Origin of the sequence: Paenarthrobacter sp. Y-19 (genome assembly GCF_029223985.1) — a bacterium.
Taxonomy (GTDB): Bacteria; Actinomycetota; Actinomycetes; order Actinomycetales; family Micrococcaceae; genus Arthrobacter; species Arthrobacter nicotinovorans.
Map to the genome: position 1 here is coordinate 2223789 of NZ_CP119414.1, position 112194 is coordinate 2335982.

At 63.6% G+C, this 112194-nt stretch carries 113 protein-coding genes, 4 pseudogenes and 7 riboswitches (2 of these 124 running past the window's edge); of the genes and pseudogenes, 37 read left to right on the plus strand and 80 right to left on the minus strand.

Going from position 1 to position 112194, the window contains the following annotated elements; translation table 11 throughout:
- The 6 genes from PYR64_RS10445 to PYR64_RS10470 all read right to left on the minus strand — a co-directional run.
- Window positions 1-1101 carry the 5' portion of a cytochrome P450 gene (locus PYR64_RS10445; RefSeq protein ID WP_133830833.1) on the minus strand. It extends 93 nt beyond the left edge of the window, so only the first 1101 of its 1194 coding nucleotides appear in the window; it begins with the start codon at window positions 1099-1101; its stop codon lies beyond the left edge, outside the window.
- Window positions 1098-1838 (minus strand): gamma-glutamyl-gamma-aminobutyrate hydrolase family protein, encoded by a 741-nt coding sequence (locus PYR64_RS10450; protein WP_133830834.1) that lies wholly within the window; start codon window positions 1836-1838, stop codon window positions 1098-1100. Before PYR64_RS10450 ends, PYR64_RS10445 begins: the two co-directional genes overlap by 4 nt.
- 1 nt (window position 1839) lies before the next feature.
- Window positions 1840-2613: an SDR family oxidoreductase gene (locus PYR64_RS10455; RefSeq protein ID WP_133830835.1), complete on the minus strand. Its 774-nt coding sequence runs from the start codon at window positions 2611-2613 to the stop codon at window positions 1840-1842.
- A gap of 66 nt (window positions 2614-2679) precedes the next feature.
- A complete protein-coding gene (locus PYR64_RS10460) occupies window positions 2680-4125 on the minus strand; it encodes a glutamine synthetase family protein (protein ID WP_243835349.1) in 1446 nt (481 codons plus the stop codon).
- Window positions 4126-4345: 220 nt separating this feature from the next.
- Window positions 4346-6052: a sulfite reductase flavoprotein subunit alpha gene (locus PYR64_RS10465; RefSeq protein WP_133830836.1), complete on the minus strand. Its 1707-nt coding sequence runs from the start codon at window positions 6050-6052 to the stop codon at window positions 4346-4348.
- Window positions 6042-7415 carry an aldehyde dehydrogenase family protein gene (locus PYR64_RS10470; protein WP_133830837.1) on the minus strand — a complete coding sequence of 458 codons (1374 nt, stop codon included), beginning with the start codon at window positions 7413-7415 and terminating at the stop codon, window positions 6042-6044. Before PYR64_RS10470 ends, PYR64_RS10465 begins: the two co-directional genes overlap by 11 nt.
- Window positions 7416-7794: 379 nt before the next feature.
- Here PYR64_RS10470 and PYR64_RS10475 point away from each other — a divergent pair, with 379 nt between their 5' ends.
- On the plus strand, window positions 7795-9318 hold the full coding sequence (locus PYR64_RS10475; protein ID WP_133830838.1) for an APC family permease: 1524 nt from the start codon (window positions 7795-7797) through the stop codon (window positions 9316-9318).
- 314 nt (window positions 9319-9632) lie between these two features.
- On the opposite strand, the pseudogene PYR64_RS10480 reads toward PYR64_RS10475, so the two are convergent.
- Window positions 9633-10828: pseudogene (locus PYR64_RS10480) on the minus strand (IS30 family transposase).
- A gap of 24 nt (window positions 10829-10852) precedes the next feature.
- Here PYR64_RS10480 and PYR64_RS10485 point away from each other — a divergent pair.
- The 4 genes from PYR64_RS10485 to PYR64_RS10500 all read left to right on the plus strand — a co-directional run bounded on the left by PYR64_RS10485 (window position 10853) and on the right by PYR64_RS10500 (window position 16620).
- Window positions 10853-12229, plus strand: a complete 1377-nt coding sequence (locus tag PYR64_RS10485) for an aminotransferase class III-fold pyridoxal phosphate-dependent enzyme (RefSeq protein WP_275779805.1) — start codon at window positions 10853-10855, stop codon at window positions 12227-12229.
- A 155-nt stretch (window positions 12230-12384) separates the two neighbouring features.
- The gene (locus PYR64_RS10490) at window positions 12385-13500 is read left to right on the plus strand and encodes a Zn-dependent alcohol dehydrogenase (RefSeq protein ID WP_166651676.1); all 1116 of its coding nucleotides are present in this window, start codon (window positions 12385-12387) and stop codon (window positions 13498-13500) included.
- A gap of 203 nt (window positions 13501-13703) precedes the next feature.
- A complete protein-coding gene (locus PYR64_RS10495) occupies window positions 13704-15194 on the plus strand; it encodes an aldehyde dehydrogenase family protein (protein WP_207604505.1) in 1491 nt (496 codons plus the stop codon).
- 154 nt (window positions 15195-15348) lie between these two features.
- Window positions 15349-16620 carry a M20 family metallopeptidase gene (locus tag PYR64_RS10500; protein WP_133830840.1) on the plus strand — a complete coding sequence of 424 codons (1272 nt, stop codon included), beginning with the start codon at window positions 15349-15351 and terminating at the stop codon, window positions 16618-16620.
- 993 nt (window positions 16621-17613) lie between these two features.
- On the opposite strand, the gene PYR64_RS10505 is transcribed toward PYR64_RS10500, so the two are convergent.
- The 4 genes from PYR64_RS10505 to PYR64_RS10520 all read right to left on the minus strand — a co-directional run bounded on the left by PYR64_RS10505 (window position 17614) and on the right by PYR64_RS10520 (window position 20721).
- Entirely contained in the window at window positions 17614-17931 is a 318-nt protein-coding gene (locus tag PYR64_RS10505; protein WP_275779811.1) for a hypothetical protein, read from the minus strand.
- Between the two features lie 420 nt (window positions 17932-18351).
- Window positions 18352-19638, minus strand: a complete 1287-nt coding sequence (locus tag PYR64_RS10510) for an MFS transporter (RefSeq protein ID WP_083261873.1) — start codon at window positions 19636-19638, stop codon at window positions 18352-18354.
- A 93-nt stretch (window positions 19639-19731) separates the two neighbouring features.
- Window positions 19732-20127: a hypothetical protein gene (locus PYR64_RS10515; RefSeq protein WP_069694948.1), complete on the minus strand. Its 396-nt coding sequence runs from the start codon at window positions 20125-20127 to the stop codon at window positions 19732-19734.
- A gap of 45 nt (window positions 20128-20172) precedes the next feature.
- Window positions 20173-20721, minus strand: coding sequence for an inorganic diphosphatase (locus tag PYR64_RS10520; RefSeq protein ID WP_069694949.1), 549 nt, complete (start codon window positions 20719-20721; stop codon window positions 20173-20175).
- A 141-nt stretch (window positions 20722-20862) separates the two neighbouring features.
- A riboswitch (Fluoride riboswitch) is annotated at window positions 20863-20945 on the minus strand.
- Between the two features lie 223 nt (window positions 20946-21168).
- Here PYR64_RS10520 and PYR64_RS10525 point away from each other — a divergent pair.
- Window positions 21169-21408 carry a hypothetical protein gene (locus PYR64_RS10525; protein ID WP_069694950.1) on the plus strand — a complete coding sequence of 80 codons (240 nt, stop codon included), beginning with the start codon at window positions 21169-21171 and terminating at the stop codon, window positions 21406-21408.
- Between the two features lie 114 nt (window positions 21409-21522).
- Here PYR64_RS10525 and PYR64_RS10530 read toward each other — a convergent pair whose 3' ends face one another.
- On the minus strand, window positions 21523-23124 hold the full coding sequence (locus PYR64_RS10530) for a hypothetical protein (RefSeq protein ID WP_069694951.1): 1602 nt from the start codon (window positions 23122-23124) through the stop codon (window positions 21523-21525).
- Window positions 23121-24617 (minus strand): hypothetical protein, encoded by a 1497-nt coding sequence (locus PYR64_RS10535; RefSeq protein WP_275779815.1) that lies wholly within the window; start codon window positions 24615-24617, stop codon window positions 23121-23123. The genes PYR64_RS10530 and PYR64_RS10535 overlap by 4 nt, the downstream gene beginning before the upstream one ends.
- 381 nt (window positions 24618-24998) lie before the next feature.
- A riboswitch (Fluoride riboswitch) is annotated at window positions 24999-25072 on the plus strand.
- 244 nt (window positions 25073-25316) lie between these two features.
- Between PYR64_RS10535 and PYR64_RS10540 the strand changes: the two genes are divergently transcribed.
- Window positions 25317-25985 (plus strand): phosphatase PAP2 family protein, encoded by a 669-nt coding sequence (locus tag PYR64_RS10540; RefSeq protein WP_069694953.1) that lies wholly within the window; start codon window positions 25317-25319, stop codon window positions 25983-25985.
- A gap of 243 nt (window positions 25986-26228) precedes the next feature.
- Here the strand turns inward: PYR64_RS10540 and PYR64_RS10545 are convergent, their stop codons facing one another.
- Both PYR64_RS10545 and PYR64_RS10550 read right to left on the minus strand, forming a co-directional pair.
- Entirely contained in the window at window positions 26229-26945 is a 717-nt protein-coding gene (locus tag PYR64_RS10545) for a sulfite exporter TauE/SafE family protein (RefSeq protein WP_206599676.1), read from the minus strand.
- A gap of 36 nt (window positions 26946-26981) precedes the next feature.
- On the minus strand, window positions 26982-27356 hold the full coding sequence (locus PYR64_RS10550) for a MerR family transcriptional regulator (protein ID WP_069694954.1): 375 nt from the start codon (window positions 27354-27356) through the stop codon (window positions 26982-26984).
- A 178-nt stretch (window positions 27357-27534) separates the two neighbouring features.
- Here PYR64_RS10550 and PYR64_RS10555 point away from each other — a divergent pair, with 178 nt between their 5' ends.
- Entirely contained in the window at window positions 27535-29058 is a 1524-nt protein-coding gene (locus PYR64_RS10555; RefSeq protein ID WP_069694955.1) for a SulP family inorganic anion transporter, read from the plus strand.
- Between the two features lie 170 nt (window positions 29059-29228).
- Here PYR64_RS10555 and PYR64_RS10560 read toward each other — a convergent pair.
- The 4 genes and pseudogenes from PYR64_RS10560 to PYR64_RS10575 form a co-directional block, all read right to left on the minus strand.
- Window positions 29229-29537, minus strand: a pseudogene (locus tag PYR64_RS10560) (Na+/H+ antiporter NhaA); the annotation flags it as partial.
- Window positions 29538-29589: 52 nt separating this feature from the next.
- A complete protein-coding gene (locus PYR64_RS10565; protein WP_069694957.1) occupies window positions 29590-30414 on the minus strand; it encodes a hypothetical protein in 825 nt (274 codons plus the stop codon).
- Between the two features lie 5 nt (window positions 30415-30419).
- Window positions 30420-30743 carry a hypothetical protein gene (locus PYR64_RS10570; RefSeq protein ID WP_139126753.1) on the minus strand — a complete coding sequence of 108 codons (324 nt, stop codon included), beginning with the start codon at window positions 30741-30743 and terminating at the stop codon, window positions 30420-30422.
- Window positions 30744-30764: 21 nt separating this feature from the next.
- Entirely contained in the window at window positions 30765-31247 is a 483-nt protein-coding gene (locus tag PYR64_RS10575) for an inorganic diphosphatase (RefSeq protein ID WP_139126754.1), read from the minus strand.
- 30 nt (window positions 31248-31277) lie between these two features.
- Window positions 31278-31343, minus strand: a riboswitch (Fluoride riboswitch).
- Between the two features lie 170 nt (window positions 31344-31513).
- Between PYR64_RS10575 and PYR64_RS10580 the strand changes: the two genes are divergently transcribed.
- A complete protein-coding gene (locus PYR64_RS10580; RefSeq protein ID WP_083261875.1) occupies window positions 31514-32710 on the plus strand; it encodes a cation:proton antiporter in 1197 nt (398 codons plus the stop codon).
- A 165-nt stretch (window positions 32711-32875) separates the two neighbouring features.
- Here PYR64_RS10580 and PYR64_RS10585 read toward each other — a convergent pair whose 3' ends face one another.
- The 6 genes from PYR64_RS10585 to PYR64_RS10610 form a co-directional block, all read right to left on the minus strand.
- Window positions 32876-33244, minus strand: coding sequence for a CrcB family protein (locus PYR64_RS10585; RefSeq protein ID WP_069695219.1), 369 nt, complete (start codon window positions 33242-33244; stop codon window positions 32876-32878).
- Window positions 33245-33249: 5 nt separating this feature from the next.
- Entirely contained in the window at window positions 33250-33849 is a 600-nt protein-coding gene (locus tag PYR64_RS10590) for a CrcB family protein (RefSeq protein ID WP_139126755.1), read from the minus strand.
- Window positions 33849-34394, minus strand: a complete 546-nt coding sequence (locus tag PYR64_RS10595; protein ID WP_069694959.1) for a universal stress protein — start codon at window positions 34392-34394, stop codon at window positions 33849-33851. The genes PYR64_RS10590 and PYR64_RS10595 overlap by 1 nt, the downstream gene beginning before the upstream one ends.
- Before the next feature lie 20 nt (window positions 34395-34414).
- Entirely contained in the window at window positions 34415-35701 is a 1287-nt protein-coding gene (gene eno / locus PYR64_RS10600) for a phosphopyruvate hydratase (RefSeq protein ID WP_275779931.1), read from the minus strand.
- A gap of 31 nt (window positions 35702-35732) precedes the next feature.
- Window positions 35733-36488 (minus strand): 2,3-bisphosphoglycerate-dependent phosphoglycerate mutase, encoded by a 756-nt coding sequence (locus PYR64_RS10605; protein WP_069694961.1) that lies wholly within the window; start codon window positions 36486-36488, stop codon window positions 35733-35735.
- Window positions 36489-36508: 20 nt separating this feature from the next.
- Window positions 36509-36599, minus strand: a riboswitch (Fluoride riboswitch).
- A 42-nt stretch (window positions 36600-36641) separates the two neighbouring features.
- Window positions 36642-37502 carry a hypothetical protein gene (locus PYR64_RS10610; protein ID WP_139126756.1) on the minus strand — a complete coding sequence of 287 codons (861 nt, stop codon included), beginning with the start codon at window positions 37500-37502 and terminating at the stop codon, window positions 36642-36644.
- A 19-nt stretch (window positions 37503-37521) separates the two neighbouring features.
- Window positions 37522-37602, minus strand: a riboswitch (Fluoride riboswitch).
- Window positions 37603-38349: 747 nt separating this feature from the next.
- On the opposite strand from PYR64_RS10610, the gene PYR64_RS10615 reads away from it, so the two are divergent.
- On the plus strand, window positions 38350-38802 hold the full coding sequence (locus PYR64_RS10615; RefSeq protein ID WP_275779823.1) for a DUF488 domain-containing protein: 453 nt from the start codon (window positions 38350-38352) through the stop codon (window positions 38800-38802).
- Here PYR64_RS10615 and PYR64_RS10620 read toward each other — a convergent pair.
- The 23 genes from PYR64_RS10620 to PYR64_RS10730 all read right to left on the minus strand — a co-directional run bounded on the left by PYR64_RS10620 (window position 38799) and on the right by PYR64_RS10730 (window position 67325).
- Window positions 38799-39566 carry a hypothetical protein gene (locus PYR64_RS10620; RefSeq protein WP_275779825.1) on the minus strand — a complete coding sequence of 256 codons (768 nt, stop codon included), beginning with the start codon at window positions 39564-39566 and terminating at the stop codon, window positions 38799-38801. The genes PYR64_RS10615 and PYR64_RS10620 overlap by 4 nt on opposite strands.
- A gap of 457 nt (window positions 39567-40023) precedes the next feature.
- Complete coding sequence (locus PYR64_RS10625) at window positions 40024-40518, minus strand: universal stress protein (RefSeq protein ID WP_275779827.1); 495 nt, start codon at window positions 40516-40518, stop codon at window positions 40024-40026.
- A 185-nt stretch (window positions 40519-40703) separates the two neighbouring features.
- A complete protein-coding gene (locus PYR64_RS10630; protein WP_275779829.1) occupies window positions 40704-42845 on the minus strand; it encodes an NUDIX domain-containing protein in 2142 nt (713 codons plus the stop codon).
- 136 nt (window positions 42846-42981) lie between these two features.
- Window positions 42982-44646, minus strand: a complete 1665-nt coding sequence (locus tag PYR64_RS10635) for an AarF/ABC1/UbiB kinase family protein (RefSeq protein ID WP_275779831.1) — start codon at window positions 44644-44646, stop codon at window positions 42982-42984.
- Window positions 44647-44748: 102 nt separating this feature from the next.
- Window positions 44749-45675: a DMT family transporter gene (locus PYR64_RS10640; RefSeq protein WP_275779832.1), complete on the minus strand. Its 927-nt coding sequence runs from the start codon at window positions 45673-45675 to the stop codon at window positions 44749-44751.
- Between the two features lie 130 nt (window positions 45676-45805).
- On the minus strand, window positions 45806-46027 hold the full coding sequence (locus PYR64_RS10645) for a hypothetical protein (protein ID WP_275779834.1): 222 nt from the start codon (window positions 46025-46027) through the stop codon (window positions 45806-45808).
- Between the two features lie 59 nt (window positions 46028-46086).
- Entirely contained in the window at window positions 46087-47196 is a 1110-nt protein-coding gene (locus tag PYR64_RS10650) for a cytochrome b N-terminal domain-containing protein (protein ID WP_275779836.1), read from the minus strand.
- Between the two features lie 7 nt (window positions 47197-47203).
- The gene (locus PYR64_RS10655; protein ID WP_069694901.1) at window positions 47204-47662 is read right to left on the minus strand and encodes a hypothetical protein; all 459 of its coding nucleotides are present in this window, start codon (window positions 47660-47662) and stop codon (window positions 47204-47206) included.
- 270 nt (window positions 47663-47932) lie between these two features.
- Entirely contained in the window at window positions 47933-48598 is a 666-nt protein-coding gene (locus PYR64_RS10660; protein ID WP_275779839.1) for an isoprenylcysteine carboxylmethyltransferase family protein, read from the minus strand.
- The gene (locus PYR64_RS10665; protein WP_275779841.1) at window positions 48588-48920 is read right to left on the minus strand and encodes a DUF2933 domain-containing protein; all 333 of its coding nucleotides are present in this window, start codon (window positions 48918-48920) and stop codon (window positions 48588-48590) included. The genes PYR64_RS10660 and PYR64_RS10665 overlap by 11 nt, the downstream gene beginning before the upstream one ends.
- Entirely contained in the window at window positions 48917-49981 is a 1065-nt protein-coding gene (locus PYR64_RS10670) for a type II glyceraldehyde-3-phosphate dehydrogenase (protein WP_069694903.1), read from the minus strand. The genes PYR64_RS10665 and PYR64_RS10670 overlap by 4 nt, the downstream gene beginning before the upstream one ends.
- On the minus strand, window positions 49974-53234 hold the full coding sequence (locus tag PYR64_RS10675; protein ID WP_275779843.1) for a beta-phosphoglucomutase family hydrolase: 3261 nt from the start codon (window positions 53232-53234) through the stop codon (window positions 49974-49976). The genes PYR64_RS10670 and PYR64_RS10675 overlap by 8 nt, the downstream gene beginning before the upstream one ends.
- 1 nt (window position 53235) lies before the next feature.
- Entirely contained in the window at window positions 53236-55665 is a 2430-nt protein-coding gene (locus PYR64_RS10680) for a phosphoketolase family protein (protein ID WP_275779844.1), read from the minus strand.
- A 54-nt stretch (window positions 55666-55719) separates the two neighbouring features.
- Window positions 55720-58215 carry a heavy metal translocating P-type ATPase gene (locus PYR64_RS10685; protein ID WP_275779846.1) on the minus strand — a complete coding sequence of 832 codons (2496 nt, stop codon included), beginning with the start codon at window positions 58213-58215 and terminating at the stop codon, window positions 55720-55722.
- Between the two features lie 220 nt (window positions 58216-58435).
- On the minus strand, window positions 58436-58888 hold the full coding sequence (locus PYR64_RS10690; RefSeq protein WP_275779847.1) for a hypothetical protein: 453 nt from the start codon (window positions 58886-58888) through the stop codon (window positions 58436-58438).
- A gap of 108 nt (window positions 58889-58996) precedes the next feature.
- Window positions 58997-61144, minus strand: a complete 2148-nt coding sequence (gene glgX / locus PYR64_RS10695; RefSeq protein WP_275779848.1) for a glycogen debranching protein GlgX — start codon at window positions 61142-61144, stop codon at window positions 58997-58999.
- A gap of 510 nt (window positions 61145-61654) precedes the next feature.
- Window positions 61655-63013 carry a phenylacetate--CoA ligase family protein gene (locus PYR64_RS10700; protein ID WP_275779850.1) on the minus strand — a complete coding sequence of 453 codons (1359 nt, stop codon included), beginning with the start codon at window positions 63011-63013 and terminating at the stop codon, window positions 61655-61657.
- Window positions 63014-63156: 143 nt separating this feature from the next.
- Window positions 63157-63372, minus strand: coding sequence for a hypothetical protein (locus PYR64_RS10705; RefSeq protein ID WP_264398837.1), 216 nt, complete (start codon window positions 63370-63372; stop codon window positions 63157-63159).
- A gap of 431 nt (window positions 63373-63803) precedes the next feature.
- On the minus strand, window positions 63804-64481 hold the full coding sequence (locus PYR64_RS10710) for a TIGR00730 family Rossman fold protein (RefSeq protein ID WP_275779855.1): 678 nt from the start codon (window positions 64479-64481) through the stop codon (window positions 63804-63806).
- Window positions 64478-65206, minus strand: a complete 729-nt coding sequence (locus PYR64_RS10715) for an ABC transporter ATP-binding protein (protein WP_275779857.1) — start codon at window positions 65204-65206, stop codon at window positions 64478-64480. Before PYR64_RS10715 ends, PYR64_RS10710 begins: the two co-directional genes overlap by 4 nt.
- Window positions 65203-66309, minus strand: coding sequence for an ABC transporter permease (locus tag PYR64_RS10720; protein ID WP_275779860.1), 1107 nt, complete (start codon window positions 66307-66309; stop codon window positions 65203-65205). The genes PYR64_RS10715 and PYR64_RS10720 overlap by 4 nt, the downstream gene beginning before the upstream one ends.
- A gap of 43 nt (window positions 66310-66352) precedes the next feature.
- The gene (locus PYR64_RS10725) at window positions 66353-67024 is read right to left on the minus strand and encodes an isoprenylcysteine carboxylmethyltransferase family protein (RefSeq protein WP_069695207.1); all 672 of its coding nucleotides are present in this window, start codon (window positions 67022-67024) and stop codon (window positions 66353-66355) included.
- The gene (locus PYR64_RS10730) at window positions 67014-67325 is read right to left on the minus strand and encodes a DUF2933 domain-containing protein (protein ID WP_275779863.1); all 312 of its coding nucleotides are present in this window, start codon (window positions 67323-67325) and stop codon (window positions 67014-67016) included. The genes PYR64_RS10725 and PYR64_RS10730 overlap by 11 nt, the downstream gene beginning before the upstream one ends.
- A gap of 226 nt (window positions 67326-67551) precedes the next feature.
- On the opposite strand from PYR64_RS10730, the gene PYR64_RS10735 reads away from it, so the two are divergent.
- Complete coding sequence (locus PYR64_RS10735; RefSeq protein ID WP_069694914.1) at window positions 67552-67896, plus strand: heavy-metal-associated domain-containing protein; 345 nt, start codon at window positions 67552-67554, stop codon at window positions 67894-67896.
- A gap of 72 nt (window positions 67897-67968) precedes the next feature.
- On the opposite strand, the gene PYR64_RS10740 is transcribed toward PYR64_RS10735, so the two are convergent.
- The 6 genes from PYR64_RS10740 to PYR64_RS10765 all read right to left on the minus strand — a co-directional run bounded on the left by PYR64_RS10740 (window position 67969) and on the right by PYR64_RS10765 (window position 71789).
- Window positions 67969-68274: a hypothetical protein gene (locus PYR64_RS10740; protein WP_275779866.1), complete on the minus strand. Its 306-nt coding sequence runs from the start codon at window positions 68272-68274 to the stop codon at window positions 67969-67971.
- 184 nt (window positions 68275-68458) lie between these two features.
- Complete coding sequence (locus PYR64_RS10745) at window positions 68459-68905, minus strand: universal stress protein (RefSeq protein WP_069694915.1); 447 nt, start codon at window positions 68903-68905, stop codon at window positions 68459-68461.
- Between the two features lie 225 nt (window positions 68906-69130).
- Window positions 69131-69541: a DUF302 domain-containing protein gene (locus PYR64_RS10750; protein ID WP_069694916.1), complete on the minus strand. Its 411-nt coding sequence runs from the start codon at window positions 69539-69541 to the stop codon at window positions 69131-69133.
- A gap of 56 nt (window positions 69542-69597) precedes the next feature.
- Window positions 69598-71076 carry a multicopper oxidase family protein gene (locus PYR64_RS10755; RefSeq protein ID WP_069694917.1) on the minus strand — a complete coding sequence of 493 codons (1479 nt, stop codon included), beginning with the start codon at window positions 71074-71076 and terminating at the stop codon, window positions 69598-69600.
- The gene (locus PYR64_RS10760; protein ID WP_210731157.1) at window positions 71076-71348 is read right to left on the minus strand and encodes an SHOCT domain-containing protein; all 273 of its coding nucleotides are present in this window, start codon (window positions 71346-71348) and stop codon (window positions 71076-71078) included. The genes PYR64_RS10755 and PYR64_RS10760 overlap by 1 nt, the downstream gene beginning before the upstream one ends.
- A 183-nt stretch (window positions 71349-71531) precedes the next feature.
- A complete protein-coding gene (locus tag PYR64_RS10765; protein ID WP_069694919.1) occupies window positions 71532-71789 on the minus strand; it encodes a metal-sensitive transcriptional regulator in 258 nt (85 codons plus the stop codon).
- Between the two features lie 229 nt (window positions 71790-72018).
- Here PYR64_RS10765 and PYR64_RS10770 point away from each other — a divergent pair, with 229 nt between their 5' ends.
- Genes PYR64_RS10770 through PYR64_RS10780 form a run of 3 tightly spaced genes read left to right on the plus strand, consistent with a single transcriptional unit; the run spans window position 72019 to window position 74877 of the window.
- A complete protein-coding gene (locus PYR64_RS10770) occupies window positions 72019-72351 on the plus strand; it encodes a metal-sensitive transcriptional regulator (protein WP_069694920.1) in 333 nt (110 codons plus the stop codon).
- Between the two features lie 16 nt (window positions 72352-72367).
- Entirely contained in the window at window positions 72368-72595 is a 228-nt protein-coding gene (locus PYR64_RS10775; protein WP_069694921.1) for a heavy-metal-associated domain-containing protein, read from the plus strand.
- Window positions 72596-72597: 2 nt separating this feature from the next.
- A complete protein-coding gene (locus PYR64_RS10780) occupies window positions 72598-74877 on the plus strand; it encodes a heavy metal translocating P-type ATPase (protein WP_275775121.1) in 2280 nt (759 codons plus the stop codon).
- Window positions 74878-74955: 78 nt separating this feature from the next.
- On the opposite strand, the gene PYR64_RS10785 is transcribed toward PYR64_RS10780, so the two are convergent.
- Window positions 74956-75723 (minus strand): NlpC/P60 family protein, encoded by a 768-nt coding sequence (locus tag PYR64_RS10785; protein WP_275775123.1) that lies wholly within the window; start codon window positions 75721-75723, stop codon window positions 74956-74958.
- Window positions 75724-75726: 3 nt separating this feature from the next.
- A riboswitch (cyclic di-AMP (ydaO/yuaA leader) is annotated at window positions 75727-75925 on the minus strand.
- A gap of 239 nt (window positions 75926-76164) precedes the next feature.
- Here PYR64_RS10785 and PYR64_RS10790 point away from each other — a divergent pair.
- The 17 genes and pseudogenes from PYR64_RS10790 to PYR64_RS21760 form a co-directional block, all read left to right on the plus strand.
- Window positions 76165-76482 carry a heavy-metal-associated domain-containing protein gene (locus PYR64_RS10790; protein WP_069694924.1) on the plus strand — a complete coding sequence of 106 codons (318 nt, stop codon included), beginning with the start codon at window positions 76165-76167 and terminating at the stop codon, window positions 76480-76482.
- Window positions 76483-76756: 274 nt separating this feature from the next.
- Window positions 76757-77227 carry a hypothetical protein gene (locus tag PYR64_RS10795; protein ID WP_069695209.1) on the plus strand — a complete coding sequence of 157 codons (471 nt, stop codon included), beginning with the start codon at window positions 76757-76759 and terminating at the stop codon, window positions 77225-77227.
- A 145-nt stretch (window positions 77228-77372) separates the two neighbouring features.
- Complete coding sequence (locus PYR64_RS10800) at window positions 77373-78014, plus strand: DUF305 domain-containing protein (protein ID WP_069694925.1); 642 nt, start codon at window positions 77373-77375, stop codon at window positions 78012-78014.
- A 100-nt stretch (window positions 78015-78114) separates the two neighbouring features.
- On the plus strand, window positions 78115-78996 hold the full coding sequence (locus tag PYR64_RS10805; protein ID WP_083261870.1) for a F510_1955 family glycosylhydrolase: 882 nt from the start codon (window positions 78115-78117) through the stop codon (window positions 78994-78996).
- 4 nt (window positions 78997-79000) lie between these two features.
- The gene (locus PYR64_RS10810) at window positions 79001-79750 is read left to right on the plus strand and encodes a cytochrome c biogenesis protein CcdA (protein ID WP_069694926.1); all 750 of its coding nucleotides are present in this window, start codon (window positions 79001-79003) and stop codon (window positions 79748-79750) included.
- Between the two features lie 43 nt (window positions 79751-79793).
- A complete protein-coding gene (locus PYR64_RS10815; protein ID WP_069694927.1) occupies window positions 79794-81350 on the plus strand; it encodes a multicopper oxidase family protein in 1557 nt (518 codons plus the stop codon).
- 11 nt (window positions 81351-81361) lie between these two features.
- Complete coding sequence (lgt, locus tag PYR64_RS10820; protein ID WP_275775131.1) at window positions 81362-82273, plus strand: prolipoprotein diacylglyceryl transferase; 912 nt, start codon at window positions 81362-81364, stop codon at window positions 82271-82273.
- A complete protein-coding gene (locus PYR64_RS10825) occupies window positions 82270-82905 on the plus strand; it encodes a DUF3105 domain-containing protein (protein WP_069694929.1) in 636 nt (211 codons plus the stop codon). Before lgt ends, PYR64_RS10825 begins: the two co-directional genes overlap by 4 nt.
- A 21-nt stretch (window positions 82906-82926) precedes the next feature.
- Window positions 82927-83184, plus strand: a complete 258-nt coding sequence (locus tag PYR64_RS10830) for a hypothetical protein (protein ID WP_275775133.1) — start codon at window positions 82927-82929, stop codon at window positions 83182-83184.
- A 2-nt stretch (window positions 83185-83186) separates the two neighbouring features.
- Window positions 83187-84089, plus strand: a complete 903-nt coding sequence (locus PYR64_RS10835) for a cytochrome c oxidase assembly protein (RefSeq protein ID WP_275775135.1) — start codon at window positions 83187-83189, stop codon at window positions 84087-84089.
- A 289-nt stretch (window positions 84090-84378) separates the two neighbouring features.
- Window positions 84379-84936, plus strand: a complete 558-nt coding sequence (locus tag PYR64_RS10840; RefSeq protein WP_275775137.1) for a TlpA disulfide reductase family protein — start codon at window positions 84379-84381, stop codon at window positions 84934-84936.
- A gap of 136 nt (window positions 84937-85072) precedes the next feature.
- Window positions 85073-85567 (plus strand): hypothetical protein, encoded by a 495-nt coding sequence (locus PYR64_RS10845; protein WP_275775139.1) that lies wholly within the window; start codon window positions 85073-85075, stop codon window positions 85565-85567.
- 212 nt (window positions 85568-85779) lie between these two features.
- The gene (locus PYR64_RS10850) at window positions 85780-86106 is read left to right on the plus strand and encodes a metalloregulator ArsR/SmtB family transcription factor (protein WP_069694932.1); all 327 of its coding nucleotides are present in this window, start codon (window positions 85780-85782) and stop codon (window positions 86104-86106) included.
- A 142-nt stretch (window positions 86107-86248) separates the two neighbouring features.
- Window positions 86249-87166, plus strand: coding sequence for a cation diffusion facilitator family transporter (locus PYR64_RS10855; RefSeq protein ID WP_069694933.1), 918 nt, complete (start codon window positions 86249-86251; stop codon window positions 87164-87166).
- Window positions 87167-87264: 98 nt separating this feature from the next.
- Window positions 87265-87690, plus strand: coding sequence for a hypothetical protein (locus PYR64_RS10860; RefSeq protein WP_275775142.1), 426 nt, complete (start codon window positions 87265-87267; stop codon window positions 87688-87690).
- The gene (locus tag PYR64_RS10865) at window positions 87681-87806 is read left to right on the plus strand and encodes a hypothetical protein (RefSeq protein ID WP_275775144.1); all 126 of its coding nucleotides are present in this window, start codon (window positions 87681-87683) and stop codon (window positions 87804-87806) included. Before PYR64_RS10860 ends, PYR64_RS10865 begins: the two co-directional genes overlap by 10 nt.
- A pseudogene (locus tag PYR64_RS21760) lies at window positions 87803-87979 on the plus strand (GDCCVxC domain-containing (seleno)protein); the annotation flags it as partial. The gene PYR64_RS10865 and the pseudogene PYR64_RS21760, both read left to right, overlap by 4 nt.
- Before the next feature lie 27 nt (window positions 87980-88006).
- On the opposite strand, the gene PYR64_RS10870 reads toward PYR64_RS21760, so the two are convergent.
- The 6 genes from PYR64_RS10870 to PYR64_RS10895 all read right to left on the minus strand — a co-directional run bounded on the left by PYR64_RS10870 (window position 88007) and on the right by PYR64_RS10895 (window position 94172).
- Window positions 88007-88348, minus strand: a complete 342-nt coding sequence (locus PYR64_RS10870; protein ID WP_069694934.1) for a YnfA family protein — start codon at window positions 88346-88348, stop codon at window positions 88007-88009.
- Between the two features lie 180 nt (window positions 88349-88528).
- A complete protein-coding gene (locus PYR64_RS10875; protein WP_206599672.1) occupies window positions 88529-89635 on the minus strand; it encodes a VIT1/CCC1 transporter family protein in 1107 nt (368 codons plus the stop codon).
- Window positions 89636-89951: 316 nt separating this feature from the next.
- Window positions 89952-90455 carry a signal peptidase II gene (gene lspA, locus PYR64_RS10880; protein WP_275775148.1) on the minus strand — a complete coding sequence of 168 codons (504 nt, stop codon included), beginning with the start codon at window positions 90453-90455 and terminating at the stop codon, window positions 89952-89954.
- Window positions 90452-92407 (minus strand): cation-translocating P-type ATPase, encoded by a 1956-nt coding sequence (locus PYR64_RS10885; RefSeq protein ID WP_275775150.1) that lies wholly within the window; start codon window positions 92405-92407, stop codon window positions 90452-90454. Before PYR64_RS10885 ends, lspA begins: the two co-directional genes overlap by 4 nt.
- Window positions 92404-92793, minus strand: coding sequence for a metalloregulator ArsR/SmtB family transcription factor (locus tag PYR64_RS10890; RefSeq protein WP_069694938.1), 390 nt, complete (start codon window positions 92791-92793; stop codon window positions 92404-92406). Before PYR64_RS10890 ends, PYR64_RS10885 begins: the two co-directional genes overlap by 4 nt.
- A 791-nt stretch (window positions 92794-93584) precedes the next feature.
- Window positions 93585-94172: a TetR/AcrR family transcriptional regulator gene (locus PYR64_RS10895; protein WP_345799331.1), complete on the minus strand. Its 588-nt coding sequence runs from the start codon at window positions 94170-94172 to the stop codon at window positions 93585-93587.
- A gap of 65 nt (window positions 94173-94237) precedes the next feature.
- On the opposite strand from PYR64_RS10895, the gene PYR64_RS10900 reads away from it, so the two are divergent.
- Window positions 94238-94408 (plus strand): hypothetical protein, encoded by a 171-nt coding sequence (locus tag PYR64_RS10900; RefSeq protein WP_168529610.1) that lies wholly within the window; start codon window positions 94238-94240, stop codon window positions 94406-94408.
- Window positions 94405-94953 (plus strand): DUF2269 domain-containing protein, encoded by a 549-nt coding sequence (locus tag PYR64_RS10905; protein ID WP_206599674.1) that lies wholly within the window; start codon window positions 94405-94407, stop codon window positions 94951-94953. The genes PYR64_RS10900 and PYR64_RS10905 overlap by 4 nt, the downstream gene beginning before the upstream one ends.
- 55 nt (window positions 94954-95008) lie before the next feature.
- On the opposite strand, the gene PYR64_RS10910 is transcribed toward PYR64_RS10905, so the two are convergent.
- The 3 genes from PYR64_RS10910 to PYR64_RS10920 form a co-directional block, all read right to left on the minus strand.
- Window positions 95009-95455, minus strand: coding sequence for a hypothetical protein (locus PYR64_RS10910; protein WP_182263952.1), 447 nt, complete (start codon window positions 95453-95455; stop codon window positions 95009-95011).
- A gap of 325 nt (window positions 95456-95780) precedes the next feature.
- Window positions 95781-96158 carry a metalloregulator ArsR/SmtB family transcription factor gene (locus tag PYR64_RS10915; RefSeq protein WP_069694941.1) on the minus strand — a complete coding sequence of 126 codons (378 nt, stop codon included), beginning with the start codon at window positions 96156-96158 and terminating at the stop codon, window positions 95781-95783.
- Window positions 96130-97404, minus strand: a complete 1275-nt coding sequence (locus PYR64_RS10920; RefSeq protein ID WP_069694942.1) for an MFS transporter — start codon at window positions 97402-97404, stop codon at window positions 96130-96132. Before PYR64_RS10920 ends, PYR64_RS10915 begins: the two co-directional genes overlap by 29 nt.
- 199 nt (window positions 97405-97603) lie before the next feature.
- On the opposite strand from PYR64_RS10920, the gene PYR64_RS10925 reads away from it, so the two are divergent.
- Window positions 97604-97972 carry a hypothetical protein gene (locus PYR64_RS10925; RefSeq protein ID WP_069694943.1) on the plus strand — a complete coding sequence of 123 codons (369 nt, stop codon included), beginning with the start codon at window positions 97604-97606 and terminating at the stop codon, window positions 97970-97972.
- 231 nt (window positions 97973-98203) lie between these two features.
- Here the strand turns inward: PYR64_RS10925 and merA are convergent, their stop codons facing one another.
- Window positions 98204-99646, minus strand: coding sequence for a mercury(II) reductase (merA, locus tag PYR64_RS10930; RefSeq protein ID WP_275775156.1), 1443 nt, complete (start codon window positions 99644-99646; stop codon window positions 98204-98206).
- A gap of 271 nt (window positions 99647-99917) precedes the next feature.
- Between merA and PYR64_RS10935 the strand changes: the two genes are divergently transcribed.
- Both PYR64_RS10935 and PYR64_RS10940 read left to right on the plus strand, forming a co-directional pair.
- The gene (locus PYR64_RS10935; protein ID WP_275779934.1) at window positions 99918-100307 is read left to right on the plus strand and encodes a heavy metal-responsive transcriptional regulator; all 390 of its coding nucleotides are present in this window, start codon (window positions 99918-99920) and stop codon (window positions 100305-100307) included.
- A 94-nt stretch (window positions 100308-100401) separates the two neighbouring features.
- Window positions 100402-101079 carry a haloacid dehalogenase type II gene (locus PYR64_RS10940; protein WP_275775158.1) on the plus strand — a complete coding sequence of 226 codons (678 nt, stop codon included), beginning with the start codon at window positions 100402-100404 and terminating at the stop codon, window positions 101077-101079.
- A gap of 7 nt (window positions 101080-101086) precedes the next feature.
- Here the strand turns inward: PYR64_RS10940 and PYR64_RS10945 are convergent, their stop codons facing one another.
- The 15 genes and pseudogenes from PYR64_RS10945 to PYR64_RS11015 form a co-directional block, all read right to left on the minus strand.
- On the minus strand, window positions 101087-101935 hold the full coding sequence (locus PYR64_RS10945; RefSeq protein ID WP_275775160.1) for a tyrosine-type recombinase/integrase: 849 nt from the start codon (window positions 101933-101935) through the stop codon (window positions 101087-101089).
- 517 nt (window positions 101936-102452) lie between these two features.
- A pseudogene (locus PYR64_RS10950) lies at window positions 102453-103136 on the minus strand (magnesium chelatase domain-containing protein); the annotation flags it as partial.
- A complete protein-coding gene (locus PYR64_RS10955; protein ID WP_181423256.1) occupies window positions 103137-103502 on the minus strand; it encodes a YraN family protein in 366 nt (121 codons plus the stop codon).
- Between the two features lie 110 nt (window positions 103503-103612).
- Window positions 103613-103957, minus strand: coding sequence for a DUF2469 domain-containing protein (locus tag PYR64_RS10960; RefSeq protein WP_018776202.1), 345 nt, complete (start codon window positions 103955-103957; stop codon window positions 103613-103615).
- A 68-nt stretch (window positions 103958-104025) separates the two neighbouring features.
- Window positions 104026-104760 (minus strand): ribonuclease HII, encoded by a 735-nt coding sequence (locus tag PYR64_RS10965; RefSeq protein ID WP_275775179.1) that lies wholly within the window; start codon window positions 104758-104760, stop codon window positions 104026-104028.
- Window positions 104760-105575 carry a signal peptidase I gene (gene lepB, locus PYR64_RS10970; protein ID WP_039241891.1) on the minus strand — a complete coding sequence of 272 codons (816 nt, stop codon included), beginning with the start codon at window positions 105573-105575 and terminating at the stop codon, window positions 104760-104762. The genes PYR64_RS10965 and lepB (PYR64_RS10970) overlap by 1 nt, the downstream gene beginning before the upstream one ends.
- Window positions 105576-106253: a signal peptidase I gene (gene lepB, locus PYR64_RS10975; protein ID WP_275775183.1), complete on the minus strand. Its 678-nt coding sequence runs from the start codon at window positions 106251-106253 to the stop codon at window positions 105576-105578.
- An 81-nt stretch (window positions 106254-106334) separates the two neighbouring features.
- Entirely contained in the window at window positions 106335-106688 is a 354-nt protein-coding gene (gene rplS / locus PYR64_RS10980; RefSeq protein WP_014922079.1) for a 50S ribosomal protein L19, read from the minus strand.
- A gap of 264 nt (window positions 106689-106952) precedes the next feature.
- A complete protein-coding gene (gene trmD / locus PYR64_RS10985; protein WP_275775193.1) occupies window positions 106953-107753 on the minus strand; it encodes a tRNA (guanosine(37)-N1)-methyltransferase TrmD in 801 nt (266 codons plus the stop codon).
- Window positions 107754-108308, minus strand: coding sequence for a ribosome maturation factor RimM (rimM, locus tag PYR64_RS10990; RefSeq protein WP_018776207.1), 555 nt, complete (start codon window positions 108306-108308; stop codon window positions 107754-107756).
- A gap of 129 nt (window positions 108309-108437) precedes the next feature.
- On the minus strand, window positions 108438-108680 hold the full coding sequence (locus PYR64_RS10995) for an RNA-binding protein (RefSeq protein ID WP_011775119.1): 243 nt from the start codon (window positions 108678-108680) through the stop codon (window positions 108438-108440).
- Window position 108681: 1 nt separating this feature from the next.
- The gene (rpsP, locus tag PYR64_RS11000) at window positions 108682-109104 is read right to left on the minus strand and encodes a 30S ribosomal protein S16 (RefSeq protein WP_018776208.1); all 423 of its coding nucleotides are present in this window, start codon (window positions 109102-109104) and stop codon (window positions 108682-108684) included.
- A 237-nt stretch (window positions 109105-109341) separates the two neighbouring features.
- Window positions 109342-109779, minus strand: coding sequence for a hypothetical protein (locus tag PYR64_RS11005; protein ID WP_018776209.1), 438 nt, complete (start codon window positions 109777-109779; stop codon window positions 109342-109344).
- Window positions 109780-109902: 123 nt separating this feature from the next.
- Window positions 109903-110775: a VOC family protein gene (locus tag PYR64_RS11010; RefSeq protein WP_275775200.1), complete on the minus strand. Its 873-nt coding sequence runs from the start codon at window positions 110773-110775 to the stop codon at window positions 109903-109905.
- 92 nt (window positions 110776-110867) lie between these two features.
- Window positions 110868-111950 (minus strand): amidohydrolase family protein, encoded by a 1083-nt coding sequence (locus PYR64_RS11015; RefSeq protein WP_275775201.1) that lies wholly within the window; start codon window positions 111948-111950, stop codon window positions 110868-110870.
- Window positions 111951-112034: 84 nt separating this feature from the next.
- Window positions 112035-112142: riboswitch (TPP riboswitch) on the plus strand.
- Between PYR64_RS11015 and thiC the strand changes: the two genes are divergently transcribed.
- Window positions 112138-112194, plus strand: partial view of a phosphomethylpyrimidine synthase ThiC gene (thiC, locus tag PYR64_RS11020; RefSeq protein WP_275775202.1) — the 5' portion only. Its footprint extends 1803 nt past the window's final position; 57 of the gene's 1860 nt are visible here — the first part of the coding sequence; its start codon is at window positions 112138-112140; its stop codon lies off the right edge, out of view. It overlaps the preceding riboswitch by 5 nt.

The following is a 112194-nucleotide window of genomic DNA, read 5'->3' on the forward strand; positions in this document are numbered from 1 at the left end:
CTCCATGGCAATAACCATCTCGGCGCGGCCAAGGTTCGATCCAAGGCACCGGTGGATACCGCCGCCGAAGGCCAGATGGCGGTTGTCTTCACGGTCAATCTTGATTTCATTGGGTTCTTCGTAGACCTCCGGGTCCCGGTTGCCCGCGCCGAAGACGAGCACGACGCGTTCCCCGGCCTTGATCTCCTGGCCACGGACAACTGTGTCTGCTTTTGCTGTGCGGGCCATGGCCTGGACCGGAGAAAGCGTCCGCAGGAACTCCTCGGCAGCTGTGGGGATCAGGTCCGGGTCTTCACGCAACTGCTGCTGGGCGTGCGGGTTGCCGGCAAGGTACCAAAGGGCGGACCGGATTGCCCAGGCGGTCGTATCCAGCCCGGCCAGGAAGAGCAGGTAGCAGTACGACAGCAGTTCTTCACGCGTGAGCTTCCGTCCCTTCACCTCCGCTTTCAGAAGCTGGGTGATCAGATCGTTGCTGGCCTCTGCTTCCGGTCCGGCCTTTTCCCGTTCGTCGAGAAGGCGGTCGAAGTAATCGTTGAGCTCGCGTCCGGCCGCGTAGGCCGTTTCAGGATGGGCCGTGCGCTCATAGATGATCTCATCGATCCACCGGTCGAAAATCGGCCAGTCCTGCTCCGGATATCCGGCCAGGCGGCTAAAGATGATTGTCGGCATCGGGCGGGCAAGCTTCGCCGAGACATCAACGACGTCGCCCGCCGCGAGGACCTCCTGGCAGAGCTGCCGGGCGGTCTCCCGCATTCCCGGGCCCAGCTTGGAAACATTCATGGGAGTGAACATCGGCAGCAGGATCTTGCGGAAGTCAGCGTGGGTCGGCGGATCGATGTCAATCGGGATAAGGGGGACATCGGTGCCGAAGGCAGGGAGGAGCATGGAGGGACCGACAGCGAAAGTGTCAGGATCCTGCTCTGCATTGAAGATGTCTTCGCTCTTGGTGATGTACCAAAAGCCCCCATACTTGTCGCTGTGACCGACAGGACCGTTGGCGAGCATGTCCTGGTAGTCGTCGAAAATGTTGTCGAGTGCCCGTCCGTGGAAGTCAAAGTCTGACTTGTTGTGGCTGAGCCCGCGCTCGGTTTCTGTGCTCATGAGAATTGCTCCTGAAGTAGTTGCTCTGACTGTGCGTGTGCCGCGGCCTTCTCCACGAGATCCACGAAGAGAGCCTTCTGGGCTTCGTCATAATCGACCATGTGTTCGGGATGCCACTGCACCCCGATCAGGCTGGCATCATCGGCTTCGATTGCCTCAATAACATCGCCTTCCCGTCCCACAATGCGAAGGGCTTTCCCGAGCCTTCCCAGGCCCTGGTGGTGGTAGCTGTTCACCGGGATGCTCAGGCCTTTAGCGATCCGGGCAAGTTCGGAATCAGGTTCCAGCTGCACCCTGTGCCACGGTTGGTGCGAAGGGTTGTCCTGCCAGTGCCCTCGGTCCGGGCTTACTTCCTGGACCAGGGTTCCGCCGCGAATGACGTTGACAAGCTGCATTCCCCGGCAGGTCGCCAGGACCGGTATGCCACGAAGCATGGCCTCGTTGTAAAGCTCGATCTCGAAATCGTCCCGGATATCGCAGACGTCATAGACCGTGTCGATCGGGTCCTCGCCATACAGTCGGGGGCTGATGTCGCCGCCGCCGGTGAGGATGAGCCCGTCGAACCCTTCAAGGGCCGCATCGGGGATTGTTGCCGTTGACGGAAGAATGGCAGGACGGCCGCCCGCGGCAAGGACGCCGTTGGCGTAGGCCATGTTCTGGACTGTTGAAGGCATCGGGCCGAAGGCGGTATCGACGGTTTGCCGAGCCGCTGAAATGGCAATAAGGGGCGCCCTCATGTCAGTAAACCAGCCAGCCACCGTCGACGTGGATGGTGGTACCGGTCACCCAGCTGGCCTCGTCGCTGGCCAGGAACGCGACGGCGTTGGCAACGTCGGACGGGCGGCCGATACGTCCGAGCGGCGTACGGTCAAGGAGGAACTTCACGGCCTCTTGGTTCTCCAGCACGGACTTGGTGAACGGGGTCTCGATGAAGCCCGGGGCAACAGCATTGACGCGGATCTTGGAAGCCGCGGTTTCGATGGCCAAAGCCTTCGTGAACATCAGGAGTGCACCCTTGGAAGCGTTGTAATGCACCTGGGGGTGCCCGCTGCTGGCGATGACGATATGGGCCTCGACTGATGTGATGTTGACGATGGCGCTGGTTGAATCGTCGCCTCGGGCGGCGGCGCCCTTCTCCAGCAGCGGACGTGCAGCCTGGCTGACCAGGAACGGGCCTGTGGAGTTCACGGCGAAGACCTGGTCCCATTCGGCAACGCCGAGGTCATCGAAGTTGCTGCCCTTGACGATGCCTGCGTTGTTGACGAGGGTGTCGAGCCGGCCGAACTTGGCATCGATCTCGGCCATGCCGCTGCCGACCGAAGCCTCGTCGGCGACGTCCATAACAACAGGAACCATTTCCGGGTGCTGGCCAACCAGGCGCTCGAGCGCGGCCTCGTCACGGTCGAGGGCTACGACGGTAGCGCCCTCCTTGAGCAGCTTTTCTGCGATGGCAAGGCCGTTTCCGGACGCGGCTCCGGTGACTGCGGCGATCTTTCCGGGGTGAGTAGTCATTGGGTGTTTCTTCTTTCTTGGTAAGGAAAATGGTGGATTGAACGCTTCTCAGCGCTGCACTGGGCGCTAGATTCGTTCCAGGTAACGTGCGATTTCGAAGTCGGTGACACTGGTCTGAAGCTTGCGGAGCTCCCAGCGCCTCGTCTGGACGTAGTGCGTGACGAAGGTTTCACCGAAGTACTCCTTGGCGACCTCGCTCTTCTCGAACTGTTCGATGGCCTGGCCGAGTGTTGCGGGGAGCTCCTTTACCTGGTGTCCCTCCTCCAGGGCGTATGCGTTGCCTACCACCCGCTTGGGAGCGGTCATCTTTGTGTCCACGCCGTGCAGGCCGGCGGCGATGCTGGCAGCGATGACCAGGTAAGGATTGGCGTCAGCGCCAGGTACCCGGTTTTCGATGCGCGCAGCACTGCCCGTTGACGGGATGGACCTGATGGCAACCGTACGGTTGTCCAGGCCCCAGGTGGCGCTGGATCCGGCCCATTGCCCGCCTTCGGTCCGCTTATAGGAGTTGATGGTGGGCAGGTAGAGGGCGGTAAGCTCCGGCGCCGTCTCGACGACGCCCGCCAGGTAGTTGTACCCGACGGCGCTCAGCTCGCCGGGCTCCTCGGCATTGGCGAAAGCTGACTTGCCGGATTCCGGATCCCAGAGACTCTGGTGCATGTGCCCGGAGGAGCCGGCCCACTCCGGGTTGATCTTGGCCATGAACGATGCCGTGTAGCCGGCTTCAGCTGCGACCTCCTTGACGGTGGCCTTAAGCCGGAGGGCGTTGTCCGCGGCTGCGAGAGCATCCGAGTAGTGGATGTTCATCTCGAACTGGCCCGGGCCGTTTTCGCTGTTGCTGGCCTCGATGAAAATACCCTGCTCAGACAGGCGGCGGCGGATCTCGCCGATGAGGAACTCGGTGCCTGTGTCCCTGACGAGGCTGTAGGTGTGGCTGCCAGCCGTGATGGGAGTCAGGTCACGCCAGCCGTTGGCGGCAAGCTCGGTTGGAGTCCCCTTGAACAGGTAAAACTCGAACTCGTAGGCGCAGACCGGCGAGTAACCGAGGTCTTCGGCTTTCTTCACAACCCGCTTAAGAATGCTCCGGGGACAGATCGCCGCCGGCTCGCCGGACATTTCGTAGGCATCGCAAATGACGGATGCGACCCCAGGTTCCCCCGGAACAACCTTCAGGGTGTTGAGATCCGGCAGCAGGGTCACGTCAGGGTAGCCCGAGTCCCACCCCGTGTAGCTGAGATCAGAAATGATCTCATCCTGAATGTCCCAGCCGAAGATGATGTTGCAGATGTTTGTGCCGCGCTCAGCGACACTTTCCAGGAAGTACCGGGCGGGGATGCGCTTGCCGCGCCACACACCGTCCAGGTCCACGACGCCCACTTTGAAGGTTTTGATGTCGTTTTCGGAGACGAACTTTTGCAGTTCGTCGTGGGCTGACCCTGCGGCGGTTTTATCCTGCATGTCGATTGCCTCGAGTTCTTGGAGGTCCTCCGGGACCTGTGTGATCGGATTCACTGTGTACCTCTTTATCCTCATTGATATCGGTTACTAAAGACACTAAATGCGGGGTCTCGCGGGCGTATGTGCAAAGTGCACATCATGATTGCCGGCTACATGCATTCGGTAAGCCACGTCACATTTGAGACCGCGTCCCTGCACTCAGGCCAAGGCTTTGTTGTGTTCCTGCCCGGTTCCAGGGGTGCGAAAATCCCCGGAACCGAGCGGGCAGGCAGGCTTAGTAGACGTCCTTGACGTAACGTCCTTCGCCTTTCATGGACTGCAGGTAGTCGTGCGCCAATTCGGGCGTCATTCCACCGTGGCTGATGAGCACGGCCAGCAAGGCTTCGTCAACGTCAGGTGCTATCTGTTTGCCGCCGCACACGTAGACCGAAGCACCGCCCGACAGCCAGGCAAAAACGTCTTCACCTTCCTCGCGGATCCTGTCCTGGACGTAGACCTTGCCCTGTTGATCCCGGGAAAACGCCAGGCTGAGCCGGTCCAGCACTCCATTGGTCTGCAGTTCTTCCATTTCATCCTGATAGAGCCAGGACGGCTTCTCGTGACGGTCCCCGAAGAGCAGCCAGTTCCGTCCCCGGGCCTGTGAGACTTCGCGCTCACGAAGGAAGCCGCGGAACGGGGCAATTCCGACGCCTGGGCCGATCATGATCACATCAGTTGAGCTGTCGTCGGGCAGGTGGAACTCGTGGGCCGGCAGCGGGAACACTTTCATGGCCGTCTTGGTTTCCGCGGCGGACTGGAGGAAACCGCTGCAAGCGCCCGAATGCCGGCGCCCGGCAGCCTCGTACCGCACGGAAGAGACCGTCAGGTGGACACGGTCACCGTCAGCAAGTGGACTGGATGCGATGGAGTAAGACCGGTGCTGCAAAGGCCGCAGCATTGGGATGAACTCGTGCGGATCAACATCTGTTGATCTCGTTTCCTGCAGGACGTCCAGCATGTCCCGTCCCCACAGCCAATTCTCCAACGCCAGGCGATCACCGGACTCGACGAGGTTCCGCACGGGATGATCGGGCGCGAGATCTTCAACCAGCCAGGCCACGATGCCCAGATGAGGCAGCCGAAGCTCATAGTCGTTTTGGAGGGACTCGCGTACTGTCTTGCCGTCGTTACCGAACACCTCGCTTCCCTCGAGGCCCAGAAAGGCGAGGAGGTCATCGACGAGCTCGCCGGAGTTGGCCGGGATTACGGCGAGTGAGTCACCCGGCCGGTAGTTGCGGCCGTCGCCGCTGACCTCCAGCTCATAGTGCCAGACCTCTTTTTCAGACTCCGGAGCGCTCAGGAGGCGGGCCTCGACGACAGTGGCCGTATCAGGTTCCCGGCGGGTGGTTTTGGGCTGCTCAGCGGGCGTTGTTCCCGGGGCGGAGGAGGCTTGCGGGGTTTTGCCTGGCTTCTTGGGAACAACTGTCTTGAAGGTCTCAAGCATGCCCTTGATCCACTTGCCCGACGTCAGGTCATAGTCGACATCGCAGTCAAGGCGGTCAAGGATCCGCTTGCCGCCGAGTTCGCCAAGACGTGTGTCAAGGTCGATGCCGGCCTTGCAGAAGTCTTCGTACATCGAGTCGCCAATGGCAAGGACCGCGAAGGGCACATCCTCAAAGAGGTCTGCGCCAGCGCTCTGAAGTTGATCCCAAAACGGTTGCGCGTTATCGGGCATGTGGCCGTTGTCGTGTGTGGCGGTAACGATCAGCAGCCGGTCCTTGCGCGCCGCATCTTCGGGGGTGAGCATGTCCAGGCTCATCAGCTCGGCTGCATAGCCCTGGGCGTTTGCCTTGTCCACGATCTTGGATGCCAGGAATTCTGCGTTCCCGGTCTGGCTGCCGTAAAGCACGCTCAGGGTCTGCACAGCACTGTCTGTTGCACCGGAAACTTCGGAAGAGATGCCTTGGTCGGTGCGGACCAGTTCCCCTGTCTCAGTTGTCACGATCAGTCCTTACAAAGACGGTTTTGAGTTCGGTGTAGGCCTCGATGGCTGCCTGGCCCAGTCCGCGGCCGATGCCGGACTGCTTGAAGCCGCCGAAGGGCGTTTGCATCCGGATCGAAGAGTTGGAGTTGACGGACAGAGCCCCGGACTCCACTCCCCGTGCTGTCCTGAGTGCCTGGCCTACATCGTTGGTCCAGATGGAGCCGCTGAGCCCGTAGATGGAGCTGTTTGCCAGGGCGATGGCTTCTTCCTCGGTGTCAAAGGGGATGACCGAGGCGATGGGGCCGAAGATCTCATCAGTTGCCACCCGGCTCTTGGGGTCCGGCGCAATAACGATCCGCGGTGCCATCCAGAAGCCGGGACCCTCCGGTGCCTCGCCTGCGGTGACAACGTTCAGTCCGTCACCGAGGAAGCTGGACACGGATTCGCGGTGGCTGGCCGATACCAGAGGGCCGAGATTTGTTGTGGCATCGAGCGGGTTACCGATCTTCAGGGCGCGGGTCGTTTCGATGAACCCTTCAACGAACTCGTCGAAGACTCCCCGCTGAACGAGAAAACGGCTGCGGGCGCAGCAGTCCTGACCAGTGTTGTCGAAGACAGACATAGGCGCCGCCTGGACGCACTTTGCAAGGTCTACGTCGTTGTAGACGATGCTGGCGGACTTGCCACCCAGTTCGAGGGTGACCCGTTTCATCGTCTTGGACGCTGCCTGGATAATCGACCGGCCGGTTTCGGTGGAACCGGTGAAACTGACCTTGTTAACGCCGGGGTGTTCGGCAAGGGCGTTACCGACGCGTGCCCCAGAGCCGGTGAGGACCTGCAGCGCGTCGCCGACGACGCCCAGTTCGTTCACGATTTGGCCAAGACGGACAGTGGACAGCGGGGTGAGGGCCGCAGGCTTAACGATTACGGCGTTGCCGCAGGCGAGGGCAGGTGCGATACCCCATGACGCGATCGGCAGAGGGAAGTTCCACGGGGAGATGACGGCTACGACGCCCATCGGCTCACGGAAGGTCATGCTGATGCCACCGTCGACGGGAATGGTGTCGCCGAGGATCTTGTCGATAATGCCCGCGTAGTACTTGAAGCATTCGGCTACTCCGAGCACTTCCTGCCGGGCGGCGGCCAGCGGTTTGCCCACGTCGGTTGATTCGAGCAAGGCCAGCTCGTCGGTGTGCGCGATGACAGCGTCCGCGATGGCCCAGAGGGCGTCACGGCGTTCGGCGATAGGCTTCCGCGCCCAAATGCTCTGCGCCTTCCGGGCACGCTCGACGGCCGCGTCAACCTCAGCCAAGTCGTACGAAGGGACTTCACCAATCAGTTCCTCTGTAGCGGGGTTGTAAACGGAAATAATGCTGCTCATACTCGGGTGCTCCTTCAGGAGAGTGGATTTCGTCAAAGATTCCTAGTCCCATGTGGAGTCTGGGAAGCTCCGTTGGTATCGAGCATGCCCGGGCTCCGGCCAGGGAGCGAGTGCGACGGGCACCACATCGATGTCAGGCATGTGCAACCTGCACACCGGGGTGACATGCGCCAAAACTGTGCATTGCGACCATGAGCGGTGGGGATAGTGTGCAGAGCTGACACAGCAGCGTGTAAGGAGCGACTTTAGGCTGTAACCCAGTTCACAGCAGCCGTGGCAAGGGGGCCACGACTGCAGTTGGATTTCAGCGGTGCTACTCATTTTCGCCCTGTCGAAAGCATCGTGAAATGACTAGGCTTCAAACGTCCGGGAGGGACGAATGGCAACTAATAATGTTCAATTTGAGCCGGTGGATGCCGGACCCAACGGACTCCTGACCCCCGACAAGTTACTCGGCCGCGGGCTAGGTGTCGGATCAATCGTGTTCATGGTTGTGGCTGGTGCCGCACCGATGACAGCTGTCGTGGCCGGCTGGCCTGTGGTGGTATCTGCCTCGGAAAGCACGGGCGGTCCACTGTTCTTCCTCATCGCCACGGCGATCCTGTTTCTGTTCGCGATTGGCTTCACGCGTATGACGCCGTTCGTGAAAAATGCGGGGGCCTTTTACTCCTACATACAGACTGGCCTCGGCCGGGGCATGGGGCTAGGGGCTTCCACCTTTGCACTGGGTACTTACCTGCTCCTGTTTCTTGCGCTGTGTTCATACTTGGGATCAGCGGCCCAGACCACTGTTCACGATCTGGGCGGCCCGGATCTGCCTTGGTGGCTGTGCAGTCTGGTGCTGATGGCGATCTGCGGTGCTCTTGCGTACCGGGACGTCGAGCTCTCCGCCAAGGTGCTGGGTGTGGTCCTGGTCATTGAAACGGTCGTTCTGTTGGCAGTAAACATCGGGGTGGTTGTCCACGGCGGTGCGGAAGGTTTGAGCGGTGACTCACTGTCCCCCGCCCGTCTGGGTGAAGGTGTCCCGCCGCTGGGCGTCATGTTTGCCTTCTTCTCATTCATTGGTTTTGAGGCCACCGCTGTTTTCCGCAACGAAGCGCGTGACCCCGACCGCACAATACCGCGCGCAACGTACATCGCCGTCCTCGCTGTCGGCATCTTCTACACGTTCACCGCATGGGCCATGCAGGCCGGTATCGGTGACAGCAACATCGTTGAAGTGGCTACGAATGATCCCACCAGCATCGTGGTCGGTTTGGCCGCGAAGTACGTCTCCCCTGTCCTGGCAACTCTCCTTCAAGTCTTCCTGATCAGCAGCCTCTTCGCCTGCATTCTCACGTTCCAGAACGTGCTGACGCGCTACCTGTTCACCCTCGGAACGCAGGGCGTGCTCCCCTCCGGGCTTGGCACGGTCCATCCCCGACACCGGGCTCCTTCCAGGGCCTCGTTGACTGTGTCGGTCGTGGCAATTGCCCTGCTTGGGGTCGAGGCGCTCCTCGGGCTAGACCCGGTGACGCAGGCGTACACCTGGTTTTCGGGATCAGCAACACTCGGCGTGGTGGTTCTGATGGCCCTCACGTCATTCTCGGTGCTCGTGTTCTTCCGGAGAAAGGCAACAGGAAAGCTGTGGGCCACGCTGTTTGCTCCCGCTCTTGCTGTGATCGGTCTCGGCGCGATTGTCTTCCTGGTCGTGCAGAACTTTGGGCTTCTTGTCGGCGGTGACCTGGCTGCAGGCATCCTGCTAACGGTCATGGGAGCCCTGTTTGTCGGCGGTTTGGTGACCGCACTGGTGATGCGCTCAAAACGGCCCGAAGCATACGCCGCGCTTCTGCCCCCGGTATCAAGCCAGGAGCACGAACCGGCCAAAAGCGAGAACTGCGCTACGGCGGAAAACAAGAGCTAACCCCCCCGGGATTCCGGACTCGTGCCGGGCCCGAGGCACTGCTGTGGTGACCTCCAGAACGACGTCACCACAGCAGTGCCGAACCCGTTGATCTCTGATCACCCCACTTCTGGTCATACCTGACGGGGTCAACTCGATGGCCCGGCCTGCATCTTCTGAGGCCTGTGCAACACCGCCGGACCTCCACTGAGGCAAGCGACCATCTATCAGCCCTGGTACAAACGCCTCAGAAGGCTCGCCAGGACAGTAAAGGAGTATTCCATTTCTGAGAGCGCTCTGTTGGCAAAGTCAATTGGTGGGAGCAACGCTGGGGGTTAGGCCGCTTGTAGCAGCTGGTTTAGCCGGTTGGCTGGGGTCTCGAGGTTCAGTGTTGGTCTGGGGCGGCGGTTGAGTTTCGCTGCGACCAGGCGGATGTCCTCGGGGGTGTGCACTGAAAGGTCAGTGCCTTTCTCGAACCAGAACCGCAGGAGCCGGTTGGTGTTTTCGTTGGTGCCGCGCTGCCAGGGCGAGTGCGGGTCGCAGAAGTACATCGTCGTATCGAGAGCGGTCTGGATTTTTGCGTAGTCGGCCAGTTCGGTGCCGCGGTCCCAGGTGATCGACCGGCGCAGGTGATCCGGGAGGAGGCCATCTCCCGGATCATCGCGGCGGCAACGGTTTCCGCGGTGTGGTCCCCTGGCAGGTGCAGCAGGATCGTGAACCGGGTTGAGCGTTCCACCAAGGTTCCGATCGCTGTCCCGTTGGCGCCGATGATGAGGTCACCTTCCCAATGCCCGGGCACTGCCCGGTCCTGGACCTCGGCGGGACGTTGGCTGATCTTGAAGGCCTCTTTATAGGGGCTGTTGGCGCGCCGGTCAGTGCCGTGGGGGATGCGTTGTTTGCGTTTCAGGCTGAGCTTTTCGGCCAGGTCCGCCCGCAGGTTCCCGCGGGTTTGGACGTAAAGGGCCTGGTAGATCGTCTCGTGGCTCACCTGCATAGTCTGATCGTCACCGAAGTAATACGCCAACATCGAGGAGATCAGCTTCGGACTCCACCCGTCATCCATCCAGACGCCGATCAGCCGGCACAAACCCTCGTCCTTGGCCAGCCTGAAGGGTTTGGGACGGCGCCTGTCCTGATGCGCTTTGGCGTGAGCGACCGAGGCGTAGTACTTCCCGTCCGCGCTCGTGTGGCGTTTGACCTCCCGCCAAACTACGGACTTATCCCGCCCGATCAATGCGCCGATCTTCGCGTAACTGAGGCCCATCCGCACACCCATCTGGATCATGCCTCGCTCTTCCAGACCCAACGCACGGCCAGGGCCCCCGACTGAAGGAGCAGGATCGGCAAGACCTCCGGTAGCACCCCGGTTCACGGTCATCATTAGGCCAGACTGAACCCACCAATTGTGCCCGGTAGCGTGCACCGCCCCGACACGCCGGGCAGCAGTACGAACAGGCATCCCCGCACACACCAAATCAAGAAACTCAGTACGCGCAGCCTTGGGGAACAACTTGACCATAAAACGCTCCATCAATCAGAGCGTTGCAACGACCCTATGACTTTGCCGTTGAAGCAGACCATTGATAAGACATACCCGGTGGTCACCCATGGCCGGGGGGTCTACTTGTATGACTCAGCCGGTCTGCAGTACCTGGACGGGTGCAGCGGGGCCATGACTGCAAACATCGGCCATGGCGTAGAAGAAGTTGCAGAGGCGATGAAGGCGCAGTCATGCCGGGTGGCCTTTACTTACCGAACCCAGTTCACGAATGTGCCCGCCGAGGCCTTGGCAAGGCGGCTCACCGATCTGGCACCGGGAGACCTTGACTGGGCATTCTTCGTCAACAGCGGATCAGAGGCGTCCGAGTTCGCCATCCGGACAGCAGTCAGCTACTGGCGCGAAAGGGGGCTCCCGGGCAAAGTCAAAGTTCTCGGCCGGAACATCAGCTATCACGGCATGACCATGGGAGCCCTGTCAATGTCGGGACATGCAGCACGCCGCCCCGACTACGGGCCGTTGTTGCATGCGTTCTCCTTCGCCCCGCCGGCCTACGCGTATCGCTTCGCGCAGCCGGGCGAGAACGAAGAAGCATACGCGCTGCGGGCTGCGCAAGCCTTCGAAGATGCCATTCGGAACGAGGACCCTGGCACGGTCGCAGCAGTGATCGTGGAACCGATCGTTGGAGCCGCCGGCGGGGTCCTGACGCCTCCGGCTAGCTACCTCTCCCGGTTGCGCGAAATCTGTGACCGGTTGAATGTGCTGCTGATCATTGATGAGGTCATCACGGGCGTCGGGCGGACGGGAGATTGGTTTGCGAGTTCCTACGAGAACGTCGTCCCGGACCTTCTTCTCATCGGTAAAGGATTAAGTGCCGGTTATTCCCCTGTTGCCGGCGTCCTGCTCCGAGGCCATGTTGTCGAGGCGCTCAGGGAAGGCAGCGGTGTCGCTCCGTTCGGGCACACCTTTTCGGGGAATCCCCTGGGGGCAGCCACCTGCCTGGCGGTCCTGGACTTCATGGAACGCCGGAACGTCCTTGCAAACGTCCGGCAGCGGGGGAAGCAGCTCAAAGAAGGACTGCTCTCCCTGGCAGCCAGGTACCACTGCATGGCCGATGTCCGTGGCCGGGGCCTGCTGTGGGGCTTCGAGTTCGTTACGGACCAGGAAAGCAAGCAGGCGCCCGATCCTGCGCTCGGAGCGGCCAACACCTTCGTGCAGGAATGCCTCGCCCAGGGGCTTATTGTCTATCCGGCAGGCATTGCTCCGCTGAACAACGCGGTGATCCTGTCCCCGCCCTTGGTGATCAGCGAAGAGGAGACCCGGGTACTGCTGGCGAAGCTGGAGGAAGCCCTTCGCGCCATGGAACACCATGTTGAGCGGTGGGCCGCTGTGGATGACAGCCGGAGCGGATCCCGAGTTGGAAGCGGAAGCTGACTTTAATCCCTGTCATTCCACCATGTGCCGACGCTGGTCACCTTGCACATAGTGGCCGTAAAGGCTGTTCCCTCCACACACTTTTGAAACTCTGCCAGGGCCGAAGATGGTCGAAGCGATCCATCTGCAAATGCCTAAACCCTCAAGGAAGCCAAGTGCCTACACCCATTCTTGCCGCCGTACTGGAAAAGCCCGGAACACCTCTCCAGATCCGCGAGCTGCTGCTGGATGATCCGGAGGACCATGAGGTCCTCATCCGGACGGAGCGAGTTGGCCTTTGCCACAGCGATCTGCACTACCTGAAGGGGGCCCTGGATATCTCCCTGCCGGCGGTCCTCGGACATGAAGTCGTAGGCATTGTCGAGCGCGTCGGCTCCGGCGTCACAAGAATTAAGACTGGAGACCGCGTCGTAACAACCGTAACCCCGTCCTGTGGCGCTTGCCGCAACTGCATCAGCGGGCGCCCGACCCAGTGCGAACGGGTCGACTCGATGCGTGAGCGGCAGCGGCCCAGACTCATCTCACATGATGGATCAAGCGTCGAGTCGCTCGGCGGTATCGGCGCATTTGCGGAGGCCTTCCTGGTGAAAGAGGCATCCGTTGCAGTGGTCGGCTCTGACCTGCCTCCCCAGGTGGCATGTCTTCTCGGTTGCTGCATCAGTACAGGAGTCGGCGCGGTCATTCACGGCGCAAAAGTAGGGCCAGAGGATACTGTCGCCGTAATCGGCTGCGGCGGCGTCGGAATAGCCGCCATCCAGGGTGCAAGGCTGGCTGGGGCTCGACGGATCATTGCCATTGACGCCGTGCCCGCGAAGCTGGAGCTCGCCCGCAACTTCGGTGCCACGGACACAGTTCTCTCATCACCTGACCCGACAGAAACACTCATCCAGGTCCGGTCACTTCTTCCCCAGGGTGTTAGCCATGCAATCGAGGCGGTCGGCCGCAGTGAGACAGCGGAACTCGCCTTTTCGCTCCTGAGCCCGAACGGAACCGCCAGCATACTCGGTCTCATGCCCACCGGGTCCGAACTGCGTATCCCCGCAGATGCACTCATCTACGGCGACCGACACCTCCAAGGCGCGTACATGGGTGCGAACAGGTTCCTCAGCGATGTCGACATGTTCACCGACCACTACCTGAACAATCGGCTGGATCTCGATGGAATGGTTACCAAAGAGCTGCCCTTCGACCGCATCAACGAGGGATTCGAAGCGATGGCGGATGCGTCGACGATCCGCGTCGTGCTGAACATGACCAACAGGCAATCGTGATCCAGATAACTGCGTAGATCGTTGCGGCGTCGGCCTGGTTACCGGTGATCGCGATCTTGCTTTGCGCCACAGCCGGGCCGGAACGAACGTTAGGCCGCTGCACAGCCTTCCGAACATGAACAGCAAACATCGGGGGCCAGCCCCTGCCGTCACTGGTTATGGACGACAAAACCCACAAACGAAACCAGAGGAGCAACCCTTAAATGACTGAAGGACTAGCCCAACTGACTGATATTGCCCCCGACCTCGTCGAGCAACGCTCCTTTGTCAATGGCACATGGCTGCAGCTCGAGGAAAACGGCCGCTACCTTACCAACCCAAATACTGGCGAACCCCGGCAGCCGATGCGCAAGACCGCAAAGGATGATGTCGAGCGGGCACTCGCGGCAGCAGCGACCCTTCACAGGTCCGGGAAACTTGAAGACATCAAACTCCCGGACCGCCTTGAGCTCTTGACGAAGGTAGCCGCGTCCCTCGATGCGAAGAGCGAAGAAGTCGCCCTCCAGGACAGCATCAACACCGGGGTTCCTATCCGCACCACCCGCCTGATTGCCGGTGCACTGGGTGACAGAGTCCGCGGAACTATTGCTGAAGCGGAACAGCTTGGTGAATCGGAGACCCTTGACCATGCCAGGTCTGTGGTCATCCTGCGCAAGCCCCTCGGCCCAGCCCTCATCGTCGGCCCCTGGAATGCCCCAACGTTCACCGTGGTCGGCAAGGTGGCGGCAGCCATGGCGGCCGGTTGCCCCGTCATCCTCAAACCCTCCGAGAACGCCCCCAGCGGTTGCCAGCTCTTCGCTGAGGCGATCGTGTCTGCCATGACCGAACTGGGATACCCGGGCGCCGCGTTTCAGCTGATTCATGGGAATTCGGAGACAGGAGCACTGCTGACATCGGACCCCAGGATCGAGGCTCTTTCATTTACGGGTGGCGATTCCGCAGGCCGGACGGTTGCGCAGGCTGCCGCGTCCAACCTGGCGGTCATGCAGATGGAGCTCGGATCCAACAATCCCGTGATCATTCTGAATGACGCCGACGTCAGCTCGGCGGCGCGGTCCATTGTGCAGGGCATGACGCGTCTCAACGGCCAGTGGTGTGAGGCGCCAGGCAAAGTACTGGTTGACGAGTCGATTCACGACCGTTTCGTTGAAGCTATGAAGTTTGAACTCAGTAAGCTTCGGGTCGGAAACGCCTTGGATGAGTCGACGCAAGTGGGTCCCCTGGCATTCCAGCGGCAGCGTGATGGCTTGAAAGCCTCAGTGAATCGGCTCCTCGAGCTGGGGGGAAAGCTCGTCACTGGCGGCGAGCTGCCGGGTCTTGACGGCTGGTTCATGGCACCGGGGATGATCGTCGGATGTGCCGCCGAGGCCGCCACGGAAGAGCTTTTCGGGCCGCTGGTAACGGTACATCCGGTGCATTCGGTCGAGGAGGCACTTGCCCATGCGAACGGCCCCGCAACCGGCCTGGATGCCTACGTATTCGGTGCCAATGAAGCAAGGGCCATCGAAGTGGGATCCCGTATTCGTGCCGGTGAAGTCCGCATCAACGGCACATTCATGAGCGACCTCGCCGGCAGTTCACGCCAGAGCTTTTGGGGCACCAGCGGTATCGGTGGCCACGGTCCGCAGTATGGCGTCCGCTTCTTCACCGGCGACCGCGTGGTTGGCGTGGACAGGACGGATTCCCCGCTCTAGGCGCCATATCCGACCCCAACAAGCGTAGGCCAGGCCCCGTGGGGGCCTGCGACAAACAGTCCGGGAACGTGACGCGTGGCTAAGACGGGGGTCCGCGTCCTCTCGGGAAAGCAGCAGGCCAGAGCCTGGCAACATGAGACGAGAAAGTCCTTCAATGACAGATACTTCAACGACAGATACGGTGCGGTTTTCACCGCTGAGTTTCCTTGAGGACGCCACAGCGGCGATCCCGGCCTATGGAAGCGACCTGGTCGATTTCCGTAGGGAAATGCACGCCGATCCTGAAGTCGGCCTGTATCTGCCCCGCACCCAGGCCCGGGTCCTTGAGGCACTCAAGGGACTCGACCTCGAAATAAGCCTGGGAAAAGCAGCCTCGTCCGTGGTTGCGGTACTACGCGGCGGGGCCACCCAGGCCCCCGTCGGGAGCCGTCCCACTGTACTGCTCAGAGGTGACATGGATGCCCTTCCTGTGGCAGAAAAGACGGGAATACCCTTTGCCTCGACTAATGGAGCGATGCATGCCTGCGGTCATGACCTGCATACAGCGGGCCTGATTGGTGCCGCCCGGTTGCTTTCGTCCGTACGTGACAGCCTGACCGGTGACGTCATCTTCATGTTCCAACCGGGGGAGGAAGGACATGAGGGGGCCCGCATCATGCTGGAGGAAGGCGTTCTTAACGCAGCCGGCAGGCGACCGGATGCTGCCTACGCCTTGCATGTCGTTTCGGACATCCCGTCAGGCGTGTTCACGACCCGTGCCGGCTCCTACATGGCTGCCTTCGGAGATCTGTCCGTCAAGGTTATCGGGCGTGGCGGGCACGGTTCACGCCCCTTCCAAGCTCTGGATCCCATACAGGTAGCTGCTGAAATGCTTGGCGCGCTCCAAACGTACATCACCCGGCGATTCAACGTTTTTGATCCCGTGGTACTGTCCGTGGGCCAATTCCATGGCGGTTCCGCCTCTAATGTCATACCTGATTCGGCGGAATTCAGGGCCAGCGTCAGGTCTTTCAGCCCCGGTGTCGAAGCGCGGCTCGCACAGGAGTTGCCGGATCTCATCCGGCAACTGGCGACTGCTCATCAACTGACAGCCGAGGCAACGTTCACTCCGGTTATGCCGGCCACCGTCAATCACGAAAGTGACGCCGAACTCTGGGGCAGGACCGCACGGACGTTCTTCGGAGAGCACCGGTTCGTGCCCAGCCCGTCCCCCAGGACCGGCTCTGACGATTTCTCCCGTGTCCTCGTGGAGGTCCCAGGAGCGTACGGGCACCTCGGAGCTGGGTCTCCAGATATCGACCCCATGGAGTGGGCCCCCATGCACTCGCCCAGGGCAGTGTTTGACGACAGTGTCCTCGTCGACCAGACACAATTTATGGCGGGCGTGGCGCTTGGAAAGCTCCAGGAGTTGGAGGTCCTGGGGTAGCCCCGGGCGCAGCTCGGAGGGCTTCCGGAGCGGCCCACGCCTCACTTGAGGCAGCGGACCTAGCAGGACCGGTCTCGAAGCCCCGAATGGATGGCAGTTCAACCACTATCAGATTGGTACACCCAACGTGACGTCAGCGCCCCATCCGGGTCCTGTCACAATAGAGTCCTCTTCTTTCCTTCCTGACAAGGACACGAGTGGGTCCTGGAATGCAATCTGACACATGGGGGCGAAGACGTTCTCCCCTTTGGAGCGCACAGCCCACCCATGGACCACTTCCGCCTTACCCCTGGCACCCGTGGCGCAAGCTGCTAACTCATGCCTACCATCCTTCTTACCGTTGGCCCGGTCGTCCTGGCGGGGTCGATGCAGGCGTGCGAAAGAATGTGCCGAGGCCCAGGGCTGATGGAGTTCAGTACCATCTGAAGACCAGACACTGTTAGCAATAGGGGTGGGTCCGAGAACGTTGCCTCATATGACCAATGAACCCCTCCGTGACTGATCAGGACCCATCTCACTAGATCTGACCGTCTTGCCGGAGACCGCCGCCCAGGCGAGGGCAGCAGCTCGGCCGGGCTCGTGCAGGCGCTGCATCCGCGATGAAAGTCACGAGCACGTTTTGACTGCAATTCAGCCACCGCTCGCGCCTTCACGCATGCATGGTTAAGGACATAGACCCGGCGAAGAGGGCATTAACATGTTACAGGTGACCTAATGCAGTTCTAGCACAACCCGTCACCAGATAGTGTGATCACTGCATGATGGTTCATCATCGAGTGCACTAGGAATCACGTCTCAGACGAGACGAGCGAGACACGTATCAGAGAGTCGACCACCAGCGTGAGCCCGCTGATCGGCGCTCGCCTGGTTCAGTTGATGTCCGCGCGGTGTACGCCGGGCACCGGCAAACCCAGGGGTTCGCGCCAGCTCGGTCTGCATAACGAAAAGAAAGAACCCCGACAGCCTGGGCTGTCGGGGTTCCGTTGAGGCCTGTCAGGAGCCGCTGATCTTCCCTGCCGCGATGAGCTGCTGGGCGCGCTGCTGCTGCTCATCGTCGCCGAAGCGCGCCACCGCCGTCATCAGGTCCATGCCGTCCTCAAGTCCGCCATAAATGTCCTCCAGCCGCTCGCGCGAGCCGCCGAGCAGGCTGATACCGCCCAGCGCGTTGATCTGCTCGAGCTGCAGGTACGCGCGGCACACGAGATCGACGTGCACACCGTCATCGGCGGTGAAGGGGTTCGGGACGTAGTCGGCGTCCGGCGTAAGGCCATCCGTGTCGAGGCCCAACTGGGCCAGCTCGTTCTTGTTCATGGATGCTTCTCCTTGGTGTCACTCGGCTTTGACGACTCTCGATCTGAGACCGTCAGGATGCCCCCGGCCGGGCTCCGCCTGGCTGTAACGCCAGCGGGCCGACCACGATGATCAGGTTGCTTTGGGCGTCACTTACCTTGGTGTACCAGGACGTCATCGACGCCTTTCAGCATACCCATGGGTGGACCAGCAAGCGTGGCATGCAGAAAGTGAATGAGCAGTTGTTCAAGGGCCTGCCGGAAGGGCCTGAAGAGGTTGGCCGGCTGGGCAGGACGCTGTGGCCCGGATGGGCTCAGGTGCCGGCGTTCTACTTGCATGCCATCGCACGGCGAGGACGACCTGCTCAGTAAGTGAGAAATCCGGAGCATGGTCGATCCGAGTGGTGCGCCGCGTGGAGCTGACTGTTTAACCCAGCCTGACTTAGTCATTTGCGGGGCGGGTGTGCAGAGCTGATGAGGAGATGACTGAGGCGAGCATCCAAGCGGCGGCATAGGTGAACGCGACTGTTGGGGAGAAGGCTGCCCAGAGGATCCCTGCTGTGACGGTGGCACCGAGGTCTCCGGCGGATTGGATCAAGCCGAGAATCCCGTAGCCGTTACCTCGCAGGCGGTCCGGCAGGGACAGCGCGACGGTTGTTGCTTCTGCTGTCTCGGCAAAGCCGATGCCGATTCCGGCGAGCAGGAATCCTGCCAGGACTGGCGCCCAGCCGGGTGGCCCGAAACCGAACAGCAGGTAAGCGCCGAGGTAGGCGGTGCCGCCGGCGGCGAAGACGGGCCGGGGGCCGGCGTGGTCGGCAAGGTGACCGCCAGCGAGGGACGCGATGGTCGCGGCGCCGTTGTGGGCGGCGTAGAAGAAGATCGCGAGGGATGCTGCCGCTGCGGGTTCGCGCCCTTCGGTGGTGAGCAGTTCCGTGGCGCGAAGGATCAGCAGTGTGGTGGCCAGGTTCCCCAGTTCGAAGAACGATACCGGTATTAGTGCCTTGGCCACGCCGCTGCGGCGCAGTTCGCCGAGGTTGAAGCTGAGTTTCTGCCGCCCGGTTGGTGTGGAGAGGATGTTCCTGGCGTGCCGGGCTGCTATGGTGATCGCGACGGCGGCGAAGATGCTGGGGATGAAGGACAGCAGGATCGCTTCGCGGATACCTATGAGTCCTACGAGGGTTCCGGCGAGCAGGGGGCCGGCGATCGCGCCGGCGTTGTCGCCGGCCCGTTCGAGACCGGCGGCCCGTCCGTATGCTGCGCGCGGGGTGATGGAGACGAGAAGGGTGTCCCGGGCCGGGGAACGGACGCCGCGGGAAGCCCAGGCTATGCCGCGCAGGATGCCCACTTGCCACACCATGGTGCAGATGCCGATCAGGGCGGTTGCTACGGCGGTGAGGAGGTAACCGCCGGAGGCGATCTTCGCGCGGCGTGAGGGCTCGTTGGATAAGGGGCCGCCGGCCAGTTTGCTCAGCCCGACCAGCGCGTCCGAGACTCCCTCGATGGCTCCCAGCGCGGCCGGACCCGCGTGCAGGGTTGAGGTCAGGAACGAAGGGAGCAGCGAGGTGACCAGTTCGTGGCCGGAGTCGCTGAAAAACGATGCACTTCCGACGCCGATGATGCCTTTGTTCAGCCAGGTGCGGTCCGTATCCGGTTCCTGCACAGGATCACCGGCCCGGTTGCTGATCTGTTCCGGGTCCGTCCCGCCGGTTTGGGGGGTGCTCTCAGCCATGGCGCCGCCAACGCTCGTCGGGCTGGCTCAGTGTCTTCATGATTCTCCTGTGGCTGCAATGGCGTCCGGGCACCTCCGTCATTAATTTTTCGGTCACGAGATGAAGGCTGAGGAGGTGACCGCTGCGGCCGTGCCGACTATGGAAGCCAGCAGCGCGACGGCTAGGTGGGTGGCCGGGACGGTGAAGCCTCCGTGTCCCTCTGCCTGGACGGAGAGCGCGAAGCAGGTTCCGGCATAGGTGCACAGTCCTGATGCTGCGCCCAGGCCAAGGGCGGAAAGTGGTCCTGGGCCGGCTGCTGCAACGATGGCTCCGGTGATGAGGCCCAGCACCAGGGCGGTCCCGGTTTCAGCTGCCCAGATTTTCCTGGTCCGGGTATCGCCGAGCAGGCGTTGAAGCAGTGTCCTGATCAGTGACCCGGCCAGCGCACCGGCACCCACGACCAGCATCATTACCGGAGCTGCGATGGCCGGCGCGGTGGAATGTTCCATGGGTCTCCTCTGGTCGTGGCGAAGGGGATGTCGGGGTTCTGCGCCTTAGCCCGATCCTGGTGTCTGGTGTTCCTGCCAGCGTTTGCTGCAGGCGTCGACGATCGTGATGGCATCCTGGATCGAACCCCAGCCCAAAACCTGCGTTGGTGATCCTTGGTGGAGGTCTTTGTAGTGGTCGAAGTGGTGCCGGATCTGTTCCTGCCACCGAGTGCCCAGGTCTTCGAGGGACCGGATTCTGTCCCCGGCGTCCCTGTCATCGGCGGGGACAATGACGATTTTGTAGTCGGGGTCGTCCCCGTCGCGAAAGTCCAGTAAACCCAGGATGCGGCCGGAGATGACCAGTCCGGTGGGCAGCGGCTCGCGGGTCACGCAGAGGATGTCCAGTTCGTCACCGTCTTCGTCCAGCGTTTGCGGGATGAAGCCGTAGTTCACAGGCTTGGCAAAAATCATGGGGTCCACCCGGTCCAGACGGAATGCTCCGGTTGTTCTGTCCCATTCGATTTTGTGGCTCGACCCCATGGGGATGTCGATCACACCGGTCACGAGGCCGTGCTGGTAGTCCCCGCAGCTGTAGAGGGAATTGAAATCAGTCATGGTGTTCCGTCCGCCGTCCCCGGCATGTTCCTGGGTGGATTCCGTCAGGGTTCTGAGGTGAAGATGCTGCCGTGCCAAGGGGCGTCTGCGGCGGGGGTTTTGGGCCGAAAGTTCTCATGGCTCTCCTGTCCAGGCATACATCACCAGACAGGAACTATCAGCCGGCTCGGCGGTTCGGACAGGGAGAATTTCCTGTCCCGGCGAGATCCATCACCGTTTCCCCAGTAATCAATCACATTAGCCCCAGCAGAAGCAAGGGACGGCGATGTTTTCCAGCGTTGCCGCGGGCCCTGCGCCGGTCGCAGGGAAAGGTGGCCCGCGTAGACTCACCACGCCTTCCGGGCCAGGCTGGACGTTCGGACTTGGTGCGCGAAACGGCTCGATGGAGTAACTCAAGGGCCTTCAGAGCGAGAGGATTGATGGCATGAGCACACAGCCCGCCGGCACATGCTGCCATCCGACGTGATGAGCGATCAGCCGGAGGGTGAGATGAACCGGCGGCGCCCGGTGGCGATCGAGCGGATCATCCCGTATGGCACGGGTCCGGCTGCTCGCCGGGCGGCCTTCCGGGAAGCGGACCGGCTGTGGAATGAGGGCACCGCCGCCAGGGCAAGTTTCCATCCCAAGTACGGTGTGTGGGCCGTGCTCATCTTCGCCGGCGGTGTCCGGCGGCCGCCGGCGGATTGATCCTCCGTCCGGCACTTCCACGAGTACAAGGCCGCCAGGGCAAGGAGTCAACAAGGCCCGGGGGCCGGCCCGGGTCTCCTCCCGTGATGTTCAGCAGGGACGGCGGGGCGGTTTCTAGAGGGTCCGTTGGGTGCCTGTCGTGATTGGCGGCGGATCGGCAGCCCGTCGTTCCTCGGCCGTGCCGGGGGCTGCGGGTCCGTGCTGATTGGCGAAGATGCGCAGGTACAGGTCCTTGCCGTAACTGGTCGCTGTTGGTTCGCCCTGCTGCAATTTGTAGGTGCGTTGGCCGTCTTCACGCCGTTCGGCCTGCAGGAACAGGGCATCGGGCAGGCCCTGGGTGAATAGCGAGTGGGCGAGGTCGAACAGGTGGGTGACAAAGAAGACCCGGACTCCGCGCTCGGTCAGGGCAAGGATCACGTCCCGGGCGATGTCGGAGCCTTCACGTTCGTTGGTGGCCGCGAACGATTCGTTGAACAGGACGATGGAGGAGCTGGTGAGCCTGTCGGTGATGGTGTTCATGCGGGCCAGCTCCTCCTCGAGCTTTCCGCTGGTGAGGCTGGCGTCCTCTTCCCGTTTGAAGTGTGTGTGCAGGCCGTCGCAGGGGGTGGAGCTGAAGTAGTCGGCACAAACGAACATCCCGGCCTGCATCATCAGCTGCGCCAGCCCGACCGCGCGCAGGAAGGTCGATTTTCCGCCCTGGTTCGCGCCGGTGATGATCACCATCGTTTTCCCGTCGGCGGGGAGGTCGTTGCCGGTGACGGTGGTCCCGGCCAGGGCCAGGGAGGGGTCCCCGAGCTCACGGGCCGAACACACGGGCCCCGTCCCGGCCTCGTACGCTTCTGGTTTGGGCAGGCACAGAGGCGCCCCGGCTGCTTCGAGCCGTTCGCGCAGATTCAGGCAGGCGACATAGAAGCCCAGTTCGTTCCGCAGTGCTTTGAAGAAATCCACGATGTGGTCATCGGCCTGGGCCAGGGCGTTCGCGGCAAGGTTTAGGCCGCGGTCCCGCAGCGTTGACAGGGCGCGGTAACCGCCCTCGTCGCGGTCGGGGATCTGGAAGGACAGGGCTGACCGGTCCGGGACGAACCACTGGCGCAGGAGCCGTTCGAGCCGGCCGCCTGGAATCGCCGCGGATCTGCGCAGCCTGTACCCGGCGCCCTCATTGGCCGTTCCGAGACCTGCACTGATCTCCACGCCCCCGCGGAATTTCAGGCGCCTGAGGTGGATGTCGACGGCGTCGAAATACTCGTCGCTGAGTTCATCGGTGATCATGGTGAAGAAACGACGCATGCCGGGAGACGTGAAGTCCTGGAGGGCGTCGGCGGCCAGCCGGCGCAGGTGACGCAAAACGGCCATCAGGGCGTTCAGTGATTCGATGGACCGGCCCAGCACGGCCTCGGGGTAGTTGTTGAAAATGCTGCGGTAAATCTTCTTTTCGGCCTCGACCGCTTCCACGGCCAGCCCGTAGAGTTTCCGGACCGTGCCGGGGTGTTCAAGGCAGTCCACGAGGATTTGCTGACGGTAGATAATGTCATCGGGCGCGCTCATGCTTGCCATAACCGTCCGCAGGGCAACGTCGCGGAGGAATTCATCGCCGTCGGCCATGGCCTCGATAACCGGGTTAAGGGCCAGATCGTTGATGAGCTCGGGGGCGTTCGGTGGCAGTGGCAGGTCGGCTTGTGCGGGGTCGCTGTCGCGGTAGAGCAGGAATGCCTTCATGAGTGGATCCGTTCCTTGAGCGCGTCATAGTTCAGGCCGTATTTGCGGGCCAGGACCTTGGCGTAGGCGCGGCCGTCGGCCCGGCGCCGGACAATTTTGAACGTCCGGACCGAGGGATCCTCGGGCATGACGGTGCTGACCATGCTCACCGTGGTGGTGCTGACCGAGGCCAGCTCCTCGACGAACGTCACACATACGCAGATCAGGTCCAAAGCAACGACACGTTCCAACACTTCCCGGCCCAGGTAGATGGCGTCGTTCAAGGTCGTGGAGGTGAAAATTTCGTTGAGAACGATGACGCTGCGCGGTGTCGCCTGGGCGAGGATCCGCTGGACCCTGACCAGGTCATCTTCGAGTTTGCCCCGCAGGTCCATCCGGTTTTCTTCACGCTCGAAATGCGTGTAAATCCCGTCCGGAAGGAACAGCCTGGCCCGGGTGCCCGGAACGGGCAGGCCGAGGGCGGCGAGGTAATGCAGCTGGCCGACGGTCCGGGCGAAGGTGGTCTTCCCGCCCTGGTTCGGGCCGGAGACAATGAGGATCCGTTCAGCCCCTGTCAGCTCAAGATCATTGGTGACCACCGGCGCCTTGTCGCGGACGAGTTTCACGGCCAGTGCCAGGTCGAACGTGTCCGCGGCGCTGGTCTGCTTGGAGGTGGCGGAGACCTGCGGGTAGCAAAAGCGCAGGCCTGCTTCTTTCAGGGGGCGGATGTGCCGCAGGTAGGAGGTGTAGAACTGGATTTCCCGGTCGAACCGGGCAATGACAGGGTTCTGGAACGATGCGTGCCGGGCACAAAAGTCCTTGAGCCGGGTGAAGGTGTCGGCGAAAAGGACCGCCACACGGTCAAGCACCTGCGCTTCGACATGGTCGATCTCGACCGAGGTCGGGAGCTTGCTGCTGTAGTCCTTCACTGCCCCTTGCCGGAACCTGGCGAACGTTGCCTCCACTTCGGCGGTGTAGTCCACCTCCCCCCGGTAGGGGCTGACGCTGACATGTCCTCCATCGATACGAATTTTGTAGGAGACCGCGTCAAGATCAGCCCGTATTCCGTCCGCGTCCGTTCGGAGCCCGGAAAAGAAACCGGACGAAACGTAGGTGTCCAGGAACGCCGTGAACGCCCTCAGCCCGGACGAGCGCACACCTGCGGCGGTCAGCTCCTCACACAGCGCAACAACGGCAGAGCAATACGTTTGTGCTGCAGCGAGGATCAGGGCCTGTTTTTGCAGCTTGTAATGGAGCTTCCCCGCCTGGCCCAGCTGCTCGCGGACCACTTGCATCCTGCGGCTGAAATCTTCGATCGATGCCAGGCAGGACGGGTTTTCCAGATCAGCGAACACCTCGTGCCGGAACCTTACCGTGTCCGGGTCCTGGCATGGGGCATGGAAGAAGGGGACGAGGTCATACCCGGCGCGGCCGGAGGTCACCGTCCCGATGATGGCATCGAGCTGCAGATCCTTCAGGGTCTCCCGGAACAGAGGACCTTCTGTGGCTGGCACCGCCCCAAGAACACTCACTGCCATGGCGCACCACCGGTCCTGGCGGTTGCCGCAAGGCAGCCCGGCGCCAATGCGGCACCATGATGGATTCCGGGTGTGGGAAATGCCTGGTTAAAGACTGGCATGTCAGGGCTCCGTCCGCCGTCAGTTTCGGACAGGAACCATAGGCCGTGAGGCTGTTTGGACCGGTAACCTTTCCGGTCCTGGCGGGATCCACCGCCTGAACACTATTTTACCTGTCCCGGGAACGATACGGTAGCACCGGGGGCAGGACCGAACACAGACAGGGGGGCAGCCGACAGCCCCTGGCCCCGCCTCCAGGGTTCACAAGCACTGACCGCGGCCCCGGCAGGGAAACCGAAGACCAGCCAGGCAAGGTAAAGTTGCCACGGCGATGGATCCCGCCTGAGCTGGACAGCTCGAACCGCCGCATGGCTGATGGTTCCTGCCTTTGAGACCGAAGGTAGGTGACCTATGCCCGGCGCCCGGGACCGCCCGCGCGAAGGCCCCGTCCTGTCCCAGGATTTCCCTTGGCCCGCCCTTGTACGCCCGGCCCCCACACGTACCCCGGGGTGGAGTCCATTACCAGCAACGCCTGGTCAAGCAACGCCGCCGGGCGCCACGGGCCACTTCCAAACAGGCCGATTGTAGACATCACACAACTCATGGGGCCGTGCCGCGGCCCGGGAGGAGAACTTAATGGATCGTGACTGGTACCTGGCCCTAAACTTGCTGGCCCGGCAGACGCCGTGGCTCCATGGCTTTATGGCCTCCTATGCCCTGTGGGGCGGCCTGGTGCTGCTGTCGGTGCTGCTCGTCATCGGCTGGCTGAGGGGGCGGCTGCAGCCAGATGCTCCTGCACGCTCAGCCTCGGCTCTGCTGACCGGGGTGGCCGTAGTGGCCGCAGTGGTCCTGAACCAGCAGCTGCTTTCCCCGGTGGTCGGTCGTGTCCGGCCGTGCCATGCCGTTGCCGGGGCCCTGGCGTTGCTGCCATGTGGCCAGGACTTCTCGATGCCCAGTGACCACTGCATCATGGCCGGAGCATTCATGGCAGGACTGTTCTTTGTCAGCAGGAGACTGGGGATCGTGGCGGTAATTGCGGCCGCGGCCCTGGCTTTCGGCCGCGTGTATACGGGCATGCACTACCCGACGGACACCATGGCAGGTCTTGCCGCAGGAGCGCTCATCGCCCTCGTCCTCCAGTGGATACTTCACCGGCCGGTGTCGCGGCTGCTGCTGCGCCTGACCCGAACCCCGCTGGCCGTGCTCGTGCAGGCACCCAGGGCCGCCACGGACGCCGCATGTTCCCGGCAGCCCGGGAAGATGACCGAGTCCACGATGGCCCGCGGTACCAGGCGTGAGCCATAAACCAAAGGGCAGCAACCCGGCGCGTCCAACCCCGGCCTGTGCCGGGCAATAACCGGGTCGCTATGTCAACCTTTGTTGGCCCCGGCAGGACGGTTATTTTTGGCCCCAGCCGGCACGTTCTTTAGGGTCTTTGAAACGGTTGCTAGCTGTGGTTCCAGACTTTGATCGAAGACAGCAGCAGCAGCAGGACGAGCAGGGGAATGAGGACCAGGCTGGGAACAACGCCCAGCAGGAGCCCGCCGATCACGGTTCCCGTGATGGAGCCAGCGTCATGGCGACCAGGAACGGCTTGTTTTGTCCGAGAACGGCGAAGCTTTTGTCTCTGCTGAAGCGGGCGAACGCCACGGGCATGGTGGGAAGCGACACCGCCAAGGATAGGCTCCCTGCGATCTTGATGTCGGTGCCGTAGAGCAGGACGATCGTGGGGATAAGCAGCTCCCCGCCGGCGATACCCATCACGGCAGCCACGACACCGATGACGATGCCGGCGACGACTCCAAGCACCGTCCGTGGACCGGCGGGAATGTTGAGCGGGTCCACAGCGAAGAAATGGGTGACAAACAGCAGCACGGCGATCAGGACGAGCAGGACCGCGATGACCCGGTAGAGCGTTTTGGACTTGAGCCGTGTCGCCCAGTGGGCTCCAATCCAGGCGCCGATAAGGCTGCCCGCCAAAAGGTTCACGACGATGAACCAGTAGGGCGATAACTCTGCAAGGGGGACGCCGAAGAGGCGGGCAGGCGGGGCTGTGATGACGACGACCAGGCTCATGGCCTTGTTCATGATGATGGCCTGTAACGCGGCGAAGCCGAAGACCCCGATGAGCAGAGGCAGACGGAACTCGGCACCGCCCAGACCGATCATGCCGCCCAGGACACCGATGATGGGGCCGGCAAGGAAGACCAGAGTCAGGGATTCTCGCCGAGTTCGGGCCTTCCCTCCACCGCTCCGCCGCTCCATGCCGGGGTGAGATCAGCTGTCAGCGCTTGGCCGACGCTACCCGCCGAGCCTCTGGATGAACTCATCGGCCTGGGCCAGGTTCCGGGCCATTTTGGCCCGCTGGTGGACAGCTCTTTCCAGGAAGTCCGCGAGCTTCTTGGATCCATCAGGTGCGGTGTCGTCCGGGGCGGCGAGGAGGCCAAGAATTTCGGCCATTTCCTCCAGCGAGAACCCCAGGGGCTTCATCTGCTTGATGACCATGAGGCGTTCGAAGTCATCCTCGGAGAACACCCTGAAGCCGCCCTCGGTCCGCGCCGTTGCAGGGAGAAGCCCCACATCGTCGTAGTGGCGGATTGTCCTCAGGGACAGGCCTGTCCGTTCTGCCAGTTCACCGATGTGCATGGTGTTGGTGCTGCTGGCCTTAGCCGTCATCAGCGCCTCCGTCCTGTTCGGATTTAAACTCTACCATCACGTTAGGGTAGTGTTTGGGTAGTGGGGTGAGACCTTCAAGCCTAATTCCCCCTCTTCCCGGCGCGGCGCTGCGCCCCCTCATTCATTAGCAAAACGAAGCCGCAGACGCGCGTCTTCTTGACCATGAACGGAGCCAGAAATGGCCGTCACCAAAGCCGAACACCCCCCGGCGTTCACACCTGAACAGCTGCAATCCGTGCGGGGAACCCTGATGTCACCGCGCCGGCTCAAGACCGAGGTCCTCGCCGGACTCGTCGTCGCACTGGCCCTGATCCCGGAAGCCATCGCGTTCTCGATCATCGCCGGCGTCGACCCGCGGATCGGGCTCTTCGCCTCCTTCACCATGGCCGTCACCATCGCCTTCGTGGGCGGACGTCCGGCCATGATCTCCGCGGCCACCGGTGCGATCGCCCTCGTGATCGCGCCGCTGGTGAAGTCCCACGGCGTGGACTACTTCGTCGCCGCCGTCATCCTCGCCGGCATCTTCCAGGTCATCCTGGGCCTTTCCGGCGTCGCGAAGCTCATGCGCTTCATACCCCGCTCGGTCATGGTGGGCTTCGTCAACGCCCTGGCCATCCTGATCTTCATGTCCCAGGTCCCCGAACTCCTCGGCGTTCCCTGGCTGGTCTACCCCCTCGTGGCTCTGGGCCTGGTCATTGTCTTCGGCCTGCCCAAGCTCACCAAGGCCGTCCCGGCCCCGCTGGTAGCCATCGTGGTCCTGACCCTGATCACCGTTCTTGCGGCCGTCGCAGTTCCGACCGTGGGTGACAAGGGCGACCTGCCCGATTCCCTGCCGACGCTGTTCATCCCGAACGTGCCCTTCAGCCTGGAGACGCTGCAGATCATCTTCCCGTTCGCCCTCGCCATGGCCTTCGTCGGCCTGCTCGAGTCCCTCATGACGGCCAAGCTCGTCGACGACGTCACCGACACCCGCTCCCATAAGACCCGCGAGGCCTGGGGCCAGGGCGTGGCGAACATCGTCACCGGATTCACCGGCGGCATGGGTGGCTGCGCAATGATCGGCCAGACCATGATCAACGTCAAAGCCTCCGGCGCCCGCACCAGGATCTCCACCTTCCTCGCCGGCGTCTTCCTGCTCATCCTCGTCGTAGCCCTGGGCGGCATCGTCTCCGTCATCCCCATGGCCGCTCTCGTGGCCGTGATGATCTTCGTTTCCGTAGCCACCTTCGACTGGCACAGCATCCACCCCCGAACCCTGAAGATGATGCCCAAGAGCGAAACCATCGTCATGCTCGCCACCGTCATCGTCACCGTCGCCACCCACAACCTGGCCATCGGCGTCGGCGTCGGCGTGCTCGTGGCCATGGTCATGTTCGCGCGCCGCGTCGCGCACTTCGTCACCGTCGAACGCACCGTCAAAACCATCGGCGGCCACGAAACCGCCACCTACGTCGTGGACGGCGAACTGTTCTTCGCCTCTTCCAACGACCTCTACACCCAGTTCGAATACGCCCGGGATCCCGAGCACGTGGTCATCGATATGCACGCCTCCCACCTCTGGGACGCCTCTACCATCGCCGCGCTGGACGCGATCACCGAGAAGTACCACCACCACGGCAAAGACGTGAAGATCGTCGGGCTCAACGACGCCAGCGTCCTGATGCGCGAACGCCTCGGAGGCAAACTCGGCGCAGGCCACTGACAGGTTCGCTCAGGAACCCACGACCAAGGCACCTTCCGGGAAACCGGGAGGTGCTTTGTCGTCAGGGTCGTGGCAACGGCGGAGTGGCTGCCGGGCCGGTCCGTCCCGGCTGTCACATTCCTTGCAGCTTCGCTGAACGATCGTCCGCGGGATGGCACTCATGGAAATGGTCAGGAGGAATTCCGGGGTTCGTAGGCGTCGGGGATGCCGTCGTGGTCTGAATCGATCATCTCCGCTTCGTGGGCCTGCCGGCACTGCCGGTTTCTGGTCCGCAACACGGCAACGGCCAGCAGAGCGGCCAGCACGGACGCTGCGAGGATACCCACCTTCGCGTGGTCATCGTGCAGGCTTCCGTGGCCGAAACTCAGTTCGGCCACGAGCAGCGAGACGGTGAATCCGACGCCGGCCAGCAGCGATACCCCGAACACGTCGATCCATTTGAAGGTGCTGTCCAGCCGGGCTCTGGTGAACTTGGTGAGGAGCGGGAAACACACGTTGCGGTCCTATCAGCAGAGTCGGAACGGGTTTGGTTTACCAGCGGATCTTGCCGACCATCCGGAGCAGGTCCAGCCCGAGCACACGGTCCAATCGTGTAAAGGTTGCGAACTTACTGCCCGAGGCCTGGCTTTGGTCCGTTTCGAGCCGGTGAAGCAGCGTCAGCACCGAGGCCGTGTCCAGGGCGGTGGTGAGAGCACCGTCGGCTGCGGCGAGAACGTCGGGGACGGCATGAGCGACCGGCATGTCCTTCCAGTTGGCGACCTTGAACCGCCACCGTTGCAGGGTTTCCTCCGCGCGGTGCAGCCTGGCCCGTGACAGGACGGCCGGGCCGGCGTAGGGGAACCGGAGAAGGCAGAGGCGCAGCGCGAGCGGGTCATGGTTGCCGAGCAGGCCTGATGTCAGAGGTGGGACATCGGCGGGAACAGGAGCCTGCACCGGCCCGATCTCCAGAACCTTCCCTGCTCCCGGAACAGCGCTGATCGCACCTGCCGGGGTTGCAGTCTTGAAAGCGGCAGCAGCCGGGCCGCCGAAAAACGCCAGCACCTCTGACTCGGAGCGGCCGCGCAGGGAAGGCTCCTGGATGCGGAATGTCTTGGTCCAGGAAGCTTGGCTCGTTGGCGTTCCCTTCCCGTCGTCCAGGACGGCCAGCACGACGGGCACACCGTGCAGCTCCTCGGCCAGGCGTCGAAGCACATCGGCGACCAGCAGCACCCTCAGGGCCTGCATCGGGCTCTGCCCCAAACCGCGCACGTCGACGTTGACGTGCAACGGAACCTCCACGGTTTCCAAGCAAGGCAGTGCTTGGCTTGAGAGCTGGGCTCCTTCCCTCATCGAAGCGGCAGTTTCCGGAGAGGGCATGGTAATCAGCGCTCTTCATTCAGGACGCGGATGAGGACATCTTCGGCGCCGTTGTATCGCACGGTCGCGACCCACAGCTGATACGGCTCATCGCCGTCCTTGACCCGTGGGAGAACCTTTGGTTTTTTCAAGGGCGCCGCCCAGCCGGGGATGTCCTCGTCGCGGAGGGCCTCCAAGGCGCGGCGGACCGTCCGGCGCGGGAGTTCTGCCAGGCAGGCCCAAAAGAGGGCGTCCAGGCCATTGCCTTCCCCGAACGGGGGAAGCCAGAACGCGCGGCCGAACCGAGTCAGGTCCACCGCGGAGACCGGGGATTCAAACGACGAAGTCATCTCAGCGCCTGCCCTGGCCACTCACTCCGGGCAACCGGTCGAGCGCAGGTAAGCCCGGTATACCTCATCGACGAGGTGGTCCGCCTCGACCGCGGAGCTGCAGCCCACCACCTGATGGGCATGACCGGGCAGCATCCGGTCCAGCACCGATGCCCAGGCATCCGGATCCGCGTGCCAGTGCGGCAGATCCTTCCTGTCGGTCAGGGCGGAAAAGCACTGTTCTTCAGCCACGCACAGAATCTCGTCCCCGGGCTCATCGCCTCCCAGATGCAGTACCGCGACAGGCCGGGCCGTGACGTCGACCCCGGGAAGGGCCGGCTCGCGCATCAGGACCAGCGCCTCTGCTTCCCGGCCGTCGGGAGTCAGTGTCTTCTCTACCCGACCCCACCCCACAGGCCACCCGGTGCGCAGATCGGTCCGTCCGCCGTTGACCCCGGCGGGGCCGGTGTCCTCATGCATGGTTGAGCCGACCGTTGATGACACATGGACCACAAGCTTGGACAATGCCTCCACCTCCCGCAATCATCGAGCATTGATCACGTAGAGGCCATCAGCATCACCTTGATGCAGTTCGCGGCGAGCCCCATCACCACCTCAATTCTCGCTCAACACGCCCAGATGCGACAGGTCTTTTGTCCTACCCAATACAGTGCTCCGCGTCAGTGGATGCCTTCCTGAGTAAGACACCCTGGCCTGGATTTGTCTTATCGTCGCGGCCTCCATCGACAGCACTGTGCGAGGGTTGATGAAACCGACAATAGGAGGGATCCGTGGCCACTGCGTTGCTGTTGTCCTTCGCGGTCCTGTTGCTCATCGGGGTGCTGATCTCCGAACGGGCCCACAGGACCGTGCTGTCCACCGCCGTGCTCTTCCTCGTCGGCGGGTTCCTCCTGGGGCCCGGAGCCTTCGGATTCATTACGGTCACGTCCGGTGATCCGATCGTGAGCGGACTCGCCGAGTTGGCGCTGTTCTCGGTCCTCTTCACCGACGGGATGCGCGTCGGGTTCCGGGACCTGCGAACTGCGTGGCGGCTCCCCGGCCGGGCCTTGCTGCTCGGCCTGCCACTGACCCTGGCCCTGACCGCGGTGTTCGCCCACTACCTCGTCGGGCTGCCCTGGCTGGAGTCCTTCCTCCTCGGCGCCATCCTCGCCCCCACGGACCCGGTTTTCGCCGCCGCCATCGTGGGCAGGGAAGAAGTCCCCGCCCGGCTCAGGCACCTGCTGAACGTCGAATCCGGCGTCAACGACGGGCTGGCGCTGCCCATCGTGCTGATCCTGCTCGCCGCCGCCGGTGGCAGCAACGCACACGGAGAGGAACTCCTGCTCGAGATCGTCCTCGGCATCGCCGTCGGCGTCATCGTCCCGGTCATCGTGCTCGGACTCGAACGGCTGCCCTTCCTCCAGGCCATCCGGTCAATGCAGCCCCTCCTGGCAGTCTCCATCGGACTCCTCGTCCTGGCGATCTGCCAGGCAACCCACGCCAACCTTTTCCTGGGCGCCTTCGCCGCGGGCATCACCGTCGCCACGCTCGGCAAGGGACTGAGACACGACTTCGAACAGTTCGGCGAACTCGTCACCGAGCTGCTCAAACTGGCCGCCATTATGGTCTTCGGCGCCCTCATCACCCCGGCCTTCCTGTTCGGCGACATACCCTTCGCCGGGTGGATCTTCGCCCTGCTCGCCCTCCTCATCGCCAGGCCCCTTGCACTGCTGGTGTCCTTCATCGGCGCCAAACTCAGTCTCGGCGAACAAGTCACCGCGATGTGGTTCGGGCCGAAGGGCTTCGCCTCGGTCGTCTACGGCCTGATCATCCTCGAATCAGGCATCGCACTGGCTGACCAGATCTACCACCTCGTCGCCCTCGTCATCGTCCTGTCCATCCTCTCCCACTCCTCCACTGACGTGGTCATCGCCCGCAGGTTTGCACGCAGCCAGGAGGGCACGGCCGCAGGCACGAAAAACCCGTAGTCGAGCGGCAGGAGTTTCTTGCTCCCCATCTGGCGCCTGGTCTCCATCGCGATCACAGCACCGGCCAGAACTTTTACCTGCCGGGCGATGAGATCAAACCCCACCTTGCCCTCCCACGATTTCCGGTTAAAGAAGTCCGGCCGCATACCCCTCCGGCGTTCAGGTTCACAGCAGGCCGGCCATGGCGAAGCCTGCAGCTGCTGCGCCGACCGCCGCGACAGCGGTACCGATGCTGTTGGCCAGGGCCAGGCCGGTGCGGCCGGACTGGATGAGCCGGACGGTTTCGAAACTGGCGGTGCTGAACGTGGTGTAGCCGCCCAGGAACCCGGTCCCGGCAATGGCCTGCAGCTCCACGGGTGCGGCATGGAAGATAACCGCCCCCGCGACCAGGCCCAGGAGGAAGGACCCGGTGATGTTGATGGCGATGGTCCCGACCGGCAGGGCGCTGCGGAGTTTGGAACGGACCAGCCCGTCCACGACGAAGCGGGTCCCGGCACCGAGCCCGCCGGCCAGACCAAGCAGGATGATGGTCAGTGGATTCACCGGCCGCCCTCCTGCCGGGTGGTTGCCCGGGTGTGGTGGCCTGCGGCCAACCAGATTCCTGCCACTGTCGCCGCGGCTCCGACGATCAGGGTCGTGGCGAGGTAGAGCAGGCCGTCGGTGATCCTGCCGGCGTCCAGGAGGGTGTTCGTTTCCAGGGCCAGGGTGCTGTAGGTGGTGAACGCGCCCATGAACCCGGTCCCGGCGAGCAGGCGGATGATCCTGCGCCTGCCGGCGTCCGGGCCCCGCCGGACCAGAGCTTCGAGCAGGCCACCGAGCAGGAGGGCCCCGGCCAGGTTGGTCACCAGGGTGGGCAGCGGCCACCCGCCCGGTGCTGGCAGGACGGTACTGAGCCCGTACCGGGCCAGGGCGCCGAACACGCCGCCGGCGATCACGACCAGGACAAATCCCGGGTGCAGGTGGATCGGGCGGTGAGCACGGACCTCCCCGAGGGTCCCCGCATCAAGATCAATGTCCCCCGCGGTTACCTCGGGGGCGTCACTGTCGATAGGAAGCAAATCTTCGTCCGTCCCGGACGTCGTTTCGGCTGCCCCGGAGGTGCGGGACGGTGCTCCCGACCCGGGAATGGGCGGTTCCATCAGCGGCCGTCCTTCGGATGGTGCTTGGTATGTGGGGCGAGGGGGACGACAAGGACGGGCCGGTGTTGGCGGTGCGTGAGATGGACCGCGACGGAGCCGACGAGGATTTCCTCGAAGCGGGCGCCGAACCCCCGTTCCCGGGTCCCGACGACGATGACAGACGCGTCCGTGGATTCAGCGAGGCGTCCCAGTGCCCTGGCCGGGTCCCCGGCCAGGGTCACGAAGGACCAGTCAATGCCTGCATCCTGGAGGGCGTCGGCGAGGTGTTCGGAGATCCCTGCGCTGATGCCTTCGATGTCGTCATCGATGCCGTCAGGGTCTATCGGCAGCGCCTCGGCCCGGCCGTCGGGTTCCTCGGCGAGGTAGGAGGTGATGTCTACGTAGGCGCAGATCAGTTTCACCCCCAGGCTGTAGGCAAGTTCCGCGGCACGGTGTGCCACAGCCAGCGGCTGGCCGGGGACCACTCCCATCAGTACCGGTCCGCTGATTTTCCTGGGCACGTAGGCGGGCCCGGCGGGGTGGGTGTCCTTCGCAGGCTCGTTCATAAGGTCTCCTGTCGCGGGGGCTATTGGTCGTTCAGGTGGGTTCCGGTGGGTCCGTAGGGCAGGTCCGGGTTTTCGTCCTGGATCTCCAGGAGGCGGTTGTATTTTGCGACGCGTTCCCCGCGGGCCGGTGCCCCGGATTTCAGCTGCCCACACCCTGCTCCGACGACAAGGTCAGCCACAAAGGTATCGTCGGTTTCCCCGGACCGGTGCGAGACCATGGCACCGAAGCCGCCCTCGGCCGCGGCGGTGAGGGTGTCGAAGGTTTCGCTCACGGTGCCGGCCTGATTGGGTTTGATCAGCACCGCGGTCGCGGAAGCGGTATTGATTCCGTCCCGGACACGGTCCGCTGAGGTGACGAACAGGTCATCACCAACCACCTGCACCCGATTCCCAAGGGCTGCGGTGAGCGCGGGCCACCCGTCGGTGTCTTCTTCAGCCAGAGGGTCCTCCAGGCTCCAGATCGGGTAATCAGCGATGAGTTTCTCGTAGTAGTGGATCATCTGGTCAGTGCTGTGGGCGCGGCCTGCGACGGTATAGGTTCCCTCGGTGTAGAAGGAGTTCGCGGCCGGGTCCAGGGCGATCGCGATGCCGTGCCGGCCCGGGGTGTATCCGGCGTCCTCGATCGCGGCCACGATCAGATCCAGCGCTTCCTCGGGCCGGGCAATGGCCGGGGCATAGCCGCCTTCGTCACCCAGACCGGTCGCCAGTCCCTGCTGCTTCAGCCGCTTCGCGAGGGCGTGGTAGACATCCGAACCCCAGCGCAGGCCGTCGGCGAAGGACGGCGCCCCGGCGGGTGCGATCATGAATTCCTGGAACTCCAGCGGGTTCGCCGCGTGCTGGCCGCCGTTGAGGACATTGAAGTGCGGCACCGGCAACCGGCCACCCCGCCCGAGCCGCTGCCCAATCCAGACATGCAAAGGGGCGCCAGCGGCCGCGGCGAAGGCCCGGGCTGCAGCCATCGACACGGCAACGATCGCGTTGGCCCCCAGCCTGGACCGGCCGGGGGTGCCGTCCAGGGAGACGAGGGCCTGGTCCAGATCCGCCAGGGTGCCCCAGGAACGGGAGGTCAAAAGGTCGGCTATTTCACCCCGAACATTATCCACAGCTTTTTCCACGCCCCGGCCCGAATACTCCGCTCCGCCGTCGCGCAGCTCCACCGCCTCGTGCGCACCCGTGGAGGCCCCGGACGGGGCGGATGCAACCGAAATGGTCCCGTCATTCGCGGTGAGCCAGACCTTAACGGTCGGGTAACCGCGGGAATCCAGGATCTGCAGGGCGCGTACCCCGGTGATCTGAAGGTCATTCATAATGCTGTGCTCCATTTCCTCGTCCTCGGTGTCAGGTCCCGCCGGCGGCGTCGACCAGGGCGGCGGCGGTCCGCGCCGCCAGCGGATCCAGATACTCGCCGCCCCGCACCACGGGCACCATTCCAGGGGTGAACCGGTACAGCAGCGGGTGCCCGGTGGGGATATTCAGCGCCTCGACCTCGCCCTCGGTGAGCCGGTCCACCACGCAGCACAAGGCCCGCAGGGAGTTCCCGTGACCGACGACCAGCACATCCGCCCCGGCCTCCAGACGGGGACGAAGTCGCCGATACCAAAAGGCCCTGACCCGTTTGACCACTCCGCACAGGGATTCAGTGGCCTGCAACGCCTCCGGAGGCAGGCCCTCAAAAGCGCTGCTGCGGCGGATCCGGTTCAGCTGGGTCCCGGACATGGGCGGCGGCGCCCCGTAGTAGGAGCGCCGCCAAAAGTGGAAAACTTCCGGCCCGAGTTCACACAACAACTCGCTCCTCGCCCGGCCGGTCAGCGCCCCATAGCTGCGCTCGTTCAACTCCCACACCGGAACCACCGGCACGGCAGGGTTCTCCAGCGCGGTCAGGACAAGGCGGGCCGTATCCACGGTGCGCCTAAGCGTGGAGGTATAGATGACGGCCGGACTGAAAGGCGCAGACGCCAGCGACGTTCCTGCGCGGGCTGCTTCGGCTTTGCCGGCGGCGCTCAGGGGCGTGTCAAGCAACCCGGTGAACCGGTCCTGTGCGTTCAGGACGCTCTGGCCGTGGCGGAGCAGGACCAGGTTGCCGGCTGCGGGCATGGGTCACCTACCTTCGTATAGCAAAGGCAGGAACCATCAGCCATGCGGCGGTTCGAACACCCGCACCCTTAGGTGCAACGTATTCCGGCGGGATCCATCACCGTGAACAGAGACTACTGGCACATTGGCTACGCGCGCCAGAATGTGACGCGGTCATCCGCCCTGTTCAGTGCCTTGGCTGCCCGGCGCGGGCCACGCCTCCCGCGGGTCGGTCGCCAGATACAAGGGCAGACCCCAGCCGGCGAAGAAGCCAAGAGCCTCGATCCATGACGTGTTTTCCACCGCACCCGCCGGGCTCCCGTAATCCGTCATGGATTCGGTCAGGTGCCGCATCCGACCCCGGATTTCCCGCAGCCGGCCCGCTACCGCGTGCCTCAATTGCTCCGGCAACGGGCCTCTCCCAGCCAGGTGGAAGCGGCACAACAACACCGGATCCCCTGCCCCTTCCGGTGCGCCGGGATCACAATCCGGGCAGACCCTGTCCCGCCAGAGACCCACAGTCTCAAGACACCACGTGGTGGTGTGGACCAGGGCGTTCGCCTCAACGGTCAGGGCTTCGGTGTTCGAATTTGCATAGCCCATGCGCAGCCCCGGAAGATCCGGGGACGCCAGATCCTGGCAGATCCGACAGGGTCCGACCGGCACAAGCACCTCCTCCGGATGCCGGTGCAACAGCCCGCTCTTCCGGTCCAACCCATCCGCGACATGTTCCAGCAGATCCTCATAAAGGATCGTGACATCAAAAGGCTGGTGCCCTCCCCGCGCACCGGCACCTGCCTGCCACAACTCCACTTCCACCACCGCGTAGGCCCACGCATGACGCGGGCACAAGCCCAACGAGGCGCGCAGCAACCGGCGCAAACTCCCGTCCATGATGTCCCCATGAACGAAAGACCACAGCTGGCGCACTTCCTCAACCGAGAGTTCCAACGGACCCGGGGGCACCAACACCCCGGTGAGCCTGTCACGCTGCGGCGTTTCGAAGAAGCCGAGCCGACCTTGATTTCCTGTCATAACAGCCTCCTGCCCTTGCAGCCGGACAGGAACCATCAGCCAATCGGCGGTCCGGACAGGCATTCAACCCGCCAGGGTGGGATCCATCACCTGTATCAAGGCTAGCTCTGTCAGGCCCGAGGTGGGGACGATTCCCCAAGTTTGTCGGGGCTTCAGATTGCTGCGCGCTGCATGGCAGGCGGTCCCAAGACAACTAATGAGCACCCAGACTCCGAGGGGGACGGCCGCTGATCACTCGGTTTCCGGACGTCTCCGGCGGCAGTGCCGGCGCCAGGAATGCCTCGTATACGAGCGAATTATCATATCTATGGTTAAGTGCATGGACCCGGGGGTCTATGTGAGGGGTATGTTTTTCCCTCATAATCGAGAAGAAGGGATCCCTGCTAAATCAGCACAAACAGCCCCATCCCACTGCGATCACCACATGTTCACTAACTGTCGAGTTCCGACAGCACACGCCGGCCAAACTCGCCCTCGAGGGTGAAGGAAAGAGTTGGTGGTGCATCCGCGTAGGTTCCCGGAACTGGAGGCTCGTTCTTGGTTCGCCGCCGCTCGGATTTCGATGGTGGTCACAGCAGGCTCACGGGCAGAGCAATCGGATGCCGTTACTTGCGGTTTCCGCATAGACCAAGACGCCCCTACCGGCAGCCGGCCCGCTGATGCTGCACTGGGGGCATGCTCAGCTACGAAGACATCATCCTGCTCGGAGAGGAACGTGTCCTTGTCATCCAGGAGCACCAGGAGGGCCGCTGCTGGTGCGGCCAGACATGGGATTGACCGCACGGGTAGAGGCTGCGGCAAAGCGGTGCGACGTCGGCCGATTTTGCGCCCGTGCAAGAATGAAACCATGTGGACTGAAACGAGCGGCGTCATCGGTGTTGGTTACGAAGGGAAGGACATTGCGTCGTTCCTTGAGGAACTGACTGCCTGGAAAATCGGGACGGTCGTTGACGTTCGGTTGAACCCGATCTCAAGGAAAAAAGGCTTCTCAAAGAGGGCCCTGACCGAAGCTCTGGCCGAGGCCGGTGTCGGCTACAGCCACATGCCGGCGTTAGGGAATCCCAAGGACAACCGTGAAGGTTTTTGGGCTCCGGGCACTGCAGCCGCAAAGGTTGCGGGCGAGCGTTTCGAGTCTCTGCTTGACAGTGAAGTAGCTGCCGAAAAGATTATTGAGCTCACAGACCTTGCCGCGGGGCAGCGTGTGGCCGTGCTGTGCTTTGAGGCCAGCGAGCTGTGCTGCCACCGCAAATACGTTCTCGCCCGTGTTAAAGAACGCCTGGCTGCTCTGGTCGGCAGCTAACGGGCCCCTGCTGCGTAAACACCCAAGACACCGAACGCCTGGGGTCTTTTCAGCTGGTTGCCCAGGAAAAACACGGGACCGCGGGCCGTAGCGCACAGTTGATCAAGGAATCTCTTTTGGATTGCCGCTTTGGCGGCTTCATCGGTGTCCCCCGCGTGCCGCCGCTGAAGTTCAGTGAACTCCCAATCCAGCAGACCTTGCCGGTGTCCTTTGCAAATCCTGCCAGTGCAGCGGTAGCGAAAATGACCTTCAAATCGCGGCGGGGACAGGATCGATTTGTCCGTCTTGGGTCCAAAGAGTGTGTCTTGGTGCAGATGCGCTTCCATCTTGGCTTGTTGTTCCGAGGTCCACCCGTCGAAAAGTCGTAATTCCAGCTTGTCGATATCCGCGGGCACTACTGCCGCCAGGGATGGGCCGGCCGATCCGTTCAAGGCGCGGGCGTTGAGTTCGCAGGTGTTAAACGCACCGATGAGCGGATCAACGTGTGGGTGCCGTGGCTTCCACGGCTCAAGGTGGGAGTCGATGGTCAAAGAGTCAAGGATCGGGGTGTAGCTCTCGGGTCGTCGATCTTTGGACGCTGGTGTGATCTTTAGTTTCACGATGTCGTACTTCTTGAATTTCGCGTCGGCCTCGAGATAGCGGAAGGGGATCGGGTAAAGACGAATCCATTCCGGGCCACCTTCCGCAAGTCTGAGACCCGCCACGCAAACAGTGTCACCGTGGTTAGCCGAGGGCTGTGGAGCGGCCTTGACCGTGATCAGCACTTTTGCCTCAGTGATGCCCGCTCCGAGTTCCTTTTCGTACTCAGGCCGGCCGTTGGCGAACAACCCTTCCCCGAACATCATTTCAACTGCCCCCAAAAATAACCTTCAGTCATGCGACTATCGGGACTACACCCCCGCTCCCCGCGGTCGGTGCTACTGTGCCCTGGCGGTGGGCCAAAGGCTCACTCGTAGTGATCATATACAGGAACCGACGGCCGACCTTGAAGATGCCTCCTGCCGATCCGTGCCCGAATGTGGTCTCTGCCATCGAACCTCGGCTCTGTCAGCCATCGATTCAGCTGAATCTTCCCAACCAAACTCGCCAGCAGCTACTTCTATGCGATGAACCGGCGCCCAAGACCACGACGCTTACCGTCGCGATGCTGCCAGTGTGATGGCTTCATCGGGGCATCCGCAGGACGCCGGATTACCCGCTGTGCCTCCGCTGTCCGAAGACCTATCCATCTCCGTGCGCTCTCGGCCTGGTCCTGACTACGAGCACGGGACAGGCGGCGTGGTGGAGTACCTGCGTGGACACGGATCCGAGCAGCAGCCCGGTGAATCCTCCGTGCCCTCGGGAACCAACGACCAGCAGGTCGGCGTCCATAGAAGCATTTATAAGGACGGTGACTGTGGGCCCTTGGACGACGTCACCGGTGACGTCGACACCTTCGGTGTCTGCCCCCTTCAATGTGTCCGTCTGCATTCCCCGGGCGGTCGGCTCGAGAATGTTGCTATCCCAGATCATCGCTTCCATACCGGCCGCCTCGGGAGGATACTCCCAAGCGGTTACTGCCCGTACCAGTCCGTGGCGGAGACGGGCCTCGGTGACGGCCCATTCGACAGCGAACCGTGATTCCGCAGAGCCGTCCACCCCGACCACGATCCTGAATCCCTCTCCGTCGCCCATGATCTCCGCCGTCCGTTGAGGTCCCGCCTGACTGGTTGCCATCAGTCTCCCATACAGGCTTCAGCGGCAAGGTACCTGATGAAAATTGCAGTTAAGGAAAGATGCCAGGCCGCAGGCCAGGATCCCGGTGACGGGTGATGTGAGGGGTTTCGCGGTCAGGGCCAGCCTCTTCCGTGCCGCGGACTGAAGCATGGCCGGCGTTATCGGCGAGTGCTTCGTCGGCCCTGTCAGTGCCCTGTTGTCCCGGCGCTCATCGGGCCCCAAAGCATGCCTCTGAGCATGTCAAGTATCGCGCTTGTGCCAGCTCCAAACGTCGAGGACTCGCGTTCCGCCGCGGGTTCTTCGTCCTGCGTAGGGTCCTGGCTCTGTTGTCCGGTGCCTTTCCGCTGGTACAACGGAATTGTGGTGATACGGCTGACCTCGGCTATGTTGACCGTACCGGTGAAGACCGGCCCCGCAGACCATGCGATGACGGGCGTCAGCAGGAACCCGCTTTCGAAAAGGGCGATCGCGGGCAGAGTGCCCAGGATGTGCACACTGGCCGGGTCCAATGCGGTTTCCTCACGGGCCTCGCGGAGCGCCGTAGCGGCCGGACCGTGGTCGCCGTCGTCGGCAGCGCCGCCCGGGAAGACCAGTTGTCCCGGGTAGTTGGTTAGATCGGAGGCCCGTTCAGTGAGGAGCACGGACGGGCCGTGCGGGCTGTCTGTTAGAAGCACAAGCACTGCAGCCTGGTTAAGTGTGACCGGGTTTGGCTGGCGGTCCGGTTCTGGACGATCATGTCCGGTCAGTCGGGCCAACGTGTCGGCCCATGGCGGCCGCACGGACGGGCCGTGGCTCGGCATAGTCCGGTCGGAGTCGGAGTCGGAGTCGGAGTCGAGCCATTGAAGTTGTCCGGTTTGGACGCGCAGCAGCCCCACTCCGGGAGCGGAGTTGGCCGGTTGCATCAGCCGGATCAACTGCCCGAAACCCGGATGACCGAACAACGCCCGGGCAGGACGGTGGACCGTCAGGTCGGCTGGTCCGGAGAAATCTGCTGGGTTGTTTGCTACCGCCACGAAGGCCTGGCCGGATCCTACGAGGTTCGCCACCGGGCCGCCAAAGGCAACGAGGGTATCGCTCATCGCCGGTACCAGCAGGAGGTTCGCGCCCGACTCGGCCAGAGCGTGCACGGCGTGGGGATTGAGCAGGTCCCGGCAGATTGCCAGTACCAGATGCCATCCATCGTCGCTGACATGGACCCGTAGCTGGGGCCAGCCTTGGGGTTGGATATCTTCGTTGACCGGCCGGTCGGCCGGGGAGTGCTTGTCCTGGGTCAACGGAGCAGGGACGCCGCGGAGGTAGGCGATGGCCGTGTTACGCCGCCGCGGCGTCCCAAGATGCTCGTCGTCGTGATGGTAGCTTCCGGCAACGAGCATTCTGGGGCCGCCGGTCCGGCTTGTCCAGCTCTGCAGGCGGGCGGCGAGTGACTCGGTGACGCAGAGTTCGGGCAGGACAACAATGCTCGCGCCGTTTGCGACTGCTGCGTCGATCAGCCGGTCGATCTCCTGGTGCTGTTTGTCTTCATCTTTCGGACCGACCGGGAATGTCCGCCCGCTGGCGTCGGCCGGAAAGTGAAAATCAGCCAGAGTGCGGTTGGGATGGCAGGTTGCCACGACGGTGTTGCGATCTATGATCCCGGTGAGCTCGCGGGCAAGGCTGTAATCGAAGATGACTTGGAATTGTGTGGCCCATTCCCCGGCAAGCCGGACGTGACGGGTCTCGTCCAGGCGGTTGGCCAGCCGCCACGGTGGGGCGGTCGCGGTCAGCGCGGTCACGTGCCGGAGGTCCGGACTGTCCAGGGGGACAGGATCACCAACGCCTGGCTGGTAAGGGCTCCGTCGCCGAAAGGACTCGCGGAAGCTATGGCAGTACTGTTCATCCAAAAGTTCAGCCAGTAGCCGTGCGACAACAACGGCGGGCAGGCCCTCGTCTGCGGTCAGCGCCGCCGCCAGGGCAGCGGCAACCTGAGGGCGCAGCTCGGATTCGGTTGATGTGGCGGGCATCAGGGCCCTGACGCCGGCTGTGATCAGATCGGCCTTAGCGCGGCAGCCGGCATCCTGGATCCGCTCCTGCAGTATGGGATGCTCGTCCCGGCACAGCTGCAGCAGATGTGTGAGGGCGACCAGTGGCTCTCTCTCGGCGGCGATGGCTGCCTGGATGGACGCCACCCGTTGTGGCAGCGACGATGGCCGGGCAACGCAGGCGGCACAATCCGTCATGGTTGCAGATGTAGTCCTCCCTTGGACGTTGGCCGCCCCGGGATCGCTCTGCGTCACGAGGGCGGTTCTTCCGGTGTCCTTCGCTTCCCCATCCCAGCCTCGATCCTTCACGATGCATCCTTTGCTGTTGCAGTTTCATGTGGCTGGGACTGACCGGCATGGATTGGCGGTGGAGGCATTCGGGCCGAACCCGCCAGGAGTAAGGATGCGCAGCAGGATCCGGTCTGGCGGGCGGAATCTTGACTCGTCATCGAGGTGATCCCCCCGGGCGCCGTGAAGTCCAGACCAGATAGGCGCCAAGCGCGCCGCCGGCGCCCAGCCCGGCGCGCATTAATGGTCTCTCCCAACTGCCCCAACGTTCCTTATCCCCCGCCGTCAGCGCCCCGACACCTCCGATCAGCGCCGCAGCAATCATGCCTGCTACCAGGCGGTTGCCGATGCGTTCCACCCGTCCGACCAGGGGTTCGAGCTCAGCAGCCCGTAGATGTACTTCCAAGCCCGTGTCGAGGGTATCCACAACTCGACGAAGTAAGTCCGGTAAGTCCTCGGCCAGTTCCGCTGCGTCAACACCGGCTGCGGCCATGCGCGTGGCCAACGCGTGCGGCGCAAAACGTCTGAACATCAGCTTCCTCGCGTAGGGCGCCAGCACCACGCCAAGATTAAAGCCGGGATCCAATTCAACTCCGATGCCTTCGGCCATGATCATCATCTTCAGGAGCTTCGCCAGCTCCTGCGGCATCTGCAGATGGTACATGCGCATCAGCGCGACCGCTTGGGTGATCAGCGGCCGGATTTCGATCTGACGTAGTTGGCGGCCTTCGTAGAGGGCAATAAACCGCGTGACGTCCGAGCGCAGCCGGCTTCGGTCCACGGGCTGCCGGGTTACGGAAAGGTTCAGCAAAGCGGAGCCGACACGGTCCGGGTCTCCGCGGGTCAATGCGGTCAGCAGAACGCCGAGTTGGTCGCGCAGCTTATCGTTGACCTCGCCGACCATGCCGAAGTCGATGAGACCTATGCGACCGTCAGATTCAATGAACAGGTTGCCTGGATGCGGATCGGCATGGAAAAACCCGTCTTCGAAGACCATTTTAACTGCTGTGCCCGCGGAACGGACAGCCAGCGCAGCACGGTCGATCCCTGCGCGGTCCAGGGCCGCGAGATCATTGACTTTCATCCCCACGATCCGCTCCAGCGTCAGCACCCGGGATGTAGTTGTCTCCCAAAAAACGCGCGGAATGTGAACTTCGGGATCGGCGGCAAAGTTGTGGGCGAATCGGTCCGCATTCCGCCCTTCCTGCAGATAGTCGAGTTCTGCCCTCAGAGTCTGTGCAAACTCCGCGGCTATGCCGGGGAGATTGTAGTCCGCCGCCGCTTCCCACCGGCGGCTGATCTGGACCGCGAGGTTCTGCAGAATATCCAGGTCCGCCTCGATCGTGGGAATGACGTCGGGCCGCCGGACTTTTACCACGACGGGTGTTCCGTCGTGAAGAGTTGCTGCATGGGCTTGGCCGATAGACGCACTCGCCAGGGGTTCGAGGGTGAAGTCCGCAAACACCTCTTCCGGCTCGGCCCCGAGCTCGTCGCGGATAAGCTGACGGATCCTTGGGCCTGGCACGGGCGGAGCGGCGTCCTGGAGTTTGGCCAGCTCCGACTGATACTGAGGTGGCAAGAGGTCAGAGCGGGTGGAGAGGAGTTGGCCGAGCTTGATGAACGTTGGTCCCAAATCCTCGAAGGCCAACCGCAAGTGCTCCGGATTCGTGTAGGGCTCGGCCCTTCGTTCATGGCCCATGAGCCCCTGATGGAACGGTACCCACCGCTCGAGTCCAGTGATACCCACGAGGAAGCCCAGCCCGTGCCGGGCCAGAAGCTCGCTGATTTCCTGATAGCGGTGCATACGTATGTTGATTGTCATTGTCCGTTCTGGTTTCTGCGTGATCTGGGAGTCTTCGAAGTGGAAGGAAGTCCCGCGTGTTCCTGCACGCCTTGCCATTCCATGCACCGTGTCCGCGGTCTACTATGCACGGAAGTTTTCACGCCTTTGCAGGGCGGCCCGTCTTCGCGGCAGCACAAGGACGACCATGGACACGATAACCAGGCCCATGCCGACCAAGCTCCAACTGCTCTGGCGTTCGCCCAACACAACCATGGACAACAGGATGCCGAAGACCGGAACCAGGAAGGTCCATGCCGTGACCGCGTCCAGGCGGCACTGCCGGACTTCTGTGAACCAGCCGAGAAAGGCCGCAGCGGTACCCACGAGGGAAACGTACAGGAGAATGCCGATGAAGCGCACACCCCAGTTGATGACCGGCGCCCCCTCTGTCAGCACGGCGATGACGGCAAGAATTGCGCCTCCGATCAGGAAATGCCACGCAATCACCTGCAGGACATCGGCTTTCACCTGCCTTGAAATCAACGTCCCGGCGGTGACCGCAAGAGCCGCCGTGATTGACAGCCACGCACCGGTGCCAGTCCCACTGGGCAGGGCAACTGCCAATAGCCCGGCGAAGCCTGTCCCCATTGCTGCCAGCGTTCGCGCCGACACGCGCTCCTTGTATATCCACCAGGCCGGAAGCACTATGAGCAGGGGCTGTGCATTGGCCAGGACGGAGGCGGCTCCAGTGGATAGACCGGCCAGACCGCCGAACATGGCACTGAAAGCCAGGGTGACATTGACAATTCCCATCACCGCTATCAGGGCCCAGGTCCGTGCCCCGCGCGGCGTCGGTTCCCGCCGGAATACCGCAACTGCGAGAAGCACTGCGCCGGCTATGAGCGCACGCAACGCGGCAAACCACAGGAGCGGGGCGTCCTTCAGACCGATACTGATCGCCAGAAAGCACGAGCCCCAGGCAAAGGTAATCCACAGCATCCGTATGGGGTTGGGTCGCCGGAGGTCTCCGACCTGTCCGGCACTTACAACTGTCGGAGGTAGGCGCACAGCAGCTCCTTCATCGGCGGGACACCGGAGAATCTTTCGGCAGGCACAGCCATCGGCTTAGCCTCTTCCTGTTTATTAGGCAGATCTGGCCAAGTGGTTAAGGCTGTTGGTTCGACAAGGCGGCCAGCGCTCATGAGTTGTCCTGAACGGCGCCGGGAGAAAGCCTCTCGGGCGGCTGATCCGGTGCACCGCGTGCCCGGTCCTGGAAGTTGAGAATGCGCACAGCGAGGCTCAGCGAAACGGCCAGGATGGTTCCGCTGGCGGCCGTCCGTAAGCCAGTGGCAGGGGCAGGGGCCGCAGCGAGAGCGCCCGTCAATGAACCTGCCGACAAAACCGCGGCAGTGACCAGCATCCAAAATGCCCGACGTGCCCGTCGGCCCGCGAGAGGAAATGTTGGTGGCGTGCGCATGCTCATGCCCCCAGATGTTCTTTGACTGGGAGGACCAGTATGAGAAGTGTGAGCGTCAAGATGCTCAGCAACAGCATAAGACCGGCGGCGATCGAAACGGGGCGTCGTCGCCACAGCCGGTTCCGGCTCCGGTCCACAAAGGGAACCGCGGCCAGGAAGAGGAAAAACGCGATCTCAGCAAAAAGGATGGCGGGCAGACCAAACCAGTCCTCCAGTGTGTAGAGCCACCAAAAATTCCATGGAGGCCTGGTCACTTCGATTCCGGCGACCGGTGTCGCACCCACCGGAGGTGGAAGGAGAACCGCCAGGATCCCTAGCACACCGGCCAGCACCAGACCGAACGCGCCGATGCGGCGCAGGTGATGGGTGAAGGGTTCGGTCGGTTCCACAGCCGCGGCCTGTTCCCCCGAGACATCGGCAGGAAGCGAAGGGTGCGGAGAGATTTTGTGGCGCTTTACCAGGAGCCCGTGCAGAGTCATGAGGACGAGGATGGTCCCTGGAAGGATCACCACGTGCGCGCCGTAGATCCGCACGAGGATTGAGACTTGATTGGCGAACTCGGCGGAAAACCAGAACCCGGCCCCGCCGAGCAGATTCCCGATCTCAACGTTGTGGCCCAGCGCTTCAAAGCCCTCTTGATCCCACTTCAGGACCGTTCCCGTGAACAGGGCGAGGGTGATTAGTGCGAAAAGTGCGACGCCGATAAGCCAGTTTCCTTCGCGCGGGCGTTTGAATGAGCCAGTAACGAAGACCCTGATCAGGTGCAGGGCCGCGGTGACATACATCGCCTGGGAGGCCCAAAAGTGCACCCCCCTCAGAACGCTTCCGCCCCAGACGTCGTTGACGATGCCGCGGACCGATTGGTTAGCCGTTTCCGGTGTGGGGCTGTAGAACTGGACCAGCAGAATGCCGCTCAGCATCAGGATTCCGAAGGCTGCTGCCGTCACACCCCCCAGGCTCCAGGCCAGGGAGTTGGCGTGTTCGGGGACGGCGTACCCCAGGGCGCCGATGCCGAGGCGTTCGTCGATCACATCCATCAGGCGCCGGGCGCGACCAGGGCGCGGGGCCTGTGCCGGGGTTTGGCCGCCGATGCGGGCCGTCTCATCGTTCATGTCAGATTCACCGCTCCTTTCGCCGTGACCGCTCATGTTTTGGTGGCACCTCCTGGCGTCTGTGCTTCCAGGCCAGCAGCAACCGGAGCTCATGGACGTTTTCGGCCGGGCGGAACATGTATGCCAGCACCAGCCCCGTGAGAACCGCCAGCATGGAAACAGTCAGAATCCCCCAGTCCGCGCCGGTCAGGCCACTCCGGGGCGGGAGCGGGTCAAGGAGAACTGTTGTCCCGGTCTCCTCGCCGGTCGCGGGCCTCAACGTGCTGAGGGCCACCGATATGGACTCCTGCAGCAGGACACGTCCCTGGGTTGAATTTCCCGTCTGGAGGGCGGCCTTGGCCTGCTCGAGTTCAGCCACGGATACCCCGTCCTGGTCCGGCGCGGCGAGGGCCGCGTCGATTTTCTCCAGGGCGGGGCCGATGTTGCCCGGATCGTGGACGAGGTGCCCCAGCGCCTGTTGAACCAATAGATACCCCTCTGAGGAAGGGTCTCCCTCATGGGCGGATGCCAGGGGGGCCGCGACAATTCCTCCGACGAGGAAGAAGCAGGCCAGAAGGACAGCTGCGCATGTTCTTGCGGCACGGAGCGGCCATGACACTGAATGCCGCGTGCCGTGCTCGCCGGACCTTCCAGATCCGGGTTTCGTTCGCATGGATGGCTCCCAAGATGGATGATTCCTGCATTGAGTGCGCCTGGCCGGGTCCCCGCAAGCCTCAGCCATGGCTACTGAGGTTGGTCAGTGCCGCCCCTGAATACGCGGTACGCCTTTGTTCTTGTTCGACCGGGGGATGAAACCTGGAACCAGGCGGGCGTAGGCGAGATATTCCTCGCCGAATTCGGCCACCATTGTTTTTTCCTCCCGGCGGGCGAGCCGATGGTAAACAACTACCAGAATCGGGAACATGATCAGGGTCAGGAGGGTCGGCCATTGGAGCAGGAAACCAAACATGATGGTCAGGAACCCCAGGTACTGCGGGTGGCGGAGGCGGGCATAGATACCAGTGACCGCCAGCCGGTGCTCCCGTTGGGCGGCATAAAGAACCTGCCACGCGCGGTAAAGCAGGATGAAACCGGCTGCTATGAGCACGTTGCTCAGCAGGTGCAGGGGATTCAGATGGGGGTCCCACTGCCACCCCATGAGGTCCTGCCAGAGATGGCCTGAGTTATGGGTCAGGAGGTTCAGATTCGGGAACTGGCTGCCCAGCCAGCCGGAGAGGAAGTAGATGGTCAGCGGGAAGCCGTACATCTCAGTGAACAGCGCGACGATGAACGCGGCGAAGCCGCCGAAAGCCCGCCAGTCGAGTTTCGTCTTGGGTTTGACGAAGCTGAACGCGAAAATAATGAATATTGCGGAGTTCAGAATTACCAGGAACCACAGGTTGTACCCGAAGTCAGTTGACATTGCCCGAACTCCGTCCTGCAGTTCCGTCGGGGCTGCCTCCGTGTCCGCCGTGTCCGCCGTGGCCTCCGTGGCCTCCGTGGCCTCCGTGGCCTCCGTGGCCTCCGTGGCCGAACAGGTGCATCGCCATCATCCCCACCACGAACACGTAGGGCAGTGCGTCCAGCACGTGCAGCCAGTGATTGGTCAGCAGGTAGAACACGGCGATGATGATCAGGACAGTCAGCCCGCCACGCACATACAGGGCCCTGCGGTCCTGAACGGGCTGCACGGGAGGCGGCGTCCCGGGCTGGCCGCTGGCCGGATGTTGGTGGTCGTGGTTCATGGCTGGCCTCCCGGCATGACGGGCAGATGTTCGGCGAGGAAGTCCTGCCTCATGCCCAGCGTTGAATCGGTCATCGTCATCGATGTCACTGCGTCCGGGGCGGATCCGGTCAGGGCGCGGATGGCGTCGATGGTTTCGGGTACGACGATGGCCTCGTTGTAGACCTGGTACGTCAGGTAGGCCTCATCCCCGTCGACGGTGACCAGTTCCTCCCAGACAGCGACTTCCCACATGTCTCCGCGGGGCCGGCCAAGATCCTTCATCAGTTCGATGGTCGAGTTCAGCGCGACCAGTCCGTCAGCCATCCGGATGAAGGCTATCCGGGGTGCGGCACGAAGCGCAGCGAGTACCTCCTCCCGGCTGGCGGCCCGGGTGAGCTGGAGTGTCCAGTAATGGTTATGGGTCTGGGTGTGGGCGCCCTTGGCTGCGATCGTGACGACGTCCAGATCGGGCAGGACGGTCCGGGCGTCCGGGCCCTGGTGGGAAGGAATTTTCGGTTCCGGGACCATGGTGTTCATGATCCCGCCAAGATGTGATTCCCAGGGGTCGGTGGCCCGGCGGATGAGGACTCCGCGGGCCTTGGCCAGCAGGCCTGCATCCCGTAGGGCCCCGAGTACCCTGACGATGCTGGTCGTGTTGCAGGAGACGACACGGGTCATGTCCCGGCCCAGTGCGCTGTCGTAGTTGGCCTGCGCTACGAAAGAATGCCCTGTGGTGTCGTGGGATTCACCGCCCTGCAGGATGACTTTCACCCCTGCCGCCCGGTAGCGGGGCAGGTTGCCGGCCGCCACATGTTTGGGGGTCGCATCGACGACGACGTCCGCTTGGGCCAGCAGATCATCCAGGCCTCCGGAAATACTCAGGCCTGCCTGGCCCATGGCGTCCCGGGCTTCGGCGGTGGCTGCGAACAGGGGAAAGCGTCCCGCGGCTGAGCGGATCCGCCAGTCGGTGATGATGTCGGCGACGCCGATCAATTCCATGTCCGGCTGCAGCTGGACGGCGTCGGCTACCCGTTTGCCGATGACTCCGTATCCGTTGACGGCCACTTTGGTCTTATTCATTGGTATGCCTTCCCACTTGCGGTTGCGGTGTTTTGTCGACGGCGGTTCTCAGCCCCGAGGGTTCCTGTTTTCTTCGGTGCCAGGGGAAGTCCATTTCATCCCCGCCGGAGAGCTGTTGATAGAGTCCTTCGACGCCTATCCGCACAGGGGGTGCGCTGCAGGGCTGCAGATGAACCCGCAGCGTTTCCGCGTTCAGGGACACATCGATGCGGTGGCCCCTGTAGAGGACCTGGAACCCGGCACTTCCCAGCCGGGCCGGGAGCCGGGGAGAAAAGGTTAGCGCGTGGGCCTCTGTCTGAAGGCCGGCGAAAGCCCTGCTGATGATGTCGACGGTCCCGGACATCGCGCCGAGATGGATCCCTTCCCGGGTGGTTCCACCTTGAGTGTCGTCCAGATCGGCGACCAGGGCTTCACGGAAGACCTGCCAGGCCCGGGATTCGTCAATCCGTGCCAGTACCGAGGCGTGCACCACCCGGCTGAGGGTTGATCCGTTGGCGGTCCGGGCCAGGTAGTACTCCACGGTGCGCTCCAGATCCGGCTCCGCGAACGGATAGCCGAGCCGGTGCAGCTGCCCGATCACCCCCGCTGGCCCCAACAGGTAGATCAGCATCAGGACGTCGGCCTGCTTGGCGAGTTTGTACCGGTTGGTGGCGTCGTTTTCGGCTTCGAGGATCAGATCGAGCCGCCCGACATTGCCGTATTTTGTGCGATACCGCCCCCAATCAAGCTCTGCCAGGTCTTCATAACCGTCGAACTGGCTGAGGACTCCGTCGGGATGGAACGGCACGGCGAGCCGGCGGCTGAGCCGGGACCAGCGGCTGATCTCCTCCGCCGTGACCTGCAGCCGTCCGGTGAGGTCATCGCCGGGATGGCCTGCGAGTTCTGCCAGCACATCGGCGGCGCGTTCACACAGCCAGGAGAGCAGCACATTGGTGTACGCGTTGTCACGCAGGCCGGTCCCGGGCGTCTCCGGGTACCCGTCGTGATACTCGTCAGGTCCCATCACCCCTGAAATGTGGAACCTGTCCCCTGCCGGATCATAGTCGGCCAGCGAGGCGAACATCCTGGTCACTTCGATGATCAGTTCCCCGCCGCGGGCAGCCAGCCAGTCCCGGTCCCCCGTGGCCTGGAAATGCTGCCACGCGTTGTACGCTACGGCGAGTCCGACGTGCCGCTGGCGGCTGGAGTTGTCCGGCATCCAGCGGGCGGATCGGGCGTTGTAGAGCTGGCGGGGCGTCTCCTCCCGACCGTCGCTGCCGCTCTGCCAGGGGAAGAGCGCCCCCCGGAGTCCCTGGGTGCGTGCAGCGTCACGGGCAGCATCCAGTCGGCGCCAGCGGTACTCCAGCAGGGCCCGGCTGACGTCCGGGAGCCGGAGGCCGATCACGGGGAAGACGAACAGTTCGTCCCAGAAGACGTGCCCGCGGTACCCTTCCCCGTGCAGGCCACGGGCAGGCACGCCGGCATCGAGGGCTGCAGTATGCACCGAGATGGTCTGCAGCAGGTGGAACACATGCAGGTTGAGAACCAGCCGGGACTGCCGGTCGCCGTCGACGCTGGTTCCGAACAGCTCCCACAGTCGCCGCCAGGCCGCTTCGTGGTCTTTGAGCAGTGCGGTGAAGCCGCCGTCAGCGCGGGAAAGCGCTGTCAGGGCCGCGGCCTCGGGCGAGGAAATGGCTCCGTCGCGGGAGGTTGCCAGCGACGCGGTCCTGGTTATGGTCGCGGGTTCTCCGTCGGTCAGTCGCAGGTCGAACTGTCGCTGGTAGCGTCCGCCGTCGCTCCCGGCGTCCCGGGGTGTTGCCGTGCCGTCGAACACCGTCCGGACGGCCAGGGCGATGCGTATCCTGCTCTGGCTGGTCTGGACGGCGCACAGGACGGTGCTGCTGTCCGTTTCCGTGAATTCAGGATCGGTCAGGTGCCGTTGCCCGGTGCCGGCATAGTCGCGGACATTCGTGTTGGCCACCAGGGCATCTATTCCTTCCCGGATGCCCACGGTCCCGTTAAAACCGTGGGCTGTCAGAGTAGTCTCCAGTGCCGCCAGATGGGGATCGTGCATGGAGACCAGCCGACGCTGCTCGACGGTAAGTCTTTCCCCGTGCGGGCCATTCAGGGTTGCGTGGCGAATCAACAGGCCCCGCCGCAGGTCGAGCTCGCTTCGCTCATCGCTGACCTGAATATCCCCGGTGGACCACCACGGCCCGTCGCCGATGCGTACATCCAAGGGCAGCCAGTTGGGGACGTTGACCAGATGCTCTTCTTCCAGCTCGCGGCCGTGGATGGTGCTTGTCGTCCGGTTATAGACGCCGGCCAGATAGGTCCCGGGATAGTGGACGCCGTCGTCAGCGCGTTCCGGCCGGGTGCCGCGTGTTGCCATGTACCCGTTGCCAAGAGCGGTCAACGCTTCCCGGTGGCCTTCGTGGGCAGGGTCGAACCCTTCGTAGACCAGCGCCCACGGATCGGTGCGTGAAGCCCCCAGATCAAGCTCAGAGACATCGCCGAGGACAATGTCAGCGCCGGCGAGTTCCAGCTGTTCCCGATGCCCGGCGCGGTCGATGCCGACGACCAGTCCGAAGCCGCCGCGGCGTCCTGCCTGGACACCGGCGGCGGCATCCTCGATAACCGCTGCGTGGTGCGGTGCCACGCCAAGCCGGCGCAGCGCCTCGAGGAACATGGCGGGGTCGGGTTTGCCGGGCAGGCCCTGTCCGGCAACGACTTCTCCGTCGATGATGACGTCGAATGCGGTGTCAACGCCGGCAGCGGCCAACAAGGCCCGGGCGTTTCGGCTGGCGGTGACCAGGCCCACGGGGATGCCTGCGGCACGCAGGCGGGCCAGCAGGGCCGTGGTTCCAGGGTAGGCCTGGACGCCATCGCGCGTCACGGCCTGGAGGAACAGGTCGTTTTTGCGGGCGCCGAGCCCATGGACGGACCAGACGTCGGGCCCGTCGGCCGGGCTGCCGGCCGGCAGCCCGGCGCCGCGGGAGGCGAGGAAGGCAGTGACTCCGTCCTCGCGCTGCCGGCCGTCGACATACTGCCTGTAGTCCGTATTCTCGTCGAACGGATCCCTCCTGGGGCTCCCGGTGAGCCTGGGGTCCTGAAGAACGGAGTCGAAGAGCTGCTTCCAGGCCGCCGCGTGGATGACGGCGGTCTGGGTAACAACCCCGTCCATGTCGAACAGCACCGCCTGATACGGCAATGCCGGGCCATGTCCGGATGCAGTGGAGGGGCGCGGGCGGCCGCCCGAGTGGACCTGCGTCATGCTATTCCGGTTCCGCTACTTCATCAGCGTGGCTGGTCACGGGGCCCGGCGCGGACGTCCACTCCCAGTTCCGGACTTCCGGCATGTCTTCACCATGGGTGCGGATGTACTGACGGTGCTCGATGAGCCTGTTCTTGAGTTCCTCGCGCACGTGCGCCGAAACGTCTTTTAGCCTGGGCACCCGGTCGATGACGTCGATGGCCAGGTTGAACCGGTCGAGTTGGTTGAGCACGCACATATCGAACGGGGTCGTGGTGGTGCCCTCCTCCTTGTAGCCGCGGACATGGATGTTGTCGTGGTTCGTCCGGCGGTACGTGAGCCGGTGGATCAGCCATGGGTAGCCGTGGTAGGCGAAGATCACCGGTTTGTCGGTGGTGAACAAGGCATCGAAGTCCCGACCGGTGAGGCCATGGGGATGTTCCGTGTCATCCTGCAAACGCATGAGGTCAACAACGTTGACCACGCGGATCTTCAGATCCGGGAACCGGCCACGGAGGATGTCGACGGCGGCGAGGGTTTCCATCGTTGGCACGTCCCCAGCGCAGCCCATGACGACGTCGGGTTCCCCGTCCGCGTCCGAACTCGCCCAGTCCCAGATGCCGATGCCTTTGGTGCAGTGCACGATCGCCTGATGCATGTCAAGGTACTGCAGTTGGGGCTGCTTGCCGGCGACAATGACGTTGACGTACTGGTGGCTGCGCAGGCAGTGGTCTGCCACGGACAGGAGAGTGTTGGCGTCCGGTGGCAGGTAGACGCGGATGACGTCGGTCTTCTTGTTGATCACATGGTCAATGAACCCGGGGTCCTGGTGCGAGAACCCGTTGTTGTCCTGCCGCCACACATGGGAGGTCAGCAGGTAGTTCAGGGAAGCGACAGGCCGGCGCCACGGGATGTCGTTGGTCGTGGTCAGCCACTTGGCGTGCTGGTTGAACATCGAGTCGACGATGTGGATAAACGCCTCGTAGCAGGAAAAGAACCCATGCCGGCCCGAGAGCAGGTAACCTTCCAGCCAGCCCTGGCAGGTGTGTTCGGAAAGGATTTCCATAACCCGCCCGTCGCGGGCGAGATGGTCATCCTCGGGAACAGTCCGGGCATTCCAGGCCCGCTCGGTCGCGTCGAATATGGCGCCGAGCCGGTTGGAGTTGTTTTCGTCCGGGGCGAAGACCCGGAAATTGTCCATGTTCGCTGCCATGATGTCCCGCAGGAACGTGCCCAGGACCCGGGTGGATTCCACCGCCCCGGTGCCGGGGTGGGCCACGGGTACGGCATAGTCGGCGAAGTCTGGCATGCGCAGGTCGCGAAGCAGCAGCCCTCCGTTGGCGTGCGGGTTTGCGCTCATGCGCCGCTCCCCCACCGGGTGCAACCCGCCGACCGCCGCCACCGGAGCACCCGCGTCGTCGAAGAGCTCCTCGGGGCGGTAACTGCGCAGCCACTGCTCCAGGACGGCACGATGGCTGTCGTTTTCGCGGGCCTGGGTGAAGGGCACCTGGTGCGAACGCCAGCTTCCCTCGACCTTCAGCCCGTCCACTTCCGCCGGGCCTGTCCAGCCCTTGGGAGAGCGCAGGACGATCATGGGCCAGCGGGGCCGTTCCGTCCGGCCGTCCTCCCGGGCGGCGCGCTTAATCTCAAGAATCTCGTTCAGGCAGGCGTCCAGGGTCCGGGCGAAGTCCTGATGCATTTGTTCCGGATCCGAGCCTTCCACGTAATACGGTGTGTGGCCGTATCCGCGCAGCAGCGAGTCCAGTTCGTCATGGCTGATCCGGTCCAGGACGGTGGGGTTGGCGATTTTGTAACCGTTCAGGTGCAGGATCGGCAGGACAGTGCCGTCCCGTGCCGGGTTCACGAACTTGTTCGAGTGCCAGCTCGCGGCCAGCGGGCCCGTCTCTGCTTCCCCGTCACCGATGACTGCCGCCACGATGAGGTCCGGGTTATCGAACGCTGCGCCGTAGGCGTGCGAGAGCGCGTATCCGAGTTCCCCGCCCTCGTGGATGGACCCCGGTGTCTCCGGGGCCACATGGCTGGGGATGCCGCCGGGAAAAGAGAACTGGCGGAACAGCCGCTTCATCCCTGCCAGGTCCCGGGAAATATCCGGGTACGTTTCGCTGTAGGTGCCTTCCAGCCAGGCCGACGCCACCGGGCCCGGTCCGCCGTGCCCGGGGCCCATGATGTAGATCATGTCCAGGTCCCGGTCCATGATGGCCCGGTTCAGGTGGGCGTAAATGAAATTCAGGCCGGGGGTGGTGCCCCAGTGCCCCAGCAGCCGCGGCTTGATGTGCTCGGGGCGCAGCGGTTCGCGCAGCAGCGGGTTGTCCATGAGGTAGATCTGTCCGACGGAGAGGTAGTTTGCGGCCCGCCACCAGGCATGGATGCGGTCCAGCCGGTCCGGGCTGAGAACGGCTACCGGAGCTTTCGGCTGTTGATGGTCTGTCATGGCAGATCCTGTCTGTCTGAGCGAGTACTTGGGTCGGGGCCGAGGGGACGGCCTTTAGCGAACACCGCTTGGTTCCGGGGCAGGTTCAGTCTTGAGCGCGCGGCCGGTGGCCTCGCCGGGCTCCGGAAGGCGCAGGCGCTTGAGGAGCAGGGCGTTGACGGCGACAATGATGCTGGAGCCGGACATGGAGATCGCAGCGATTTCCGGGCTGAGCATGAGACCAAACGCAGGGTAGAAGACGCCGGCGGCGATCGGCAGGGCGAGGACGTTGTAGCCGATGGCCCAGCCCAGGTTTTGCCGCATCTTGCGCAACGTGCCTTTTCCGATGCGCAGGGCGATGGGAACATCCAGCGGGTCCGAGCGCATCAGGACCACGTCGGCGGTTTCGATGGCCACGTCGGTCCCGGCTCCGATGGCGATGCCTAGATCGGCCTGGGCCAGTGCGGGGGCATCGTTGACGCCGTCACCGACCATGGCGACCCGCTTCCCGGCTTTCTGCAATTGGGCCACCTTCGCGGACTTGTCCTCGGGAAGAACCTCGGCGATGACCGTGTCGATGCCCAGCTGGGCAGCAATCCGCTTCGCGGTGGCCTCGTTGTCTCCCGTGAGCATGACGACTTCCACGCCGCTTTCGTGCAGGGCCGCCACCGCGGAGGCGGCGGTCTCACGGGCGGCATCAGCCAGTGCGATGATGCCGGCGGCCCTGCCGTCCACGGCCACCAGAACTGCCGTGCGGCCGGTCGAAGCGAGGGCCTCGCGCTGGTCGGCTACCGGCCCGATATCAATGCCCTCGGACACCATCAGCTTCCGGTTCCCGACGAAGACCTTACGCCCGTTTACCGTGGCGCCGGCACCGTGGCCCGGGACGTTCCGGAATGCTTCGGCGTTTGCTGACGGAACGCCCCGACCGACGGCGTAGTTGACGACGGCGCCGGCGAGGGGGTGTTCGGATTCGCGTTCAACGGCGGCCACGAGGGCCAGCAGTTCAGCCTCATCGAATTCATGGGCAATGAAGTCGGTGACTTCGGGTTCACCCTTGGTCAGGGTTCCGGTCTTGTCCATCACAACGGTGTCGATGCGTGCTGCCGTTTCCAGCGCTGTGGCGTTCTTGAACAGGACGCCGCGCTTGGCGCCAAGGCCGGTGCCGACCATGATCGCCGTCGGGGTTGCCAGACCCAGGGCATCAGGGCAGGTGATGACAACAACCGTGATGGCAAAGAGGATCGCCTGAGGAACGGTTGCTCCGGCCAGCCACCAGGCCAGAAAGGTGGCGGACCCGCCGATCAGGGCAACCAGGACCAGCCAGAACGCGGCCCGGTCTGCAAGACGTTGACCGGGGGCTTTGGAGTTCTGGGCTTCCTGCACGAGTGCGACAATCTGCGCCAGGGCTGTGTCTGCGCCGACCTTGGTGGCGCGGACACGCAATGTCCCCGTCGTGTTGACGGTGGCCCCGATCACCTCCGAGCCCGGGGACTTGGCCACGGGCAGGCTTTCACCGGTGACCATGGACTCGTCAATGTCGGATTCGCCGTCTTCGACCATGCCGTCCGTGGGAACTTTCGCCCCCGGGCGCACCAGCATCAAATCACCGGGCAGGACCTCAGAAGTCGCTACCTCCACGGGTTCACCGTTTCTGATCACCAGGGCCTTGGACGGCGCCAGCTCCAGCAGTGTGCGGATGGCATCGTTAGCACCGCCCCTAGCCCGCATCTCGAACCAATGCCCAAGCAGCACGAAGGTGGCCAGGACGGTGGCTGCTTCGTAGAAGACGTCACCACCGCCGGTCAGGGTGACAATAAGGCTGTAGAGCCAGCCCGCCCCCACGCCAACAGCGACCAGCACCATCATGTCCAGTGTCCTGGCCTTCAGCGCCCGGTAAGCGCCGTCGAAGAAAATCCAGGCCGAGTAAAAAATTACCGGCAGGGACAGGATCAAGGCAAAGACATCGTCCCGTAATTCGAACGGGGCCGGGACTTCGAACCCGATGACCTTGCGTCCGATGGGCGACCACAGCGTGATGGGCGCGGAAAGGAGCAGTGCGATCAGGAAGCGGTTGCGCATGTCCCGGATCATCGCTTCCATCGACATGCCGTGGCCGCCGTGACCCCCGTGACCCATCACGTCCTGGGCATCTCGGGGTGTCTGCTCAGGGTGGCCTGCGTGCGCTTCATGTCCGGTATGAGCTTCGTGGGCGGCGTGCGATTCAGGGGGAGCTGCGGTGTGCCCTTCATGGGCAGAGGCGTGGTGGTCGACTGTACCGTGCCCGGCATGTGCCGACGGGGCGGAACCGGTTTCGTGCATCGGATCACAGATGTGCTCCGGCACTGACTGGCCCGAACAGTGGTAGCCGCAGTCCTGCACCCAGCTCCGGAGGTCGGCGACGGAGGTTTTGTCCGGGTCGAACGTGACATTCGCGGTCTGAGAGACCGGATTTGCTTCCACGCTGAGTACCCCTGGCCGGCGGGAGAGCGTGGCTTCAGCGATGCTCTTGGACGAGGCCCAGTGGACTCCTGCCACCTCCATGACGACGGTTTGTGTCCTACTACTCATTACAGAAATTCCTCTCTGGGCTCGTTCTTTGAAGATGTGTATCTGGCTGCCGCTCTCACGGCTGGCAGGCAGAGCGCCACCGGCGGCAGTGGCCGGGCTTGGACATGAGGTTCGCCCGAAGGACGGCCTAGGGGCGTCGCTCGCGTACAAACGCGCTCAGGGACGCAGCGGCGGGCCGTCGATGCCCCCGGATCAAGGTCCGGTGGAGGGCAGACGTCTCCTAAACGCGGCTGATGGAAAGCCGGATGAGCGATACAGGATGGAGGGGTGCCCCGGGAACCTCGGGAATCGCCCCTGCCGGCTGTTCCCGCGTACCACCGGCATAGGCGCTGCCGGGCTCTTCCGGGACAGATGAGGGAGCGACCGCTGAAGACAGCACATCAGGGCACGCTACCGACAAGCCCAGGTTCAGCGGGCAGTGTTTGCTCCGGGACGGGAGGGGGTGTCCCACCTGGTCACTATCGGCAGCCACAACGGTTTCAGCGGAAGGGGCGGGACGGTTGCCGACAAAGTCGGAATCTTCCCCGGACAACGCGATGGCGTGCGAAATAGCGCCCGGTCCGGTCACTTGGGCAGACGTCGTCGGTAGGTCCAGAAATCCCGTTATGGCGAGGAGGAACGAGAGGACCGCGGTGATTGCGGCCAGGCTGGAAGAACGCTCATGCAATCGCATGGAATAACGCACGCTTCCCCACCCCCGTGTTAATCGCGAATCATGCTGGTTAGTTTCACCCTCTGCAGTGATCCTATCGAGCCGGGTGAGGGGAACGGCAAGGCCTTGTCACAAAAGAAGCGGTTCATCGTTGTGATCTTCGGCATGCACCACCGTGCCCGGTTCCCGGAGGACGAGGAGAGTGTGTGAAGGAACCTCGAGGGCCCCACCGGCGATTGCGCCAGTTGCTGTCACTTCCATGGAGGTGTCGAGAGCCAGTTCCCAGCGGGGAGCATACCGGTTCGGCGGCAAGGTGAACTTCCGGGGCTCGGCACCGGCATTGAAGCAGAGGATGAAATCTGAGTCGGTCATCTGGCTGCCGGTGAGATCCGAGCAGCGGATGCCGCTGCCGTTCAGGTACATCCCCAGCGCCAGTTCCGTCCCCTGGGTCCAGTCCACAGGTTCCATCGGCGTGCCATCGGGCTTCAGCCAGACAACGTCGGGTACTTGGCCTCCATCCGGTTGTTGGACCGGCCGCCCGCTAAAGAACCGGCGGCGGTGAAACGTGGGATGAGCGGCCCGCAACCGGCTGACAGCCGCGGTAAAGTCCAGAAGGTCATTGTCCGCACTTTCCCAGTTGACCCAGCTCAGTTCGGAGTCCTGGGCATAGGCATTGTTATTGCCATGCTGGGTCCGCCCCAGTTCATCGCCATGCAGAATCATGGGAATTCCCTGGGACAGCAGGAGCGTTGCGATGAGGCTGCGCTGCCGCCTGGATCGGAGCCGCAGGATGGCCGGGTCGTCAGTGGCGCCCTCAACTCCGCCGTTCCAGGACCTGTTGTTGCTTTCGCCGTCCGCGTTACTCTCTCCATTGGCCTCGTTGTGTTTGCGGTTGTATGCCACGAGGTCAGCCAGCGTGAAGCCGTCATGGGCGGTGAGGAAATTGATCGAGGCCATGGGGCGGCGACCGGAATGTTCGTAAAGATCAGATGAGCCGGTCAACCGGGATGCGAACTCACCAAGGGTGGACGGTTCCCCGCGCCAGAAGTCCCGGATGGTGTCCCTGTATTTGCCGTTCCATTCACTCCAGCCGGGCGGGAAATTACCCACCTGGTATCCGCCGGGTCCCAGATCCCAGGGTTCAGCAATGAGTTTGACCTGGGAGACGATGGGGTCCTGCTGGACGAGATCAAAGAAACCCGAGAGCCTGTCCACCTCGTAAAATTGGCGGGCCAAGGCAGCGGCAAGATCAAATCGGAATCCGTCCACGTGCATTTCCGTTACCCAGTACCGCAGGGAATCCATGATGAGCTGCAGAACATGCGGGGTACGGACATTCAGGGAGTTTCCGGTGCCCGTGTAGTCCACATAAAACTCCGGCCGGAATTCGTCGAGCCGATAATATGAGGCATTGTCGATGCCCCGGAAGGAGATGGTGGGACCGAGATGGTTCCCCTCCCCTGTGTGGTTGTAAACGACATCCAGGATAACTTCGATCCCGGCCTTGTGGAGAGTCCGGACCATTGTCTTGAATTCCGTGACCGCACTGACGGCGTCAGGTGCCGATGCGTAGGCGTTGTGCGGGGCGAAGAAACCGACAGTGCTGTATCCCCAGTAATTGCTTAGCCCCCGCTCCCGGAGCTGGCCGTCGTGAATGAACTGCTGCACCGGCATCAGTTCGACGGCCGTGACGCCGAGTTTCTGCAGGTGGGCCACGATTGAGGGATGACCCAGGCCCGCGTATGTTCCCCGCAGCTGTTCAGGGACGTCGGGGTGCAGCATGGTGAGCCCTTTGACGTGGGCCTCGTAAATCACGGTGTCGTGGTAGGGGGTTTTGGGCGGCCGGTCGTCCTGCCAGTCGAAGGTAGGGTCGATGACCACTGCGGACATCATTCCAGGGAAAGAATCCGAGTCATCGCGCCGCCGGGGGTCCTCCAGACTGTACGAAAAAAGCGCCTGCCCCCATTCAATGCTGCCTTCCACCGTCTTGGCATAAGGATCGAGCAGGAACTTATTGGGATTAAAGCGGTGTCCGGCGGAGGGCTTGTACGGGCCGACCACACGGTATCCGTAGCGCTGACCCGGACCAATCCCGGGCAGGTAGCCGTGCCAGATGTATCCATCGACCTCGGTCAGCGGCACGCGAACCTCGACGCGGGAGTCCTCCACAAGGCACAATGTCACCGCCGTTGCGGATTCGGTGAACAGGGCGAAGTTGGTGCCTCTGCGGTCAAAAGTTGCGCCCAATGGATAGGCGGCTCCCGGCCAGACCTGCATCTTTGCCCTCCCGCTCTCAAGGATCTAGGAACATGCCCATGCTTCGCCCGAATCCTGATCCCGTGGCCGGATGGCAGGCGCTCCCAAGCCGTATCGTATCGGTACGAAAGCCGACGACACTCCAGCATGATCCCCTTGTTCGGCGGAAACTGCCGTAAGTCAGGGCGTGCGACGGCGTCTGATCATCCTTATTATCACCCCGGCGAAACCGCCGCTGCTCATGATGATGAGCGCGGAGACACCGAAATAGAAAAGCACAGCGGCGGACTTCGGCGGACCCGACGAGGCATCGGCTGCCGAGCTGATCGACCACCAGTAGCCCGCGGTCGCTGTGGGCCAAACAGCGCCAGCGCCCGGTTCGGCGCATCCACATCTCTGACGGGATGTCCGGCCCACGGCCCAGGCGCTCCCCTGCCTCGCTCCCGGATGGCGTGACGGAATGGTCAGCCCCCTGCTCTTGACCGCGCCGGCGGTGTCTGAGGGGTTTCCTTCAGGAGGACCGACTTGTCATCACCGGCGCATCAACCCTCGCACGAAGGGTGCTTTCCCCAAGGCGGTTCGTTCAATGTGTTCAACGACGTTTACGTCCACCGGGGTGTCTACTACACCGGCTTCCTTGAGCGCGCCGGTGACGGCAGTCGAAACCCCTTGGATGGAGGCTCCGGGAGCGAGGCCCGCCATGAGGACACGGAGCCCGGAGGCCTCCTGAATGACCTGCCACCCCGAAGCAGCCGTCTGATCGAGAACGTGGTGGAACAGGATCGGATGGATGTTCACATGGCCTGCTTGGCCTGGGAGCTGCAGGACGTCTTCGATGCGCCCTTCGATATCCTCCAGAACGGCGAAGGAGCGCCCACAGGGGCAGCCCCGGCCGCCCAGTCTGATGGTGTCGGACATTTCGTAGCGGATCAGTGGAAGGGTGCGGGAGAACAGGACAGTGACGAGGAGCTTTACCCCGGTTGTTCCCGGCGGCACGGGGTTTCCGTTCTGGTCCACGGCTTCGATGATCAGCAGGTCCTCGTAGACGTGCCGGTTCCGATACATGCAGGGAGAGGCGATACCGGCCGTTTCGGTGGCGGCGTAGACATCGAAGGGGGCGCTTCCCCAGGCGCCCTCCAGTTCCGAGGCGGTGTGCGGGGTAAGTACTTCGGAGGCGGACATCACGCCCTGGGGCGAGATGTGCAGGCGTCCGGCACGCTGCTCTGCCGCCAGCGGTTTCAGTGCTGAGGCGTAGCCGACGAGGACCCTGGGCTGGAACCGGTTCAGCGCGGCCACTGTCTCGTCCATGGGTGCCGTTACGTCCAGGCGGAGGGTGGGGACGAGCCGGGAGCGCAACGAGGCACCGACCACGGCCGACTGGTGCGTGGGGACGCGGGAGCTCACCAATGCCATTTTCAGGGGACGGGTGAGTCCGGCGGAGATCCCGGCCCAGTCGTTTGCCCGGGCGTAGGACGCCAGGATGATGCCCCATTCTTTACGGTTCCAGATGAAGGTTCCGCGCCGGCCGGTGGTGCCGGCCGTCGCGGCTGCCCACCACCTGCCCTGCCACGGAACCCCGGGGTCTCCGCCGCTTTGCGTCAGGGACCGCAGATGCTTTTCCAGGTCTGCCAGCCTCAGGTCCGGTGTCGTGACGGCCTCGTCGAAGTGGTCCATCAGGTCGGCTTTGGTCACGGACGGGAGCTGGTCCAGGGGGGCATCGTGCAGGCCGGCGTGATGGCGCCGGTAGAACTCCGAGCCGGCGTAGGCGGCACGGCGCAGCTCTTGCAGTGCGTGGTCCTGGTGGGCGGTGATCCTGGCGGCGTCCCAGTGGTCCCGTCTCCGCCACGCGGCGCGGAGGAACAGCACGCGGGAGATGAGCCGGAGGTCCATCGTGTTGCCTAGCGGTTCCCTGCCGGGGCCCCGGGTGCATCCGGTCGCGGTTGCCAGGCCTGCGCCGGTTGGCAACCGGGTCCGTGTGAGGGACTCAGATCAACAGGCATGGTGTGCCCTTCCGCAGAGGCGTCCAGAGGCGGTTATGCTCCGCCGCCGCGGCGGAGCACTGTGAGGCGGTTTGTGTATTCGCTCTCGTCGATTTCACCGCGGGCGAAACGTTCTGCGAGCAGATTCTCTGCGACGCCTGCACGGGGCCCGTCATCTTCACGCCGGCGGTTCCCGGCTCCCGTGAAACGGGCCAGAAGGATGATGCCTGTGATGATGGCGCCCCAGAAAAGTATAAAGCTCACGCCCATCAGGATGTACCCCCAGACGCCCATGTTCCCGTCCCAAAACATCATCACTGCTTTCCTCCCTGCCACCTGGGCTCATTGCCCTGATGTCCACTCTCGTTCCCGCCAACTTCGGCCGTCAGAGTCTTTAGTCCCCTTGTCCTGGCCGGTCCTACTGCAGGATCCTCGGAGCACAAGCCTGAGCGATGCCAAAACCAGTCTGGATGCCGAGTACCGGCCCCGGCGTGGACGTTTCCCGGGAAGGAATGCTTTCCTGCGCCTTGCCGGGACTGTCCCGGTCTTCCAGGCTTGGCCTGCAGGACGCATCCGGACCATGCTGCCTCCCCGGCCTTGGCGACATGGACCGCGTCGCGGCCGGCGTCCGGGCGCTTTCTTGCCGGGAGCTTTCTCCGCACAGGTCCGTCGCCCGGGCCTCTCATCGTCCGTCCTCCGGATCAGAGCGCGAGCTGACGCAAATGGCACTGCTGGATCAGCTCGATCGCTTCGTCGATGTCATCGGTCACCCGCAGCAGCTGGATGTCATCCGATTCGATAAAGCCCTGATCCTGGAGGCGGTCCCGGATCCAGGCCATGAGCCCTGACCAGTGCTCGGTTCCAACCAGGACCACGGGGAACTCGTGGATCTTTCCGGTCTGAACGAGTGTGAGGGCTTCAAAGAGTTCGTCAAGGGTGCCGAAGCCCCCGGGAAGGACGATGAATGCCGAGGCGTAGCGGATGAACATGAGCTTGCGGGCGAAGAAGTACCGGAAAGACATGGACACATCCAGGTAGGGGTTCAGTGCCTGTTCATGCGGGAGTTCGATGCCCAGACCAACAGTGGTGCCTCCGGCTTCAACCGCGCCGCGGTTGGCAGCCTCCATCAACCCGGGGCCTCCGCCGGTGATGACCGCAAAACCGGCGTCGGCGAGGCGGGAGCCCAGCATGCGGGCGGCCGCGTAGCGGGGATCCTCCAGCCCAGGGCGTGCGGATCCGAAGACAGCGACTGCTTTGCCGAGCCGGCCCGAAAGAAGCCGGAATCCGGAGCCTATCTCCGTGGCAATCCGCTGCATCCGGGCAGCGTCTTCGCCAGGGTCGGCAAGGGCTGCGAGCAGTTCTTCGTCGGTCATCTTCATGCCGGTGCCGCTTCCGGGTGCATGCGGCAGTTCCGGTCGTGTTCCCCGGGTTCTTCCGCTGTGAGCCGTCCGTCCTCGATGGTGATGACCCGTTTGGCCGCGGTCCGCAGCCGCTGGTCATGGCTGACGATGATGACGGCCCTGTTTTCCCGGCACGCCGTTTCACACAGCAGCAGGGTCACGTCCTGGCCGGTCTTCGCATCCAGATTGGCGGTGGGCTCGTCGGCGAGGATCAACCGGGGATCATTCGCCAGGGACCGGGCGATGGCCACGCGTTGCTTTTCCCCACCGGAAAGATCCCGGGGAAGGTTCCTCAGACGGTGCCCGAGCTGGAGCTGTTCCAGCGCCGCCCGCGCCTTGGCCCGGGCATGTTTCCGGGGCACTCCTGCCGTGAGCAAAGGCAGCATGACGTTTTCCTCCGCGGTCAGTGCCGAGAGCAGGTTAAAGGTCTGGAAGACGAAACCGAATTCGCGCAGCCGCAACCGGGACAGCTGTGCCGGGTCCAGCGCGGAGGTGTCCTGCCCGGAGATCAGGATCCGCCCCGTCGTGGGGGACATGAGGGTGCCGATCATGGACAGCAGGGTTGTTTTTCCGGACCCGGACGGGCCCATGACGAGCACGATGTCCCCGGCGTCGACAGACAGGGATACGTGGTCCACGGCAGTCACGGCGGTGTGCCCGGACCCGAAGGTCTTGGACACGTCCCGGACGGAGACGACGCTCATGCCCGGAACACTTCTGCCGGGTCGATGCGGGCCAACCGGCGGACCGGCAACAGCGAGGATACCACCGCCATGCCCAGGGTGACGGCGAAAATCCAGGCCGCATCGAGCCAGCGGATTTCCGTGATGAACTCCGGGACGAAGCTTCCCGCAGCGGCGCTGGTGGCAAGTGCCAGACCCGCCCCTAGGAGGTATCCGAGCACGGCGGCGGTGACGGCCTGTGCCACCACGACGGTGTAGAGCTGGCGGTTGCTCACTCCGATGGCCTTCAGGACGCCGTATTCGCGGGCTTTTTCGATGGTCGAGGTGAAGATGGTCAAGCCGATGACGGTCATGCCGACGGCGATCCCGATCAGCAGCAGGACCAGGATGATGGGCAGGAAGGTGTCCCGGACGATGTTCGTGTTGTTCTCCACGAACCTGTCCTTGGTGATGGCATCCACCGCCGGGTTGGCTTCGATCCGGGACGCGACGGCCCCGGCGTCGGTGCCGTCCTGGACCGTTACGAGGAAGAAATTGGTCGCTCCGGGCAGCTGGAGGATGCTCTCGGCGTCCTCTTTCGTCGCGAATGCGAATGAAAAACTGAGGATGTATCCGCCCTCGGAATAGCCGGCCACTTTCAGCTCCCTGCCCGCGACAGGGATGGTGTCCCCGATCCGAATGTCCTGGCTGCGCCCGACCACCCGGTCGATGATGATCTCGCCGCTCTCGGGGACTGCTTTGCCTTCGACCACCCGCGCGGGGGCCCCGACGTTATTCTCCGTGTCGTCGGCGATGACGTAAAGGTTGATGTCCTTGCCGTTGTGTGCGAACGCGACGCGGCGGCCGCTGAACGGTTTGGCGCTGGCGACCCCGGGAACACCGGTAAGGAAATCCCTGACGGTCAGGGGCAGCACGGACGGGGTGTGGAACATGTCCGTCGCGCCGGTCTGGGTGATCCAGTAGTCAGCCGGGACGGTGCGGATGTATTCGCCGATCTTGTTGCTCCAGCCCTGGTAGAGGCCCTGGATGCTCATGATCAGCAGCACGCTGAACGCGACCCCGCCGACGCTGATCAGCAGCCGGGTCTTTTCCTGAACCAGGTTCTTTACCGCCAGGAACAGCATGGCGGCAACCCGGCCTCCCCATCAATACCCGGCCGCCGCTCCATCACGGGCCCTTCTGCAGCTTGTGCCCCGCGTCCGTTGACTGGCGACCGAAACGGGGGACGAATCCGGGAACCTGCCGGCGGTACGCTGCGTAGGTTTCGCCAAACTCGGCGACCATCACCCGTTCCTCCTGCCGGGCAAGGCGCAGGTACACGATGACCAGGACCGGGAACATCACCAGTGTCAGCAACGTGGGCCACTGCAGCAGGAACCCGGCCATGATGATCAGGAACCCCACGTACTGCGGATGCCGCACCCTGGCGTAAGGGCCCGTGGTTGCCAGCCGGTGATCCCGCTGCGCGGCGAACAGCACCTGCCAGGAAAGGTAGAGCAGGATGAAGCCTGCGGCGATCAGCACGTTGCTCAGAAGGTGCAGGGGGCTCAGATGCGGATCCCCTTGCCAGCCAGTGAGGTCCTGCCACAAGTGACCGGAGTTGTGATTCAGGAGGTCCAGCCCGGGAACGCTGTTTCCCAGCCATCCCGAGAGTAGATAAATCGTCAGCGGAAACCCGTACATCTCGGTAAATAGCGCCACGATAAACGCCGAAAAACCACCCAACGCCCGCCAGTCCAGTTTCGTCCTGGGCCGGACGAAACTGAAGGCGAAGATAATGAACACGGCCGAATTGAGGATCACCAGCCACCACAGGTCATAGCCGTAGTCAGTGGACATGCCCGCCAGCTTCCCCGGGCCCTGGGCGGGCAGGCCCTCCCGGAGCTTCCTGCCCGCCGTGCCCCTGATGGCGGGAGTCGCCGTGTCCGCCGTGGCTTCCATGCCCGAACATACAAAAGCTCATCACTAGCACCACACCCAGATACGGCAGTGCATCCAGAACGTGGAGCCAGTGGTTGGTGATGAGGTAGACCGCCGCTGCAGCGATGAGCACTATCAGCAGGGTCTGCGTCCAGGGCTGATATGGGCCGCGGGACGGCCGCGGTGCTTGCGCAAGGCGCGGATCAGGAACACTGCTCATACTCTGATTCTCAACCCACTGGCGCGGGCGGCATAGGGCCCAACGTCCCGGCGGCCGAGGGTGCACCATGGGTGGACCGAGAGCTCTAAGAACGCTTGTATTTTATACCCCCATGGGGTATATTTCTTGTGTTGTCAGTGACGTGGTTTGTCCAGGCCCCGGGCCGTTACAGCCGTTCATCCCCAACAGTCCCCCTTTGCATTCACCCTCTCGAAGGAAAACTGACATGTGCGGAACCACCGAATCACGAACCCAGCTCCCCCTCGCCTCCACTGCACAGCACGGTTGCAGCTGCTGCTCCCCTGCCGCCGACACGCAGGCAAAGGCCTCGGTAATGGAAAAGCCGGAGGTCCAGGATTCCGGCGCGCAGTACGGCGTGGACGGGTTGACCTGTGGACATTGCGTCCAGACCGTTGAGAAGGCTGTGTCCGGCGTATCAGGGGTCCAAGCCGTAACAGTCGATCTCGTCCCGGGCGGCACGTCCCGGCTGATCGTCACGGGCACTGCCGACCAGGAGGCTCTGGCTGAGGCAGTCCGGTCTTCCGGCTATGCCCTCGCCGGACTGAAGTAGCCTTCCAACGGTTACAGCCAAGGGGGGCCCGGCTTCCCGGGCCTCCCTGCGCTTTGGCTTATCTGCTGTGTGTCAGTGGCCGGCGGTGTGGTCACCGGTATGGTCCACCGTGGGTACCGGGCCGGGGTTCACATCCCCTCCGGTACCGCTGATGGCCGGGCCAATGACGAACGCGGACAGCGAGAACATGGCGACGAAGACCAGTAGTCCAAGCGCCGGGGCCATCCAGCTCCCGAAACGCCGGTAAAGACGGACCAGCATGGGAATGGACGCCAAAAGCCCCAGTGCCCCGAACAGTATGGTGCCGCCGGATCCCGCGACCAGCGCGGTCCCGGCGAGAAGCCCGATGTGATGCAGGACGTGCGGCAGGAGCCCCATGATCAGGCCGACCGTGCCGACGAGAGTGTGCCACAGTGCGTGGAGCCTGCCCCTAAAGGTGCGCCCTGTCGGAACCGCCTCTCCGTGACTGGTGCTGGCGGCCGGATGAAGGTGGGAGGAATGGTCAGCTGTCACGGTCACTGCTTCCCGGCAGTGCGAGGCCACCGACTGGTCACTGGGTTGCTCATGCCTCATCACCGGTGCGCGACCGGACAACGAGCACCGGGCAAGTCGAATGATGAACGACCTGCGTGGACACAGAGCCGAGCAGCAACCCGGTAAATCCCCCGAGGCCGCGGGAACCCACCACCACCAGGTCGGCGTTCCCGGCCGCCTTCAGGAGCACGCCGGCCGCGCTACCCTGGACAACATCACCGCTCACATTCACGTCCCCGCAGTCCACCCGCCTCAAGGCCTCGTCCTGAAGACGGCGGGCGGCCTGAGGAAAGATCTCCGGGTCATGGACCAGGCCTTCCATCCCGACCGTCACGGGCGGGAACTGCCAGGCAGTCACGGCCTTTACATCGCCGTGGCGCAGCCGCGCCTCAGCGACCGCCCATTCCAGCGCGAGGCGCGATGGGGCAGAACCGTCCACCCCCACCACGATCCTGAACACCTCATCGCCGCCCATGAGCACCGCCCTCCACCAGGTTCTTCACAATAATGCCCTCAGTGTGTCCCCCGTGCGATTGGCACCGCAAGGGCCAAAGTTCCCGGCACCACTTTCGGCGATACTCCGACTTCCTGCGGCGAGGGTCGCCTCGCCGGCCGGTAGTGAGGGCCAGAATGCCCGCCGGGCCACGCTGACCGGGCGGACCCAACCACGGTCCCACTCTCCTCGGCGGGTTGGCCCGTATCAGGCATTTACTAGTTCCTTCAGGGCTGCGAGGAGCCTGCGGTCGGCGTCCGAGGCGACTTCGGCGACGGCCGGGGCATCGCTGAGTTGCACCATGGTCTGCGGGTCGATGGTCTGGATGATAGTAGTGCCGGTGTCCGGACCGCGCCTCATGACGACGTTGCAGGGCAGCAGCAATCCCATGTCCGGGTCCGCGGCGAGGGCTTTCTGCGCCAGGGCCGGGTTGCAGACGCCCAGGATGAGGTAGTCGCCCAGGGTCTGCCCGGCGTCGGACCCGAGCTTGGCCTCGAAGGTGGCGCGGACATCGATTTCGGACAACACGCCGAAGCCCTGCCCGGCAAGGGCTTCACGGGTCCGGGTTACCGCTTCGGGGTAGGGCAGGCCGACGGTGATGGTGTGTGCGTAGCTCATGGTTGTGCTCCTTCATCGGTTTTCTCAGGCGTGCAAAGGGCTTCGGGGTGACTGTGCTACCGGGCTTCGATCAGGCCCATCATGCCGCTGTCCTCGTGGTCCAGGATGTGGCAGTGATAGACGGTTTTGCCGGTGAAGTCATCGAAAGCGATCCGGACCCGGACGCTGCTGCGGGCCGGGATGTTGACCACGTCCTGCCATATGGGAGTTTCCACGGGCTGGCCGGCCTGGTCAATGATCTGCATTGGCCACACGTGCAGATGCATCGGGTGGTCCATCGGGCTCGTGTTCCGAAGGGTCCATTCCTCGACGGCGCCCGCGGGGACGGTGGTGTCGACCCGGGCGGGGTCGAACGGCCTGCCGTTGATGCTGAAGCTCATCATCCCCGACCCCGTCCCGCCGCCCATACCCATGCCCATGGCGAAGACCAGTTCCCGGTGCGCGGTCACCGGCACGGCGCGGAGGTCCCGCGGTGCCGGCTGGGCGGGAACCGGCCCCAATGTGGCAGTCGGTGCGCCGTTGACAGTAAAGGTGGCCAGCACCGTCCCGTCCGGACCGGGCAGGGATGGTCCGCCTCCGTTGCTGCCGCCCATCATGAATCCCATGCTGCCCCTGTCCGCGGGCAGGGTGCGCAGTGCGGCCGCACCCTTCGCGGCGGTGACCAGCAGGTCCGCCCGGTTGCCGGGGGCCAGCAGCACTTCCTCGACGTTCCGGGGTTCCTGGTAGCGGCCCGAATCCAGGCCCAGCAACTGCAGGGATTGGCCGTCCAGGCGCAGTTTCAGGTAGCGGGCGGTGCAGGCATTGATGATCCTCCACCGTTCGCGATCTCCGGGCCTGGCGGCCAGTGCCGGGTTCGGCTGCCCGTTGACCAGGATCAGGTTCCCTTCCCGGCCCATCATTTTCTCCATCGCCGAGACGGCGGCGATGGAACCGTCGCCGGTGAGGGAAATGTCAGAGATAACCAGTACACGTTCCCTGCTGACCGGTATGGGCTGGGGGTCCCGGACGATGATCGCCCCGTACAGGCCGCCGAAGATCTGGTCGGCCACGCTGCCGTGGCGGTGTGGGTGGTACCAGTACACTCCCGGCGGATGGTGTGCTGGCAGACGGTACTCATAATCAAAAGACGTTCCCGGGTCCACCGCGACCAGCGGATTGTCGCCGTTGCCCTCCGGGGAGACGTGCAGGCCATGGACGTGCAGGTTGGTCGGGCCCGTCAGCCGGTTCTCCAGGGCCACGTTCAACCGGTCCCCGGGCCGCAGGAACAGGGTGGGGCCGGGCAGGGACCCGTTATAGGAGAAAACGTCGGCGTCCCTGCCGGCCACACGCACCCGGCCCCGGGCTGCTGACAATTTCACCTGAAGGCGACCATCGGCACTGTGCAGGGCCTGCGGCTCACTGAGTTCCTGCCCACCGGTGGCCTGAAATCCGGCGCCCGTGCCCTGGCCCCACAGCAGGCCGGCCGCGCCGGTCACGGTGGCCACCGCCCCTGCACCGCCCAGGAGCAGGGCAGTACGACGGCTCAAAGGCTGCATCAGGTATCGTCCCCTAGGACCTTGAGCCGCTCACGGTATTCTTCCGTGCTCAATTCTCCCCTGGCGTACCGTTCATCCAGGATCCGCCGGGCGGCACCGGCGCCCGAAGCGGGACCGTCCGCGCCGGGGCCCTGCCCGCGCCCGGTTCCACCATGGTTCATACCGCCGGAGAAAAACCGTACGGCAAGGACCGCCAGCAGCACGATACCGAGAATCAGAAGCGCCCAGAACAGCCACGTCAAGCCCATCATCGAACCATATCCGCCCATCATTTTCCTTCTCCGTTCCTATGGCATCGGCTTCGGTACCGGCGGTCGGCCCCGGGAGCCGCGGCAGTTCGTGTCCTTCGGTGCAGCGATGGCGAATAATGCGCCCCTGGGACTCCGGGGCCCAGTCCACAACCGGAGCGGCCCGCGCCGGCTCCCTCCATGGGTTGGATTTTCGGTCGTCGCGGCTCAGGCGAGAGACAGGAAGAGTTTTTCCAGGTCTTTCTTGTCCATGCTGGCATCTTCCCGGGTGATGCACTGCTCCAGACCAGTGGCGATAATGGCGAACCCTGCCCGGTCCAAGGCCTTCGAAACCGCTGCGAGCTGGGTGACGACGTCTTTGCAATCGCGGCCATCTTCCAGCATCCGGGTGACGGCGGCGAGTTGCCCATGGGCTCGCTTGAGGCGGTTGATAACGGGTGCGAGTTTAGTTGAATCAAGTTGCACGGCGTTCTCCATAGCTGGGCGAATACTGCCCACAATATACCCGTGCGGGTATAAGGGCCAGTGTCTGGGTGCCTGCACCGGCGGCTGAACCAGTTGCAGGGGGAAACCCAATGCTTATTGAGCGGCACCCCTTATCTAGGCCGCGCGGCTACGCCCACGTCCCTGGCGCCCGCGACGGATGCCCCGAACGTCGTTTGATTTATACCCCTCCGGGGTATAAATTTGGGATATGCAGGAAGAAGCCGTAGTAAGGGATAACATCGACGCCATCCAGCCGGCCGGCGGCCACGGATACAGCGGTGGCAAAGAAGCGTACCTGCGCAGGCTGAAGCGTATCGAAGGCCAGGTGCGCGGTATCGCCCGTATGGTCGATGAGGATTCGTACTGTATTGACATCCTGACTCAGGTCGCAGCAGTGAATAAGGCGTTGCACGCGGTCAGCCTTGGGCTGCTCGAGGAGCATATAGGCCACTGCGTGGTAAATGCCGCCGCCGAATCAGATGCGGCCGGCGAAGCCAAAGTGAAAGAAGCGACAGAGGCCATCGGACGCCTGCTGCGCTAGAAAAGAGGAGACTGCCATGAGCGTCACCACGAACGTCAACATCTCAGGCATGCACTGCAACCATTGCATTGCTTCAGTCACCGAAGAGCTCCAGGAGCTTGAAGGTGTCGAGGGAGTGGCTATCGACCTGAACAAAGACAGCATTTCCCGCGCCGTCATCACTTCGAGAGCGGAGCTGGACACACGGCAAGTCCAAGAGGCCATCGCTGAAGCCGGCTACGCTGTCGTCCCCGACAGGGTCTGAGCGTGGCTACGGAAACTCTAGCTACCGGCACCCGGGTCATTGAACTGGACATCCAGGGCATGACCTGCGCCTCTTGCGTTGCCCGGGTGGAACGCAAGCTGGGAAAACTTGACGGCGTCGAGGCGAGCGTGAACCTTCCGCTGGAGTCCGCGCAGGTCACTGTCCCGGACTCCATCACGGACCAGCAAATCCTGGACACCGTAACGGCAACCGGTTATTCGGCGGCGCTGAAGGCATCAGGAGGCTCCCGGGATGTACAGGACGCCGACGCCGGGACGACCATGGCGGAGGGACTGCTCGAAGGAGACCGGGAAACCAGGTCGGCCGGGTCGGTGCTGCTTCCGCGGCTGCTGCTCGCTGCGGCCCTCACATTACCGGTCGTCGTCATCTCGATGGTCCCGGCAGTACAGTTTCCGCATTGGGGATGGGCCGTCTTCGCACTGAGCCTTCCCGTCGTCAGCTGGGCTGCATGGCCGTTCCACCATGCTGCGGCTGTCAACGCGCGCCACTTTGCGTCAACGATGGATACGCTGGTTTCCATCGGGGTCAGTGCTGCTTTTCTATTCTCTGCATGGCAGCTGTTCGCTGACCCAAACCTGACCGCGCACACGGGAATGGCGATGGATGCCCATGCCCTGTACTTCGAAGTCGCGGCCGTCGTGACCACTTTCCTGCTGCTCGGCCGCTTTTTGGAAGCAAACGCGAAGTCGCGGGCAGGAAGCGCACTTCATGCCTTGCTGGACCTCGGGGCGAAGGAGGCTACGGTCCTCCGGGACGGCGTCGAGTCCCGGATTCCGGCGGACCGTCTCGAGCCCGGTGACGTGTTCGTCGTCCGCCCCGGCGAGAAAATACCCACCGATGGTTTCGTTGTCGAAGGCCAAAGTGTGGTGGATACATCCCTGATCACCGGAGAATCATTGCCGGTCGATGTAGGTGTTGATGACACCGTGATCGGCGCAACGATCAATGCCAACGGGCGGTTGCTGGTCAAGGCAACCCGGGTGGGCAGTGAAACGACTCTCGCGCAGATGGGGCGGCTGGTAAGCCAGGCCCAGAGCGGAAAGGCCCCGATTGCCCGGCTGGCGGACCGGATCAGCTCTGTTTTTGTCCCCGTCGTGCTGGTTCTCGCCGCAGTGACCTTCGGCGCATGGTTCTTTTCCACTACTGATCTGCAGCACTCCTTTACTGCTGCGGTGGCGGTTCTGGTGATTGCGTGCCCCTGCGCGTTAGGGCTGGCCACGCCGACCGCATTGCTCACGGGGACCGGCCGTGGCGCTCAGTTGGGCATACTCATTAAGGGCCCACAGGTCCTGGAAGACACTCGGACCGTAGACACCATCGTGCTGGATAAGACCGGCACCGTAACCACAGGCCAGCTCTCCGTTTCCGGAGTGCACTCCTTTACTTCGGCCACCGAAGAAGAGATCCTTTCCTTGGCCGGAGCAGTCGAGGTTGCCAGCGAACACCCCATTGCTCATGCCATCGCACGCGCAGCGACTGAGAAGGCGCCTCTGCTGCCTGTCGCAGGGTTTTACAGTGCACCCGGCGGGGGCGTCCGAGGAACCGTCAACGGCCGGTCGGTCGTTGCCGGCCGGGCGGCCTGGCTGGTGGAGAACGGTATTAACCCGGCGCCGGACCACTACGAAGCTCTGTCCGCCCAGGAGCAGTCCGGAGCGACTGTCATCTGGGTCGGCGTAGACGGGGAGCCAACAGGCCTCATTGCGCTGAAGGACACCCTCAAGCCCGGCTCTGCCGCCGCGATCGCGCAACTCAAGGAGCTGGGACTTAGGCCGATACTGCTGACCGGCGACAACGCCTCGGCTGCCTCGGCAGTGGCAGCGCAAGTGGGCATCCCCGCAGAAGACGTGCTCGCCGGCGTGCTTCCCGAAGGCAAGGTTGAGGCTATCCGCGGGCTGCAGGCCAGCGGGGCCACTGTTGCCATGGCCGGGGACGGGGTGAATGATGCGGCGGCGCTGGCCCAGGCCGACCTTGGCATTGCCATGGGCAGCGGGACGGATGTCGCCATCGCTGCCGCGGATCTTACGGTCATGGGAAGTGACCTGGGCCAGGTCGCGCAGGCCATCAAACTGTCCCGTCGAACCTTGGGGACGATCAAGACCAACCTGTTTTGGGCATTTTTCTACAATGCCGTCGGCATCCCGGTCGCCGCCCTGGGGCTGCTCAACCCGATGATTGCGGGGGCCGCGATGGCAGCCAGTTCAGTTCTGGTGGTCTGCAACTCACTGCGGCTGCGCCGTTTCGGGCGGCCTCACAAGGTGTAGTCCCCGGTGTCAGCAAGGGATGCTGAAGGCCTGTGAGTCACCGCCCCCAAGGCAGTGACTCACAGGCCCCTCAGCGCTTTACTTGCCGGCCCGGACGAAGGTGACGGCGCCCTTGGAGGTCATCCAGGTCAGCGGGTGGACGGCGGTTTCGTTCTTGCCGTTCAGGCCGGAGCTGAGGACCTGGCCGTTGCCAACATAAATTCCCACGTGCCCGGGTTGCATCACCATGTCGCCGGGCTGGGGATCGGCAACAACGGTGCCGTAGTTCATGAACTGCATCGGGCCGAGGTCTCCGACCGGGATCCCTGCAGCGTTGAGTGCGTTTTCCACCAGCCGTGTGCAGTCCTGGATCATGCCGATCTGGGCATAGGCGGAGGAAACCATGATGGCGTTGACGCCGCCGGCGGCCGGCGCCCCAACAGGAGCCGCTGCAGGCGTGACGGTGATCTGCGCCTTAGCCTTAGCAGGTGCAGCCGGCGCGGTGACGGCAGGGGCTGCAGGCGCCTCAGCGACGACTGGCTTGGCTACTGCTACGACGGGCGCAGGCGTGGTCTCCACGGCAGGACGCTCGAAGGAGATTTGGACTGTGGCGTCCGCGCTGAGGGGAGTCTGTACCTGGCTGGTGAGTTCCAGGTTCGAGGTCGGCTCCGCATCGCGCTGAGTCGGGGCCGCGGCTGCCTGCGCGGCGATACCGCTGGTCAGGACAAGGCCGGACGCTGCCGCGATGACAGCGGCCTGGCGGCCCACACCGCCGGCGTTTGCAGCGACGGATTTGGACAGTACCGCGAGGGCGCTGGTCTGGACAGGGACCGCACGGCGGCGGCCGTGAGCTTTGCGAATGGGCATGAAAGGGCCTCTCCCACTGCCTGCGAGGTTAGCTGTCGGATTCGGATGGGAGACACCCGGCCGGGCCGGTACGCAAAACGCACCAGACACGGCTTCACCCCAAGACCCGCTTTTAAGCAGGCCGTTGTTGGGTTCCCCGTCTCTGCCGGACGAAAGTTGCGAACGGATCCCGGGCAGCGGCAGAGTTAGGCAATCGACTCGGGAGTGCCGCATTCGGCGAAACCGGCACGGCTTAGACCGTAGTTCACACAAGCAGCATTTGTCACATTTGAATAACGGCGAGTCCGACGTCACACGTGTCCCATTTGTTGGAGATACCCCCCAGGGGTAAGCTATGGGTGTTGTCAGTGAAGTGGTATGTCCCGGCAGTGCACCGCACCGCCTCTCACAGCCGTTCAACCCCAGCGCCCATTACTCCTTCGTCAAGGAATGGAAACTGACATGTGTGGAACCGAAAACCGTACCCAGCTGCCGCTGGCCTCCTCCGCATCGGGGTGCAGCTGCTGCTCGACCGAAGCCTCCTCTGAGCCCACCACAGCCGCAGGCACCGGCGCCGTTGAATTCGCTTTGGATGGTCTGACCTGCGGGCATTGCGTGCAGACTGTTGAGAAGGCCGTCGCTGCCCTTGATGGTGTGGAATCGGCCTCCGTTGATCTCGTCCCCGGCGGCCGCTCCCGCCTGCTGGTGGGAGGCAGGGCCGATGAGGCAGCCGTGCGGGAGGCTGTCACCTCCGCTGGCTACACCCTTGCCAGCACCTAACATCCGCACTTCCACACTTCCACTGCGGACCTCCTCCCGGGGGCGTTGTGCACCCCGGGAGGAGGGCAATGGACGGGCCACCGGTCCCGCTGGCACACGGGCGGCCGGAATCCGCTCCTGAACAGGCGTCGCGGATCGCCCCGTTCATCACTAGCCGGTGGAAACAGTGAAACCAAATCCCATCCAGACGCGTTGAAAAGGCGGTAACCGGAAGGGACAACACCCCCTTGCCGGTACCCTTATGACATCGAACCTGCACGGAAAGGAGGAAGTTGTGACTACGACACCCTATGGTCGCTTCACCGCCTTCCTCCTGCGGGCAGGATTCCTGACCGCGGCCCTGGCCATCATTGCCGGCATTTTCGGCATGCACGTCATGACCGGTGCCCACCACATGGCACCAGGCCCTGGCATGACAGCGGCAGGCCCCTCCACGCTGCAGCTGCAGGCCATGCCGGCCGGCCACTCGCATGTAACGGGGACGACCACCGGCGCGGCCGCCATTGAGACTGCGGTCACCGGTGGCTCTTCTTCTACCTGCGCCCCGGCAGGTTCGTGCCCGGAAATGTCGGCCGGCGACGGTGCCTGCGTCCTGGCCCCGGGAAACACCACCCTCTCAGCCCCGATGCCGGGAACAGCCCCCTATGAGCTGCCTGCTATTGGTGCCGCCGCTGCTCTCAGCAGCACCTACTCCTACTCACCGGGCAGCCCCTCCCCCGGTGACCTCTGTATCAGCCGGACGTAAACCACTCCTCTGCGCCGAGCTCTCCACCGGCGCACCGTCCAGCCAATGACCTGCATGAAACAGCCGAGCCCGGCGCGGGTTTGCCGCTGCATGCCATCACCAAGGGCGCCCAGACGCCGCTGATACTTTTGAGGACCTGATTTTCATGAAAAAGACCCTGACAATTTCTGCTGCCGCCCTCGCCGCAGCCCTCGCTCTTGCCGGTTGCTCGGCCGGGTCGGGCTCCGGCAGTTCCGGGACCGGCAGCATGTCCGGCATGAACCACGGCAGCTCCGGGATGTCATCGGACTCCGCCCCGGCAACTTCAGCAGCAGCTATGGCTGAGTTCAATGACGCGGACACGATGTTCGCACAGATGATGATGCCGCACCATGTCCAGGCAGTAACGATGAGCGACATCATGCTCAAAAAAGCGGGCCTTCCCCCCGCTGTGACGGACCTGGCCACCAAGATCAAGGCAGCCCAAGGCCCGGAGATCGAAAAGATGACCAGCTGGCTTCAAAGCTGGGGCCAGCCCACGATGATGCCCACCGAGATGTCTTCTGCGCACAGCATGGAGGGGATGATGGGCGAGGATGACATGGCCAAACTCGAGGCCGCCCAGAGCGCCGAAGCCGCCAAACTGTTCCTGACCCAGATGATCGCCCACCACGAAGGCGCGGTCATGATGGCCAAGACTGAAACCACCAACGGCAAGAACGCGGACGCGGTCCAGCTCAGCGAGGACATCGTCAGCTCCCAGGACGCCGAGATCCAGGAAATGAAAGACCTGCTGGCCACCCTGTAGCCAGCATAAGTCCGGTGCCGGCCCCTTCCCCACCCCCCCGGGGGGCCGGCACCTCCCCTTCATTCTTCCCGGTTCATCCGGCCCACCCCTGGAGTTTCCCGTGCCCCTGCATTCTTCACCCCGTCACCGGCCTGTTGCTGCCCTCGCAGCGGCCAGCGCCCTGCTGTTTACGCTGTCCGCATGCACCCCGGGCGCAACCGCCGCTCCGGGCGCCACACCCGCTCCCGCCGCCTCAGGCCTGCCCAGCTCCCACGTCCACGGTTTAAGCGTGAACTCCGAAACCGGACAGATACTGCTGGCGACCCACGAGGGGCTCTTCGACATCTCAAAAAACACGAGTGTCAAAATTGGACCCACAAACGATCTGATGGGTTTCACGGCCGCCATGGACCAGGGCGTGTTTTACGCCTCCGGCCATCCCGGCAAAGACTCGACAATGCCCAATCCGCTAGGTCTGATCAAGAGCACGGACGGGGGAAAGACCTGGGAACAGGTCTCCCGGCAACGGGAATCGGACTTCCATGCGCTCACGACAACCAAGTCCGGAATCGTCGGCTTTGACGGAACAATGCGGACCAGCACGGACGGCACGACGTGGAAGCCCGCCGCTGCCGGCTTCACCCCGGCCGTCCTGGCCGGGAACCCGTACAGCGACACCGTGCTCGCAACAACCCCCGAGGGCGTCCAACGGTCGGCGGATGCCGGGACCACGTGGACCCTGGTCCCGGCGGCGCCGGTGATTCAGTTCGCCGCTTTCGCCAGCACCGCCGAAGCAACGGGTGTCGCCCCCGACGGCACCGTCTATATCTCCACGGATGGGGGCCTCAGCTGGAAGAGCACCGGAAAGATTGACGGCAGTGTCCAGGCCGTGGCCGCCTCCGAGGGATCCGAAGGCAGTCCGTGGATCTGGGCCGCCACCACTGCCGGGTTGGTCGTCTCTACCGACGGCGGGGCCACCTTCCGTCCCGCTGACGCCGCCTGAGCCGATGGACATCGGCGGGTTCTTTGCCTCCACCGTTACCTCCGGTGCGCTGCTGATTGCCATCCCGCTGGCAATGAGTGCGGGCCTGGTATCGTTCCTGTCCCCCTGCATCCTGCCCCTGGTGCCCGGCTATCTCGGTTTCGTCTCCGGCCTGACAGATCCGACACAGCCGAAGAACCGGCGCCGTGTCCTGGCGGGCGTGGGGCTGTTCGTGCTCGGATTCGCGGCAGTCTTCACCCTGTACGGGGCAGCATTCGGTGCGATCGGTTCCTGGCTCCTGCGGTGGCAGGACGCACTCATGCGCGGCATGGGCGTTGTGGTAATCCTCATGGGGCTGGCGCTCCTGGGGCTGATGCCGTGGCTGCAACAGACCCGCAAAATCAGCCTCGGCCGACGGACCGGCCTGGCCGGGGCCCCGCTGCTCGGAGTGGTCTTCGGGCTCGGCTGGACACCCTGCATGGGTCCCACCTTGAGTGCTGTACTGTCGCTGAGCGTCACAACAGGCAGCGCCGGACGCGGGGCGCTGCTGGCGTTCGCGTACTGCCTGGGGCTCGGCATTCCCTTTGCCCTCACAGCCCTGGGACTGGGGTGGGTCAGCAACGCTCTGACCTTCGTCCGCAAGCACATCCGTGCCGTCAACATTGCCGGCGCCTCCATGCTTATCGTCCTGGGCATCCTCATGGTTACCGGAGTCTGGGTCCAGTTCATCTATCAGCTGCAGAACCTCTCCGGAACCTTCCTCACCCCCATTTGACATCCGGCGGATGCTGCAAAGTCCGCCTACTGAAGGAACAGTTATGTACACCAACCTCAACCGTCGCCGCTTCCTAGCCTTGTCTGTGGCAACCGCCTCGGCCGCGGCACTGGCGGCCTGCACCCGGAACCCCGAACCGAGAACAACGGCAGAACGCGTTCTGCCCACCGACCCTGTAGTCACGGACTATGAATCCCGGCGCCCCTCCTCTGGGAACACCGTGAACCAGCCCCTCAACGCCGCTGCTTTCACTGCAGCGGTGGCCGGCAAAACCGTCAGCACCTGGGGCTACAACACAGGCCTGGCAGCTCCCACCATCCGTGCCAAGGCCGGGGACCGGCTCACCGTGAACCTGAACAATGCCCTGCAGGAGGAGACCTCCATCCACTGGCACGGGCTTGCCCTGCGCAATGATCAGGACGGCGTCCCAGGCCTCACCCAGGACCCCGTGGCCGCAGGAACCGAATTCGCCTACGACTTCCGGCTCGCCCACCCCGGCACCTACTGGTACCACTCCCATGTCGAAATGCAGCGCGAACGCGCCCTCTACGGAGCACTCATCATCGAGGATCCAGCCGAAAAACTCGTGTACGACCGGGACTGGGTCATCGTCCTCGACGACTGGATGGACGGCATCACCGGCACCCCGGACGACGTCGTGAAAGAACTCTCCGGCGGCATGCCCATGTCCGGCTCCATGCCCGGCATGGACCATGGATCCATGGGATCCACGCCCGCCCCCTCCGGAGGATCATCAGGCATGAAACACATGTTGATGGGCTCCCGCAGCGACTTCCTCGGCGGCGACGCCGGCGACGTCAGCTACCCGTTCCACCTCTTCAACTCCAAAGCCCCGGACCAGGCAGAGATCCTGACCGCCACGACGGGGCAAGTCATCCGGTTAAGGATCATCAACGCCGCGGGGGACACTGCCTACCGCGTCGGGATCCCCCGCCAAAAGCTCACCCTCACCCATACGGACGGGTTCCCGGTCCAGCACCAGGACGTTGACGCCGTCGTGCTCGGCATGGGCGAACGCATCGACGCCCTCCTCACCGTCAGGGAAGGCTTCACGCCCGTGATGGCGCTGGCCGAGGGTAAAACCGGCCAGGCACTCGGGTTCATCAGCACCGGCACAGGCAAACAGCCGCTTCCGGCAACACTGCCGAACAAGCTCGAAGGCACCGTCGTCGACGGCGGCCAACTGAAGGCCGACCCCACGGTCACCCTGGCGGACAAAGCCCCCGACCGGACCCACGACGTTCACCTCACCGGCACCATGGCGAAATACGACTGGGGCATCAACGGCAACCGCTTCGACATGACCAAGCCGCTCGAGAACGCCTTCGACATCAAGGCCGGCGAACGCGTCGAAGTGAACTTCATCAATGACACCGCCATGTGGCACCCCCTGCACCTGCACGGACACACTTTCCAAGTGTCCGGCGGGGGCGCGCGCAAAGACACGGTCATTGTCCGGCCCAAACAGACCGTGACGGTGATCTTCGACGCCGACAACCCGGGCCAGTGGCTCACCCACTGCCACAACGCTTACCATGCCGAACGAGGCATGATGGCCGTCTTCTCCTACACCAAATAAGGGACCTGACCATGAACGCCGCTGCCGCGACAGAACTGTTCTTTCCCTCCCCTACAGTCAGCGCCTTCCAGCTCGGGCCGCTGACCATACGCTTCTATGCCCTCGCCATCCTGGCAGGCATCGTGGTCGGCGTCTGGCTCACCGCCCGCCGGCTCCGGGCCCGGGGTGGCACCACGTCCCAGACACTGGACATCGTGGCATGGGCAGTACCCTTCGGCATTGTCGGAGGAAGGCTATACCACGTCATCACGGACAACCAGCTCTACTTTGCTCCGGGAAAGGACCCGTGGGGTGCGCTCCGGATCTGGGAAGGAGGTCTGGGGATCTGGGGAGCCGTCGCCCTCGGGCTCGTCGGCGCACTCATCGGCGCCCGGCGCGCAGGGGTCCCCTTCACCGCATTCGTGGACGCCGCCGCCCCAGGCCTGCTCATAGCGCAGGGGCTGGGACGCTGGGGCAACTGGTTCAACAACGAGCTCTACGGGGGGCCCACGGACCTGCCCTGGAAACTCCAGATCCATGCCATGAACCAAGCCACGGGCCAGGCCCTGACGGCACCTGACGGTACCCCCGACATCATCGGCTACTTCCAGCCGACCTTTCTTTACGAATCGCTCTGGTGTCTGGCGGCCGCGGCCCTGCTCATGTTCCTGGACCGTAAGTTTTCACTCGGCGCGGGATCAGTGTTCGCGTTGTACATAACGCTCTATACCGCCGGCCGGTTCGTGTTCGAGCTGATCCGCTCCGACTACGCCAACACCATCCTGGGGCTGCGGGTCAACACCTGGGTAGCGGCGCTGCTGTTCATCGCAGGGCTGGTTCTGTTCCAGATCCGCAGGCGCCGGCCACGCTCGGCCGTCGGGCAGGTCCACGGCAGCACGACCCGGCACACTCCTGACATTCAAAGCAAAGGAACACCGCTATGAGCAACGCGGATAAGCGACGCAGTGAACACCAGGCGATAGTTGCCTCGATCCGGGCCACGCAGAAAGCAAAACAACGCAAATGGAACCTTCTGGTCTATGGAAGCTTTGGCCTCATCCTGACGGCCATCATCACCGTTGTAGCCATCACGGTGGTGGGCTCCGTCCAGGAACGCAACCAAGCGGCGGCAGAAGCACGGAAACCCATCGAAGGTGTCCAGACTTTCGCTGATCTCTCCCGCAACCACGTCCAGACAGCTGTGAACTATGCGCAGGAACCCGGCGTGGGAGGGGACCACGCCCCGGTGTGGACGAACTGCGGGGTTTACACGGACCCGATAAACGAACAACGCGCCGTTCATTCCCTGGAACACGGCGCCGTATGGCTGAGCTACAGGCCGGACCTGCCCGCCGCCGACATCGCAACGCTCACAGCTTTGGCCAAGGACAAGCCCTATGTGCTCCTGAGCCCTGACAAGGAACAGAGCGCCCCCGTTGCCGCCACGGCCTGGGGAACCCAGCTGACGGCCCAGAACGCCGACGACACGCGCATTCCCGCGTTCATCCGTGCCTACGCACAATCACCCAACGCACCCGAACCCGGCGCCGCCTGCACCGGCGGAACCAACGGCTGACCGGCTTCGTCAAGGAACACGATGAAAAACTACCGCAAGCCAAAACAAGAGACCGACGCCGAATCACGCCACCGCCGGCACCGGCGGCTCGTCCGCATCGGACAGGTGCTCATGGCCGCCGGTGCCCTCGTCGCCATCAGCCACTGGATCGCCCACCTGGCCGCCACAGGGCAGGGGCCCAGCATTACCGAGGACATCTTCATCGGCTACCCCACCGGTGGCCTGCTGCTGCTCTTCGGCGCTGTCATTGCTGGCCGCACCGAGACGAAGAAACGCTGAGCATGCCGCCCCTTGATATTGTCCTGACCTCCTGGACCCTGAACTGGCCGGCCCTGGCGCTCCTGACCACGGCCGTGCTGCTCTACGCCCGGGGCCTCCGGGCCGCCCGGCAACGGCGGATCCGGTGGCCGTGGCGGCGCACCGCGACGTTCTACGCCCTGGGCCTGGGCAGTTTCGCCGTGCTGAGCTTCGGATTTACCGGGGTGTACAGCCACGATTTACGGTGGGTCTTCACCCTGAAGATCACCTCATACCTGTTCATCGTCCCGCTGCTCCTTACTGCAGGCAAACCCCTCACCCTGGCCAGGGCAACCCTCGGACCCGCCGGTACGGCAAGGCTGGACCGATTTCTGGCACACCCTGTAATGCGGGCGCTGAGCAACACCGTCGTCGCCGCGCTGCTGGGCCTGGGAATCTTCACCCTTTTCCTGACGCCCCTGTTCCACCCCCTGCGGACCGACCCGTTCTGGGACATGGCCCTCACCGTTCTCGTGCCGCTGACCGGGATGCTGATGGTCGTGCCCATCATCGAAGATGCCTCGTCGAAGACCGTCAGCGCACTGATCATCGTCGAATTCATCTACGTATTCATCGAACTGGTCGCGGACGCCGTGCCCGGGATCATGATGCGGATCAGCCCGCAGATCCTAGACGGCGCCACCGTGCCCCTCACGGGCCATCCAGGCTGGCTCCCGGGACCGCTCCGGGACCAACAGCTTGCTGGTGACCTACTGTGGTTCCTGGCGGAAATAGTCGACGTGCCACTCATCATCCTCATGTTCGTCCGCTTCGCCCGCAGTGACCGGAATGAAGCGAGCTCCTACGACAGCCTCACCGAGGAGCAGCTCGAGGCGCTCAACCGCGAACATTTGAACGGGCCGAACGTACCCCAGGGGCCGTCGTGATGCCGGAGGCAGCATGCCTTTTTCCCGGAAGGCGCCAGAGCATCGACGCTCCCTGCATACCGGCCGGCGCCAACACTCATACCGGGCAAGCCCTTGCTCGAAGGACCACTCCCAAGATTTGCAGCCCTAATAAAAGGCGCCCGGACGGCTCGTGGATGAATGTCGACCGGGCCCTCACCCAGAACAGCAAGGGATGATCGTGCACGATTTCACACCCCCTCTCCCCCCTCGGTCTGATCAGGGAAAAGCCCCTATCCTTTCACGGCGAAGGCTGATTTCCGCTGCCCTATTGGGGGCAGCGAGCATCACAGTCCTCGCAGGATGCGGTTCCAATGACGCCCTTGCCCAACAAGCGAAGGCGGGTGATAACAAGAACTACATCGCCGGGGACGGTTCCGTCACCGAATATGCCCCCTCGCAGCGGACCCCGCCGGTGGTATTGACCGGCAAGCTCTACGACGGGACTGCCGTCAGCTCAGCGGACTGGGCAGGCCAAGTCGTCGTACTTAATTTCTGGTACGCCGCCTGTGCGCCCTGCCGGCTCGAAGCCCCGCGCCTGGAGGCCCTCTGGGAGCAGTTTCAACGGGACGGAGTCCGGTTCTACGGCGTCAACATCAGAGACGAGGAACAAACCGCCACCGCCTTTGAACGGTCGTTCGGCATCACCTATCCGAGCATGGAGGATAAGAACGGCGGGATCCTGCTGGCAATGGCGCAATACGTTCCGCCGCAGGCCGTACCCACGACCCTCGTCCTGGACAGGCAAGGGCGGGTCGCCAGCAGGATCCTTGGCCTGGCAGACCAGGGCATCCTCAAGACCCTGATCCTCAGCGCACAGGCTGAATGAGGGCACACGGGAAATCAAGTGGACTGTCCGTGACGATGGGCCCGGTCCGGGGAGGAGAGGCCTTGGGTGACCCGGATGGTCAGGGAATCTTAACGAAAGAAGTCGCTTTCGGACAGCACGAATGAGCGGATAGTGCATGGAAATTCAGAAGAACATGTGGTGTACGGATGCAGCGACGATGCTGGATGTGGTTCTAGACCGTGCCGCCATGGAGGCCCGGCTCGCAGACTGCACAGCCGTGGAACGAGTATGGGTACTCACCCTCTTGGGCCACAGCGATGAGGCGATCACGGAAGGCCATGCGCTCGTGGAAAGCTCGGAGGATCCATTCAAGGCCTTGCTTGTCCTGGCCCACGCTTACCAAAGGACCTACCGATGGAGCGAGGCTGCAAGACTCCAGGAAGAGGCCCTCTGTTTAGCCCGTACCCGAACCCGGGAAGCTCTCGTACGCCATCAGATCGGCAGGCGCCTTTTCGACGAAGGACTGTACGCCGCCGCCGCTGCCGAATTTGAATGGGCCCAGGATCTGTACCGCCACGCGGGAAGGGCGCGCCAAGCCGAAACGTCCGGACAAGCCAAAGACCGGGCCCTGAACGTTCATCGACAAGCCCCGTTTACAGAGAACCCCTGACAGTGCGTTCGGGGAAGCGGGGACCAACCTACAGTGCGTGTGCAGCAGCTCCAGCTGAGATCAGAAGTCGTTTGCACGGAATGTCAGAAGTCCTCTGCACTGCGGGGGTGCCGTTCAGCGTTGGCCGCGCCTTCTGCGTAGTGGCTTAATGGTGCCCTGGCAGGGATCAGCCCAAACCCTCGTTAGTACATGAATATCTGTACCATGAGAGTATGCAGACTCTTTCTACGACAGATGTTCTAGCCCGGTTCGGCAAGGCGCTGGCTGACCCGACCAGGTCCTCAATTCTGCTCCGGCTCAAGGACGGCCCTGCGTTCCCCGCAGACCTGGCCGAATCCATCGGGGTGAGCCGGCAGATCCTGTCCAACCACCTGGCCTGTCTGCGTGACTGCGGCCTTGTCGTCGCCGAACCCGTGGGGCGCCGGGTGCGGTATGAACTCTCCGACGCCAGGCTCGCCCACGCGCTCGGTGATCTGCTTCAGGTCATCCTCACGGTCGAGCGGATCTGCACCTGCCCGATCGAGGACTGTGCCGTATGAGTGCGGTCACCGTCGAATGCAGAACAAACGGCGAGGAAGCTGGCACCGGCAAGCCCGTGACGGCTGAGCAACCGTCGGCGTGCAGCGGACCCGGCAGATGCGACGACCAGCCCAAGAATTTGCCTATCTGGAGACTGAACCCATGAGCGGACACGACCACAACCACGCAGTGGATCCGGCGGCCAACCGCACCCGGCTGATCCTTGTCCTCGCCATCACGGTCCTGGTAATGGCCGCGGAGATCATCGGGACGGTCCTTTCCGGCAGCCTGGCCCTGCTGGCCGACGCCGGCCACATGTTCACCGACTCGGCCGGCCTGCTCATCGCACTCATCGCCTCCTCCCTGGCCTTGCGTCCCGCGACCATGAAGCGGACGTGGGGATTCAAACGCGCCGAAATCCTCGCCGCGGCCCTGCAGGCCGGACTGCTGCTTATCGTTGGCGCGTTCGTGATATACGAGGGCATTCGCCGCCTGCTGGACCCGCCCGAGGTCGGATCCTCGCTGATGCTCTGGTTCGGCATCATCGGCCTGGCCGGCAACGCCGTAGGCCTGCTGGTCCTGGCGGGCGGCCGAAAACACAACTTCAACATGAGAGCCGCGTTCCTGGAAGTCCTCAACGACGCGCTGGGCTCCGTCGCCGTCATCGTCGCCGCCGTCGTCATCGCCCTGACCGGATGGACGCGCGCGGACGCGGTCGTATCCCTGCTGATCGGGGCGCTCATCATTCCCCGCACCCTGCGGCTGCTCATGGAGACTGTCCATGTCCTGCTGGAAAGCACACCGAAGGGTCTGGACCTGAATCAGGTCCGGAAGCACATTCTGGCCCTGCCGCACGTCATCGATGTCCACGACCTGCACGCCTCACTCGTCGGCTCCGGCACCCCGATCATCACCGGGCATGTGACCCTGGAAGATGAGTGTCTGACCGACGGTCACGCCTCCGAGATCCTGGCGGAGCTGCAGCAGTGTGTGGCCGAACATTTCGACGTCTCCGTCGAACACTCCACGTTCCAGCTCGAACCGGCCGCCCACCGCGACCAGGAACACCTGCCCCACTAGGACAAGGAACAACTCCTGAGCAGTGCCGACGGCACCACCACACTCAACGACCGCGGTCTGCTGCTGCGCCGCGGGCTGCGCCTTGAATACGCAACCCTGTGCTGAATGTCATCGACCTGGGCGTCCTGGCCGCCGCCGCACTCGGCGCAGGGTCCCCGGCCCTGGCCGGGTTCGGTCTGGATTCCCTGACCGAGGTCTTCGCCTCCCTGGCCGTGGTCTGGCAGCTCAAGGGCGTCCACAAGGATCGGGAGAACCGGGCGATGCGGCTGATCGGGGTGGCCTTCGCGGTGCTCGCCGCCTACCTGTCTATCCACCTGGTCATCGTCATGGCCGCCGGTCTTCGGCCCGCCACCTCCGGATTGCGGATCGTGTGGACGGCCCTGACCTTCGTGGTCAGGCTGGCCTTGGCCCTGGGCAAGATCCGCACCGGGTACGCCCTGGGAAATCCGGTGCTGCGCGCCGAAGGGAAAGTGACCCTGGTCGATGCGTACTGGCCGGCGCGGTGCTGGCCGGGGTGGTCCTGAACGCGCTGTTCGGGTGGTGGTGGGCCGACCCTCTCGCCGGGGCCATTATCATCTATTACGCCGTCCGCGAGGCACGCCACGCCTTCAAGCACACCGCCGATGAGGCCGCGGCATGAGCGCAATCCAGACCAGCAGTACCTTGCCCTGCCCGGAATGCCGCAACCAGGAGACCCGGGACATGCCGACGGACGCGTGCACGTATTTCCACCGCTGTCCCGCGTGCGGGCTCACCAGCAAGTCGAAGCCCGGCGAATGCTGCGTCTTCTGCTCCTACGGCAACACCCGGTGCCCGCCGATGCAACCCCCTGATCGCGTCCTAGGAAACAGGTGTGCGGGGAGCAAACATGATCACGGCCACCCCCGCAATGCAGATCACGGATCCGATGACGTCCCAGCGGTCGGGACGGAACCCGTCGAAGACCATTCCCCACGCCAGCGACCCCGCCACAAACACGCCACCGTAGGCGGCAAGGATACGTCCAAAGTGAGCGTCGGGCTGCAAGGTGGCAACGAAACCGTAGAGGCCCAGGGCGATGATCCCGATCCCGGCCCACCACCAGGCGCGGCCCTCCCGAACTGCCTGCCACACCATCCACGCGCCGCCTATCTCGGCGACGGCGGCCAGGATGAACAGCAGCACAGATTTTGCAATCGTCATGATCCTCATCATGCCGTACGTTTTTGGGCATCCCGCGGCGGCCGGAATCGATCGGACTGCAATGCGGGCCCGATAATCCAGGCACCAGCCCGACGGTGACCATCACCGTGCCGGCCATCTGTGTGGACGCGGGCTGAGGGTCCGGCCCGTCCGAGGGCGGACCGGGTTCTGTCGTCCCGCCTACGCTGTGCTGGTTCCGAACAGCATTCCCAGCAGGTACGTCACGGTTGCTGCGCCGTAGCCGATGGTCAACTGGCGTAGTGCCATCTTCAACGGAGCCCCGCCGGAGAGCAGGGCAACGATGGCGCCTGTGGTCAGCAGGGCAAGGCCGACGATGATGCCGGCGACGACCAGCGCGGTGATGCCTTCCAGCCCGAAGAGGTACGGGAGCACGGGCAGGATGGCGCCGGAGGCGAAGAACAGAAAGCTCGAGGTGGCCGCGCCCAGACCGGTGCCGACGGCTTCATGCTTATCGTGCTCCGGGGATGTCACGATCGGTTTCTCGTGCGGACTTTGCAGCGTCTCAACGGCTTTTGCATTCGCTTCGTCTTCTGCCATACCCCGGGCACGGTACAGGAGCGCCAGTTCGTTGGCGTCGCCGTTCAGGTGCGGAAGCCGGGCGTGTGCGTCCTCGTTCGGTGTTGATGCTTCGAGCAGTTCGCGCTGGGAGCGGACGGAGACGTATTCCCCGGCCCCCATGGACAGTGCGCCGGCGAGAAGACCGGCCACCCCGCTGAGCAGGACCACCGCGTTGGAGGCGCCGCTGGCACTGATACCCATCACCAGGGAAAGGTTGCTGACAAGTCCGTCGTTGGCGCCGAAGACGGCCGCACGGAAGCTGCCCGAGAGCCTGTTTCTTCCCCTGGTGGCGAGGGCACGGACGATTTCCTCATGGATCTGCTCGTCGGCAGCCATGGTGGCGGTGGCGTGGGCATCGCCCGCGTAGGGGGAACGCGCTTCGGCGCGCTGGGCCAGGGCGAGGACGAAAACGGAACCGAAGTGGCGGGCAAGAAAGCCGACGAACCGGGTCCGGAGGCTTCCGCGGCGCGGCTTGCCTGCTTTATCGCCGAGCTTGTCCAGCCAGTGCTGTTCGTGCCGGGTTTCGGCCTCGGCCAGGGCCAGGAGGATCTCGCGTTCCTCCCCGGTCCGGCGGCCTGCAAGGTCCCGGTAAACGGCCGCTTCGGCCCGTTCGTCGGCCAGGTACTGGCGCCAGCGGCGAAGGTCCGCGGGGCTCGCACTCCGGGAAGCGGGGGTGGCGTCTGACTTTGGCAGGTGGGTCATGGTCATCCTCAAAGGCAATACCCTGGCCCGGACCCGCTTGAATTTAAGGGTTCCCCGGTCAGAGTGGTGTCTGACCGAAGGTCTCGCTCGCCCGGCACCTACTGGGCCGGGTGGCGCACCGGGCGTCCTGTTGGAGGATGCCAGTATGTCGATGCGCCGCTGCGTCCGCGATATGCGGACGGTGGGAACTACTCCCCTTCGATAAGACAAGTCTTACATATAACTGCCATCGATGCATGCGTTTGCATCTTTTTCGGTTAGCCGAATTTTCGTCCCCCGGAAGGCCTTCAAGCGCCAATTCGGTGTGCCGTGGGGTTCCTACTTAGGCCCCGGTCCGCGGAGAGACCATGGCGCCGAGGACCAGAAGCGCTACTCCGGTGGTGACGAACACGTCTGCCAGATTGAAAGTAGGGAACCAGCCGCTGTGCAGGTAGTCCACGACGCCCTGCCCGTCGAGCCTGTCGATGAAGTTCCCGGCGGCGCCACCGAGCAGCAGGGCCGCTCCCGCTCGGGAGAGGCCTGTCACGGACGGGGCGGTGGAGACGGTGTACCAGGTCAGGATCACAATAATTAGCCCGGTCGCGGCTATGACGATCCAGGGTGCCAGGTCCGCGCCGAAGCTGAAAGCGACACCACGGTTGTAGAGCAGTCGGACGTTGATCGGACCCAGATCGGTCGTCGTGCCGGTGGAAAGTTGAGCTTCGGCCAGGGCCTTAACGGTCAGGTCTGCGGCTGCCAGTATGGCGGCCCAGAGCAGCAGCACCGTCCTGAATCGTCGTGCCGTCCGGGCAGGTAGGCCCGGACGGGCTGCGGCGGAGGCGCTCACGCTGCCGGTTGCAGGGCCGGAACGGGCTGAGCGGACCGGAGCGTGGTGTTGCGGCTGATTCGTCCTGCCCTCACGCCGTTGGCGATCACGACGATTTCGGCCAGCTCGTGGATGAGGACGACGGCGGCCAGGCCGAGCATGCCGAACAGTGCCAGCGGGATCAGTATTGCGATCAGCAGCAGGGACAACCCTACGTTCTGGAGCATAATGCGTCGGGTCCGCCGGGCGTGGTCCAGGACCTGAGGCAGGTGGTTCAGGTCCTCGCCCATCAGGGCGATGTCGGCGGTTTCGATCGCGACGTCGGTGCCCATGGCCCCCATCGCGATGCCGGTGTCCGCCGTGGCAAGTGCCGGGGCGTCGTTGACGCCATCGCCGACCATCGCGGTAGGCGCACGGCTTTTCAGCGTGCGGATGATCTCCGCTTTGTCTTCAGGGCGGAGGTCGGCATGGATCTCTGTGATGCCCGCGTCCTTGGCCAGTGCCGTGGCGGTGATGAGGTTGTCTCCGGTGAGCATGGCCGTGGTGTAGCCGGAGGCGCTCAGCCGGGCGATGACTTCGCGGGCTTCGGGCCGCAGCTCGTCGCGGACCGCGACGGCTCCGATGACCTGGCCGTCGTCCTCGATCAGGACAGCCGTTGCGCCGGCGTGCTGCATCCTCTCGACCTCTGCGGCCAGCGGGCCGGCGTTGATCCAGCCCGGGCGGCCGAGGCGGACGGTCCGGCCATCCAGCCTGCCTTCCAAACCGGCACCGGGGACGGTGTCAACATCGGTGACGGCCGCACGGTCCGTTGCGGCTGCGAGGATGGCGCGGGCGAGCGGATGTTCGCTGCGGGCCTCAAGGCCGGCTGCAAGGGCCAGAACCTGTTCCCGGGTGGCGGTCCCGGTCGCCGCGACATCGATCACGGCGGGCTTGTTGCGGGTGAGCGTTCCGGTCTTGTCCAGCGCAATGGTGCGGATTTTGCCGAGAGTTTCCAGGGCGCCACCGCCCTTGATGAGCACGCCGATGCGGCTGGCCGCGCCCACGGAAGCGACGACCGTGACGGGTACGGAGATCGCCAGTGCGCAGGGCGAGGCCGCGACCAGGACGACGAGAGCGCGTTCGAACCACAACAGCGGTTCCCCGACGATGAAACCGAAGACGATGATCAGCACGGCAGCGATCAGGATGCCGGGGACGAGCTTTTTGGCGATGGAGTCGGCCAGGCGCTGACCCGGGCCCTTGCGGGACTGCTCGGCCTCCACGATGTGCACGATCCTGGCCAGCGAGTTGTTCTCCGCGGTGCTGGTGACTTCGACCTCGAGCGGGCCGGTGCCGTTAATGGACCCGGCGTAAACCTCTGTTCCCGGGCCTGCCTCGACCGGCACGGACTCCCCGGTCAGCGCCGAGGTATCCAAGGACGTGCGCCCGGTGATGATCCTGCCGTCGGTAGCCAGACGCTCCCCGGGCCGGACAACCATCCGGTCCCCGGAGATGAGTTCTGCCGGGTCAACCGTGACCTCGGTGCCGCCGCGCAGGACGGTCGCCTCGGCCGGGACCAGGTCCAGCAGGGCGCGCAGGCCACGGCGGGTTTTCGCCAGTGAGTACTCCTCAAGACCTTCGGAGATGGCGTAGAGGAAGGCCAGCATGGCCGCCTCCTCGTACTGCCCGAGGGCGACCGCGCCGGCGGCGGCGATCGTCATCAGCGTCCCGACCCCGATTTTGCCCTTCAACAGGCGTCGGACGGTCGAAGGAACGAACGTCCACGCAGCCACCAGCAGCGCAATAATTTCCAGGGGAAGCGTCAACCACTGCGGCGCACCGTACAGGGACACGATCCACCCCGCCAGGAGCAGCAGCCCGGCAAATGCAGCCGCGCGGACCTCGCTGACCTGCCAGAAACCAACGGCTTCCTCTGCTTCTTCGGATCCGCCGGTTTCGGGTTTGTCGTCGCCGCAACCGCAGGCATCACTCATCGCGCATCCTGCTTCGTCAATGCGGTCCCGGTGCTGCCGATACCGTAGTTCGGGCAAAGGCTGACCGCATTGCCCGTAGCCGCCAGCAGGACTTCGGCCTGGGCAAGCATGTCCATCAGTTCCGGACGCGACAGGGAGTAGTAAACGCTGCGGCCCTGAACCCTTCCTTCCACCAGGCCGCACTCGCGCAGACACGCTACATGCGCCGAGACAGTGGACTGCGCCAAGCCCAGCTCGCCGGTCAGATCACCGACGCGCACCTCACCGCCGGCCATCCGCTTCACAATGGCCAGCCGGGTCGGGTCGCTTAGGGAATGAAAAAGGGCCGCGGCCGGGTCGAGTCGCCCGCACTGATCAGCAGATTCCAACAGTCCTATTATCGACATATGGCGATGATAGCGCAAAAGCCTGCTGTTATCGGAAGATTGCCATGGACGAAGGCGCTCGACCGCATGTGACATCCGGGTGGGGCCAACTAGAGCCGTCATGCCGGGGCCAGAAATACTTGACACATTCAGCCTTGTCGTCTTGGCTGTTCCGGATTGAGGTCGGCAGCCCCTCCACCGGCAACGATCCTATCTCGCGGCTGGGAGCTTTCGTGCCTGTACTGTTCGCAAAACAATTGCGGTCAATACTCCTCCCGCCATGATGACGAAGCAGGCCACCCCACCGTAGAAGAGCAGAGACGCAATGGCAGGAACCTTCGCTGAGGCGTCCGCTGCTGTACTCACGGACAACCAGTACCCTGCGGTGGCTGCAGTCCAGAAACCACCTGCGACGCAAACAACCCAAGATACAGGGGAGAACCAGCGACTGCCGGATCCATAGGAAAGGGCAACCGCCAGTACAGTCAGTCCTGCTGCGGCCAGAATCAGCCCTGCAAACAGGAAACGGCCCGCCAAGATCCCGACAAGAATACATGCCCCTGCGATCAGGACCAGGCGCCGGGCAGATAGCGGCATGCGCGCCTCCGGGCGAGGACCGGGAGACGTTTGCGGTTGGTACTGGAGACTTTCATCCCGATTTGTCATGTTTTCCTTGATTACTAACCACTGCTTTTAATGTTGTACAGAAGAGAGTGGCATACGGTGGACACTGCTATTTTCGTTCAAGAGGGGCGTGACGAAGAGCCCTATGGCCGATCGTCAGCGACGCGCCTCAAACGCGCTTCCAGAGGTTAGGCGGGCTGCTCCAGTGCGTTCAACGTAACTGTGACCAGTCTGAGCACGGCCTCAGGTGATGTAAGCCCGGCCGCGGCTCCGAGGGCATGGAAGCAGAAGGCCGCCAGCTCATCGGCGGCAACATCCGCACGGAAGACGCCGGCCGCCGAGCCCTCGTGGATAAGCTCTGCAAGGAAATCCAGGAGGTGCTGCTGGGCCTGCCCGGCGTGCCTGCTGTGGTGAAGCCGCGCCACCTCGGCATCGACGTGGCCGGCGTGTGACATGAACGCGTAGGCGTGTAAAACGGCTCCAAGCTGCTCGCGGGCTCCCACCGTCTGCTCTCTAATCTTGAGCAGCTCGCTGAGGTGGGCCTGGACCTGGCGCTCGTGCCACGCCAGCAGGATGGATTCGACATCCGGGAAGTACTTGTACAGTGTCGCACGTCCAATGCCGGCGCCCTGCGCGATCGCCGACATGGTCACGCCAGCAATCCCGTGACCAGCCACAAGGTTAGCGGCGGCATCAAGAACTGCTTGGCGCACCGCATCCCGGTGCGTTTCTATCGTCTCGTTCCAAAGCCTGGGCATGACCGAATCATACAACATGACGCACAATAGACATGATGACTGCCTGAATACATACTGTTTCACAAAACCAATAAAGGACCTGCATGACAAACCTTGGCTCCAACCCTGACAACGGTTCCACTGACAGCAGGGAGACGCCCCGACACAGGACCCCTCTTTGGGTGAAGGGGTTCCTGATTGCCGCAGCTGTGCTGGTCGTGGTCTTTGCGGTCGTGCACCTCAGTGGTGGCATGGTCATGAACCACACCCCATGAGGATGATGAGACCCGCTGTCCGGAAAGGAGCGCTGGCAATCCACATCATCTCTTCCGTAGGGTGGCTGGGAGCCATCGCCGGGTTCCTGGTCCTGGCGATCACTGGACTGACCTCCACCAACATCCAACTGGTCCGGGCAGCCTATGTCGGAATGGACCTCATCGGCTGGTCAATTATCTTCCCGCTAAGTCTGGCCTCTCTCGCTTCCGGAATCATCCAGGGGCTCGGCACAGTGTGGGGCCTGTTCCGGCACTACTGGGTTGTGATCAAGCTCGTGATAACCGCCTTGGCCACCGTCCTGTTGCTGGTGCACTTGCAGCCGGTTACCGCGATGGCAGCCATGGCCACGGCCGCGGACCTGCGGCCCTCCGACATGAATGCCATGAGGATACAGCTCGTGGCTGACGCCGGTGCCGCCATGCTGGCGCTGCTCGTCACCACGATTTTGTCCGTGTACAAGCCCCGTGGGCTCACCCGGTACGGAGAGTCCGTCAGTGCGCAGAAGAATACCGGGGCGGGGTCAGCCAAAGGCACAAGCGCTTGATGCAGACCAAAGAACACGTGAGCCTACAGCTACTGCCTCAGGTTCCGTTCCGTGATCATTCTTCGCGCATCGGGTCGACGTGCGGGAAAACTTCGGCTGGAGTTGCCACGTCAGTGGCAACCAGCCCGAGCACATAAACTGCGGCAAAACTGGCCGCGGCCGAGAGCATTACTACACCTGACACCATCTCGACTGACCATCCGAGGGGTCCTGTGACTCTGAGCGCCAGAAGCTGGCCGGACCATAGCAGTGCGGGTAGCAGGGCGGCCAAGACCAACTCTTGGATTCTCGCGCTGGCTTCAAAGCGCCGCAGGCCACAAAGGACAACGTCACCGATTGTGCCAGCCGCAACTGCAGTGACCGCAATGAAAGGATTGGAAAAATTCGCAACCACTAGGGCCAGCATGGCCACCGAAGCAACCAGAAAAGTCACCGTGCCCGGACCGGCCAGATTGGATCGAATCAGGTATGCCAACGGAACGACAATAGCCAGCGATGTCACGACATAGCTGGCCAAACCAGCGGAGGCGATGGGACTCGGCGGTTATGTGCTCAGCTGATCCCCTATGGGGCGCTTGGGAGCGTTCCACCAATGTAAGTCGGTGCCTACCGACGCGCTCCCCCGCCGTTGGTCAAAAACGTCCTCCCTCCGTTCTGACGGACGTTGATTCCGGCAACGAGTTCCTACAGCCTGATCCATTGACCGATCCTGGGTCAGTAGGTGTCATTTTCGGGAGTCGTCTGCACCGAATGTCAGAAGCCGTCTGCACACGAACTTTAGGGTCCCCTATCGCGTAATCCTGTCGGCCTCGCGGCCCTTCCTGCGGTCAGCCGTGGGTGGGTTCGCCGGTAATTCTGTGATCTGCGTGGTTGATGGTCTCGCGGATAAGCCTCACGAGATGCCCGTCTCGGAGGGAGTAGATAACGTGGCGGCCGTCTTTACGGGTGTCCACGAGGCCGCTGAGCCGGAGTTTGGCCAGATGCTGGCTCGTCACAGTCCGGGGCACCCCGACGGCTGCTGTGAGCTCCGTGACCGTCTTCGGGCCCTCGGTGAGCTGCCAGAGCAGGTTCAGCCTGGTCGGTTCGGCGAGCATCCGCAGGGTTCCGGCAGCCGTTTCCAGCAGCTGTGGTCCCGGCGTGACCGGGTGTACCAGCGAAGCTACGTCAGGGGCGGGGCTAGATGCGCTGTGGGGCTGGCTGCTCAACGCTCTGCTCCTTCTCGGCCGGTCCCTGGCCGGTCCGGGAAGTGTGTCGGGGCCAGGACAGAAACGCTCCTGCACTGCCTATCATCGCAATAATTGTCAGCGCCAGCGCAGCCCAGCCCAAACCGGCGATTGCCCCGACCCAGCCGGCCAGCGGATAGGTCAGGATGTAGCAGGCATGGGAAAGGGAGAACTGGGCCGTGAACACGTAAGGCCGCGTGTCCTCCGTCGACGCGTCCCGCAGCAGCCGGGACGATGGTGTGAGAATAGTAGAGTTCGCGGCGCCCAGCAGGAACCACAGGCCCAGCAGCAGCCACCAGCCCGTGCCCGGGGCACCCAACAGTGTCAGGGCGGCCGCGCCGGCCAGGACCAGCGGAATGACGCCCGCGCCGGTGAGCATCACGGACCGGTCCCCGAACCGGTCCAGGACCCGCGGGGCGGACAGGGCTACGATCATGGACCCGACACCAAAGCAGGCCAACGCCAGAGCCAGGTCTGTGTTCGGCCGGTGCAGGACGTCACGGACGTAAACGACGGTGTTGACCAGGACCAACGCCGTCGGCGCGGCAACAACCAGGTTCAGGGCCAGCAGGGAGCGCAGGCGCCGGTTCCGCCAGAAGATCCTGGCACCCAGGGTGGTCCGGTGCCACAGCGAGGCCTGTTGCCCAGTCGCTGCCGGGACTTTCGGCAGCACGGTAATCGCGACCATGAAGGCCGAGAACAGGAACCCTCCCACGGTGCCGAGGAAGAGGTTGTTGTAGCTGAGCACGGTGAGCAGCAGTGCCGCGATGGCCGGGCTGACCAGGGCTTCCATGTCGTAGGCCAGCCGGGACAGGGACAGCGCCCGGGTGTAGTCCTTCTCATCTTTCAGGATGGTGGGGATTAGGGATTGGAACGCCGGTGTGAACGTCGCAGACGCGGACTGGAGCAGGAAGATCACGATGTAGATCTGCCAGACATCGGTGATGAAGGGCAGGGAGAGCGCCATGGCGGCCCGGATCAGGTCAGCACCGATCAGGACCCGCTTCTTTGGCCACCGCGCGACCAATGCGTTGATCACCGGGGCAAGGCCCACATAGGCGAGCATCTTGATCGTCAGAGCAGTCCCGAGCACCGCGCCGGCGTTGCTGCCAGCCAAGTCATAGGCCAGAAGGCCCAGCGCCACGGTCAGCAGACCGGTACCAATCAGGGCCACGACCTGCGCGGCAAACAGCCGCCGGTACGTGACATTCCGCAGAACCGACAACATCAACCAAACCCCTTAAGTGCATACGTGCATGTATATGCACCAATACTACCCTTTCGCGGCAGCTGGATCGGACTGCGTTGGACTCATGGTCGGCCCGGCCGACTCGGCCCCTCGGGCTGCGGCAGGGTGGCGGCCCCGCGCTCTGGCCCTACACTGAACCCATGGTTACAGCCTTGCGTGTGCCGGAGTCTGGCCGTAGATGAGTCTGCCAACGATGTTCCTGGGCGCACTGTTATCCGCTTTTGCCGCCGTGGCGCTCCTGGTGCTGGTGCGCCGGGAACGCCGGGTCAGTGTCCTGGTAACTGCAGCCGGTTCCGCGCTCCTTATGCCCATGATCTGGAATTCGATCCTGAACTGGACCGGAGCAATCGGCCTGTTTTCCCACGACCTGCCGTTCGCACCGTTTCCGGTCAGCTGGCAGGACACTGGAACAGCCGTATTCACCCTGGCGGGAACTGCTGTAGCCCTGATGATCGGACCATGCAGGCACGATGCGCCCCGCAGCATTGCGGGAACAGCTGCCGCAACGGCACTGGCGGCCCTGATCATCGACGTCTACCTTTACTGACTTTTGTGCCGCAGGCCAGGACTGTGCCTGCAAATCAGTGATGCATCTTGCCAACGCTTGGGCCGAGAGGGAGGCCTGGGTCAAGGCGCTGACTTGTCAGATTCATACAAGGGCCTGAGGTTGGCCCAGATCCCAAGGTAATGAGACGGGTGCCAAGCGCGTCCGGTGAAACCTGCGCCCGTAGACCCCCCTTCCAGGATGGGCTCCGTCGAACTCCGGCCTTCCTGGCAGCTAGGAGGCGCAGCAGGAGAGTTTGGAGACATCCGTGGTGAAGGACTGGGCGGCGATCTTGATCCCTTCGGCCATAGTCAGGTACGGGCTCCACAGGTTCGCCACCTGAGCCACGGTCATCCCCGCCTCCAGGATGTAGACCCCGGCTGCGGCGAGGTCCCCGGCGTCCTTGGCGACGGCGGTGATTCCCACGATCCGCCCGGTGTCGGCGTCGGCGACGATCTTGATGAAGCCGCGGGTGTCCCTGTTCACCAGGGCCCGGGGCACGTATTCCAGGGGCAGGACCCGGCATTCGCACCGGATGCCCGCCTCGTTGGCTTCCTTGTCCGTCATCCCGACGGCGGCCAGGGCGGGGCTCGTGAAGGTGACGCGGGGCAGGTGCCGGTAGTCGACCTCGCGGCCGGCACTGTTGAAGGCGTTCTCCACCACCAGGGAGCCGTGGGAGGCCGCGACGTAGACGAATTCGCGGTGTCCTGTCACGTCCCCGGCAGCCCAGATCCTGGGGTTGGTGCTGGCCAGGGTGTCCTGCACGAGGATTTCGCCCCGGTCCCCGGTCTTGACTCCGACGGTGTCCAGGTTCAGGCCGTCCGTGACCGGGCGCCGGCCCATGGCGACGAGCAGCCGGTCGGCCCGGAATTCCTCGTGCCCGCCGGAGACGGCCGCGGTCGCGACGATCTCTCCGGTGGCCGGGTCGGTCCGCACGGACGATACGGTGGCACGGCGGACGACGCGGATGCCTTCGTCGGCGAAGACACTCATCAGGGCCCGGGAGGCTTCGGGTTCCTCGGCCGAGGCGAGGCGGGAGCGGACCAGCATGGTGACCCTGGACCCGAGGCGGGCGAAGAGCTGGGCCTGTTCCAGCGCCACGTACCCGCCGCCGATAACCAGCAGCGAGTCCGGAACCTCTTCCAGTTCCATCGCCGTGGTGGAGGTCAGGTAGTCCGCGTCCTGCAGCCCCTCGATCGGGGGCGCCCACGGAGCGGACCCGGTGGCCACCAGATAGTGCGCCGCCCGGACGGATTCCCGAGCACCGTCCTTTCCGGTGATTTCCAGAACCGGATCGTCCGGCGGGCCGGCGAACACGGCATTGCCCTGACGCAGCTCCCAGCCGTAGTCCGCGATCAGGTCCACATATTTATCCGAACGCATCGTCTCTACCAGGGAACGCTTCCCGCCGATCAGCCCGGCCATGTCCACTTCCCCGGCGGAGGTGCTGATGCCGGGGAACCGGCCAGAGGTGTCCAGGGCAACATGTCGGGCCTCCGCCGCGGCCAACAGCGCCTTGGACGGCACACAGCCGGTGTTCACGCACGTCCCGCCCACGGTGGAACGCTCGATCATCAGCACGCGTTTGCCCAGGTTGGTCGCCCGGATCGCGGCCGCGAACGCCCCTCCACCGGAGCCGATGACCGCCAGATCAAAATCAGGTGTTCGTTCAGACATGAATCCTCCAAAGTCGTACAGCAGGGCCATCCGGCAATACCCGCAACGGCGCGTCGTGTATGGGTCTGCCCTCAGTCTGCACCTTCCCCCATGGGGGAAGGTCAAGAGGCGTCGCCAGCACGGAACCGTGGAGCCCTGACCCGGCTCAACGCCCCCGGAAAACGGCGGGCTTCCCCGGCCAGGCGGGCCCATACGGTTTCCTGTATCGTTTCTTGACCTTCCACTAAACTGGAAGGTCAAGAGGGAAATTCCCCGGGACAAGAGGTGCATGATGCGTATCGGCGAAACCGCCGCAGCCGCCGGCCTGACAGCCAAGACCCTGCGGTTCTACGAGGACCGGGGCCTGCTGTCGGCCGCCGACAGGGCCCCTAACGGATACCGCGACTACCCCCACGAAACGATCAGCCGGCTGGAATTCATCCGCCGCGGCCGCACCGCCGGACTGACCCTGGCCCAGATCGGGGACATCCTCTCGGTCCGGGACATCGGACAGGCCCCCTGCGTGCACGTGCGGGATCTGCTGGCCAACCAGCTCCGCGACCTCGATGCCCAGATCGCAGAACTCACCGCACTGCGGGCAACCGTCGCCGAATTCCATGACGCCGCGGCCGCCGGGGACCCCGCAGCCTGCGACCCCGAACGCATCTGCAGCTACCTCTAACGAGAGCCAAGGCCAATGCCAGTTCGCCGCTACTGAATTCATAGTGCCCGGCAGACTTGCACTCGAGACATACACGCGACCACAAGGAGAATTCATGACCACCGCCATCTCAGTCATTGTCTTTGATGTCAACGAAACCCTGTCAGATATGTCGCCCATGGGGGAACGCTTCAGCGAGGTCGGGGCGCCGGCCGAGCTGGCCAAGCTCTGGTTCGCCACGCTGCTGCGTGACGGCTTCGCGCTTACGGCCAGCGGAGACAACGGATCGTTCGCCGCCATCGGGGCCGACGTACTCCGGGGACTCCTGACCGGGGTGGAGCTTAACCGGCCTCTCGACGCGGCGGTCGACCATGTTATGGCCGGCATGAACGGCCTCGGGGTACATCCAGATGTCCCCGAGGGGGTCAAGGCCCTCGCCGCGGCAGGGTTCCGGCTGATCACCCTCAGCAACGGCTCGGCCCAGATCGCCGACAGGCTGTTCAGTGAAGCCGGGATCCGGGACGCGTTTGAGTCGCTGCTCTCGGTCGAAGACGCGCCCGCCTGGAAGCCCGCCCGGGCCTCCTATGAATATGCCGCCGCCTCCGGGGCCGACCCGGCCGGCATGCTGCTGGTGGCCGTGCATCCGTGGGACATCCACGGCGCTGCCCGTGCCGGGCTGCATACAGCGTGGCTGAACAGGACCGGGGGTAGCTACCCGGGCCAATTTGAAGGTCCTGAATTCATCATCAGAGCCCTGACCGAACTTCCCGCGGCCCTGGCAGCAGCGCACTGAGCCGGGCTTACGCCAGCGCCCGTGCGACGTCGTAGCTGGCTGATTTGAGCAGGTTGTTCCGCGCCCTGTCGTAACGCCTGGTGGTCCGCGGATCAGCGTGACCCATGCTGTCCTGCAAGGCGTGCAGCGAGGTTCCGCTGTCCAGGGCGATCGTGGCGAAGGTGTGCCGCAGGCTGTGCGGACTGATCTGGCCCTGTATTCCGGCTCTCCCAGCCAGCCGCTGTACGGTCCGGAATGCCTCTGAGCGGTTCCAGGGTTTCCCGGTGGCTGTGGTGAAGAGCGGAAGGCTCTGCGCCGGACCGTGGCCCAGAACCAGGTCAGCGCCGGAGGTGCCCAGGTAAGTATTCAGCGCAACCACCGCCGGCGCGGGCACGGCGACCTTGGCGGACTTGCCTCCCTTGCGCTGTATCCGAAGCGTGCGGTGTCCTGCGTCGTGGCCATAATCCGCGGTTCTCGCGTTGAGCGCTTCGCTGATGCGGACGCCGGTGAACACCAGCAGGTTTACCAGGGCGTTGGAACGGTGACTGTCCCTGTGAGCGACCGCCAGCAGTGCCCTCGCCTGGTCGCGGTTCAGCCCCTGGGTCGAACTGTGGTCTGCGTCCACATTTGGCCTGACCACGGTCGCCACCGGGTTCCGGTCCACGACGTCTTCAGCCAGTGCATACCGATAGAAGCTCGACACCGCAGCGAGCGTCCTGGCCACCGTCGAAAGTGCTCCCGTCAGGGTGTGCCGGTAGCCGTCCACATGCACCCGGCGCACCGTGAGCAGGTCCAGGTTCAGATCATCGAGCCAGAGACAGTACCCGGCAAGATTTCGGGTATAAGCAGCCAGCGTGTGCGGTGAACTCTGCGCCAACTGCCACGCCGCAATTATGTGGGCGTGTCTATCTGCGTTTCGAGACACGGCGGTGTTATAAGCGAGATCCATAATTGACCTTCTCACAAAATCCACAACATAAGCGACATTATGGTGTGGATTTGGAGCGTGTCGAGAAATCTCTAAAAAATCGCAAATTCATGGCCATTTCGTTTGACGGGATTTACGTTCTCTATGTGCGCGGTCTCGAGGCAATAGGAAAAACTGGAAAGTACGGTTGCTTTCCAGCTTCTCCGTCTCTATGCCGCGTCGGGCTCGTTAGTCCTCGCCATGACCAATCCGTGCCTCCGGAGACCGCAGTGCGACGGCTTAGGCCGCTGGCTTTCGTCTTCGCCTCGAGGTCCGCGCTCACCGCTCGTACGTCGCCCAAGGCGGGCCCGGGCAGCAACTCGGCCAGGCTCGGGCAGGCGCTGCTTCCACGATGAATGTCGCGCGCATGTTTGACGGCAAGTCGGCCCCCTCGTATGCCCTCACGCATACACGGTTAAAGACAGACCCCCGGCGGCCCCGTCAGCAGCATATGGTGTCCGCCGGCAGCAGCGACTTCCAACGCTTGCCGGGCTTCTTCCTGCCCCGAAACGTCGCAAAGGTCCGGCGCCACCGGCACTTCAACGGCGTCAATCTCCGGGACATCCTCGTCCATGGGATCGTAGTCCAGGGCGAGGTCCTTCGGGTCTGCGCCAAAATCATAGGCGAGCCGTGCCAGCGTCTTATAGCCTCGGACGTTCGCGCCGGGCACCAAAGCAGCCTCGGCAACATTCGCCTCCGCCACCACGATGTCCGGATACCCGGCTTGCACGGCAGCCATGACGGCGGGCAGCATTCCCCGGACCGGCCTCAGCCTGCCGTCCAGGCCAAGCTCGGCGATAAAGACTGTTCCATCGATGGAACGGATGTCCTCGGCAGCACGAAGCACTGCCATTGTGATGGCGAGGTCGAAGCCCGATCCCCGTTTAGGCAGTGACGCTGGGATCAGGTTGGCCGTGATCTTCCGGCGGCTCAAAGGTATTCCGGAGTTCTGCGCGGCTGATCGGATACGTTCCTTGGCCTCGTTCAAGGCGGCGTCAGGGAGCCCCAGGATCACAAAGTTCGGAAGCGTCTGCCCAATGTCGGCCTCCACTTCCACGATGTAACCGTTCAGGCCAACAAGGGCAACACAGTAGCTGCGACCCACCCCCACCTAGCCGACACCCCGCAGGTGCTCAAGCACAGGATCACCGACGCCGCCGTCCACCACCGAGACGACATCGACACGCTGACGCGACGCTTTGAACTCGTGGGTCCGGCACCAACAGGAAAGGAGCCGGTGTAAACGGGCGAGCTTTGCCGCTCCAACAGCTTCGAAGGGGTGCCCGTAGTCCAGGCTGCTCCGGGTTTTGACCTCGGCAACCACCAAGGTGTCACCGTCGATCGCGACGATGTCTATCTCACCCTCCGCACACCGCCAATTGCGATCAATGATCCGCATCCCCTGATCCGTCAGGAAATCCGCAGCCAATGCCTCGCCATTTTGGCCAAGCCGGTCTTTTGCTCTCATGACCATCACCTCCGCTGTCCAGCCTTCCGGCTGGAGGGGGTGAGCGGCAGGGGCTTAGGAGGCTATGTGCGTAAACCCGCCGGAATCAGCGCTGTGGAGGAACAGTGCAGTGAAGCAGGCTAGTTGCCAAGATCTCCGAGATCGCCCAGGCCGCCGTCCTTCGGCAAGGCCAGGTCTTCGCTGCGGGGCAGTTCCTCGACGTTGACGTCCTTGAAAGTAATCACGCGGACGTTCTTGACGAAACGGGCCGAACGGTAAACGTCCCAGACCCAAGCGTCCTGCAGGGTCAAATCGAAGTAAACTTCCCCGTCTGCGCTGCGGGCCTGGAGATCAACATGGTTGGCCAAATAGAACCGCCGCTCCGTCTCTACAACGTAGCTGAACAGACCGACTACATCCCGGTACTCACGGTAGAGCTGCAGCTCCATGTCGGTTTCATAGTTCTCAAGGTCCTCGGCACTCATGGTTCCATCTTTGCACCATCTGCAAGGTGCCATGCGCCAGACCTGCAACAGAAAGCTACAGGATTGCTCTACTCGGGGTCGGGCCCCGTCAGGTGCCAGCTGGTCCGGTGGTACGCGCTGGGACCATGCAGGCGGATGACATCCCTGTGTGCGGCGGTGGCATACCCCTTGTTCACGTTCCAGCCGTAAGCCGGCAGCTCGGAGTGAAGGTCCACCATGATGCGGTCACGAGCCACCTTGGCCAATACGCTGGCTGCAGCAACACTCAGGCAACTCATGTCCGCCTTTACCCTGGTGTGGACCGGTGCCTCGCAGCCGGCGCCCGCCGGGGCAGGATCAAAAAGAGATGCCTGGACCTCGGGTGAGAGCCAGTTATGGCTCCCATCCAACAGGACCAGGTCAGGCGTGACGCCGCCGTCCAGGATGTCACACCACGCACGCGTGCCGGCCAGGCGCAAAGCCGCAATAATGCCGATCTCGTCGATTTCCCGGGACGAGGCATGACCTACAGCTGACGCCAGGGCCCATTCACGGACCAGGGGTTCCAGTCTGTCCCTGTCCTCTGGTTTGAGGAGTTTACTGTCGCGGACATCGGCCAGCAGGCCGTGATCGGCAAGGTCGACCACTGTGATGCCAACGCTGACCGGGCCAGCCAAGGCTCCACGGCCCACCTCGTCGACACCGGCCAGCAAGCGCACCCCGGAGGACAGAAAGGAACGCTCAACGTCGAGGGTGGGAAAACCTGCCTGGGCCTTGGCCTTCGCCTTGGCGGGGGTCTTCTTCCGGGCTGTTGCGGTAGCCATTACTTCGCCGGGGTGCCTTGAGGGACATTACGGAAAACGTCCGGATAGTTATCGAGGACGGTCCACCGGTTGATCGGCCACGCGATGACGGTTGCCTTGCCTTCGACGTCCTCTATGTTGACGAATCCACCGTTGACTTCCTGGTGGGCCCGCGAGTCAGCCGAGTGGTTGCGGTTATCGCCCATAACCCACACTTTACCTTCCGGCACGACGACGTCGAACGACTGCGGGGAAGGCAGTTCCGCGGGGTTGATATAGCTTTCATTGAGCGCGACGCCGTTGACGCTGACGCGGCCTTGGGCGTCACAGCACGTGACATGATCGCCCGGCAGTCCGATGACGCGCTTCACCAGGTGCTGCTCGCTGGCATCCGGAGCCAAGCCCACGAACTCGAGCGTGTCCCCTACCCAGTCCATGGGGCCGGCGGGTTTCTGTGCCACGGGCGGCAGCCAGGCCTGCGTGTCCTTGAAGACCACGACGTCTCCCCGCGAAAGGTCAAAGGGTCCGGGAACGAGCAAATTGATGAAGATGCGGTCGTAAACGTCCAGGGTGCTCTCCATGGACTCCGAGGGAATGTAGAAAGCCTTGAAGAGGAAGGTTTTCAGCAGGAAGGACAACACCAGTGCAATGGCCACGACAGTGGCGATTTCCTTGATCCACACCAGGGCAGGATTCTTGCGGGGCTTCTTTTGATCCTCTTCAGGCTCTGCTGCACCAGCATCCGGCTCCGCTACACCAGCGGCACTTGCCGTTCCGTCCGGGAGCCGCGAGTCGTCGTCGTACCGCTCGGGGTTCCCAGGAGCTTTGTCCGGCATCTACTGTCCGTTCTTCGATGGTGTTTCGGCCTGCGTGGAGCGAGGCATCTCTGCAAATCTATCAAGTGGCCAGATGATCTGGACCGGCCGGCCGATAACCCGGTCCATCGGAACCATTCCTCCGCCGGGCGCACCCAGCAAGCCACGGGAGTCAGCAGACCGCGAGCGATGGTCGCCCATCAACCAGAGCCGGTCCGGAGGCACCACGACGTCGAACTTCTGCTTGCTGGGTTCGTCTCCCGGGTACAGATAGGGTTCCTCAAGTACCTGACCGTTCACTGTGAGGCGGCCGCCGGTATCACAACACTGGACATGGTCACCCGGCACCCCGATGACCCTCTTGACGTATGTGGTGTCGCTGCCCGTCAGCCCGAACCACTGGGCTGCTGCAGAGGCGGCGTCAACGAATGGACCGCGCCCGCTGCTCAGCGGAGCAAACGAACCCCGCCCATCAAAGACCACAACATCGCCCCGGCGGATCGGCTCGGCACTGAAGTCGGTCCGCGATACCAGGATCCGGTCGCCCGTCATCAGGAGCGGCTCCATGGATTCCGAGGGAATGTAGTAGACATCAAGCCACAGGGAACGGACCAATCCGCTGATGGCGATCGCGAGGACCAGTGCGAGCAAAACAAAACGCCAGCCCTGTTTCCGGGGCTGGCGTTCTGATGTGTCCATGACTCGTATCCCTGTTGCGTTGCGGATTGCTCCGGATACAACCGGGCACGAATCCTGGACCCGTTGCGTAAGTCGCAGGACTTACTTGGCGAAGTCGCGCTTTTCCTTGATCTTCGCAGCCTTACCGCGCAGTGCGCGCATGTAGTAAAGCTTGGCGCGGCGGACGTCACCCTTGGTGACGACCTCGATCTTGTCGATGATCGGGGAGTGTACCGGGAAGGTACGCTCTACGCCGACACCGAAGGAAACCTTGCGCACGGTGAAGGTTTCGCGAACGCCGTCGCCCTGGCGGCCAAGGACGAAGCCCTGGAAAACCTGGACACGGGAGTTCTTGCCTTCGATGATGTTGACGTGAACCTTGAGGGTGTCACCCGCGCGGAACTCAGGAACATCGTTACGCAGCGAGGCTGCATCTACGCTATCGAGGATATGCATTAATCCACTCCTGGTGAACGCCACAGGTCATTCACTTTGGGTTACGGCGAACAAGCCCGCAGCCCGAAGGCCTACCGGAAATCTCCGCCGAAGTTTTATTAGTGTCCGGTTCCGCCACTGATTGGCGTCACCGGGTTGTCCGACTGTTGGCTGAACTCCCCCTGTGGCAGGTGTCAGCCCAGCAGACACAAGGGTTAATTCTGCCATAAGCGCAGCCATCCAGCCAACTGGCGGGACTGGAACTCCCGACGGCGGCGGGCAGCGCTAGTTGGCGGCGTCGCCGCCATGCCTGGCCTGCAGGCGTCCATCCACCACGTCATAGCCGAGTTCCGCCAGCGCGTTGCGGTCGGCGCGGCTCAAAGCACCGGCGTCGAAATCCGCCAAGAGGTCAGGCCGGCGCTCTGCGGTGCGGCGGAACTGCTCGTGGCGGCGCCACTGGGCAATTTTTCCGTGGTTGCCGCTGAGCAGGATTTCCGGAACATCGTGGTTCCGCCACGACGAGGGCTTGGTGTAGACGGGATACTCCAGGAGGCCGTCGGAGTGCGACTCCTCGATCAGGGATTCCGGGTTTCCGACCACCCCGGGAAGCAGGCGACCGATTGCCTCAACCATGGCAAGGACAGCTACCTCGCCACCATTGAGAACGTAGTCCCCGAGGCTGACGGGGCGCACCGTGAAGTGGTCCCGGGCCCAGTCCATGACGCGTTCGTCGATGCCTTCGTATCGGCCGCAGGCGAAGACCAGCTGCTCTTCTTCAGCGAGTTCGTAGGCCAGCGCCTGGTTGAAGCGTTGTCCTGCCGGTGACGGAACGATCAATACGGGCTTGGCACCTTCGTGCGCAGGCGCCAGCGACTCAAGGGCCTGGGCCCAGGGTTCAGGCTTCATGACCATCCCGGCGCCGCCGCCGTACGGGGTATCGTCCACCGTCCGGTGCTTGTCGGTGGTGAAGCTGCGGAGATCGTGGACGTTGAGCTCCAGCAATCCGTCCTGCCGGGCCTTGCCTATCAGGGAGAGCTCAAGGGGGGCCAGGTATTCGGGGAAAATACTGACGACATCAATCCTCATTCAGGCGTCATCCCCCGCAGCATCCTTTGCGTCGTCAGAGGAGTCGTCATTGAGCTCAAAGAGTCCCGCAGGCGGGGTGATGAGGACGTATCCGTCCTCAATGTTGACCTCGGGAACGATTTCATCCACGAAGGGAACAAGGATTTCCTTTCCCTCGTCCGTGGTGATTGTCAGCAGGTCCTGGACAGGCAACGTCGTCAGCGCTGCCACCTTGCCCACGACTTGGGATCCAACGCGCGCTTCCAACCCAACGAGTTCGTGTTCGTACCAGCCCTCGTCGTCGTCTTCGTCGTCGAGTTCCTCGGTTTCGATGTACAGCTTGGCGCCGCGGATGGCCTCGGCGGCATTTCGGTCCGCGATCTCCTCGAATCCGAGCAGCAGGATGTCCTTGTTCCACCTGGCACTGCGGACGGTCAGGGGTCCGGCGGACGCCGGCTCCACGACGAACTCGGTTCCGGCGACGAAGCGCTCTGCGGGTGCGTCAGTGAGTACCTGCACCGTTACCTCGCCGCGAATGCCATGGGGTTTACCGATCCGGGCCACCTGGAGCTGCATGGGTTCCTCTGAATTCCTGTTGTTCCGCGCCGCCGGGCAGCCACGGTGTGAAGTGTTGGACAAAGCAATCCGGCCCCTCCACCATATTCGGTGAAGGGGCCGGATCTAAGACAAGCAGTGCTGAGCGCGTTACCGGCGGCGGTCGGTGTCGACGACGTCGACCCTGACCTGCTCGCCACCAGCCAAGGCGGCAACCACAGTGCGCAGTGCGCGTGCGGTCCGTCCTTGACGGCCGATCACCCGTCCGAGGTCCTCCTGGTGAACGCGCACCTCAAGGGATTCCCCGCGGCGGTTGTTCTTGGCACTGACCTTGACATCCTCAGGGCTGTCAACGATCCCACGAACCAAGTGCTCGAGCGCTTCTGCCAGCAACTTACTCAGCCTCGGTGGTCTCTGCTTCAGCCTCGGCCGGAGCCTCGGCAGCGTCGTCCTTCTTGGCCTTCTTGGTGATGGCTTCCGGGATGATGACGGAACCCTTCTCCGGTGCTACGAAAGCTTCCTTGGGAGCTTTCGTCTTCAGGGTGCCTTCCTGGCCCGGGAGGCCCTTGAACTTCTGCCAGTCACCGGTGATCTTGAGGATCGCAGCAACCTGCTCAGTCGGCTGGGCGCCAACGGAAAGCCAGTACTGGGCGCGCTCGGAAGCGACCTCGATGTACGACGGCTCTTCGGTGGGGTGGTACTTGCCGATTTCTTCAATGGCACGGCCATCGCGCTTGGCGCGGGCATCCATGACGACAATGCGGTAGTACGGTGCGCGCATCTTACCGAAGCGCTTAAGGCGAATCTTTACGGCCACTTTTGTGGTCACTCCTGTTTCTGAAACGGGGTTGAACCCGACGTTTTGCACCCGTGGGGCGGGCCATACTAGACGGTTCGAAGGACAAGATACGAGCACGGAGAGAGGGGCCGCACCGATCGAGTACCTGTCTATTGTGCCAGATGCCCGGGTAGATTACGACTCAAGCCCTCCGGGTCGGTGAGTTCTTGGTCACACCAAGGCCCGGTCAGTGCCCGGACCCAGCCCGAGAGGTGGCTATTCGGACCAGACGTAAAGCCCGGCGCGCTCCGTTTTTTCCACGTCCGTGGCCAGAGCGGCAAGTTGCTGAACGTACTGCCGGGACTGGGCGGCGTCGAACGGCATGTCTTCTTGCTCCGCCCAGGCGGAAGCAACGTCATCCAGGACATTGGCTTCACCTTCGCTCTCATACGTGAGCAATTCGGCCAAGGCCCTCACCATCGCTTCGGGAACGCCAAGCAGCGCGTCACTGGTGACGTCCACCAGCGCGAGTTCGTAGTCAGCGCCTGCAGCATGGACGGCCTGGCCGGCGAGGTCGCCCAGTTGTTCCACCTCGAAGTCCGTTATGCCGTTGATGCGGACTGCAGGGCCTGCGGCATCGGCACCTTTACCCAGGGCTGCCGCCCGCTTGAGTGCTTCGTCGTGGGTGGCTACAAAAATTTCGGCAAAGCCCATGGAAAGTACTCTCAATCCTTCGTGCTGACGGGACGTCCGGCGCAGGCCCGCCAGGGTCCCGAACCGTCACTGCCCAGCCTAGTGCAGCATGGGGCACCGACGGGCACTCCGGCGGGATGCCGTCTAGCGAACAGCCACCCGCAGCTTGTTCCGCCACGGATCTTCGAACTGCAGTTCAGCGCCGGTGTGATGGTTCTGCACCCCGGCAACGCGCAAACGGTCCGCCAAGGCCCCGACATCCTCGCTGGATGGAACCTCGATCAACACTTCCCCCAGCCCAAGAGTGTCCTTGCGAGGGCCGGCACCCCGGCTGTTCCAGACATTCATGGCCATGTGGTGGTGATAGCCGCCGGCGGATACGAACAGTGCTTGGCCGTGCCAGCCCGCGGTACGCTCGAAGCCCAGGGTCCCGACGTAGAAGTCCTGGGCGGTGGCGACGTCACCCACCTGAAGGTGGACGTGCCCGACACCGGCCGCTGCCTGATGCTGGCCCGTGACGGCTTCTTCGCTCAGGTGCTGCTGAAGGAAACGTTGCGGCGGGAGGGCCACGTTGTCCATGACGACGTTCTTGCCGTCCCACTGCCAGGTTTCACGGGGCTTGTCGTAGTAAAGCTCGATGCCGTTGCCTTCCGGGTCGGTGAAGTAGAACGCTTCGCTGACCAGGTGGTCTGCGCTGCCCACGAACGCCCGGGGTTCGTATCCGGCAGCGGTGGCGATGGTGGCCGCCAGTGAGGGCTGATCCTGGAACAGTACGGCGGTGTGGAACAACCCGGCTTCCCCCCGCCCCGGAATCTGGAGCCCCGAAGCCGGCGCCAAGTGAACCACGGGCTTGCCTGCCCGACCCAGGTAGAGGCCGCCGTCCTGTTCGGCCACGACCACAAGGCCCAAAGCACGCTGGTAGTAGTCACTCATGACTTTCATGTCGCCGACCTTGAGCATGACAGTGCCCATGGCGAGGTCGGCAGGAAGAAGGTCCTGTGCGGATGATGTGGACATGTGAAGCTCCCCGTGTTGTAGTGTCCGCCTTTCGGCAGGTTCTACTTCTCTAAATTACTTGAAGCTTCAATTTATTCCCAGCCATTTGACACTCATCCCATGAGTTCACCGCGAAGGACCACGTGCTTGAGCCCGGATACCGTCCGTAGGTCGTGCCGGGGATCGTCATGGCAGAGAACGACGTCGGCACTGGCGCCTTCGCTGATGGCGTCGGCTCCCAGCCACTTGCGGGCGCCCCACGCAGCGGCATCCAGGACCGCGGCGGGCGGCAGGCCGGCGTCGTGCAGTTCATGCATTTCGTCCGCGATGCGGCCGTGCTTGATCACGCTGCCCGCATCCGTTCCCGCGTAGATCGCCACCCCGGCCTCGAAAGCCTCAAGGACCCGCTCACGCCGGCGCTCCCACAACCGCGTCATGTGGTCCGCGTACCCGGGGAACTTTGGCGCCGCCTGGGCGGCGATCTCCGGAAAGGTCGCAATGTTCACCAACGTGGGAACGATCGGCACTGACTGCTCCACCAGCCGTGGGATGTGCCGGGGCAGAAGGCCAGTGGCATGTTCGATGCAGTCGATGTTGGCATCCAGCATGTCGTCGATTGTGTCCTCCGCAAAGCAGTGCGCCGTGACCCTGGCACCTTCCTCGTGGGCGGCAGCTACGGCGTCCTTGACCAGCTTTGCCGGAAAAGAGGGCGCCAGGTCGCCAATGCCCCGGTCGATCCAGTCGCCTACGAGCTTCACCCAACCGTCGCCGTCGCGGGCCTCCTTACGGACGGTCTCCACCAGCTGTTCCGGTTCAATCTCATGGCCCAATCCGCGCAGGTACCGACGGCTTCGGGCGATGTGGCGGCCGGACCTGATAAGGCGGGGCAAGTCCGTCCGCGGCTGCACCCAACGTGTGTCGCTGGGAGATCCGCAGTCGCGGATCAGCAGGGTTCCCGAAGCGAGGTCGGCCTGGGCCTGCGCGAGGGTGGTGGCGTCGTCCACGGCCCCACCGGCGCCCAAGCCGATATGGCAGTGGGCATCCACGAAACCCGGCAGGACCCAACCGTCCAGTACCTTGTCGGGAGGGGACGACGGCTTTTCAAACGTCAGCGCTCCCCCAACAGACCACATTCCTTGGCGCACGTCATCTGCCGCCACGAGCACGGGTCCGCTGAATTCAATGATGTTGGCCATGGCAAAAGCCTAATCCGCAGCGGGGCGGCAGGCTTCGGCGGACTGATGTGACTGGGCGCCCCCTGCCAGCTGTGGTAGCTTCGTCTACGACCACACGGGGGCCCTTGCAGGGGCTGAGATCGGGCTGAGGCAGCCTGCGACCGTTGAACCTGTCCGGGTAATGCCGGCGAAGGAAGTGAGTAATCCTTTGAGCACCACCAAAACACAGCACAGCCCTGCCCAAAACGAGTCCAGCCCTGCCCAA

Excerpts from the sequence above, each read along its gene's own strand:
- PYR64_RS10625 (WP_275779827.1), bottom strand. The coding sequence starts at position 40,518 with ATGGCAACCAGTCAGGCGGGACCTCAACGGACGGCGGAGATCATGGGC.
- PYR64_RS10485 (WP_275779805.1), top strand. The coding sequence starts at position 10,853 with ATGACTTTGCCGTTGAAGCAGACCATTGATAAGACATACCCGGTGGTC.
- rplS (WP_014922079.1), bottom strand. The coding sequence starts at position 106,688 with ATGCATATCCTCGATAGCGTAGATGCAGCCTCGCTGCGTAACGATGTT.
- PYR64_RS10500 (WP_133830840.1), top strand. The coding sequence starts at position 15,349 with ATGACAGATACTTCAACGACAGATACGGTGCGGTTTTCACCGCTGAGT.
- PYR64_RS10675 (WP_275779843.1), bottom strand. The coding sequence starts at position 53,234 with ATGACGCAGGTCCACTCGGGCGGCCGCCCGCGCCCCTCCACTGCATCC.
- PYR64_RS10705 (WP_264398837.1), bottom strand. The coding sequence starts at position 63,372 with ATGGGCGTGAGCTTTATACTTTTCTGGGGCGCCATCATCACAGGCATC.
- PYR64_RS10890 (WP_069694938.1), bottom strand. The coding sequence starts at position 92,793 with ATGTCGATAATAGGACTGTTGGAATCTGCTGATCAGTGCGGGCGACTC.
- PYR64_RS10590 (WP_139126755.1), bottom strand. The coding sequence starts at position 33,849 with ATGGAACCGCCCATTCCCGGGTCGGGAGCACCGTCCCGCACCTCCGGG.
- PYR64_RS10815 (WP_069694927.1), top strand. The coding sequence starts at position 79,794 with ATGTACACCAACCTCAACCGTCGCCGCTTCCTAGCCTTGTCTGTGGCA.
- PYR64_RS10530 (WP_069694951.1), bottom strand. The coding sequence starts at position 23,124 with ATGAAGGCATTCCTGCTCTACCGCGACAGCGACCCCGCACAAGCCGAC.
- PYR64_RS10505 (WP_275779811.1), bottom strand. The coding sequence starts at position 17,931 with ATGAACAAGAACGAGCTGGCCCAGTTGGGCCTCGACACGGATGGCCTT.
- merA (WP_275775156.1), bottom strand. The coding sequence starts at position 99,646 with ATGTCTGAACGAACACCTGATTTTGATCTGGCGGTCATCGGCTCCGGT.
- rimM (WP_018776207.1), bottom strand. The coding sequence starts at position 108,308 with ATGCAGCTCCAGGTGGCCCGGATCGGTAAACCCCATGGCATTCGCGGC.
- PYR64_RS11015 (WP_275775201.1), bottom strand. The coding sequence starts at position 111,950 with ATGGCCAACATCATTGAATTCAGCGGACCCGTGCTCGTGGCGGCAGAT.
- PYR64_RS10810 (WP_069694926.1), top strand. The coding sequence starts at position 79,001 with ATGGACATCGGCGGGTTCTTTGCCTCCACCGTTACCTCCGGTGCGCTG.
- PYR64_RS10855 (WP_069694933.1), top strand. The coding sequence starts at position 86,249 with ATGAGCGGACACGACCACAACCACGCAGTGGATCCGGCGGCCAACCGC.
- PYR64_RS10680 (WP_275779844.1), bottom strand. The coding sequence starts at position 55,665 with ATGACAGACCATCAACAGCCGAAAGCTCCGGTAGCCGTTCTCAGCCCG.
- PYR64_RS10515 (WP_069694948.1), bottom strand. The coding sequence starts at position 20,127 with ATGGAACATTCCACCGCGCCGGCCATCGCAGCTCCGGTAATGATGCTG.
- PYR64_RS10470 (WP_133830837.1), bottom strand. The coding sequence starts at position 7,415 with ATGAGCAGCATTATTTCCGTTTACAACCCCGCTACAGAGGAACTGATT.
- eno (WP_275779931.1), bottom strand. The coding sequence starts at position 35,701 with ATGAATGACCTTCAGATCACCGGGGTACGCGCCCTGCAGATCCTGGAT.
- PYR64_RS10940 (WP_275775158.1), top strand. The coding sequence starts at position 100,402 with ATGACCACCGCCATCTCAGTCATTGTCTTTGATGTCAACGAAACCCTG.
- PYR64_RS10775 (WP_069694921.1), top strand. The coding sequence starts at position 72,368 with ATGAGCGTCACCACGAACGTCAACATCTCAGGCATGCACTGCAACCAT.
- PYR64_RS10665 (WP_275779841.1), bottom strand. The coding sequence starts at position 48,920 with ATGAACCACGACCACCAACATCCGGCCAGCGGCCAGCCCGGGACGCCG.
- PYR64_RS10885 (WP_275775150.1), bottom strand. The coding sequence starts at position 92,407 with ATGAGTGATGCCTGCGGTTGCGGCGACGACAAACCCGAAACCGGCGGA.
- PYR64_RS10740 (WP_275779866.1), bottom strand. The coding sequence starts at position 68,274 with ATGGGGCTCCTGCCGCACGTCCTGCATCACATCGGGCTTCTCGCCGGG.
- PYR64_RS10540 (WP_069694953.1), top strand. The coding sequence starts at position 25,317 with ATGGATCGTGACTGGTACCTGGCCCTAAACTTGCTGGCCCGGCAGACG.
- PYR64_RS10800 (WP_069694925.1), top strand. The coding sequence starts at position 77,373 with ATGAAAAAGACCCTGACAATTTCTGCTGCCGCCCTCGCCGCAGCCCTC.
- PYR64_RS10645 (WP_275779834.1), bottom strand. The coding sequence starts at position 46,027 with ATGCTGGTCACTGCCGCGGTTTTGTCGGCAGGTTCATTGACGGGCGCT.
- glgX (WP_275779848.1), bottom strand. The coding sequence starts at position 61,144 with ATGCAGGTCTGGCCGGGAGCCGCCTATCCATTGGGCGCAACTTTTGAC.
- PYR64_RS10785 (WP_275775123.1), bottom strand. The coding sequence starts at position 75,723 with ATGCCCATTCGCAAAGCTCACGGCCGCCGCCGTGCGGTCCCTGTCCAG.
- lgt (WP_275775131.1), top strand. The coding sequence starts at position 81,362 with ATGAACGCCGCTGCCGCGACAGAACTGTTCTTTCCCTCCCCTACAGTC.
- PYR64_RS10635 (WP_275779831.1), bottom strand. The coding sequence starts at position 44,646 with ATGACAATCAACATACGTATGCACCGCTATCAGGAAATCAGCGAGCTT.
- PYR64_RS10690 (WP_275779847.1), bottom strand. The coding sequence starts at position 58,888 with ATGCGATTGCATGAGCGTTCTTCCAGCCTGGCCGCAATCACCGCGGTC.
- PYR64_RS10685 (WP_275779846.1), bottom strand. The coding sequence starts at position 58,215 with ATGAGTAGTAGGACACAAACCGTCGTCATGGAGGTGGCAGGAGTCCAC.
- PYR64_RS10595 (WP_069694959.1), bottom strand. The coding sequence starts at position 34,394 with ATGAACGAGCCTGCGAAGGACACCCACCCCGCCGGGCCCGCCTACGTG.
- PYR64_RS10845 (WP_275775139.1), top strand. The coding sequence starts at position 85,073 with ATGGAAATTCAGAAGAACATGTGGTGTACGGATGCAGCGACGATGCTG.
- lepB (WP_039241891.1), bottom strand. The coding sequence starts at position 105,575 with ATGCCGGACAAAGCTCCTGGGAACCCCGAGCGGTACGACGACGACTCG.
- PYR64_RS10610 (WP_139126756.1), bottom strand. The coding sequence starts at position 37,502 with ATGACAGGAAATCAAGGTCGGCTCGGCTTCTTCGAAACGCCGCAGCGT.
- PYR64_RS11005 (WP_018776209.1), bottom strand. The coding sequence starts at position 109,779 with ATGGGCTTTGCCGAAATTTTTGTAGCCACCCACGACGAAGCACTCAAG.
- PYR64_RS10935 (WP_275779934.1), top strand. The coding sequence starts at position 99,918 with ATGCGTATCGGCGAAACCGCCGCAGCCGCCGGCCTGACAGCCAAGACC.
- PYR64_RS10735 (WP_069694914.1), top strand. The coding sequence starts at position 67,552 with ATGTGCGGAACCACCGAATCACGAACCCAGCTCCCCCTCGCCTCCACT.
- PYR64_RS10755 (WP_069694917.1), bottom strand. The coding sequence starts at position 71,076 with ATGCAGCCTTTGAGCCGTCGTACTGCCCTGCTCCTGGGCGGTGCAGGG.
- PYR64_RS10730 (WP_275779863.1), bottom strand. The coding sequence starts at position 67,325 with ATGAGCAGTGTTCCTGATCCGCGCCTTGCGCAAGCACCGCGGCCGTCC.
- PYR64_RS11010 (WP_275775200.1), bottom strand. The coding sequence starts at position 110,775 with ATGTCCACATCATCCGCACAGGACCTTCTTCCTGCCGACCTCGCCATG.
- PYR64_RS10455 (WP_133830835.1), bottom strand. The coding sequence starts at position 2,613 with ATGACTACTCACCCCGGAAAGATCGCCGCAGTCACCGGAGCCGCGTCC.
- PYR64_RS10725 (WP_069695207.1), bottom strand. The coding sequence starts at position 67,024 with ATGTCCACTGACTACGGCTATGACCTGTGGTGGCTGGTGATCCTCAAT.
- PYR64_RS10720 (WP_275779860.1), bottom strand. The coding sequence starts at position 66,309 with ATGCTGTTCCTGGCGGTAAAGAACCTGGTTCAGGAAAAGACCCGGCTG.
- PYR64_RS10745 (WP_069694915.1), bottom strand. The coding sequence starts at position 68,905 with ATGGGCGGCGATGAGGTGTTCAGGATCGTGGTGGGGGTGGACGGTTCT.
- PYR64_RS10715 (WP_275779857.1), bottom strand. The coding sequence starts at position 65,206 with ATGAGCGTCGTCTCCGTCCGGGACGTGTCCAAGACCTTCGGGTCCGGG.
- PYR64_RS10550 (WP_069694954.1), bottom strand. The coding sequence starts at position 27,356 with ATGACGGCTAAGGCCAGCAGCACCAACACCATGCACATCGGTGAACTG.
- PYR64_RS10700 (WP_275779850.1), bottom strand. The coding sequence starts at position 63,013 with ATGGACCTCCGGCTCATCTCCCGCGTGCTGTTCCTCCGCGCCGCGTGG.
- PYR64_RS10905 (WP_206599674.1), top strand. The coding sequence starts at position 94,405 with ATGAGGATGATGAGACCCGCTGTCCGGAAAGGAGCGCTGGCAATCCAC.
- PYR64_RS10450 (WP_133830834.1), bottom strand. The coding sequence starts at position 1,838 with ATGAGGGCGCCCCTTATTGCCATTTCAGCGGCTCGGCAAACCGTCGAT.
- PYR64_RS10965 (WP_275775179.1), bottom strand. The coding sequence starts at position 104,760 with ATGGCTACCGCAACAGCCCGGAAGAAGACCCCCGCCAAGGCGAAGGCC.
- PYR64_RS10520 (WP_069694949.1), bottom strand. The coding sequence starts at position 20,721 with ATGACTGATTTCAATTCCCTCTACAGCTGCGGGGACTACCAGCACGGC.
- PYR64_RS10770 (WP_069694920.1), top strand. The coding sequence starts at position 72,019 with ATGCAGGAAGAAGCCGTAGTAAGGGATAACATCGACGCCATCCAGCCG.
- PYR64_RS10570 (WP_139126753.1), bottom strand. The coding sequence starts at position 30,743 with ATGACTTCGTCGTTTGAATCCCCGGTCTCCGCGGTGGACCTGACTCGG.
- PYR64_RS10790 (WP_069694924.1), top strand. The coding sequence starts at position 76,165 with ATGTGTGGAACCGAAAACCGTACCCAGCTGCCGCTGGCCTCCTCCGCA.
- PYR64_RS10510 (WP_083261873.1), bottom strand. The coding sequence starts at position 19,638 with ATGGCTGAGAGCACCCCCCAAACCGGCGGGACGGACCCGGAACAGATC.
- PYR64_RS10830 (WP_275775133.1), top strand. The coding sequence starts at position 82,927 with ATGAAAAACTACCGCAAGCCAAAACAAGAGACCGACGCCGAATCACGC.
- PYR64_RS10710 (WP_275779855.1), bottom strand. The coding sequence starts at position 64,481 with ATGAAGATGACCGACGAAGAACTGCTCGCAGCCCTTGCCGACCCTGGC.
- PYR64_RS10670 (WP_069694903.1), bottom strand. The coding sequence starts at position 49,981 with ATGAATAAGACCAAAGTGGCCGTCAACGGATACGGAGTCATCGGCAAA.
- PYR64_RS10960 (WP_018776202.1), bottom strand. The coding sequence starts at position 103,957 with ATGAGTGCCGAGGACCTTGAGAACTATGAAACCGACATGGAGCTGCAG.
- PYR64_RS10545 (WP_206599676.1), bottom strand. The coding sequence starts at position 26,945 with ATGGAGCGGCGGAGCGGTGGAGGGAAGGCCCGAACTCGGCGAGAATCC.
- PYR64_RS10525 (WP_069694950.1), top strand. The coding sequence starts at position 21,169 with ATGCTGCCATCCGACGTGATGAGCGATCAGCCGGAGGGTGAGATGAAC.
- PYR64_RS10495 (WP_207604505.1), top strand. The coding sequence starts at position 13,704 with ATGACTGAAGGACTAGCCCAACTGACTGATATTGCCCCCGACCTCGTC.
- PYR64_RS10900 (WP_168529610.1), top strand. The coding sequence starts at position 94,238 with ATGACAAACCTTGGCTCCAACCCTGACAACGGTTCCACTGACAGCAGG.
- PYR64_RS10920 (WP_069694942.1), bottom strand. The coding sequence starts at position 97,404 with ATGTTGTCGGTTCTGCGGAATGTCACGTACCGGCGGCTGTTTGCCGCG.
- PYR64_RS10925 (WP_069694943.1), top strand. The coding sequence starts at position 97,604 with ATGAGTCTGCCAACGATGTTCCTGGGCGCACTGTTATCCGCTTTTGCC.
- PYR64_RS10615 (WP_275779823.1), top strand. The coding sequence starts at position 38,350 with ATGTGGACTGAAACGAGCGGCGTCATCGGTGTTGGTTACGAAGGGAAG.
- PYR64_RS10895 (WP_345799331.1), bottom strand. The coding sequence starts at position 94,172 with ATGTTGTATGATTCGGTCATGCCCAGGCTTTGGAACGAGACGATAGAA.
- lepB (WP_275775183.1), bottom strand. The coding sequence starts at position 106,253 with ATGGACACATCAGAACGCCAGCCCCGGAAACAGGGCTGGCGTTTTGTT.
- PYR64_RS10875 (WP_206599672.1), bottom strand. The coding sequence starts at position 89,635 with ATGACCATGACCCACCTGCCAAAGTCAGACGCCACCCCCGCTTCCCGG.
- PYR64_RS10475 (WP_133830838.1), top strand. The coding sequence starts at position 7,795 with ATGGCAACTAATAATGTTCAATTTGAGCCGGTGGATGCCGGACCCAAC.
- trmD (WP_275775193.1), bottom strand. The coding sequence starts at position 107,753 with ATGAGGATTGATGTCGTCAGTATTTTCCCCGAATACCTGGCCCCCCTT.
- PYR64_RS10650 (WP_275779836.1), bottom strand. The coding sequence starts at position 47,196 with ATGAACGATGAGACGGCCCGCATCGGCGGCCAAACCCCGGCACAGGCC.
- PYR64_RS10850 (WP_069694932.1), top strand. The coding sequence starts at position 85,780 with ATGCAGACTCTTTCTACGACAGATGTTCTAGCCCGGTTCGGCAAGGCG.
- PYR64_RS10825 (WP_069694929.1), top strand. The coding sequence starts at position 82,270 with ATGAGCAACGCGGATAAGCGACGCAGTGAACACCAGGCGATAGTTGCC.
- PYR64_RS10760 (WP_210731157.1), bottom strand. The coding sequence starts at position 71,348 with ATGATGGGCGGATATGGTTCGATGATGGGCTTGACGTGGCTGTTCTGG.
- PYR64_RS10750 (WP_069694916.1), bottom strand. The coding sequence starts at position 69,541 with ATGAGCTACGCACACACCATCACCGTCGGCCTGCCCTACCCCGAAGCG.
- PYR64_RS10565 (WP_069694957.1), bottom strand. The coding sequence starts at position 30,414 with ATGCCCTCTCCGGAAACTGCCGCTTCGATGAGGGAAGGAGCCCAGCTC.
- PYR64_RS10605 (WP_069694961.1), bottom strand. The coding sequence starts at position 36,488 with ATGCCCGCAGCCGGCAACCTGGTCCTGCTCCGCCACGGCCAGAGCGTC.
- PYR64_RS10835 (WP_275775135.1), top strand. The coding sequence starts at position 83,187 with ATGCCGCCCCTTGATATTGTCCTGACCTCCTGGACCCTGAACTGGCCG.
- PYR64_RS10555 (WP_069694955.1), top strand. The coding sequence starts at position 27,535 with ATGGCCGTCACCAAAGCCGAACACCCCCCGGCGTTCACACCTGAACAG.
- PYR64_RS10660 (WP_275779839.1), bottom strand. The coding sequence starts at position 48,598 with ATGTCAACTGACTTCGGGTACAACCTGTGGTTCCTGGTAATTCTGAAC.
- PYR64_RS10870 (WP_069694934.1), bottom strand. The coding sequence starts at position 88,348 with ATGACGATTGCAAAATCTGTGCTGCTGTTCATCCTGGCCGCCGTCGCC.